Source organism: Vibrio sp. YT-17 (assembly GCF_033337375.1).
In the GTDB taxonomy this organism is placed as follows: domain Bacteria; phylum Pseudomonadota; class Gammaproteobacteria; order Enterobacterales; family Vibrionaceae; genus Vibrio; species Vibrio alginolyticus.
The window spans coordinates 230,687-346,029 of the sequence record NZ_JAWOQP010000002.1 but is presented as its reverse complement, the minus strand read 5'-3'; the positions used below and the strand labels follow the sequence as shown (position 1 = coordinate 346,029).

100 protein-coding genes, 1 pseudogene and 1 riboswitch (2 of these 102 running past the window's edge) are annotated in these 115,343 nt (G+C 44.8%); of the genes and pseudogenes, 54 read left to right on the top strand and 47 right to left on the bottom strand.

Translation table 11 applies throughout. From position 1 onward, the window contains the following. The 4 genes from flhB to lafA form a co-directional block, all read left to right on the top strand. Window positions 1-357, top strand: partial view of a flagellar biosynthesis protein FlhB gene (flhB, locus tag R7F67_RS03600; RefSeq protein WP_005375025.1) — the 3' end only. Its footprint begins 771 nt before the window's first position; the window shows 357 of its 1,128 coding nt (coding positions 772-1,128); its start codon lies off the left edge, out of view; it ends in the stop codon at window positions 355-357. Between the two features lie 31 nt (window positions 358-388). After that, entirely contained in the window at window positions 389-2,479 is a 2,091-nt protein-coding gene (flhA, locus tag R7F67_RS03595) for a flagellar biosynthesis protein FlhA (protein WP_005375024.1), read from the top strand. Window positions 2,480-2,498: 19 nt separating this feature from the next. Further along, window positions 2,499-3,269 carry an EAL domain-containing protein gene (locus tag R7F67_RS03590; RefSeq protein ID WP_005375023.1) on the top strand — a complete coding sequence of 257 codons (771 nt, stop codon included), beginning with the start codon at window positions 2,499-2,501 and terminating at the stop codon, window positions 3,267-3,269. A 301-nt stretch (window positions 3,270-3,570) separates the two neighbouring features. Next, window positions 3,571-4,422: a lateral flagellin LafA gene (gene lafA, locus R7F67_RS03585; protein ID WP_005375019.1), complete on the top strand. Its 852-nt coding sequence runs from the start codon at window positions 3,571-3,573 to the stop codon at window positions 4,420-4,422. A 70-nt stretch (window positions 4,423-4,492) separates the two neighbouring features. On the opposite strand, the gene R7F67_RS03580 is transcribed toward lafA, so the two are convergent. Next, window positions 4,493-4,780, bottom strand: a complete 288-nt coding sequence (locus R7F67_RS03580; protein WP_005375016.1) for a hypothetical protein — start codon at window positions 4,778-4,780, stop codon at window positions 4,493-4,495. A 416-nt stretch (window positions 4,781-5,196) separates the two neighbouring features. Between R7F67_RS03580 and fliD the strand changes: the two genes are divergently transcribed. The 9 genes from fliD to R7F67_RS03535 all read left to right on the top strand — a co-directional run bounded on the left by fliD (window position 5,197) and on the right by R7F67_RS03535 (window position 11,828). Then, on the top strand, window positions 5,197-6,543 hold the full coding sequence (gene fliD / locus R7F67_RS03575) for a flagellar filament capping protein FliD (RefSeq protein ID WP_318056960.1): 1,347 nt from the start codon (window positions 5,197-5,199) through the stop codon (window positions 6,541-6,543). A 32-nt stretch (window positions 6,544-6,575) separates the two neighbouring features. Then, window positions 6,576-6,962, top strand: a complete 387-nt coding sequence (gene fliS, locus R7F67_RS03570; protein WP_005375014.1) for a flagellar export chaperone FliS — start codon at window positions 6,576-6,578, stop codon at window positions 6,960-6,962. Next, the gene (locus R7F67_RS03565; protein WP_005375013.1) at window positions 6,946-7,266 is read left to right on the top strand and encodes a hypothetical protein; all 321 of its coding nucleotides are present in this window, start codon (window positions 6,946-6,948) and stop codon (window positions 7,264-7,266) included. Before fliS ends, R7F67_RS03565 begins: the two co-directional genes overlap by 17 nt. After that, a complete protein-coding gene (locus R7F67_RS03560) occupies window positions 7,263-8,336 on the top strand; it encodes a flagellar hook-length control protein FliK (RefSeq protein WP_258475376.1) in 1,074 nt (357 codons plus the stop codon). The genes R7F67_RS03565 and R7F67_RS03560 overlap by 4 nt, the downstream gene beginning before the upstream one ends. A gap of 22 nt (window positions 8,337-8,358) precedes the next feature. Next, window positions 8,359-8,859 (top strand): flagellar basal body-associated protein FliL, encoded by a 501-nt coding sequence (gene fliL, locus R7F67_RS03555; RefSeq protein ID WP_005375011.1) that lies wholly within the window; start codon window positions 8,359-8,361, stop codon window positions 8,857-8,859. A gap of 12 nt (window positions 8,860-8,871) precedes the next feature. Beyond that, a complete protein-coding gene (locus tag R7F67_RS03550) occupies window positions 8,872-9,600 on the top strand; it encodes a FliA/WhiG family RNA polymerase sigma factor (protein ID WP_005375008.1) in 729 nt (242 codons plus the stop codon). Window positions 9,601-9,610: 10 nt separating this feature from the next. Beyond that, window positions 9,611-10,468, top strand: a complete 858-nt coding sequence (motA, locus tag R7F67_RS03545) for a flagellar motor stator protein MotA (RefSeq protein ID WP_005375006.1) — start codon at window positions 9,611-9,613, stop codon at window positions 10,466-10,468. Next, entirely contained in the window at window positions 10,468-11,463 is a 996-nt protein-coding gene (locus R7F67_RS03540) for a flagellar motor protein MotB (RefSeq protein WP_005375003.1), read from the top strand. The genes motA and R7F67_RS03540 overlap by 1 nt, the downstream gene beginning before the upstream one ends. 77 nt (window positions 11,464-11,540) lie before the next feature. After that, on the top strand, window positions 11,541-11,828 hold the full coding sequence (locus R7F67_RS03535; RefSeq protein ID WP_005375002.1) for a hypothetical protein: 288 nt from the start codon (window positions 11,541-11,543) through the stop codon (window positions 11,826-11,828). On the opposite strand, the pseudogene R7F67_RS03530 reads toward R7F67_RS03535, so the two are convergent. The 4 genes and pseudogenes from R7F67_RS03530 to R7F67_RS03515 all read right to left on the bottom strand — a co-directional run bounded on the left by R7F67_RS03530 (window position 11,825) and on the right by R7F67_RS03515 (window position 13,370). Then, window positions 11,825-12,042, bottom strand: a pseudogene (locus R7F67_RS03530) (DUF6500 family protein). The gene R7F67_RS03535 and the pseudogene R7F67_RS03530 sit on opposite strands and share 4 nt — an antisense overlap. A 10-nt stretch (window positions 12,043-12,052) precedes the next feature. Then, the gene (locus R7F67_RS03525) at window positions 12,053-12,430 is read right to left on the bottom strand and encodes a PH domain-containing protein (protein ID WP_005386881.1); all 378 of its coding nucleotides are present in this window, start codon (window positions 12,428-12,430) and stop codon (window positions 12,053-12,055) included. A 112-nt stretch (window positions 12,431-12,542) separates the two neighbouring features. Further along, window positions 12,543-12,758, bottom strand: coding sequence for a TIGR02450 family Trp-rich protein (locus R7F67_RS03520; RefSeq protein ID WP_005374999.1), 216 nt, complete (start codon window positions 12,756-12,758; stop codon window positions 12,543-12,545). A 138-nt stretch (window positions 12,759-12,896) separates the two neighbouring features. After that, a complete protein-coding gene (locus R7F67_RS03515; protein WP_005374998.1) occupies window positions 12,897-13,370 on the bottom strand; it encodes an HPP family protein in 474 nt (157 codons plus the stop codon). Window positions 13,371-13,469: 99 nt separating this feature from the next. Here R7F67_RS03515 and R7F67_RS03510 point away from each other — a divergent pair, with 99 nt between their 5' ends. Beyond that, complete coding sequence (locus R7F67_RS03510; protein WP_054576598.1) at window positions 13,470-14,015, top strand: TetR/AcrR family transcriptional regulator; 546 nt, start codon at window positions 13,470-13,472, stop codon at window positions 14,013-14,015. A gap of 84 nt (window positions 14,016-14,099) precedes the next feature. On the opposite strand, the gene R7F67_RS03505 is transcribed toward R7F67_RS03510, so the two are convergent. Continuing rightward, complete coding sequence (locus tag R7F67_RS03505; protein ID WP_054576597.1) at window positions 14,100-16,538, bottom strand: formate C-acetyltransferase/glycerol dehydratase family glycyl radical enzyme; 2,439 nt, start codon at window positions 16,536-16,538, stop codon at window positions 14,100-14,102. Window positions 16,539-16,540: 2 nt separating this feature from the next. After that, on the bottom strand, window positions 16,541-17,482 hold the full coding sequence (locus tag R7F67_RS03500) for a glycyl-radical enzyme activating protein (protein WP_025768602.1): 942 nt from the start codon (window positions 17,480-17,482) through the stop codon (window positions 16,541-16,543). Window positions 17,483-17,740: 258 nt separating this feature from the next. Between R7F67_RS03500 and R7F67_RS03495 the strand changes: the two genes are divergently transcribed. Continuing rightward, window positions 17,741-18,415: a fructose-6-phosphate aldolase gene (locus tag R7F67_RS03495; protein ID WP_054576623.1), complete on the top strand. Its 675-nt coding sequence runs from the start codon at window positions 17,741-17,743 to the stop codon at window positions 18,413-18,415. 507 nt (window positions 18,416-18,922) lie between these two features. On the opposite strand, the gene R7F67_RS03490 is transcribed toward R7F67_RS03495, so the two are convergent. From R7F67_RS03490 to R7F67_RS03475, 4 genes are all read right to left on the bottom strand, one after another. Continuing rightward, on the bottom strand, window positions 18,923-19,351 hold the full coding sequence (locus tag R7F67_RS03490) for a DUF2809 domain-containing protein (protein ID WP_053303880.1): 429 nt from the start codon (window positions 19,349-19,351) through the stop codon (window positions 18,923-18,925). After that, window positions 19,338-20,678: a cell envelope integrity protein CreD gene (gene creD, locus R7F67_RS03485; RefSeq protein WP_258475377.1), complete on the bottom strand. Its 1,341-nt coding sequence runs from the start codon at window positions 20,676-20,678 to the stop codon at window positions 19,338-19,340. The genes R7F67_RS03490 and creD overlap by 14 nt, the downstream gene beginning before the upstream one ends. Window positions 20,679-20,753: 75 nt before the next feature. Beyond that, on the bottom strand, window positions 20,754-22,196 hold the full coding sequence (gene creC / locus R7F67_RS03480) for a two-component system sensor histidine kinase CreC (protein ID WP_318056966.1): 1,443 nt from the start codon (window positions 22,194-22,196) through the stop codon (window positions 20,754-20,756). Next, window positions 22,196-22,906 carry a response regulator gene (locus R7F67_RS03475; protein ID WP_238764912.1) on the bottom strand — a complete coding sequence of 237 codons (711 nt, stop codon included), beginning with the start codon at window positions 22,904-22,906 and terminating at the stop codon, window positions 22,196-22,198. The genes creC and R7F67_RS03475 overlap by 1 nt, the downstream gene beginning before the upstream one ends. Window positions 22,907-23,165: 259 nt before the next feature. Between R7F67_RS03475 and R7F67_RS03470 the strand changes: the two genes are divergently transcribed. Further along, on the top strand, window positions 23,166-23,678 hold the full coding sequence (locus R7F67_RS03470; protein WP_054730098.1) for a DUF2799 domain-containing protein: 513 nt from the start codon (window positions 23,166-23,168) through the stop codon (window positions 23,676-23,678). A 34-nt stretch (window positions 23,679-23,712) separates the two neighbouring features. On the opposite strand, the gene R7F67_RS03465 is transcribed toward R7F67_RS03470, so the two are convergent. The 3 genes from R7F67_RS03465 to R7F67_RS03455 all read right to left on the bottom strand — a co-directional run bounded on the left by R7F67_RS03465 (window position 23,713) and on the right by R7F67_RS03455 (window position 26,027). Next, window positions 23,713-24,171, bottom strand: a complete 459-nt coding sequence (locus tag R7F67_RS03465) for a GNAT family N-acetyltransferase (RefSeq protein WP_213906632.1) — start codon at window positions 24,169-24,171, stop codon at window positions 23,713-23,715. Between the two features lie 184 nt (window positions 24,172-24,355). Continuing rightward, complete coding sequence (locus tag R7F67_RS03460; protein ID WP_053303885.1) at window positions 24,356-25,438, bottom strand: type I restriction endonuclease; 1,083 nt, start codon at window positions 25,436-25,438, stop codon at window positions 24,356-24,358. 118 nt (window positions 25,439-25,556) lie between these two features. Further along, window positions 25,557-26,027, bottom strand: coding sequence for a GNAT family N-acetyltransferase (locus R7F67_RS03455; protein ID WP_005499894.1), 471 nt, complete (start codon window positions 26,025-26,027; stop codon window positions 25,557-25,559). 132 nt (window positions 26,028-26,159) lie between these two features. Between R7F67_RS03455 and R7F67_RS03450 the strand changes: the two genes are divergently transcribed. From R7F67_RS03450 to R7F67_RS03405, 10 genes are all read left to right on the top strand, one after another. Further along, complete coding sequence (locus tag R7F67_RS03450) at window positions 26,160-27,350, top strand: MFS transporter (protein ID WP_017820546.1); 1,191 nt, start codon at window positions 26,160-26,162, stop codon at window positions 27,348-27,350. After that, window positions 27,325-28,293 (top strand): HTH-type transcriptional regulator YidZ, encoded by a 969-nt coding sequence (gene yidZ / locus R7F67_RS03445; protein WP_054576592.1) that lies wholly within the window; start codon window positions 27,325-27,327, stop codon window positions 28,291-28,293. The genes R7F67_RS03450 and yidZ overlap by 26 nt, the downstream gene beginning before the upstream one ends. 141 nt (window positions 28,294-28,434) lie before the next feature. Further along, window positions 28,435-29,304 (top strand): DMT family transporter, encoded by an 870-nt coding sequence (locus R7F67_RS03440; RefSeq protein WP_054576591.1) that lies wholly within the window; start codon window positions 28,435-28,437, stop codon window positions 29,302-29,304. Between the two features lie 388 nt (window positions 29,305-29,692). Continuing rightward, window positions 29,693-31,870 (top strand): FUSC family protein, encoded by a 2,178-nt coding sequence (locus R7F67_RS03435; protein ID WP_005374950.1) that lies wholly within the window; start codon window positions 29,693-29,695, stop codon window positions 31,868-31,870. Between the two features lie 10 nt (window positions 31,871-31,880). Beyond that, the gene (locus R7F67_RS03430) at window positions 31,881-33,524 is read left to right on the top strand and encodes a TolC family protein (RefSeq protein WP_031778877.1); all 1,644 of its coding nucleotides are present in this window, start codon (window positions 31,881-31,883) and stop codon (window positions 33,522-33,524) included. Then, window positions 33,524-33,727 carry a DUF1656 domain-containing protein gene (locus R7F67_RS03425; RefSeq protein ID WP_005374946.1) on the top strand — a complete coding sequence of 68 codons (204 nt, stop codon included), beginning with the start codon at window positions 33,524-33,526 and terminating at the stop codon, window positions 33,725-33,727. Before R7F67_RS03430 ends, R7F67_RS03425 begins: the two co-directional genes overlap by 1 nt. Window positions 33,728-33,739: 12 nt before the next feature. Then, the gene (locus R7F67_RS03420; protein ID WP_318056959.1) at window positions 33,740-34,630 is read left to right on the top strand and encodes an HlyD family secretion protein; all 891 of its coding nucleotides are present in this window, start codon (window positions 33,740-33,742) and stop codon (window positions 34,628-34,630) included. 16 nt (window positions 34,631-34,646) lie between these two features. Continuing rightward, window positions 34,647-35,333: a potassium channel family protein gene (locus R7F67_RS03415; protein WP_005374942.1), complete on the top strand. Its 687-nt coding sequence runs from the start codon at window positions 34,647-34,649 to the stop codon at window positions 35,331-35,333. After that, complete coding sequence (locus tag R7F67_RS03410; protein WP_054576588.1) at window positions 35,326-36,474, top strand: AI-2E family transporter; 1,149 nt, start codon at window positions 35,326-35,328, stop codon at window positions 36,472-36,474. The genes R7F67_RS03415 and R7F67_RS03410 overlap by 8 nt, the downstream gene beginning before the upstream one ends. Before the next feature lie 216 nt (window positions 36,475-36,690). Next, window positions 36,691-37,362 carry a DUF2057 domain-containing protein gene (locus tag R7F67_RS03405; RefSeq protein ID WP_017634411.1) on the top strand — a complete coding sequence of 224 codons (672 nt, stop codon included), beginning with the start codon at window positions 36,691-36,693 and terminating at the stop codon, window positions 37,360-37,362. A 59-nt stretch (window positions 37,363-37,421) separates the two neighbouring features. On the opposite strand, the gene R7F67_RS03400 is transcribed toward R7F67_RS03405, so the two are convergent. Together R7F67_RS03400 and R7F67_RS03395 are read right to left on the bottom strand one after the other, a co-directional pair. Further along, window positions 37,422-37,868, bottom strand: coding sequence for an RDD family protein (locus tag R7F67_RS03400; RefSeq protein WP_005374936.1), 447 nt, complete (start codon window positions 37,866-37,868; stop codon window positions 37,422-37,424). A 180-nt stretch (window positions 37,869-38,048) separates the two neighbouring features. Beyond that, the gene (locus R7F67_RS03395) at window positions 38,049-38,813 is read right to left on the bottom strand and encodes a ferredoxin--NADP reductase (RefSeq protein ID WP_005374935.1); all 765 of its coding nucleotides are present in this window, start codon (window positions 38,811-38,813) and stop codon (window positions 38,049-38,051) included. Between the two features lie 210 nt (window positions 38,814-39,023). Between R7F67_RS03395 and R7F67_RS03390 the strand changes: the two genes are divergently transcribed. Then, window positions 39,024-39,476, top strand: a complete 453-nt coding sequence (locus R7F67_RS03390; protein WP_005374933.1) for an acyl-CoA thioesterase — start codon at window positions 39,024-39,026, stop codon at window positions 39,474-39,476. Between the two features lie 782 nt (window positions 39,477-40,258). Here the strand turns inward: R7F67_RS03390 and R7F67_RS03385 are convergent. Continuing rightward, window positions 40,259-40,477 carry a VF530 family DNA-binding protein gene (locus tag R7F67_RS03385; RefSeq protein ID WP_005374929.1) on the bottom strand — a complete coding sequence of 73 codons (219 nt, stop codon included), beginning with the start codon at window positions 40,475-40,477 and terminating at the stop codon, window positions 40,259-40,261. Between the two features lie 132 nt (window positions 40,478-40,609). Here R7F67_RS03385 and R7F67_RS03380 point away from each other — a divergent pair, with 132 nt between their 5' ends. Then, on the top strand, window positions 40,610-41,533 hold the full coding sequence (locus R7F67_RS03380; RefSeq protein ID WP_025768616.1) for a LysR family transcriptional regulator: 924 nt from the start codon (window positions 40,610-40,612) through the stop codon (window positions 41,531-41,533). Here R7F67_RS03380 and R7F67_RS03375 read toward each other — a convergent pair. Continuing rightward, window positions 41,530-41,820 (bottom strand): putative quinol monooxygenase, encoded by a 291-nt coding sequence (locus tag R7F67_RS03375; RefSeq protein WP_318056958.1) that lies wholly within the window; start codon window positions 41,818-41,820, stop codon window positions 41,530-41,532. The two genes, R7F67_RS03380 and R7F67_RS03375, sit on opposite strands and share 4 nt — an antisense overlap. Window positions 41,821-41,889: 69 nt before the next feature. Then, window positions 41,890-42,543, bottom strand: coding sequence for an oxygen-insensitive NAD(P)H-dependent nitroreductase NfsB (locus R7F67_RS03370; RefSeq protein WP_054576584.1), 654 nt, complete (start codon window positions 42,541-42,543; stop codon window positions 41,890-41,892). 167 nt (window positions 42,544-42,710) lie between these two features. Between R7F67_RS03370 and R7F67_RS03365 the strand changes: the two genes are divergently transcribed. After that, complete coding sequence (locus R7F67_RS03365; RefSeq protein WP_318056957.1) at window positions 42,711-44,174, top strand: helix-turn-helix transcriptional regulator; 1,464 nt, start codon at window positions 42,711-42,713, stop codon at window positions 44,172-44,174. A gap of 129 nt (window positions 44,175-44,303) precedes the next feature. Further along, window positions 44,304-46,961: an alpha-amylase family glycosyl hydrolase gene (locus tag R7F67_RS03360; RefSeq protein ID WP_318056956.1), complete on the top strand. Its 2,658-nt coding sequence runs from the start codon at window positions 44,304-44,306 to the stop codon at window positions 46,959-46,961. A gap of 85 nt (window positions 46,962-47,046) precedes the next feature. Here R7F67_RS03360 and R7F67_RS03355 read toward each other — a convergent pair whose 3' ends face one another. Beyond that, the gene (locus tag R7F67_RS03355; RefSeq protein WP_024701007.1) at window positions 47,047-48,204 is read right to left on the bottom strand and encodes a D-alanyl-D-alanine carboxypeptidase family protein; all 1,158 of its coding nucleotides are present in this window, start codon (window positions 48,202-48,204) and stop codon (window positions 47,047-47,049) included. A gap of 210 nt (window positions 48,205-48,414) precedes the next feature. Here R7F67_RS03355 and R7F67_RS03350 point away from each other — a divergent pair, with 210 nt between their 5' ends. Both R7F67_RS03350 and R7F67_RS03345 read left to right on the top strand, forming a co-directional pair. After that, on the top strand, window positions 48,415-49,710 hold the full coding sequence (locus R7F67_RS03350) for an alpha/beta fold hydrolase (protein WP_033906678.1): 1,296 nt from the start codon (window positions 48,415-48,417) through the stop codon (window positions 49,708-49,710). Between the two features lie 464 nt (window positions 49,711-50,174). After that, entirely contained in the window at window positions 50,175-51,155 is a 981-nt protein-coding gene (locus R7F67_RS03345) for a rhodanese-related sulfurtransferase (protein ID WP_017634441.1), read from the top strand. Window positions 51,156-51,223: 68 nt separating this feature from the next. Here R7F67_RS03345 and R7F67_RS03340 read toward each other — a convergent pair whose 3' ends face one another. Then, entirely contained in the window at window positions 51,224-51,529 is a 306-nt protein-coding gene (locus R7F67_RS03340) for a DUF6482 family protein (protein ID WP_033906677.1), read from the bottom strand. 108 nt (window positions 51,530-51,637) lie between these two features. Here R7F67_RS03340 and R7F67_RS03335 point away from each other — a divergent pair, with 108 nt between their 5' ends. From R7F67_RS03335 to gbpA, 3 genes are all read left to right on the top strand, one after another. After that, window positions 51,638-53,119, top strand: a complete 1,482-nt coding sequence (locus R7F67_RS03335) for a deoxyribodipyrimidine photo-lyase (protein WP_318056955.1) — start codon at window positions 51,638-51,640, stop codon at window positions 53,117-53,119. 80 nt (window positions 53,120-53,199) lie between these two features. Continuing rightward, complete coding sequence (locus R7F67_RS03330; protein WP_054728820.1) at window positions 53,200-53,700, top strand: fasciclin domain-containing protein; 501 nt, start codon at window positions 53,200-53,202, stop codon at window positions 53,698-53,700. A 272-nt stretch (window positions 53,701-53,972) separates the two neighbouring features. Further along, window positions 53,973-54,073, top strand: a riboswitch (cyclic di-GMP riboswitch). A 98-nt stretch (window positions 54,074-54,171) separates the two neighbouring features. Continuing rightward, a complete protein-coding gene (gene gbpA / locus R7F67_RS03325; RefSeq protein WP_086047224.1) occupies window positions 54,172-55,635 on the top strand; it encodes an N-acetylglucosamine-binding protein GbpA in 1,464 nt (487 codons plus the stop codon). A gap of 52 nt (window positions 55,636-55,687) precedes the next feature. On the opposite strand, the gene R7F67_RS03320 is transcribed toward gbpA, so the two are convergent. Further along, a complete protein-coding gene (locus R7F67_RS03320) occupies window positions 55,688-56,560 on the bottom strand; it encodes a patatin family protein (RefSeq protein WP_017634445.1) in 873 nt (290 codons plus the stop codon). A 190-nt stretch (window positions 56,561-56,750) separates the two neighbouring features. Then, window positions 56,751-57,392: a MarC family protein gene (locus R7F67_RS03315; RefSeq protein WP_005374889.1), complete on the bottom strand. Its 642-nt coding sequence runs from the start codon at window positions 57,390-57,392 to the stop codon at window positions 56,751-56,753. 194 nt (window positions 57,393-57,586) lie between these two features. On the opposite strand from R7F67_RS03315, the gene nfsA reads away from it, so the two are divergent. The 4 genes from nfsA to R7F67_RS03295 all read left to right on the top strand — a co-directional run bounded on the left by nfsA (window position 57,587) and on the right by R7F67_RS03295 (window position 62,544). Continuing rightward, window positions 57,587-58,309, top strand: a complete 723-nt coding sequence (gene nfsA, locus R7F67_RS03310; protein WP_033906672.1) for an oxygen-insensitive NADPH nitroreductase — start codon at window positions 57,587-57,589, stop codon at window positions 58,307-58,309. Between the two features lie 414 nt (window positions 58,310-58,723). Then, window positions 58,724-59,845 (top strand): polysaccharide export protein, encoded by a 1,122-nt coding sequence (locus tag R7F67_RS03305; protein ID WP_033906671.1) that lies wholly within the window; start codon window positions 58,724-58,726, stop codon window positions 59,843-59,845. A 69-nt stretch (window positions 59,846-59,914) separates the two neighbouring features. Continuing rightward, window positions 59,915-60,355: a low molecular weight protein-tyrosine-phosphatase gene (locus R7F67_RS03300; RefSeq protein ID WP_064376871.1), complete on the top strand. Its 441-nt coding sequence runs from the start codon at window positions 59,915-59,917 to the stop codon at window positions 60,353-60,355. A 29-nt stretch (window positions 60,356-60,384) separates the two neighbouring features. Further along, window positions 60,385-62,544 (top strand): polysaccharide biosynthesis tyrosine autokinase, encoded by a 2,160-nt coding sequence (locus R7F67_RS03295; RefSeq protein ID WP_151515281.1) that lies wholly within the window; start codon window positions 60,385-60,387, stop codon window positions 62,542-62,544. Between the two features lie 65 nt (window positions 62,545-62,609). Here R7F67_RS03295 and R7F67_RS03290 read toward each other — a convergent pair whose 3' ends face one another. Both R7F67_RS03290 and R7F67_RS03285 read right to left on the bottom strand, forming a co-directional pair. Further along, a complete protein-coding gene (locus R7F67_RS03290) occupies window positions 62,610-62,981 on the bottom strand; it encodes a hypothetical protein (RefSeq protein ID WP_258474593.1) in 372 nt (123 codons plus the stop codon). 7 nt (window positions 62,982-62,988) lie between these two features. Beyond that, complete coding sequence (locus R7F67_RS03285; RefSeq protein WP_005374871.1) at window positions 62,989-63,297, bottom strand: monooxygenase; 309 nt, start codon at window positions 63,295-63,297, stop codon at window positions 62,989-62,991. A 109-nt stretch (window positions 63,298-63,406) separates the two neighbouring features. On the opposite strand from R7F67_RS03285, the gene R7F67_RS03280 reads away from it, so the two are divergent. From R7F67_RS03280 to R7F67_RS03265, 4 genes are all read left to right on the top strand, one after another. Next, window positions 63,407-64,297 (top strand): LysR family transcriptional regulator, encoded by an 891-nt coding sequence (locus R7F67_RS03280; protein WP_258474586.1) that lies wholly within the window; start codon window positions 63,407-63,409, stop codon window positions 64,295-64,297. 280 nt (window positions 64,298-64,577) lie between these two features. After that, window positions 64,578-65,843 carry a DUF1835 domain-containing protein gene (locus tag R7F67_RS03275; RefSeq protein WP_047102405.1) on the top strand — a complete coding sequence of 422 codons (1,266 nt, stop codon included), beginning with the start codon at window positions 64,578-64,580 and terminating at the stop codon, window positions 65,841-65,843. A gap of 389 nt (window positions 65,844-66,232) precedes the next feature. Next, window positions 66,233-67,537, top strand: a complete 1,305-nt coding sequence (locus R7F67_RS03270; RefSeq protein ID WP_054576578.1) for a dicarboxylate/amino acid:cation symporter — start codon at window positions 66,233-66,235, stop codon at window positions 67,535-67,537. A 403-nt stretch (window positions 67,538-67,940) separates the two neighbouring features. After that, window positions 67,941-68,405 carry a DUF6795 domain-containing protein gene (locus R7F67_RS03265; RefSeq protein WP_225491615.1) on the top strand — a complete coding sequence of 155 codons (465 nt, stop codon included), beginning with the start codon at window positions 67,941-67,943 and terminating at the stop codon, window positions 68,403-68,405. Between the two features lie 133 nt (window positions 68,406-68,538). On the opposite strand, the gene R7F67_RS03260 is transcribed toward R7F67_RS03265, so the two are convergent. From R7F67_RS03260 to R7F67_RS03240, 5 genes are all read right to left on the bottom strand, one after another. Beyond that, entirely contained in the window at window positions 68,539-68,982 is a 444-nt protein-coding gene (locus tag R7F67_RS03260) for a DUF6795 domain-containing protein (protein WP_104980194.1), read from the bottom strand. Window positions 68,983-69,152: 170 nt separating this feature from the next. Further along, entirely contained in the window at window positions 69,153-69,527 is a 375-nt protein-coding gene (locus R7F67_RS03255; protein ID WP_104976403.1) for a YkvA family protein, read from the bottom strand. A 170-nt stretch (window positions 69,528-69,697) separates the two neighbouring features. Next, the gene (locus tag R7F67_RS03250) at window positions 69,698-70,822 is read right to left on the bottom strand and encodes a M20 family metallopeptidase (RefSeq protein ID WP_229627079.1); all 1,125 of its coding nucleotides are present in this window, start codon (window positions 70,820-70,822) and stop codon (window positions 69,698-69,700) included. 9 nt (window positions 70,823-70,831) lie between these two features. Then, window positions 70,832-71,299 carry a YjiG family protein gene (locus tag R7F67_RS03245; RefSeq protein WP_005374849.1) on the bottom strand — a complete coding sequence of 156 codons (468 nt, stop codon included), beginning with the start codon at window positions 71,297-71,299 and terminating at the stop codon, window positions 70,832-70,834. Beyond that, window positions 71,299-72,039, bottom strand: a complete 741-nt coding sequence (locus tag R7F67_RS03240) for a nucleoside recognition domain-containing protein (RefSeq protein WP_258474583.1) — start codon at window positions 72,037-72,039, stop codon at window positions 71,299-71,301. The genes R7F67_RS03245 and R7F67_RS03240 overlap by 1 nt, the downstream gene beginning before the upstream one ends. A 448-nt stretch (window positions 72,040-72,487) precedes the next feature. Here R7F67_RS03240 and R7F67_RS03235 point away from each other — a divergent pair, with 448 nt between their 5' ends. After that, window positions 72,488-72,775: a hypothetical protein gene (locus tag R7F67_RS03235; protein WP_049872671.1), complete on the top strand. Its 288-nt coding sequence runs from the start codon at window positions 72,488-72,490 to the stop codon at window positions 72,773-72,775. Between the two features lie 96 nt (window positions 72,776-72,871). Further along, window positions 72,872-73,588, top strand: coding sequence for a DsbA family protein (locus R7F67_RS03230; protein WP_213965835.1), 717 nt, complete (start codon window positions 72,872-72,874; stop codon window positions 73,586-73,588). A 69-nt stretch (window positions 73,589-73,657) separates the two neighbouring features. Here the strand turns inward: R7F67_RS03230 and R7F67_RS03225 are convergent, their stop codons facing one another. The 5 genes from R7F67_RS03225 to R7F67_RS03205 all read right to left on the bottom strand — a co-directional run bounded on the left by R7F67_RS03225 (window position 73,658) and on the right by R7F67_RS03205 (window position 83,937). Beyond that, on the bottom strand, window positions 73,658-75,718 hold the full coding sequence (locus tag R7F67_RS03225; protein ID WP_258474582.1) for an alpha-amylase: 2,061 nt from the start codon (window positions 75,716-75,718) through the stop codon (window positions 73,658-73,660). 180 nt (window positions 75,719-75,898) lie between these two features. After that, window positions 75,899-76,573: a monofunctional biosynthetic peptidoglycan transglycosylase gene (mtgA, locus tag R7F67_RS03220; RefSeq protein ID WP_054865800.1), complete on the bottom strand. Its 675-nt coding sequence runs from the start codon at window positions 76,571-76,573 to the stop codon at window positions 75,899-75,901. A gap of 136 nt (window positions 76,574-76,709) precedes the next feature. Continuing rightward, window positions 76,710-78,902, bottom strand: a complete 2,193-nt coding sequence (glgB, locus tag R7F67_RS03215) for a 1,4-alpha-glucan branching protein GlgB (RefSeq protein ID WP_373921116.1) — start codon at window positions 78,900-78,902, stop codon at window positions 76,710-76,712. 283 nt (window positions 78,903-79,185) lie between these two features. Further along, window positions 79,186-81,366: a 4-alpha-glucanotransferase gene (malQ, locus tag R7F67_RS03210; protein ID WP_005374838.1), complete on the bottom strand. Its 2,181-nt coding sequence runs from the start codon at window positions 81,364-81,366 to the stop codon at window positions 79,186-79,188. A 117-nt stretch (window positions 81,367-81,483) separates the two neighbouring features. Then, on the bottom strand, window positions 81,484-83,937 hold the full coding sequence (locus tag R7F67_RS03205; protein WP_005374836.1) for a glycogen/starch/alpha-glucan phosphorylase: 2,454 nt from the start codon (window positions 83,935-83,937) through the stop codon (window positions 81,484-81,486). Window positions 83,938-84,671: 734 nt separating this feature from the next. Here R7F67_RS03205 and malT point away from each other — a divergent pair. The 7 genes from malT to sstT all read left to right on the top strand — a co-directional run bounded on the left by malT (window position 84,672) and on the right by sstT (window position 93,394). Further along, window positions 84,672-87,380 carry an HTH-type transcriptional regulator MalT gene (gene malT / locus R7F67_RS03200; protein ID WP_005374834.1) on the top strand — a complete coding sequence of 903 codons (2,709 nt, stop codon included), beginning with the start codon at window positions 84,672-84,674 and terminating at the stop codon, window positions 87,378-87,380. Between the two features lie 578 nt (window positions 87,381-87,958). Continuing rightward, the gene (locus tag R7F67_RS03195; protein WP_318056954.1) at window positions 87,959-88,876 is read left to right on the top strand and encodes a DUF368 domain-containing protein; all 918 of its coding nucleotides are present in this window, start codon (window positions 87,959-87,961) and stop codon (window positions 88,874-88,876) included. Window positions 88,877-89,120: 244 nt separating this feature from the next. After that, window positions 89,121-89,546 carry a hypothetical protein gene (locus R7F67_RS03190; RefSeq protein ID WP_213968232.1) on the top strand — a complete coding sequence of 142 codons (426 nt, stop codon included), beginning with the start codon at window positions 89,121-89,123 and terminating at the stop codon, window positions 89,544-89,546. Window positions 89,547-89,555: 9 nt separating this feature from the next. Next, window positions 89,556-90,170 (top strand): SCO family protein, encoded by a 615-nt coding sequence (locus R7F67_RS03185; protein ID WP_042522188.1) that lies wholly within the window; start codon window positions 89,556-89,558, stop codon window positions 90,168-90,170. Then, a complete protein-coding gene (locus R7F67_RS03180) occupies window positions 90,160-90,468 on the top strand; it encodes a PTS transporter subunit EIIB (protein ID WP_258474579.1) in 309 nt (102 codons plus the stop codon). Before R7F67_RS03185 ends, R7F67_RS03180 begins: the two co-directional genes overlap by 11 nt. Window positions 90,469-90,743: 275 nt before the next feature. Beyond that, window positions 90,744-91,820, top strand: a complete 1,077-nt coding sequence (rsgA, locus tag R7F67_RS03175) for a ribosome small subunit-dependent GTPase A (protein ID WP_258474578.1) — start codon at window positions 90,744-90,746, stop codon at window positions 91,818-91,820. 356 nt (window positions 91,821-92,176) lie between these two features. Beyond that, the gene (sstT, locus tag R7F67_RS03170; protein WP_005374821.1) at window positions 92,177-93,394 is read left to right on the top strand and encodes a serine/threonine transporter SstT; all 1,218 of its coding nucleotides are present in this window, start codon (window positions 92,177-92,179) and stop codon (window positions 93,392-93,394) included. A gap of 65 nt (window positions 93,395-93,459) precedes the next feature. On the opposite strand, the gene pdxY is transcribed toward sstT, so the two are convergent. The 6 genes from pdxY to R7F67_RS03140 all read right to left on the bottom strand — a co-directional run bounded on the left by pdxY (window position 93,460) and on the right by R7F67_RS03140 (window position 100,910). Continuing rightward, on the bottom strand, window positions 93,460-94,329 hold the full coding sequence (gene pdxY / locus R7F67_RS03165) for a pyridoxal kinase PdxY (RefSeq protein WP_213886428.1): 870 nt from the start codon (window positions 94,327-94,329) through the stop codon (window positions 93,460-93,462). A gap of 101 nt (window positions 94,330-94,430) precedes the next feature. Next, window positions 94,431-94,619 carry an AbrB/MazE/SpoVT family DNA-binding domain-containing protein gene (locus tag R7F67_RS03160; protein WP_017634469.1) on the bottom strand — a complete coding sequence of 63 codons (189 nt, stop codon included), beginning with the start codon at window positions 94,617-94,619 and terminating at the stop codon, window positions 94,431-94,433. 147 nt (window positions 94,620-94,766) lie between these two features. Continuing rightward, window positions 94,767-96,077 carry a putrescine-ornithine antiporter gene (potE, locus tag R7F67_RS03155; RefSeq protein ID WP_005374814.1) on the bottom strand — a complete coding sequence of 437 codons (1,311 nt, stop codon included), beginning with the start codon at window positions 96,075-96,077 and terminating at the stop codon, window positions 94,767-94,769. A gap of 61 nt (window positions 96,078-96,138) precedes the next feature. Next, the gene (gene speF, locus R7F67_RS03150; RefSeq protein ID WP_167415835.1) at window positions 96,139-98,319 is read right to left on the bottom strand and encodes an ornithine decarboxylase SpeF; all 2,181 of its coding nucleotides are present in this window, start codon (window positions 98,317-98,319) and stop codon (window positions 96,139-96,141) included. A 410-nt stretch (window positions 98,320-98,729) separates the two neighbouring features. After that, entirely contained in the window at window positions 98,730-99,176 is a 447-nt protein-coding gene (locus R7F67_RS03145) for a helix-turn-helix transcriptional regulator (protein WP_025768646.1), read from the bottom strand. A gap of 537 nt (window positions 99,177-99,713) precedes the next feature. Next, window positions 99,714-100,910: a tetratricopeptide repeat protein gene (locus R7F67_RS03140; protein WP_132936243.1), complete on the bottom strand. Its 1,197-nt coding sequence runs from the start codon at window positions 100,908-100,910 to the stop codon at window positions 99,714-99,716. Window positions 100,911-101,456: 546 nt separating this feature from the next. On the opposite strand from R7F67_RS03140, the gene pulA reads away from it, so the two are divergent. Then, window positions 101,457-105,446: a pullulanase-type alpha-1,6-glucosidase gene (gene pulA, locus R7F67_RS03135; protein ID WP_318056887.1), complete on the top strand. Its 3,990-nt coding sequence runs from the start codon at window positions 101,457-101,459 to the stop codon at window positions 105,444-105,446. 99 nt (window positions 105,447-105,545) lie between these two features. Here the strand turns inward: pulA and R7F67_RS03130 are convergent, their stop codons facing one another. From R7F67_RS03130 to R7F67_RS03110, 5 genes are all read right to left on the bottom strand, one after another. Continuing rightward, window positions 105,546-107,162 (bottom strand): endonuclease, encoded by a 1,617-nt coding sequence (locus R7F67_RS03130; RefSeq protein ID WP_258479650.1) that lies wholly within the window; start codon window positions 107,160-107,162, stop codon window positions 105,546-105,548. 331 nt (window positions 107,163-107,493) lie between these two features. Then, window positions 107,494-109,107 carry an alpha-amylase family glycosyl hydrolase gene (locus R7F67_RS03125; RefSeq protein WP_318056886.1) on the bottom strand — a complete coding sequence of 538 codons (1,614 nt, stop codon included), beginning with the start codon at window positions 109,105-109,107 and terminating at the stop codon, window positions 107,494-107,496. Between the two features lie 120 nt (window positions 109,108-109,227). Then, window positions 109,228-109,734 carry a hypothetical protein gene (locus tag R7F67_RS03120; protein WP_005374788.1) on the bottom strand — a complete coding sequence of 169 codons (507 nt, stop codon included), beginning with the start codon at window positions 109,732-109,734 and terminating at the stop codon, window positions 109,228-109,230. A 316-nt stretch (window positions 109,735-110,050) separates the two neighbouring features. Continuing rightward, a complete protein-coding gene (locus tag R7F67_RS03115; RefSeq protein ID WP_005374786.1) occupies window positions 110,051-110,860 on the bottom strand; it encodes a MalM family protein in 810 nt (269 codons plus the stop codon). 100 nt (window positions 110,861-110,960) lie between these two features. After that, entirely contained in the window at window positions 110,961-112,232 is a 1,272-nt protein-coding gene (locus tag R7F67_RS03110; RefSeq protein ID WP_005374784.1) for a maltoporin, read from the bottom strand. Between the two features lie 446 nt (window positions 112,233-112,678). On the opposite strand from R7F67_RS03110, the gene glgX reads away from it, so the two are divergent. Then, window positions 112,679-114,670, top strand: a complete 1,992-nt coding sequence (gene glgX / locus R7F67_RS03105) for a glycogen debranching protein GlgX (protein WP_248486109.1) — start codon at window positions 112,679-112,681, stop codon at window positions 114,668-114,670. A 78-nt stretch (window positions 114,671-114,748) separates the two neighbouring features. On the opposite strand, the gene R7F67_RS03100 is transcribed toward glgX, so the two are convergent. Beyond that, window positions 114,749-115,343, bottom strand: the 3' portion of a protein-coding gene (locus R7F67_RS03100; protein ID WP_017634477.1) for an L-serine ammonia-lyase. Its footprint extends 776 nt past the window's final position; the window shows 595 of its 1,371 coding nt (coding positions 777-1,371); its start codon lies off the right edge, out of view; its stop codon occupies window positions 114,749-114,751.

Genomic DNA, 115,343 nt, shown 5'->3' with positions numbered 1-115,343 from the left:
AAAATGGTGCCGACGGCTGACGTGATCATCACTAACCCAACGCACTATGCAGTCGCACTGAAATACGAGCCTTCACTTTCTGACGCGCCCTTTGTCGTCGCAAAAGGTGTAGACGAAACCGCTATGCACATTCAACGTATCGCCCGAGAAAACAAAGTGGAAATCATTAACTCCCCGCCACTTACCCGTTCGATTTATCACACGACGGCGATTGAACAAGCAATCCCAAGCCAACTGTACATCGCAGTGGCACATATTCTTACTTACGTTTTGCAATTGAAAGCCTTTCGTAAAGGTGAGGGAAAAGAGCCAATTCCTTTACCTCATTTTTCGATTCCAAAACATTTGCAGCACTGATTAACCCGCGTTTATCCAAGGACACGAAAGTATGCTTAACCGGTTAAAACAACTTCAAACATCAACCAAAGGCTACGTTGGCATTCCAATCGTCTTGCTAATGATATTAGCAATGGTGATTCTTCCTTTGCCTCCTCTGCTACTGGATGCGCTGTTTACCTTTAATATCGTCTTAGCAATCCTAGTATTGCTGGTCAGCACAACCGCAAAGCGACCATTAGATTTCTCTGTTTTTCCAACTATTTTGCTGGTCGCAACATTATTACGTCTCACATTGAACGTGGCTTCTACGCGAATTGTACTCCTAGAAGGACATAATGGTGGTGACGCAGCGGGTAAGGTCATTCAAGCATTCGGTGAAGTCGTCATTGGCGGTAACTATGTCGTTGGTATGGTGGTGTTCGTCATCTTGATGATCATCAACTTCGTCGTAATCACCAAAGGTGGTGAACGTATTTCTGAGGTTTCAGCCCGCTTTACGTTGGATGCTTTACCAGGCAAACAAATGGCAATTGATGCCGACTTAAACGCTGGCCTTATCGATCAGGAAACGGCTCGCTTACGCCGTAAAGAAGTCGCCAACGAAGCCGATTTTCATGGTTCGATGGATGGTGCATCAAAGTTTGTGCGTGGCGATGCCATCGCAGGTTTGTTGATTCTGTTTATCAATATCATTGGTGGTATTAGTATTGGTGTCTTCGAGCATGGACTCGCTGCGTCTGACGCCTTTAAAACTTATGCCCTACTCACAATCGGTGATGGTCTAGTTGCTCAAATTCCTTCACTACTATTGGCAACGGCTGCCGCGATTATCGTTACGCGAATTAATGATAGCGATAATGGCATGTCGGAAACCATGCAAAAGCAATTACTGGCAACTCCTGCAACGCTATTTACTGTCGCAGGTATTATGGCGGTAATCGGTATGGTACCGGGTATGCCACACCTAGCCTTTTTTGCGTTTGCTGGCGCATTAGCGTTCGCAGGGTGGCGTCAAACCAAGAAGCCAGTGCAAGACTCCCAGATTGAAGAGGTCGAAGCACTTTCACAAGCAATGCAAGACGATGATACACCGCTGACATGGGATGATATTCCTCACGTCCAAACATTATCACTTGCGCTTGGTTACCGACTCGTCCATCTAGTCAACAAAGAACAAGGGGCTCCTTTATCACAACGTATCCGCGGTGTGCGTCGAAACCTTTCTGAACAAGTTGGCTTTTTATTACCTGAAGTTCGTATTCGTGACAACCTGAGCCTCAAGCCAAACCAATACACAATTTCTCTAAATGGCGAAGTCATTGAGCAAGGTTTTATTGAACCAGAGCGTTTAATGGCGATAGCGGTTGGCGAAACTTACGGTGAGGTAGATGGCATTTTGGGTAGCGATCCTGCTTATCAGTTGCCAGCTGTGTGGATTGAGCATCAAGATAAAGCAAAAGCACTTAATATGGGTTACCAAGTTGTCGACGATGGCACTGTTATAGCCACTCATATTAGTAAAATCATGAAGACAAACCTTGCAGAATTGTTTACGCACGACGATGTGGAAGCAATAACCCAGCGTTTGACACAACAAGCCCCGAAACTAGCAGAAGCATTAGCAGCAGCACTTAATCCAGCACAGCAGCTGAAAGTATATCGTCAGCTTTTATTGGACCAAGTGCCACTAAAAGATATTCGCACGATTGCCAACACAATGTTGGAATCCGCGGAAAATACAAAGGACCCGATCCTACTTGCATCTGATGTGCGCTGTGCACTAAAGCGTACGCTTGTTAACTTAATTGCAGGACAAAAGAACGAGTTAAATGTCTACGCACTGTCTGATGAGCTAGAACAAATGCTACTAACTTCACTGCAACAAGCACAATCTTCTGGTACGGTAACACTAGATAGCTTCCCAATTGAGCCAAACATTCTTGGTCAGTTCCAACAAAACTTGCCATTGATCAGACAACAGCTTAAGCAACAGGGGCTACCTCCGATCCTTCTCGTTATGCCACAGCTGCGCCCTCTTCTAGCGCGTTACGCTCGTACATTTACACAAGGGCTGGCAGTATTGTCTTACAACGAAATCCCAGAAAACAAACAAATCAATGTGGTAGGAAACCTTGGTTAATCTTATTTCAACACATGCGATGTACGAACATTTGGTTGGCCTCGCAGTACAACATATCGTCACGGATGACGATCAATTAGTCTTTGATGCTTTAAAACACAATGATGTCCAACACGCATGCCAAGCAATTAGGGAAGCTCAATCAGGGGAAGTAGAATTCCAACACCTGACGTTGAGATTTGGTATGCGTGGAGAACAAAGTGTCTATCAATTCAAACTCTCTGAACAAATGCAGTACTGCCTGGATTTGTTCAGTCTTTACCTTGCACTAAGACAAACACAATTTCAGTTAGAAGCCTTTCACCACGACTTGATTAGTAATGTTGTCGTGCCGATTCGCGTGGATGCATTACTGTGGGAGCCTGGGGTTTATTTTCTCGAACAGACGATTCAATTCCACTCTTCTGCTTTTCAACATGTGATTCCTTCTCTTCAAGCTGATGAAACGTTATGTGATCGTGATAAAGTCGCCACACTCACCAAAAAGTTAAAAGAGAATGCATATTCACTTTGGTTTGAAGTCGCGACATCGCAAGTGAACTTCGAGCGCGTCGCAGACTTTAGTCCCGATATGATCAAATTGTCAGTCACACTAGAGGATAAAGAAGAAAGACACGCTTTCCTACCTATTGCTAAGTTCTTAAGAAAGCATAAATATACTTGGGTTGCCGGACGTGTAGCGAGTCAAACGGAACTTAACCGCTATCGTTTATTGGGTGCCAGTTATTATTTTGGTTATTTCAGCGATATCCCAACCTCTCTCTCCTTTCAGTCTTTTGATGAGGAATAGTTGAAACTCAACCATTTATATTTAAAACAGCACGATTTATTCGTGCTGTTTTTTTATTTATAACGGATAACCACAAGATCATTGGGCAATAGTTTCTTTAACTTAACTAAAAAATTTAGGCTTATATGATGATTTTCCCGGTTTTCATGGAATACAAATCACTAAAAATCATCAATTTTTATCTTTTTTAGAAATTTTTTAATTTTCAAATTAATCATTAAAGCCGACCGACCGCCTCTAGTTAGTGACAAGGGAATATCCCGAGGCCTGAAAGATATAGTGACTAACTAAGGAGACTAAGATGGCTTTATCAATGCACACTAACTACGCTTCGCTTGTAACTCAAAACACAATGAACACAACAAGCGGACTTCTAAACACAGCAATGGAACGTCTAAGCACAGGCTACCGTGTGAACTCAGCTGCTGATGACGCTGCTGGTCTTCAAATTGCTAACCGTCTAGAAGCGCAAACACGCGGCATGTCAGTAGCAATGCGTAACGCACAAGACGGCATCTCTATGATGCAAACTGCTGAAGGTGCGATGGATGAAATGACAAACATCGTTTACCGTATGAACGACCTTGCTACACAATCGTTGAACGGTTCAAACAGTGCAACAGACCGTGCGTCTCTTAACAAAGAGTTCACACAGCTTACTGCAGAACTAAACAACATCGTAGACAACACTAAGTTCGGTGGTCAAAACCTTCTTAAAGGCGGCGGCTTCGGTGCAGGTGACGTAACATTCCAAATCGGTGCATCTTCTGCTGAAACATTGACTGTAAGCGCAAGCGCAGGTATCGGTGAAATCACTACTATCCTTGCTGATGCAGCAATTACAGATGGTATCGATGACGCGACTAAAGCAAAAGCAGCACTAGACAAAATCAGCGGCGCTGACGGTCTAGTAGAAAAAATTGGTAGCTCTCGTGCAGACTTCGGTGCGAACATCAACCGTCTTGAGCACACAATGGCTAACCTTGGTAACATGGTAGAAAACGTTACAGCATCTAAAGGTCGTATCATGGATACAGACTTTGCAGTAGAGTCTTCAAACATGACGAAGAACCAAATGTTGATGCAAGCAGGTACAACTGTTCTGTCTCAAACTAACCAGCTTCCAAGCATGGCAATGTCACTACTACGCTAATTACTTAGTTAATAGTGCGCTTAATTTAAATCGTCTTAATTATAAAGCCTTCCTATGGAAGGCTTTATTTTTATCTACGAATATAAATAGAGCTCGTATTATCTTTGTGAGATTCAGGCACTCTGAATCCGAATTTCAACATAATATTAAATAAAACCTTATTAAACAGTTCTAATTCTATCGTCTCTAATTTGCTTCCTATTTTACTATCTCTAAGTTCAGGAAAATTGAACTTAGCTTCCTTTAAGATACTAGCTATCTCATCAGAATTGATGCTCTGTTTACTTAATAGTTTTTTGTTAATGAACTCTTCATATGCACGAGCACATTTCATCAATCGCAACGCAAATTCATTCATAACTGACATTCTTTGAAACGTAAAAAATTTAATTTTTAGTGAGAACACTTGCACATCGCACTATCAAAAATAATATCAGAACGCAATTAATACACTCTGTAAGAATTATCTGAATCAAGCTGAAGTAAAGGCTGAATATAACGTCTAATTAAAACATCTCTCCTAATTAGAACCGTCAATACAATTAAATATTTTCTTTGTTTAGGTCGCCTTTTCTTATAAGGAAATTACTTTTTCCATGGAGGAAGGCGGAACAAACAAGGTGGAAACACCACTTCCTCCCAAGAAAACAAAATAGATTTAAACCTTTGTTTTAATTGAATTTAATATACGGCACGCATCTTGCCACTGATAATTAAACTAAGGCGTAGCATTCAAAGTATTCAAGCCAATAAGAGATGAGAGGAGCACACCTCATGAGTTCTTTAGACCCAGTAAAAATGGCAACCCAATTCGCACAATTGGACACAAACCCATTCAAAAACCGTTACCAAGCGCAAGCTAATGTGTACCAGTCACAACTGTCAGCTTTTAATAAAGTTGAAAGCGCACTACGTGATTTTCGTACTGCAATGAAAGAGATGAATAACAGCACAAACAGCATCATCAAAAACAGTGCGACACTCTCTCAAGAAGGTAACTTTACTGCAAACGCGGATGCTAAAGCGCTAACGGGTAACTATCAGATTTTTGTAGAAAAAGTGGCAACGGCGCATCAAGTATCTACAGGTATGCCTGCAGACCTTGAGGCAACGACAGAAGTACCAACAACTGGATCTTTAGAATTCACCATCAACGGTGAAACAATGACTCTAGACTTGTCCTCCGTTGATATTAATGGTGACGGCACAGCAACGATCAGCGATTTAGCCAGTGCGATTAACAATCACACGGATAACCCTGGCGTTAACGCCACTCTAGTTCGCTCGAATGGTCAAACACACTTTATGCTATCGAGCACTGAGACTGGTGTCGAAAATAAGATCAACGTATCTGCAACGGGTACTGGCCAAGCTTGGTTTGAAGACGCCTTCACCAACCTCAAGCAAATTAACGCTCCACAAGATGCGGTTATGTGGCTAGGTGCAAAAGACTCAGGCCTGAAACTAACCAACGCAAGTAATACTTTTGAAGGTGTCATCGACGGTGTTGACATTACCGTATCTAAACCGCAAGCCGCGGGAGATTCGCCAATCGGTTTAAAAATTGGAGCTGATAGCAAAGGCACTAAAGAACAACTAGATAAGTTTGTGGAAACCTACAATGCCCTTGTTTCGACTATCGATCAGTACACCCAAATTGGCGGTGAAGATCAGAAACGCGGCGTGCTCGCTAGCGACTCGACATTGCGTTCTATTGAGAGTCAGTTAACGGGGTTAATCCGAGGTGAACACAATGGTATGCGCCTAAGCGAAATCGGCGTGAGCCTAGACCGCAACGGTAAAATGAAAGTTGATCAAGAAAAGTTCAAAGAAGCTCAACAAACAAACAGCGCAGGCTTAGAGGCGTTGTTTAATGGGGATGACGCTTTGCTAGATTCTCTTGACGCGATGGTAGAGCCTTTCTTGAAATTCTCATCAGGTACCTTCAGCACGCGTAAAGACGCAATACAGTCAAGCTTAGACCGAATCAAAGATAAACAAACCAATTTAGAGCGTAAGTACGAAATGTCGTACAACCGCTATCTCAAACAATTCACTCAAATGAATTCAATTATGACCCAAATGAACCAAACCATGTCCATGTTTAATGCTCAAAAATAAGACATTTGGTTCCAAATTTAGGAGAAATATTCATGCTTATGGATTCTGGTTACGATTCGTACCAACAAGTCGATCTCGACGCTCAAGCGGCAGCAGCAAATCCACACCAATTGGTCATCATGTTAATCGATGGCCTACTCGATGAAGTTGAACGTATTCGCGGCCACCTAGCCGCAAATCGTTTGGCCGAGAAAGGGAATGGAATCAACAAATGCATGAACATCTTGATTGGACTAACAAGTGCTTTAGATGATGAAAACGGCGGTGAAATTGCGGAAAACCTACGCCAGCTGTATGACTTCTGCCAAGTCGAACTTTATTACGCTAGCGTGCAAAACGATGCAAATCGCTTGGTTAACGTTGAGCGTGTAATGGGTAACATTCGTGAAGGTTGGATGAATTTTGGACAACAAGCATAAAGTATCGCCAGAGCGATTCCGTCATTTATCTCAGCTCATCCAGTTCGCCGCAAAAACGGCCGATTGGCATGCGCTCAAGCGGTACGACTTGCAGTTGCGAGAGCTTTTGATCAGTCACAAGCCTTTTTTGAAAGATCCTAAGCTTGCACCTGAAATCCAGCGAGCGAAAACAGTGCACGCTAATGCCTTCGCAGTATTAGAGAAGTCGACCAACGAGTTGAAAAAAGAGATGAACATGGTCAATGACCATCAAGAACGCGCTATGGCCTATCAATTAGCAATGACCATGGAGCTAACTCAATGATCATACCTTCTTCAACTCAGCACTCGGGTAATTCGCCAGCTAACAATGAGGGTCACATCAAGCAAGCGAACTCGGTACACGGCTTTTCTCATGGTTTTAAATCAGGGAACAAGCAGAATGGTGAGCAAGACTTTAACTCTGCGTCAGCGGTACCGAGTTTTCACCTTACGGCCTCTACTTTGAACAGCGCAAACAAAGTACAAAGTCATGGTTTTGATACTGATGACCGCTCAGCTTCAGATCCGGATGCCAACTTGACCAGTACACCAGGGTTAACAGAATCGACTGATCTTGCAGCGCAAGCTCAAGCTTTAACCCAGGGTATGATTACCATGGCAGAGAAGCAGGCTGAGAAACTAGGAAAAGCGTCATCTTTAATGGCTGCGAGCGAAGTTAAGTCTGTTACTCAAGATTCGTCTAACGCCATGCTAAACACATCATCAAAACAAGATGTGAAGCAAAGTCTGCCGACTTCATCGAGTTCGCGTTTGCCTATCTCCGGTGCTGAGTTTCAAACTCTTTTGAATCAACCTGTTCAAGGGCAACCAACCGCCTCTCTACTTCAAGCACAAGCTCCTACAACACAACCTGCACATTCACCGGTTGCGACGAGTCATGTTCAAGCTCAAGGCTCTGAGTGGGCAGCAGTGCGTGTTGATACCACTGCCGGAAAGTGGGGAGAGCAAATGATGCAAGTATTACATGATCGCGTGACGCTCCAAGCTCAACAAAATGTACAAGAAGCAAAAATCCGCCTAGACCCACCAGACTTGGGGAAACTGGATTTACTTGTACGTGTTGAAGGTGACCGATTAAGTGTCCACATCAACGCCAATGCCGCAGCAACACGAGAAGCTTTAATGCAAGTTTCGGAACGATTGCGTACTGAGTTACAAGAGCAAAACTTCGTTCATGTCGATGTCAATGTTGGCTCTGATCAAAACCAAGGTCGAAATGACCCACATGCAAACGAAGAAGACACCAATATTTTCGCCGCACGAGAATCTAGTGCATTCCAAACCACGACAACAACTAACTATTCAGAACACTGGCTAAGCACTCAAGCTTAGTGAATCTTCGAGGAAAAAGGTTATGACCAAACAACAAATGATCGCCCTGTTTATCGCCATGATCATCACCAGTGCCCTCGTTTCGGCCGTCACAATTATGGGCGGAATCTGGTACTTAAACAAACACGCTCAAGAGTCACCTGACTCTGGTTCACTGATCGAAGACTCTCCACTGTCTTTTTTGGTCACAGAACAACCGACAAGTAAAGGTCCTAGCTTCCATCCTTTGGACAAAGTCGTTTTGACCGTTAAAGGCAAGAAACAGACTCACTTTGTGATGCTAGAACTGGCAATTGAGACACGCCGTCCAGAGCGTATCAAAGAGATCGATGAATACATGCCTATGGTACAAAACTCTCTATTAAAACTGTTTAGCGACAAAACGTTTGATCAGTTACAGCAAGCGGGTGCCATCGATATTCTGCAAGACGAAGTGAAGCAAACGCTTCTACTCGCTTTTGCTAAAACAGACATCGTCCGAGAAATCGACGATGTTTTGTTGACTAAATATGTTGTGCAATAACGGAGCACAACCATGTTAGACATGAATGTACAAGACACTTACACCACAGAAGAGGAAGTGACAACACCGTCACGACCAATTGATGAAAACGCATTGCTACAACGTCATCAGGTCATGGTAAAACGCGTAGTTAACCAGCTGCGCGTTCATGCCACTTCTCACTGTAGTATTGAAGATATGCAGCAGATAGGCCTTATCGCTCTAGTCGAGGCTGGACGCCGATATGGCGATGTTGACGATCCTCACTTTCCTGCTTTCGCCGTTTGTCGAGTTCGGGGAGCTATTTTAGACGAATTACGCCGACTAGATTGGCGTTCACGTAAAACTCGTCAACAAGCCCACGAGCTCAACGACGTGACTCGAGATCTCACTCGAACGTTAGGTCGAATGCCAACGGATGCCGAAATCATCCAGGCTTTAGGGACGAATGAGCAAGATTATTACAACCGCCAAAATGCCGCTCTCGCAGGCGAGATGCAAAGCCTTGACCAACTGATGGAGAGCAGCGGTGATAGCTACATTGGCGGGCAATACGATGGCATGGAACATGAACATATTCGTCGTAGTTTAGACAGTGCTTTGGGTAAATTACCTAAGCGCGATCAACTGCTCCTGACTCTGTTCTATCAACATGAACTCAACTTACACGAAATAGCTCTGGTATTGGATCTGACACCACCTCGTATATGTCAGCTTCACAAACAAGCGCTGAAACAACTCAACCAATTAATGTCCTCTTAGGAGTCACAAGATGCAAAAGTTTTTTGGAGTGCTCACTATCCTGGTGTGCGTCTTCGGTGGATATATGTGGGCCGGTGGTAGCTTAGGTGCTATCTGGCAGCCAGCCGAATTCCTTATCATTATTGGCGCCGCTGCTGGTTCTCTGATCATCGGTAATCCGCCTCATGTACTGAAAGAAATGCGTCGCCAAGTGCCAGCGACCATTAAAGGTCCAACAGAAGAGCATGAGTACTACATGGAATTAATGGCACTACTCAACAACTTGCTAGAGACAGCGAGAAACCGCGGATACAAGTTTCTGGATTCTCATATTGAGGCTCCGGAGCAAAGCTCTATGTTCCTCGCTTACCCGACGATCGCAGAAGATCATCGCCTAATTTCTTTCATTACTGACAATTTACGTTTAATGGCAATGGGACAGATGTCGCCTCATGAATTAGAGGGACTGCTAGAGCAAGAAATCGAAGCAATACAGAACGAAATGCTTTTACCTTCACGCTCACTACAGCGTACAGCTGAAGCACTACCTGGCTTCGGTATTCTTGCAGCAGTTGGTGGCATCATTATCACCATGCAAGCTATTGATGGCTCAATCGCTATGATTGGTTATCACGTTGCGGCAGCTCTCGTTGGTACATTCATTGGTATTTTCGGTTGTTACTGTGGCTTAGATCCACTAAGTAACGCCATGGCTCAGCGAGTAAAACGTAATATGACTGCTTTTGAGTGCGTTCGTGCAACCTTGGTTGCCTACGTAGCGAAAAAGCCGACATTGCTCGCCATTGACGCTGGTCGTAAACATATTCAGCTAGACATCAAACCAACATTCAACCAAATGGAGAAGTGGTTAGCTGAACAGGAGGGATAATGCAAAAACAAGAGCATGTAGTGTTCAAACGTGCCAAAGTATACAGCCATGATGAGTCGTCTCATGGCGGCGCGTGGAAAGTCGCGTTTGCTGACTTCATGATCGCCCTAATGGCGCTGTTTCTTGTACTTTGGGTTATGCAGGTGGTAGACAAAGAAGAGCGTAAAGCGATTGTTGCCCACTTGCATAGTTCAAGCGTATTCGACAAGAGTTACGGCAACCCATTTGATACGTCACAAAGTATTTCTCCTATCGACTTGGCACAGGACTCTTCTGTGCCAAGTAAACACAACTCCAACCATGTGGTAAGCTCTTACTTCAAAGGTGATGGGGATGGACCAGAAATTGATTCTTTGATTCCTGGTAACTTCGATACTCAAGAGCAACTTGCCGCACTAGCGAAAGTAATTGAGCAAATGACTGCCCAAATTAATGCGCAGGGAAATGTAAACGTCACGGTGACACCACAAGGTTTGCGTATTGTCCTTCAAGATGATTACAAACAGCATATGTTCAGCCGTGGTGGTGCAGAACTTACTCCTTTTTTTGAAGATTTACTGCTCGCACTAGCACCTGTATTTCATCGTGTTAACAACCCTCTGATCATCAGCGGACACACAGATGCAATTCCATTTAAAAAGCGTTTTGGTCGTCAATCTAACTGGGCGTTATCAGCCTCTCGAGCAGACGTAGCAAGAAATACGTTAGTTGAAGGCGGTATGCCGGATGATAGAGTAATGCAGGTAACGGGTATGTCAGATAGAGCGCTGCTTAATCCTGATGAGCCAGATTCTAGCGAAAACCGTCGTATTGAGCTGTTTGTTTTAACGACTCCTGCCGCTAAAGTGCTTGAGACCCTTTTTGGCAACCACCAAGAAAGCGAACTGCAAAAAGCGAAAGATAAGGCTGAATTCAACCAACCAGTCATTCGTCAAGAAGTCATCAATTACTCCGGCGATACCGCCACCAGCGAAGTAAAAATTCAAGAATTATAATCTTAAAAGGTCACCACTCTGATGGTGACCTCTCTAACCAAAGCCTCTGTTACTGTGACTTTTTAGTTGAGTTCTATATGCACATAACATCATCCGAAAAAAGAAAAAGCGACTTACTGAAGAAAGCCTTTTTATGGCTCATTGTCTTCGATTACCTTTTATTGGCGTTTTTCTTAACTCAGCTATCAAGTATGACATTAAACAGCGGAACCATGATCAGCTTGTTACTTGTAGTTTATAACGTCTTACTTGTTTCGCTATGTTTTCAACGAACCAACAAGCAGGACTCTTACATTATCTACCCTGTTTTGTCCGCAACGTTATTAGCATTTGTCTGCTTTCTTTACTTCTTTTTTTTAATTTAGCTCCCCGACTCGACCATTGATTTTACTTTTACTGCTTTTCGAAGTGGTCGAGCTGATGAGTCTGAATCCACCACGTAGCCGCTTCCATCAACAGCTCTGGGTCGTCATTTTTATTAGCGAAAAACGCATAAAATGAGAGACCAACCAATTCACCTTTACTCGCGATCTTTTTGTCACAGACCTCTATAATTTTGTCTCTCAGCGAAGCTCTCATTTCTAATCCCTTAACCTAGTACATACTCACTAACCATACGGTTGAAAGAAATCAAATCAAACGAGCCTTTAATTTCAAAACGCACTCTTCCCACCTCACTCATGAAGAACTCGATTTCACAATCCAAATCAAAAGTACCAGAGGTCTCGATAGAAAATGCATTGATCTTACTGTAAGGCAAAGAAGTGTAATCCACTTTTGAGCCGGTAATCCCTTGCACATTTGCCGCTATCACTCGCTTGTTCGTAAACACCACTTGGTCACGAACTGTTTTAAAAGCAGCGAAAATAGTCTCACCATCAATCAAGAACTTAAGGAAGTCTTCTCTGGCATTAGAAACGTCAATCGGCTTAAGCTTAAATACAGAGGAATTGTCGAAATCAATCATAATTAATCCTTTGAGTGGGCGTTAGAACGAATTATCAACGTATCAGATAGCACCACTTTTGCCTACTCGCAACGCACGTTTCTGCTTGATTCGCCCAACAACGAAGCGTCACTCACTTCCACCCTTGCATCCATTGCTCAGAGTCTTTTAGGTCTTGCCAGTTCATCTCTCGGTCGCGTTTACTCATGACTGCCTCGATGACACATCTCACAACGTTACCATCTTCATCTAGTTCCATTTCCGTCACGACAAAATGCTTCTCTTTGTTTTTAGGTGAAATTGCCGTCCATTTACTGTGCAATAGTTTCTTAGGGTGGATTCTGTTCATCGCATTGTACCAATTTAACTACCATGTTGATGTATACGACTGAATACCAAGAGAGAATCAGATTTTGTTTTTGCAAACCGACAAAAGATAAAACCGCAAAAGAGATCACTCCCTTTCGCGGCTCTAACTACAATCCGACTAGGTCTTCTGACCATTCAGTCGAGGGTTTAAGTACTGACTTTGTAGCAACTGTAACCCTTTACCGACCAGAACAATCACTACCGCGCCAATCAGGACAGGCGTGAAGAGAAAACTCCATCCCTGCCCAGACGCCATGATCAAAATTGGATTTGCCCCCGCAGGTGGATGAGTGGTCTTCGTAATCAGCATCGCAGACACACCTAGCCCCGTCGCAATCGCGAGCGTGACCGGCGTGACGTCAACATACTGGCTAAACGCAATACCGATAGATGCCGTAATGAAGTGACCAATGATCACGTTTTTTGGTTGAGCGAGAGGGCTGCTAGGCACCCCAAACACCAACACCGCCGTAGCACCAAATGGCGCCATGAGAAGTACTACCTCAGTAAGAGATACCTCGGCGTAAGACAACACACCAATAGCCAACGTAGCGCCAAGCCCCGCGACCAAAGATAAAATTAAATTATTCATAAACACCTCAAAAGTAGACCGAATTGTCTACAAAATAAAATAGACAAATCTGTCTACCCTTGTCAATATGTGTTTATGGAACTTTTTGAGGACGTAGTTATGAACAAAAAGAAACAGTTATTGATCGACACAGCTTTGTCACTGTTTTACAAACAAGGCATCAACTCTATTGGCATCAATGAAGTCCTCAATGTTTCCGGCGTGGCTAAACGCACGCTATATAACCATTTTGAGAGCAAAGAAGCGCTTATCATCGCCGCATTAGAACAACGCCACCAAATATTTATGGAATGGTTGGAGGAAAAGCTTTCTTCAGCACAAACGTGCGCGGAGGTGATCGATCAGTTATTTACTGCACTCAACGGCTGGTTTCATGGCTCTGAAGAAAAGTTGGGCGAGTTTCGCGGTTGCTTTTTCATCAATACGTCCGCGGAGTTCAGTGACGACAGTGGCGAGATCGCAACGTATTGCCGCTACCATAAGCAGCAAGTCAGAGAGCTAATTCAACGCTATCTCAAATCAGACAACGCTGCATTACTTGATGCCATTTGCATCATGAAAGAGGGCGCGATCACTACCGCTTACATGACGAAAGAGTACGACAACGTCACGAAGAAATGCGTGACCATTTTGCACACGCTTTAATGCGTTCAGGTATAGTCATTTGCGAATTAAGTATTCAAACCAAAGGCACCAATCGGTGCCTTTCGTTTTAGTTAGTGAGTGTACTTACAGTTCGTGCTCAGTACGTGCGATGATGTCGTCTTGCGCATCTGGTGATAGCGCGGTGAAGAAGGCTGAGTAGCCTGCAACTCGTACAACAAGATCACGATATTGCTCCGGGTTCTTCTTCGCAGCCAGCAAGGTCTCACGAGAAACGATGTTGTACTGCACGTGCCAACCTTTGTGGTGGTTGAAGAAGGTGCGAATCAACATAGAAAGCTTTAGTTTATCCCCTTCAGACTCAACCGCTGCCGGGCTTAACTTCTGGTTAAGCAGCACGCCACCAAGGATTTTGTTCGCTTGGATCTTACCGACCGAGTTGTACACTGCCGTTGGACCTAAACGGTCTGAGCCAGACGACGGGCTCGCACCTTCTGCCAATGGCGTTTTCGCTTTACGACCATCTGGCGTTGCCATGGTTGAAGCACCGAATGGGACGTTTGCCGAGATACTTGATGTACCTGCGTAGTAACCGCCGCCAATTGGACCACGCCCATGACGCGTATTAACGAACTGCTCTAGCTCATCAATGTACACTTGGTACGCGTCTGCCAGTAGTTGATCTACCGCGTCATCATCGTTACCGTATTTTGGTGCAAAGTTGATAAGACGTTGGCGAAGCTGCTCGTTCTCCATGCCGTCGAAATCTTCAGCCAATGCTTTTGCTAGCTGTTGTTGTGAGATAAGGGGCTGGGTGATTTGCGCATCATCGAAAACAAGGTGCTTGATGGCTGCTAGGCTATTACCTAAGTTTGCGATACCGACTTGTAAGCCAGATACCCAATCGTATTTCGCACCACCCTCTTTCACGGTTTTACCGCGAGCCAAACAGTCATCCACCAGCGTTGAACAGAAGATGTCTTGTGCCTGCTGTTCAAGCACACTGTCGACTACCGTATCAATCTCAATCGATTTACGGGTGTAGTAGCGGATTTGCTCTGCCCAAGAAGCCGTCACTTGCTCAAAGTTCTCAAAGTTACCTTTTGCTAATGACTTATCGTGCGGCAAGAAGGCTTTACCCGTTGTTGCATCCACACCTTCGTTCAATGAAGCGAGCAGGATACGAGCGAAGTTAATGAAGCTCATGCCCGTACAACGGTAACCCCATTTGCCGGGAACCGCCGTCTCGATACAGCCGATAGATGCGTAGTTGTAAGCGTCTTCTTTCTCTACACCAAGCTTGATGAATTCAGGAATAACAATCTCATCGTTGTTGAACGCTGGCATACCGAAGCCGCATTTAATCACTTCAATACAGCCCATTAAGAACTCTTGGTTTAAACCTTCATGGTAACGCACACTCAAGTTAGGTTGCGTCGAACGTAACTGACCACAAGATTCCAGAATCGCCCAAGAAAGTGGATTCACTGCATCTTCAGGCTCACCCTTTTCATTCAACTTCTGACCGCCGATACACACGTTTTGATACAGCGGAGAACCTGCCGATGCTTTTGAGTGTGCACCAGAGCGAATCTTGTTTACTTCAAGCAACTTCAACCAGCAGCTTTGTAAAAGCTCTAGTGCAAAGTCTTTTTCAATCGCGCCGTTTTCGATATCGCGAACATAAAATTCGTTTAGGAATTGGTCCATACGACCGAAAGAAACCGAGTGACCATTCGATTCGATTTGTAGCATCAACTGAACAAAGTAGCTCAATTGCAGTGCTTGCCAGAAGTTTTCTGGTGCGTGGCTTGCTACATGACGACAGTTTGCAGCAATGCTTTCTAATTCAGCTTTGCGTAGGGGGCGCGTCTCTTCTAGCGCCATTTTTGCCGCCAATTCAGCATAGCTCAGCATGTGATCTTGAATCGCAAGCAGCACGATTTCGACTGATTTGTAGAACTGCTCTTTCTTCAAGCCTTCAAAGGTCGAAACATCATTGTTAGCACGGTGCTGACGAACATCATCTAGCAAACCGTTCATGCCTAGCTTCAAGATTTTCTCGTTATCCACCGCAAGGTGCGCGTCACCCGAAGTCATGTTGCCTTCGGCTTTAATGATGGTGCTGGCTAAGATTTCTTGCTGCTCATCAGTAAACAAACCATAACAACGGTCTTGAACAGTTTTACCGCGCCAATACGGTGTGATGCTGTGGATGCTTTGCTTATCTTCTTCAGTAACAGCAAAGCCTGCACCAGGACGGTCGGCTAGCTCATCAATTTCCGCTTCAATCCAACGCACTGTGTATTCTGGGAAAATAGGCGCAGCGCGTACTTTGCTCGCTTGGTTACCGACGATCAACTCATCGTGTTTAATCCAAATCGTACGAGTGCGTAAGTGCTCTTGCAGTGCTAGCGCACGTTGGACAATCACAGGTTTGTCTTCGTTTGCTTGATAAGCACGAGTGTATGCCTCTGCACGCTCGGTACAGACAGGTGGCGTTACGATATTTACCAGTGCCGATTTGTGCGCTTTGATACGCTCAGGAAGGTAATTCAGGTCCATAGTTAACCTCTTACAATCACGTTAAGTTGGGTGTTTTCGCTTGCGTATTGCATGGCGCTTTCTAGCAGTTCTGGTTTGTTTAATGGCTTGTCAGAACACTCGTAAGGCATATCGAGCAAACGGTATTTATTGATGCCGAGCGTGTGGTACGGCAGCAAGTGAAGTTCTTGGCAGCTTTCTAGTGAAGCCGCAAAATCGATGATGTCTTTCAACTCTTCGATGGTGTCATTGAACCCCGGCACAACGGGAACGCGAATCACAATGCGTTTCGCGATAGGTGCCAGTTTTCGGAAATTGTCTTTGATGCGTTTTAGTGAACCTTTCGCCCAGCTAAGAAACTTTTCTTCATCAGTGTGTTTTAAATCCGCCAACCAGCAATCAATATGCGGCGCGGCTTTTTCGACGTTCTTCCACGGCACATGCATGCACGATTCAATAGCGGTAGAGACTTGGTTGTCATGCAGACGCTGTGCGAGCTCTGCTACCAAATCGGCTTGCATGAGTGGCTCACCACCGGAGAAGGTCACACCACCTTGGCTTTGGTCGTAGAAAGGTTTGTCTTTCATCAAGGTGTCGAACAACATGTCTGATTTCGCCTCTTCACCGCAGACAGTCAGTGCTTGCGTAGGACAGACGTCTCGCAGCGCGATCAGTTGGTCTTCTTTGATGGCTTTGCGATTGATGATGATCTGGTTGTCGATGCGTTGAATACCATCGCTCACCGTTTCACTATCCGCTCTGGATTGAGTTGTGGCTTGATAAGCAGAAACGCATAGCTGGCAACCTTCCATACAGCTTCGCTGATCAAACAGCAGTGAATGCTTTTCGCTGCGGCTTTCTGGGTTTTGACACCAAGGGCAAGACAAGCTGCATCCTTTAAGAAAAAGAATGGAACGAATGCCATCGCCATCATGGGTAGAGAATCGTTGAATATTGAAATACATCTCTGCTTGCCTCTTGGTCTGTGCTACCGCTTTTACTTAATTCGTTTCTTTTTGTGCTGGTTAAGTCTTATGAACGGCTTTTCTTTGTTCGAACTGAAAGCTTCATTTGAGCATTTACAAGTTTCACTTAACTTTCATTTAATGAAATTATTATAGTTTCAAATGAAATTTCAATTGATCAAAATCAAGATCTCGTTCGATTGTCAGATCTATAGTGATCCCATCATCAAAACGAAGATTTTGTTTAAGGTAGAAACCATGATCGAACTTTATTTAGATACTGCTGATGTGGCAGAAGTAAAACGCTTTAACCAATGCCTACCGCTAAAAGGCGTGACGACAAACCCAAGCATTTTGGCGAAGTCAAAACAGGGACTGAATAAAACCCTAGCAGGCATGCAAGAAGCACTTGGCGGTACACCTCGCTTTCACGCTCAAGTCGTGAGTTCAACCGTCGAAGGCATGGTGGCAGAAGCGCGCCAACTGAATGAATTGCCTTACGATATGGTGGTAAAAGTGCCAGCCACAGAAACCGGATTAGCGGCAATTAAGCTAATGAAAAAAGAGGGAATTCAGGTTCTTGCTACCGCTATCTATTCAGCTCAACAAGGTTTCCTAGCGGCACTGTGCGGTGCTGACTACCTAGCACCTTACGTAAACCGCATTGATGCGATGAACGGCAACGGTGTTGAAGTGGTCGCGGATCTTCAATTGTTGCTCGATCAAAACCAACTACCAGCGAAGATTTTGGCAGCCAGCTTCAAGAACACTCAACAAGCGATGGAGGTGATGAAACTTGGTATCGAAGCCATTACATTACCAACCGATGTGGCGGCACAAATGTTCGCTCACCCAGCAGTAAAACCTGCGGTTGAACAGTTCGATAAAGACTGGAAAGAGACGTTCGGCGATAAACTTTCATTTGAAAGCTAATTAAAAGTAGCAGCTAGATGTCTTAGTTAGGGTCTATTGAACTTTCATGGTTAAATTTTGTTCGAGATAAAAGCGTTTTAATCGCGGCGAGAGGTTTGCCGCCTAGTCATTCTAAGCAATTACCTCTCAACAAAGAGTAAAACGCTTTTAGCCGAACCCTTCGGGCAGCGTTTGTGGTTCATTTCTACTTCATTACCGGCTTATCAGTTACACCAACTACATTTCAAATGTCTCTGCCTCATATAAATTACCCACAAACAGCTGCAAAAATCAGCTTGAAAGCTCAATAGACCCTATTAATAAAGGGAATCTTAACTCACCCTGTGCGCCGGTGAGTTTGAGATTCCCTTTTGTATTTCATATAAAGAGGTGATGTTTACAGCAGTTCTCTGTTGGTCAGTGACCAAAGGTACACGCGCTTTAGTAAACTGATTTTGATCCTTTTACGAATACCTCGTTTGGAATGGCGGAGTCGGTTTGGTAGCGCAATGGCTTTCATCTCGGTTTTCATTTCTTTTCCATCCACCAACACAGTAGACCCCCGATGCAGTAAGCCAGCAGATCTTTCCAATCAAATGTGGCGCCCAAAATCACAGCCAGAGGCGATGAAGATTCGATACCAAGCCAAACCGCGACCTGTAACAATTGCCCTAACTCAACAGCAAACGCAATCAACACCACCAGTGAAACCAGCCAGTTAACGGGCATGGAGAACAAGCTTGCAAGAAAGTAGTAGAGCCAAACCACAACGAGAACATCACCAACTGTCGGACGAATAAAGCTGTCTCGAACATAGAGCGCGATAACGACCAATGCGATAAAACACACCAAGCTTTTGAGTCCATTTTTTGCAGAAAATTGCAGGCGGATAGCAGACGTTTCTTCCACCATATTGCTTGGCTGCCCAGTGAGAATTGCTCGTTTAAACATCTTCATGATTCGCCTTTGCGCTTTCTTCCGCTTTCTTATTTCGTGCGTACCAGTCGATGTTGCGTGTAATAACCATAGTGAAGCTCAAAATCGCGAAACACAGCAATGTCCCCATCACCAATGCGTAGCTTTCTGCTTGTAGCAAGCCAAACAGTAATCCGTAGAGAGTAAGTAAACACGCTCCGAATATCGCGCCGTGTTTGGTGTTGCTCAACATACCGCTCACGTACACACTTAAAAGCCCCGTCGATGCGACTGCTGACACCACATACGCCCAGTTAAAGCCGAGGTGTTCACTCATCGAAATCAGCAATAGATAAAAAAGCGCTAAAGCCAGACCAATAAAGCCGTATTGCACTGGGTGAACCGGACGCGCTTGGAACAGCTCCAGTAAGAAGAAACTCGCAAATACTAATGTGATAACCAACAGTGAATAGTTCACAGCTCGGTGAGATTTCAAATAGTGGTCCACGGGATCAATCAAATCTACGCCCATTTGTCGCTGTTCAAGCTCGTGACAAGCGTGATTCGATGACAAACAGCTTTGGAACAACTGCGCGATATTGGTAGAGAAGTTGTTGCTCGCCCATTGTGCGTTAAATCCATCTTCAGAGACTTCTGATGACACCGGTAAGTAATCACCAATAAAGCTTGGATGTGCCCAAGTTGAAGAGAGTTCAACCGTTGTTTGACTGCCGATTGGTGTGACTTGAAGCTGACCCATCCCTTGCAGCAAGAAGTTAAGATCGAAAGCCAAAGATTGTGCCGGGTTTAGGTCTGCAAGTGTCAGATCACTGTGGAAGCCTTGTGGTAACTGATTTAACCCCGTTCCCGGTGCGACTTCGATGTCAGCACTCGCCATGGTCATGTCATCCAAACGAATTAATCCGCGGCTGTCTTCAATGCCAACCACTAGGCTCATGTTGTCAATATCAAGCCCCTGCAACGCCGCGAGATCGTCTGCATCGAAAGTGCCTTTCAGTGCCACTTGTGCTTTGTATAAACGCGCACGGTAAATGCCTCGGTACTTTTCAAAACTGTCCAGATTCGCGCTCATATCAAAAGTGCTAGGTAAAAGAAATTTACGACGCTCTTTAATCTGTACTTTGTCATCTCGGTAACTGGTTTCGGTGTAGTTAACCATGATGAATGGACCAATGATGCGCTGTTCGCCGCTGCTGCTGCGTGCGATGTCGTTTCTGACTTCATCTTGGCTATATGAGCGTTCTGAGATCAGCCCTGTGACCATTGAAAGCGGGATTTGCAGTAAGACAAACAAAAACAGCACGAAGGCGAACTTCATGCCGAGTTGGTTAGTGAGGATCTTTTTCATGTTTCATTCTCCATTTGCTGATTGGAGTAATCTAAATCAGCAATTTGGAGAACAAATGGAGCTAATGTGGAGTTTCTATGGAGTTGGTAAAATCAGGGTCACTTTCACGCCAGAATCGACGTTTTCTACTTGCAACTTACCCTTGTGCAGCTTGATCACTTGCTCAACAAAATTCAGCCCGAGCCCAGTGCTTTTAACACCATTTTCCCGAGCGAGGGAGTAGAAGCGCTCGGTCAAACGAGGCATCGCGTAGTCGGGAATGTGAGGACCTGAATTGAAAATCGATAGGCACAGCTTCTCTTTCGTGACCTCAGCCTTCCATTCAATACGTCCCTCTGAATGAACGAAATCCAGCGCATTATCCATCAAGTTAAAAACGGCTTGTTTCAGTAAGAAGGCATCACCAAGCACGGCGAGATGGTCATCAATTTGGATGTTGGCAATCACCGACTTAGCACTCAAACGCGCATCCGCCGATTCAACCACTTCATTGACCATTTGTTTTAGCGAGATAGCTTCGACTTGCTCTAGCTCGGGGCGCTTTTCAAGACGAGCCAGTTCTAGCAACTTATCAATCAATGACTGCATGCGGTCGCTTTCTCGCTCAATGTTGCCAGCAAAGCGCGTGACCTTTTCTTCAGGCAACGGCATTTGCAATATTTCACTCGCGCCTTTAATCACTGATAACGGGCTTTTCAGCTCATGAGTCAGCGTCTGTACGTACTCTTCCACATATTGTTTACCATCGAGCTGATTGCGCATTTTCTCTAATGCGTCGCTTAGCGTGCCGTACTCATAAAAGATACGAAATGTCGGCTTAGAGACCTTTTCACCCTCACCCATTTTGGTCGCGTAGTCTTCTAGCTTGTTCAGTGCCGAGTGAATTCGCCAAGCAAACAATGCCCCTGCCAATAGCACTAAACCACTCATCCATACCATCCAAAACAGCACATTGCGTTTAGAAAGATCGATGAAGGGCTGTACGGAGCGATTGGATTTTGCCACCGTCACGCTGCCAATGATTTCGCCTTTGTGGTAAATGGGCGCAGCAACATGCATAACGGTTGAGAGCGGATCTTTCGGGTCTTCGATGGTACTGCGCGCGCCGTATTGACCACGCAACGTGAGATACACATCGTTCCATTGCGAGTAGTCTTTGCCTACGTCTTGCTGCCAAGAATCCGCAATCACAATGCCTTGTTTATCGGTGATGTAAATTCGATGGTTAATCGCTTTTTTGCCAATTTCCCAAATGCGCGCTTGGGGTTCTCGCTGCCCATAAGCCGCTAGTAGTTTGGAGAAGCGACTCTCAGACAACTTTCCGTTCGCAACATCTTCTTCTGCCAATACCGCGAGCAAGTTCGCCATATCCACCAGCGTCTCTTCAGTGGTTTGACGCACGGTTGGCTTGAGTTCTAGGACGACCGTTTTGCTCACCATGTAAGCCGTCATTCCGACTAAGATGAAGTAGAGAAAAAACAGTCTGAGTCCAAGCGGGATCTTCGGCCAGCGATTCATCATTCACCTTTAATGCAGTAAAAGTAACCAAAGCCACGCTTGGTACAGATGCGTTCAGACATCTCAAACGGCTTCAACTTATGGCGAATGGCTTTGATGTGGGTATCAATATTGCGCTCGTACGCAGCTTCCGGCGCCATGTCAGCAGCGACCATAAGTTGCTCTCGGCTCAATACATTGGAAGAGACAGAAATCAGTTTATCGAGAATCTTAAATTCGACCGCAGTTAACCCAAGCATTTGCCCGCCAACACCGTAGTCGAAGTTCTGCGCAACTAAATCATGGTTCAAATGAGGTTGTTCTGGAACAGCTACAGGCTCTGGTTTGTGCTCTATCATTGGCGCTTTAGCTTTGATTCGAAGTTTAATGCGCGCCAGCATTTCGCGCGGGCTAAATGGCTTAGTCACGTAATCATCCGCGCCAATCTCCAAGCCCACGACGCGGTCAATTTCATCGCTTCTTGCTGTGAGAAAGATAATGGGGATATCAGAAAACTCACGGATGGTTTTGCACAATTCAAAACCATTGCCATCCGGTAAGCCTACGTCTAAGACAAGTAACGCTGCGGAGTTGTGCTGTAAAAAAGCTAAGCCCTCTCCTGCTGTTGCAAACCACTCTGCGTGGTAGCCATCCATCTCTAATACATGAATCAGGTTCTCTGCGATAGCAGATTCATCCTCGATAATAAGGACGGTGGGTTGTTCGCTCAATGTCTTAGCCTCATTGACGGTGTTTATCTTTATGTTGGTATTATCACTTAATTTGGGGCCAAGGCTAGTGGATTGATGCAGCAAAGGCGCAGTTCGTGGATAATACTAATCAAACACACTTCTATTCAGCATAATAAATTTATCACTTAGATTAATGAGTCACCACAATTGTGAATACAATGATTTCAACCATTGATATGAACAGTGTTCATTTTAAACTCAAGTTATCAATTCGATTTTATTTAAAGGACAGTCACTGATGAAAAGAGCGCTAATCCCCCTGGCTTTACTGACTTTGCTCTCAGGTTGCGCCAGCATGTCTCCGGATGAGTGCAAAACGGCAAACTGGTACAACGTAGGTTATCAAGATGGCCGAGATGGCAACGATCCAAACATTATCAATAGCTATACCGAAGACTGTGGTGAAGCGGGTGTGACACCCGACCGAGCGAAATGGAAAGAAGGCTTTGATAAAGGCACTATCCAATATTGCTCACCAGACAATGGGTACACTGTCGGTATCGAAGGCAAAGAATACTACGGTGTGTGCAGCAGCAAAGAGTTCATTGAGAACTACCAGTTAGGTCATCAAGAATATCAACGCCAGCAACGCATCCAACAAATCGATACTGAAATCTCGGTCATCGATAATCAGCTTGATGGCAATCCAGACAAAGATAATGCCAAGAGACTGAAAGAGAAGAGAAAGCGATTGGCTGACGAGCGTTCAAGCCTCTTGTCGCCAGCCATCAACTTGAATCTGAATTTCTAAATCGATTGGATTTAGCTTCTAAAAATTCATGGCCCTAGCTCAGTTCTAGGGTCATGAATTGACTGTTCGGATCGAGTTCGTAATCCCCGAACGGCTCGCAGTACACAAAGCCATGCTTTTCATACAACAGGCGCGCTGGTTTAAAAAACTCCATCGAGCCCGTTTCTAAACTCAAGCGCTGCAAACCTTTTTGCTTCGTTTGCTCAATCACATGAATCAATAATTGAGATGCCACACCTTGGTTTCTTGCCGTAGGCGTGGTGCGCATGGATTTCAGCTCCGCGTGTTGGTCATCCAACTCTTTAATCGCCGCACACCCAAGCAGTTGCTCACCTTTCCATCCGGTCCAAAATGTCACTTCTGGCGCTTTGAGCTTATCTAAATCTAACGCATGCACGCTTTCTGGTGGTGACGTGGCGTACATGTCCTGTAAATGTCCTTCCAACAGCGCTATCACTTGCGACCGTTCTAAATTGTCGATTTCAATCCTCATCTTTCCATCCTTGGCTTTTAACTATCTAAGTCACCTTAAGTATATGTTTTAAAATTAAATGTCCATCCCAAAACTCAAAGATACCTAGGTTTGTACAAAACTAAGGCGATTGAATAATAGAAAAGCCCCAGCACAGATATCAAAACATCATGTGTTGGAGCTTCATTTGCATTTCTATGTAAGCCTATTCGTAAAGTTCTGGCGTACTTTGTAACTGTTCACTAAATTTGAAAATATCGTCAATCGAGTCGATTGGATGGCGGGTTTCTGTTTTAGCTTCATCAAAGAGGCCAATGTACTTTTGTTTGGTATTGAACCAAAGGCGACATAATGGCTTCCGATTGTTGTCATCAAGCAGGATACCAAAATAACTTTGCGTGTCACGGGCGCACACTCGCTGTACATCAACTTGTTGTCGCAATATCGCCTTAACTACATTAAAACCCTCGATCTCTTCATCTGTCGTTTGAACTTTGGGCTTATCTTGAGCAGGTTCGACGGATTCTTCAAAGGTGTTAACGCTATCGTCTACCTTGATCGGTGCTTTATCATCTCCACCAATTGCAGATTTCAATCGAGCATTAATGCTGTCGTTCAAGAATTGTTTTAGAGCCTTCGTTGTAATATCCATGAACTGTGCTTTGACTTTTGCGGTTTGGACGCCATCGTACACTTTTGAAGTAAAGAATTTTACAAACTCCTCTTCAGGGTTCTGAAACTGTTCATGAAGTGCTTTTTTAATTTGATTGAGGTACTTGAGCTCACCGGCAGCATCAACTACAGACTCAACATCAAAAGAAGACTTGGTAAGCTTTTTCACTTCGGGAATTACGTGCTCATCAAGATTGGCAAGATCCAAAGTCAAAAACGGCTTTTCATCCATTTTATTTGGAGCGTCTAAGTCCGTAAAAAACTGATATTCAGATCCATTAGTTAAAATCGCAATACGAGCATTGGTTACTGAAAAATACCGAAACAATTGATTAGCATGTTTAGTGGCCAATGGCTCACCAAATTTTTTACACTCGATAAGAATTTGTACAACCCCATCTTTAATGAGTGCGTAATCTACTTTTTCTCCCTTCTTCGTAGCAATGTCAGCAGTAAACTCAGGGATAACCTCATTTGGATTAAAGACATCATAACCTAATACAGAGTGCAAAAATGGCATTACTAATGCGTTTTTTGTTGCTTCTTCTGTAGCTAAACTCGCTGATACTTGGGGAATTTTTTTGGAAAGAGCTTGAACTCGTTCTATAAAATCCATAAGACACTCCATCATATTGTTCATTTAAACACTTAAAGTATATATGACACTGGTATCTTAAAATGTTGTGTAGTTAAAAGTTTGAATGCCATATGCAAACACTCACCCAACAGCGAACTTAAAGCGGCTGTCTCATAATGTGCTGCGGTCCAACGGGGCCGCCGTGGTAAAGCTCATTGGTATCTTCAAACCCTGATTTTAAATAGCACTGATAAGCGGGTATGTTGCGGCAATTCACAGTGAGATAAAGCGCATCAAACTCGGGATAATGGCGTTTGGCGAAATCGGCAAACTGTTGAATGGCTTGCTTGGCGATGCCTTTGCCTTGATGACGGTGATCCACCAGCAAAGCACGTACGCCTAAACTGTTTTTCGGGCAAAAATCGTATTTCTCGCTGTAAGCAGCATCAAATAGAAAAAAGCCAACCACGTCATCGTCTGCCAAAATCAGATGCGGAAGCTCTGTGGGTTCAAGACGTGTAAGCATTTCACCCACATCCGCGACCGTAAACTGCGATTGCTCTTCTAGAACGCTAAGTTCGCAAGTTTGTTCATGTCGCTCAGGCGAATACTTTTCAATAGTAATCATAATCTTCCTTGTTGTTTTTATGCTCAATTCATACAGGGTATGTCGTAAATAGAAATACCTAGTGTCGTATTTCCCACTCGCAGGCAAACGTTTAGCACTCTATTATCCTCGCCATTCGATAGAGAGGTTTCCATGTCCCGTTTTTTACTTTGTAGTTTTGCACTCGTTTTACTCTACCCTACTGCCATTGATTTGTATCTTGTTGGTTTGCCTCAAATTGCGTCAGATCTCAACGCCAGTGAATCTCAGTTGCATATTGCGTTTTCGATCTATTTAGCTGGCATGGCTACCACCATGTTATTCGCGGGGAAAATTGCAGACTCTGTGGGACGAAAGCCTGTTGCCGTCGTCGGCGCGATGATCTTCGTGCTCGCGTCTTTTCTCGGCGGGATGGCTGAGCAACCAAACACTTTCTTGATTGCTCGCTTTTGCCAAGGCATCGGGGCTGGATCTTGCTATGTCGTCGCATTCGCGATTTTACGCGACACGTTAAACGATGAACGCCGCGCGAAAGTATTGTCGATGCTCAATGGCATCACCTGTATCATTCCAGTGATCGCACCCGTGATTGGTCACTTGATTATGCTGAAATTTCCTTGGCCGAGTTTGTTTACCACGATGGCAGGAATGGGCATTCTCGTCAGTGTATTGGCCATTTTTGTTCTCAAGGAATCACTACCCAGCCAACAAGGTGAAGAACAGACAACGCCAGAGAGCCATCAAGAGACTTTCTTCGAGCGATTTTTTATCAGTAGGCTGATCATTACTGCACTGGGAGTGACCACCATCCTGACCTTTGTTAACGCTTCACCAATTGTTGTGATGAGTATGCTTGGTTTTGATCGCGGTGGCTATTCTTCCATCATGGCGGGGACTGCGACGATCAGTATGTTGATTTCGTTCTCGGCGCCATTGGCATTGGGGATTTTCAAGCAGCGAACCTTAATGATGAGCTCTCAAGTATTGCTCGTTTGTTCAGCCATCGTGCTCAGTGCAGCCCATTTCCATGATGGACAACCTTTTTACTATGTGTTCGGACTTGGGCTGATTTGCGCAGGCTTCGCTTGTGGCTTTGGCGTGGCCATGAGCCAAGCGCTCAGCCCATTCTCTCAACAAGCTGGCGTGGCGAGCTCGTTACTGGGCATTGCTCAAGTTTGTAGTTCCGCGTTCTATATTTGGTTTATGGGTTTCATCGGCGTTACTGCACTGAATATGTTGGTGTTTATCTTAGTGCTAGGTAGCGTAATCAGCCTTGCTCTAATACTATTGATTCCAAAGCCTGTTCACGATACCCATTATGAAGAAATCCCTAGCGCGACTTGATTTAAACTTACTGTTCACTCTGCAATTATTGTTGCAAGAGCAAAGCGTCTCGAAAGCCTCGAAAAAGCTGAACGTTACGCCCTCTACCGTAAGTAAGTCGCTCAACAAACTTCGTCATTGGTTCGATGATCCTTTGTTTGTCAAAACACCTAAAGGTCTTGCGCCAACGCCTTTGGCACAAAGCATGGAGCAAGATCTTGCAGAATGGCTGCAAATTGGCAGCCAGATTGCAGAAAAACGCAACGATATTACGCCTAAAGGAGTGCGTTTTGATATCACGATTGAGTCGCCATTAGTGCTCACAGTGCTGGACAGACTCATCGTCGCTATCCACCAGCGATACCCTGAAGCGAAAGTAAAAACCAGTAACTGGGATTACGATTCACTCGACGCCATCATTCGAGGCGAGGCGGATATCGGTTTTACCGGCCGAGAAAGTCACCCGAGATCGAAAGAGTCGTTGGATCTTCTGCCGTATTTCTTGGATTTTGAGATTCTATTTTTTGACCTGCCGATGGTGTATTTACATAAAGATCATCCGGCATTACAGCAAGAGTGGAATCTCGAGACCTTTCTGAGCTACCAACACATCAATATTGTTTGGGAAAAAAGTGAAACTTGGGCGTTGGATGAAGTATTAGCGGAACTAGGGCTACAGCGCTCTATCGGGCTGACGATGTCCAACTTTGAGCAATCCCTTTTTATGGCAGCGCAGCCGACGCATGACATGATCACCACCGCGCCGCACTATTGCAAAAGTTACACAGAAAAGCTGCATCTCGATTTAGTGTGCTTGCCAATTCCATTAGACCAAGCTCAACAAGACAAGTTACTGATTCCATTTACCATGATTTGGCATAAACGCAATGCGTACAATCCCAAATTGCTATGGTTGAAAAACACCATTAAGTCATTGTACAAACAACCTTCCCAACCACAGTAAGACTCAGGCTAAGGTCAGGTTTTCTCTGGTTATTTTTAATGACTTTCTTGCTCTGATAGCTATAACTAATCACTTTATCAACTAATAAAAATGTTCTTTTGGATCTACACTAGCTGTTCATTTACACGCTAAGGATCAAGGATGTCGACCTTTTTACTCACTGCCATTGCAATGCTGGCGTTCGCTGCCAATTCATTATTGTGTCGAATTGCCTTGGCAGAAGGGTTAATTGATGCAGGAAGCTTCACGCTCGTTCGATTGATATCTGGCGCGATTACCTTAATCGCAATGCTTGTCGTGAGAGGCCAGTGGAAAACCGATCGGCCAACTTCTCGCTTTCGCTTTTTTGCTGGCGTGGCGTTATTTGGTTACGCTGCCCTTTTCTCTTTCGCGTACTTACAACTGGCGACAGGAACCGGTGCTTTGCTTTTGTTTGGTGCCGTGCAACTGACGTTACTGGCAATCTATTGGTGGCAAGGTGAGCGCTTTCAGTTTCTCGAAATCATCGGTATCGGCCTTTCGATTGTTGGCTTTGTTTGGTTGATGTTGCCATCTGCCACTCGCCCCGATATTAGCTCTGCACTTCTTATGTTGATTTCTGGCGTTTGTTGGGCTGCGTTTACTGCGCTCGGTAAACAAGCGCCTTCTCCAAGTAGTGGCATCACGTGGGGATTCATCGCTGCATCAATAATTGGCGTGCTCCTTTCGCCATTAATCTTGTCCTCAATCCACCTTTCTTGGAGCGGAGTGTTGCTCGCTATCGCATCTGGTGCCATTGCCTCTGGCCTTGGTTATACACTTTGGTACCAAGTCGTACGTAAGCTCTCTTTACTTCAAGCCGCCGTCAGCCAACTTTCCGTGCCAGCCATTGCTTTACTACTCGGCAGCATCGTACTCCACGAGCCTCTTTCACTGCATACTCTTTTAACCAGCGGCATCATTCTTGGTGGGATCGCTTTGGTTTTTTTATCTCGATCCAAAAAAACAAACGAACAATCGGCAAGCCGATAAAAAGTAATAACTTTCCCTCTCAAGTACCCATTCATCATCTATGCTTTTTAAAGCAGCAAAGCTCATTGCAGATCGTACAAGTGGTCTGCTTTGGTACCAGGCGAAGAATATAAGGTGAGAATTGGCTCACACAATGCAGCGATTTTGTTTCAAAAGTGAGAATCATCACAGATCGCGAATTTGCTCGTTTTAGGCGTTTCACCAATAACGCCAAGGGCTAGCACGAGATCAAGCCAAATACGCACTTTTTGTTTTGACAAAGGGTTTACAAAGCACACTTTTTCACCCGCTATATTCCGCCCCCCGAATTTATTCAGAACAAGATTCTGATTATTCATATAAGAAATTCATCAACTTATAACGATAAGCCTGAGCAAACTTTGACACTATGAACGACAAAATAAAATTCGCTATTAAAGTATCGCTTAGCCTGACTCTGGCTTATCTGATCCCGTTTGCCATGGGTTGGCCGCAAGCATCGACGGCCGCAACCACAGTGATGCTGATTGCATCCACAGGCAGTCGTCGTGAATCCCTCGCCAAAGGTACCTTACGCGTGTTCGGTACGTTGGTTGGCGCCGTCGTTGGCTTGTTACTGGTGGGATTATTTGCTCAAGACCGCTTGCTGTACATGTTGAGCGTGTCGGTTGTGGTCTCATTCATTTTTTACTTCCGTAATGCCTATCAAAAAGATCCAACGCTACTCATGCTGACCGGCGTGATGACGTTGATGATGTCCAATGGCGGTGACGCAGAAGGTGCGTTTCTTTATGGCGTTGACCGCGCCTATATGACGGTGTTTGGGGTGGTGGTTTACACACTCGTGGGGACTTTCTTATTCCCGACCAAAACAGAACAAAACCTAAGACAGCTCATCGAACAACTCAACCAAGCACAACGCGCGTTGTTCACCGCTATCTTGCAAAATTTCGAGCAAAAATCGGCAGGGCAAATCTCTCCTCAAGAAGGTGGAGAAGAAAATCCAGAAGCGGAAGAGCCACAACCTCCTAGCGTGGACACTCTCATCGAACAGATGTTTGCCGCTCAAAATGCGCTCGAACAGCGTTTTGCCACGGTCAGTGTGGAATGCAGTGACGTGTCGGCCTACATGAAAGAGTGGCGCTTGGCGGTTCATTTGAACAAGCAAGTAACGCAACAATTGACCGTCGCGGCGCACAGCCACTTTAGCCACCAGCAAGACCGTGAAAGCATCAGCAACTTTGATCAAGCCGTGGCGGAAATTGACGCGCTATTTGATACCTGCCAACAAGTCTGGGACGAAAAAGAGCCCGCTTATCGTGCTCAGGAGTTCAAAGTCGAATACAACCAAGCGTTGCTTGAAGATGCAGCTCACCTAGAGAAAGGCTCTGCGCTTACGCTTGGTCACCTATTGGAACTGATGCATCAAAACTTGTCGCGTTTAGCGGAGAGCATTAGCTGCATTGACTCTGTGACGAACAATGTCTCCTTTGACGTGCCACTGCCGAAACCGAAAGGCAAGTTTCTATGGTGGGACGCAGAAAACTTTAAAACTGCGGTCAAAACCTTTGTTACCTATTGGGTTGCAGGACTGATTTGGATTTATTTCAATCCACCAGGCGGCTACTCGTTCGTGGTCTTCTCGACCATGTTTATGTCTTTGCTGTCGTTCGTGCCTGTGCACCCAATTTTGTTGCTTGTGCTGTTCACTTTCGGCTTCTTGTTCGCGGTACCTTCTTACGTCTTCATCCTTCCGCAATTGGATCTCGGATTAGAACTTGGCCTGTTTATCTTTATCTACACCTTTATCGGTTTTTATCTGTTTAACGGGCCAGTGACGATTTTCTATATGATTGGCTTGTTTGTTCTCGGTTTAGACAACAACATGTTTTATCACTTCGGGATCCTCATGACGATCATGCTGTTGTTCTACATGGTGGTGTTCATGATTATTTTCGCGCACTACTTCCCGTTTAGCTCACGACCAGAACACCTCTTTTTGACCATAAAAGAACGCTACTTCCGACATACCCGAGAGCTGTTCACTACCTATCAACAGCAGTCTAGCTCGGTTATTACGCCGCTCAAACGGGCCTTACACTTGGTGACGCTCAATGTCTCATCGAAAAAGCTCAAAGTCTGGGGTTCGAAAATCAACCACAAACACTTTGATAAAACCACGCCAGAAGCGATTGGCGCGTTTAGCAAAGCGTGTGATGTACTCAGTAATCACATCAACATCTTAATGGCCGCCGAGAAAAAGTTGATGACCAATCCACTAATTACTCAGCTTCGCCAACAGCACCGCGATTCCATCATTCCTTTGATGGCGGGCGCTTTAGCCAGCCATCAAGCAACACAAGAACTCGACTCCGTATTCGACCAATACAGTCAAGATTACCAAACATTCGAAGATAAACTGGAAGATTTTTTTAGTGAGTTGGATTTATCTGACTACGCTTATTCAGAGATAGCCGGTTTTTATATCTTGCTGAATTTAAAACGGAACGTGTTCGAAGCAATCAAGCATTGCAAGCAAACCTACGAGGATATCGATTGGGTGAACTTACAACAGAAGCGTTTTTAAAGGTGGGGATATGATGCTTCCAAAACTAACCAAACCAAGCCTCGCCATACTTTCTTTGCTCGGACTCAGTGCGTGTACCACGGTAGGACCAGATTATGTTCATCCAAAGCAGGCGCCACTGCCAAGTGACTGGTCGGTGCAAAAAGCAGCCAAAGATACGCAGCAATCAGAGCAACAGCTACAACAATGGTGGCAGCAATTTAATGACTCGACTCTTAATCAGCTGGTTGAGTTGGCGAGCAAACAAAACCTCGATTTAGAAGCCGCAGGGCTACGAATTGTCCAAGCACGTTCATTGCTTGGTATTTCGACTGGCTTGCAATACCCACAAGTTCAAACCGTGTCAGGAAACCTAGCGCGTGCCTACGTAAATGATCAGGGCGTGAATAACGCCACTTTGTCGTTTGATGCTGCTTGGGAAATGGATGTTTGGGGCAAGTATGCTCGCGGTATTGAGTCGGCAGAAGCGGGTTACTACGCATCCATCGCATCGTATCACGACATCATGGTCACCATAACCGCCGAAGTGGCACGCAATTACATCAACTATCGCACATTCCAAGAACGTATTTTGCTGTCTCGCCGCAATATCGAGATTCAAGAGCGTGTCGTCCGCATTACACAGGTGCAGTTCGACTCTGGCAACGTTACAGAATTGGACGTTCAACAAGCTAAAAACCAACTCTACACCACCAAAGCAGCGCTACCGAGCCTCGAAGTGGCAATGAAGCAATCACGTACTGTGTTGGCTTTGCTACTGGGTCTGTTACCAGAAGAAGTAGATGGACTGCTACAGTCGGATGGGATGCACAAGCAAATCGCTGAGTACGAAGCCCAGTTCAAATCAACGGGCAGAAAATCGGCGCTATCGGGCACCGACGAGCGCTCCATTGTGCCACGTCCACCGCTTTTGGATACGCAAGTGGATGCTAACTTAGTGATGCGACGTCCGGATTTGCAAGTCTCTGAGATGCAAGCTCGCGCGCAAAGTGCGCAGATTGGCGTGGCAGAAACCGCTCTGTACCCAAGCTTTTCGTTGTTCGGTTCCATCGGTATCGACAGTACGGTTCCCGATGGCAGCAGTTTCAGTTTTAGCGATTCGCTCACCATGGTGGTTGGCCCAACGTTCAGTTGGAACATTTTCCAATACGGACGCGTGAAAAATAACATTCGTTTCGAAGATGCTCGCTTCCAAGAAACGCTGACGAACTACAACAAAAAGGTACTGCAAGCCGTTAATGAAGTCACCAATGCAATCGAAGCATATGACCTGTATTTGCAGCAAAAAGATTTACGCTTGCAATCGGTCAACTCTTCCATTCGTGCGTTCAACATATCCATGACACAGTACGAAAACGGACAAATTTCATTCGAACGTCTGCTTAACTCGGTAGAAAAAATGACCCGCGCAGAAGACAGCTACGCAACGATCAAAGGTAATGTTGCGAACCAAGTTGTCGCGCTCTACAAAGCCCTCGGTGGAGGCTGGCAAACCCAAACAGGCAAGCCTTTCATCAGTGAATCTATTGCCAAGCAAATGACAGAACGAACTGACTGGGATGGTTATTTAAATGAAGAAAACCGCGTATTGCCGCCTTTGCGACTCGAAACTCCGGCTGAGACCAGTGATGAAAACAAAACGGAGGATCGGTAATGCCTCATGAACTCTCTTGGGGAGACGTTTACTTTTCTCCTACGCTACTCGTGCTCTTTCTCGCCGTCACGGCCACGTGGATAACGGTGATGATATTGAACAAGACACGTTTGTCTCGCTTCATCGCTTTTCCGTCTCTGACGTTTATTGCCATCATGGTCGGTTATGTGGTGGCCATCGACAGCTTTTATATTCAATTTTAGGTGCCAAACAAGATGAAAAAACTATTAGTAATCGCACTCAATCTTGTCATTCTTGGTGGCGCAGCTTGGCTCGGCTATCAAAAGTTTGAGGAATACTTTAATAACCCATGGACACGAGATGGGCAAGTGCGTGCTAACGTCATCAAAGTGGCTCCTCGCGTATCAGGCCCAATTGTAAATGTCGCGGTGCAAGACAACCAAGAAGTAAAAACGGGGGATTTACTGTTTGAAATCGACCCTGCGACTTACCAGGTTGCGTTATCTCAAGCCGAAGTAGCACTGGAGCGCTCCATTGTTAGCTCTCGCGGTAAAAAAATCGAATATGACCGCTTAAAAGACATTCGTGCCAAAGACCGTGGCGCGGTTTCTCACAAGGATCTGATTCGTCGTGAAATCGCTTACGAAGAGTCGCTACTGCAAATCAAATCTGCAGAAGAGCAACTAAAATCAGCACGCCTTAATCTCAGCTTTACCAAAGTTTATGCGACCGTCGATGGTTTTGTATCTAACCTCGATATTAGAAACGGTACGCAAGCGGTCGCAAACCAACCACTGCTCGCACTGATCGACAAAAACAGCTTTTGGGTATTTGGTTTCTTCCGTGAAAACCAACTTGCGCAAATCAAACCTGGCAGCAAAGCGCGTGTCACTTTGATGTCTCACCCAGACACGCCAATTGACGCGACGGTTGACTCGATTGGTTGGGGTATTGCGCCCAAAGACGGCACGGTCGGCTACAACCTTCTTCCAAACGTAAACCCTGTTTTTCAGTGGATTCGCTTAGCACAACGTATTCCGGTGCGAATCTCCCTACAAGAACTTCCTGAAGATGTTGATCTTCGATTCGGGCTTTCTGCGTCCATCATGGTGATGAAAGAGTCATCCGCAGAAAGTGAACAATAACTAAGTGAGAAGAGCCATGGTCATTGGTAAAAACCTCAAAAATATTAATGAAGAAAACAACTTCTTCTATCTAACCTTAGCACTAGTGATTTTGTTGCTAGGGAGTGCGATGGCACAAGTCGTAGGTGAAGGGACGATTGAACACATACTTCAGGCTTTCACGGTTCTGACGTTTATCGTCTGTTTTGCGAGCCTTCGCTTTGACAAAACCTGGTCTCGTTTCCTCTACAGCCTGTTTGGTATTTGGGTTCTTGTGATTGTGATCAAGACCGTTTTCGACATCAGAGAGATGAATGTGGTGATGCTTGCCCTCACCTTTGCGTTCTTTTTCGGCACTTTTAAATCCATCGCAAGACAGATTCTTTTCACCGGCCATGTCAACAGCAACAAAGTCATTGGCTCGGTCGCGCTTTTCTTGCTGCTTGGTCTGATGTGGGCGATTGCCTACCTCATTCTGCTTGAGTTTTCGCCTGAAGCCTTTACCGGTATGGAAGCGATTTCTTGGGGGCAGAACTTCTCCAATGCAGCGTATTTCAGTTTCGTTACCTTAACCACGCTCGGTTATGGCGACATTAGTCCTCTAACACCACTGGCTCAAGTCGTGGTGTATTTAGAGGCCATCACAGGTGTTTTTTATATGGCGATTGTTGTTTCAAGTCTCGTCAGTTCTAACATTGATCATCAGGTAAACAAAAATGGATAAACAATCGGTAAAAATCGACAGTAAGATTTTCATCAGTAATATGGTGGAATCGGCAATACGCATTGGCTTGATCTTTGTCTTGCTGATGTTTACGTACGACATCATCAAACCCTTCATCCTTCCGGTTATTTGGGGCGCTATTATAGCCGTCGCTTTAATGCCGCTTACCCAAAAATTGCAGCGTGTATATGGTGGTCGTAGAGGCTTGGCAGCCACAACCATTGCTTTACTTGGTATTGCCCTCCTTGTCACGCCACTTGTTATGGTATCAGGCTCCATTGTGGATGGTGCAACGCACGCGCTTGAAGTACTACAAAATGGACAAGTGAAAATACCAGGGCCAAAACCTTCCGTAGCGGATTGGCCTATCGTGGGTGATAAGCTCTACGAAGTGTGGACCCTATTCGCTACTAATCTTGAACAAGCTATTCAAACCTTTATGCCACAAATAAAGGCAGGACTCACATCTTTACTGGGTACACTGGGGGGCGTATTGGGAAGTTTACTGCTTTCAATCTTGTCACTTGCGATTGCAGCAGGTTTCATGACGTACTCTGAATCTGCAGCATCAGGCTTAAGAACCATCGCGATTCGAACCGCTGGTGAAAACGCAAAAAGCTGGACCACGCTTATCGCTGCGACAATTAAAAGCGTACTGCTTGGCGTAGTCGGTGTAGCGGCGATTCAAGCACTGTTGATCGGTGCTGGTTTCTTCGTATTTGGCGTTCCGGCAGCAGGTTTACTCACACTGCTTCTAATGATTTTATGTATCGCTCAGCTCCCGGCGTTGCTCGCAGTGCTACCTGTGATTGGCTTCATGTACATGACCCAAGACACCTCAACAGCAACCATGTTTACTGTTTGGGTCGTAGTTGCGGCTCTTTCTGAAAACCTGTTCAAACCAATGTTAATGGGACGTGGCGTCGACGTGCCAATGCCTGTGATTCTGCTCGGTGCCATCGGTGGTATGCTTTTCTACGGCATCGTTGGTCTGTTCTTAGGTGCCGTTATCCTAGCAATTTGGTATGAGTTATTTGTTTGGTGGTTGAGCATTGAGAAAGCACAACAGCAAGAAGAAATGGCAGAACAACAAGACGCTTCTGATGACCAATCAGAACCTGGACACGGTGCTGGTATTTAATAAATCAATAAGTTAGAAAGAAATTTAATCTATAACTTATGATATCAAACCGCTGCATTTCAGCGGTTTGATTCTATTTGGATCACAGTTTCGTCGTAATAAATGCGATAAAAATGACGTTCTTGTTAAATTTTCATACTTATTACACTTGGGAGTTGCAATCGGGCAATGAACGATGCACTCTCGATGACCACTAATTTGCTTAGGATAAAAACAATGAAATTGATCAAGCCTTTAACTTGTGCGCTTGCTCTCGCAATGAGTGGCATGGCATTCGCAGATGTAACCGTGAGTGTTCCTGACAACGTTTCAGTATTAGCGGCTAACGGTGAAAAAGCAGATCTTTCGGGTGGTTTTTTCGCCTCTGAAAGAACACTGACGTTACCTGATGGCCTTAACCAAGTCGTATTTCGTTTCGCCCCTTACTTCAACCAAGGTAATGACCGTTTAAGTGTTGAAAGCGATGTTATCGTTACACGATTTGACGCGACCAATGCCGAACTCACTCTACAAATGCCAGAATACCGCAACCTACGTGATGCGGAAGAGAAGATCAAAGACTTAGATTGGAAACTGGTTGATGATTCTGGCAACGCAATCGCGGTTGACCAGGACAAGTTGCTCAAACCGGGTATGCAAATCGGTCGTGATTACGTGCGTGAAATCGAAGATTATAACCAAGCTGGCGGTGCAGCAGCCGTGGCTTTTGCTGGCGCAGCAACCATGCAGCCAGTCACGCTTCCTGCAAAGGTTCCTGCGGATATGAAGCAAGTGAGAGCAACTGCGGTTAAAGCGGATTCGACAGCTGAAGAGATGCTGCACTTCTGGTACCAAAAAGCAGACGCAGAAACCAAAGCTCGCTTTAAGAAATATGTTAATCAACAGTAAATCTGGTTAACTTTATCGATATTAAAAAAGCCACTTCACGTGGCTTTTTTGATCAAAAATTAGGAAGCTTGGACAACTTTAGTATTGGCGATCAAGTCATGCAACAATCGTCGCTCCGGATGAAAGAACAACAATGCCAAATTTACCAACGGGATCCCCGGAATGAGCATCTCCAGCAAGTAGCTAATAACAAGCCTTAACCCTGCTGTAACTTTCGTTGCCTTACTATCATTTTTCATTACAACTTTAATACCAATCATGCGCATACCAATGGTTTGCCCATGACTCAATGCATTCCAGTTGATCATTAAAACCGTTGGTAAAGAAAGCAAGTAAAACGCCTGAGTTTCACGAACAAGCGTGAGGTTATCTGCTAAAGAGAGCTGAAAGTCGTTAAGAAAAGAGTTAATACTCAATGCGATGATTAACACGACCACCATCGCAAAGAGCAGGTCGATAAAACCAGCAATGATTCTCTGTTGCTTGCTCGCGATAAAAGCATACATGGACTTCAGTCACCTCAATGTAATTGGTTAAGCGAGAATGACTGAGTGTACAGACGCGCAATGGTGAGCGCAGTTTAGGTATTGCCAACATAATATTCAACTAAGAACATACTAAATCGCGGTCGTATCTCAAAAGTAATCATTACATCTTGAGCATAACCGTATCAATTTAACAAAACGCTACCAGTAACGTTCGTAAATGATATTTCCCCCGGTTTGATGGCGATACTTTTCCAAGCCTAGCTCTTGTAAGACGGGCACGGTATCTTTGATCATTTGTGGATTCCCACACATCATGACAAAGCTACGCTGAGCTGAGAATGGCGCATCAGCGGCGTTGGACAGTAAACCCGATTCGATGAGTTCAGGAATTCGGCCTTGTAATTTACCATCAACCACTTCCCTGCTGACTATCGGTATATACTTTAATCTGCCTTCATATCGTTGCTGAAGCTGTTCAATTAGGTATTTATAAACCAGATCTTTTTCGAAACGAACGGCATGAACCAGCACAATGCGCTCATTGTGAGGCGGTAAGTTTATATCATCCAGCAGCGATAAAAACGGTCCAATCCCCGTACCTGTAGATAGCAGCCACAGGTCATGAGCCTGTTTAGGAATAGAATCATGGATTAAATCGCCATGTGCGGTGGCACCGACATAAATGCTATCACCAGATTTAAGCTTTTGGAGCCGTGGAGAAAGTTGTCCTTGAGGGTCGGCTACTATTAGAAATTCCAACCAATCGAATTGCTCGCTTGGCGCATTAACCACAGAGTAAGCACGGCTGATCGGCTTACCTTCATCATCAAGCAAAGCAAGCTTGGTGAATTGGCCAGCTTTAAATGAAAGAGGCGCGCCAGATATTCTCAAACTGAACAGCTCACCTGTCCAATCAATGCGTTTCTCAACTCTTGCGAGGTTGAAACCTTTGAGTTCAATCATGAGACACCTCCTATCTGGTTACTCTTAGTTAAACTTACGCCTTCAACTCGATTATGTAAAGTTTCTAGTTTACATAATCAAACCACTATTTCATTTCACATTTTAAAAACAATTTTATTACATATTAAATGATTACATCTAGAATAAATGCTCAAAGTGATAAGTCGCGTCGCAATTTGTGGCAAAGCAGATGAAAAAGGAGCAATAAAAATGGACACACTGTTAAAGGACTTTCCCGTTATCACAGAGATAAAAGTCGCATGGGGTGAAATGGATGCTCTGCAACACGTTAATAACGTGGTCTATTTTCGCTACTTCGAGACCGCACGTTTAGATTACTTCAACAAAATTAACCTGCTGGTCGACCTGCAGACCTCGCAAATTGGACCAGTACTGAGCGAGACTCAATGCCGCTACAAATTGCCTGTTACTTACCCAGACACGCTATTAGTCGGTTCTCGCGTAATCGACATGCAAGAAGATCGCATCACGATGGAGTACCAAGTGCTGAGTAAGAAGTGGGGTAAAATTGCGACCATCGCGACCGCCACTGGTGTGATGTTTGATTTTAAGAACAACGTTAAAGCTGCGATTCCAGATCACGTTCGCCAGTCGATTTTAGACTTGGAAGGAACCGTGGGTAGTACGCATCATTTGGAGTAGCAATAAACGAGAGATTAAAGGCGAGGTTCCCGACAGCGCTTCTTCATCGCTATCGGGAATGATGCTGAGGTACCATTCCAACTTACGCAATAAGAAAACTAGCGTCATTCTAATGAGCCTAAGTGAATCATTCGAAACCTCGCTAAACGTAACAGCAGCGCGACTCTTCCAGCCTACGCGATAAGAAAAGCTGCGTCATTCTAGCGAGCCATAGCGAGACTAAAAATCTACTTACCGCTTGCTGCAGACCATAGTGCCATGAATAAACTCAATACAATCTGAGGGTAGATTCTGAATCACGCTCGTTCCTCGCTGTTCAGAATGACGGTTCGAGATTGGCTCTAACCCCTACAAAACCATCTAAAAAAGCGATTCCAGATAAACCTATGTGACCATCCGGAATCTCGCTTTAGACGCATCAGCAGAGCGATTCTTCCAGCCTACGCGATAAGAAAAGCTGCGTCATTCTAGCGAGACTAAGAATCTACTTGCCGCTTGCTGCAGACCATAGAACCATGAATAAACTCAATACAATCTGAAGGTAGATTCTGATTCACGCTCGTTCCTCGCAGTTCAGAATGACGGTTCGAGTTTGGCTCTGACCTCTACAAAACCATCTAAAAAAGCGATTCCAGATAAGCCTAAGTGACCATCCGGAAAATCGCTTTAGGCGTATCAGTGGAGCGACTCTTCCAGCCTACGCGACAAGAAAAGCTACGTCATTCTAGCGAGCCAAAGCGAGACTAAGAATCTACTTACCGCTGCTGCAGACCATAGAGCGGTTAGCAGAATGTCTCGATGTACAGCGCTTCCACCTTATCTCTGGCCCATTGCGTTTTACGCAGGAACTTCAGCGACGATTTGATTGAAGGATCTTTCTTGAAACAGTTCACACGAACGCGCTCATACATGCCATTCCAACCAAAGTGTTCAACTAGTCGGGTGACGATTTTCTCTAAACTCAACCCGTGAAGTGGGTTATTCGGCTGCTGTTGGCTCATGCTATTGATCCGGTAAAGTGAAGTTTCGCGCTAATCTAACTCAAACTCGCCGTGCAACCTAATGTTTTAACCTTGAATTGGCCTACGACTCTCCCCTATAGTAGCCCAAACTTCTTAAAAGCCCTTTTCATTATGAAAGCCCTCAACGACCTCAATATTTTTGTCGAAACCGCGCGCCAAGGCAGCTTTTCAAAAGCCGCTAACAGCATGGACATGACACCTGCCGCCATTAGCGCATCGATTAAGCGTCTTGAAGGGCAAATCGGTTTCCCACTGTTTGTGCGTTCCACCCGAAGCCTGCGTTTAACCTCAGAGGGCGAACTGTTTTTAGACAAAACCACGCAAGCGTTGGCAACATTGCAAGAGGGGTTGGATCAGATCTCAAGTGCGCGCGGGGAGTTGTCTGGTCAGCTGCACATTACTGCACCCTCCGATTTTGGTCGCAATATGTTGCTCGATTGGGTGGATGAGTTCATCGATCTCTACCCAAATGTTTCCATTAAACTAGAGCTGTCCGATAGCTTGACGGATATGTATACCAAGCCTGTCGATATTGCGATTCGCTACGGCGAACCGGCCGACTCCAATCTGGTCGTATTGGCATTGTGTGGGTCAAACGAACGGATATTATGTGCATCGCCAGAGTACGTAGCTACACATCCAGAACTCACCTCTCCTGCCGATTTAACGCAACACAACTGCTTGTGCTACATGGTCGCGGATTCGGTCTACAACAAATGGACGCTCACTCGTGGCAGCGAGAAAGAACAAATCGTGGTCAGCGGTAACTTGTTGAGCAACGATAGTGACTTGCCACACCGGTTAGCGATCAAAGGCAAAGGCATTGCGAATAAATCATTGATGGACATTAGCCGAGACTTAATCGAGGGAAGATTGGTACGAGTGTTACCAGAGTGGGATTGCGGCCCAGTGCCGCTCTACATGGTATGTGCCGATCGTCGATTATTGACGCCAACGATTCGGACTTTCCGCGACTTTATCCAACAAAAATGCTGCCAGCAACGCGCCAACGTGCTGGCAACCTTCTGTCATTAGGCGATAAATCGAAGAGGACGAATCTGGGTATATTCAACCCAATCATTCTCTTCCAATGTTTCAAGAAACGTCGCCATATGCGGGCTTTGCAAATGCTTATCCAAGGCCTCTTGCGATGCCCAGATTTCTTGGAACATAAATAGGCCATCAACTTTTTCGTCGAGATACAACTCGTATTGGCAACAGCCTTCTTCTTTGCGAGTTGGCTCTAGTAAACCAGCAAGCAAATTCGCCACCTGATCCTTACGGTCTGGATAGGCTTTCACTTCTGCGACTAAGTGGATCATCGTTTTATCACTCTTTTGCGATTTATATATTGATTACGGGGTTCTACGTCACCTGTAAGTAAGCTCGAATTAGATCTCGGTGAATACGGTTTCTGCGTCCCAGCGAGACTTTGGCGTTTTCGCGTTGAAGTCATCTTCCGCGTGGTAGCCAAGCGGCACGATCACAACGCTAGTGTAACCTTTTTCACGCAAGCCAAATTCTTCATCCAGCACTTTTGGCTCAAACCCTTCAATTGGCACTGCATCAATTTCTAACGTCGAAGCCCCCAACAGCAACGTACCCACGTTGAGGTAAACTTGTTTCTCCATCCAATGGTTCGCATCTTTCAGATCAAAACGGTGCATGTTCACAAAGTAGCTACGACCACCGCGTACAGCCGCTTTCGCTTCTTCAGTTGGGAATCGGCCATCTTTTTCTTCTTGCACCATTAGCGCTTCAATGTAGTCGTTATCAATGCCTGTTTTCGCACAAAACACCAATACGTGAGAAGCGTTGAGAATCTTCGCCGCGTTAAATGCGTAGTTCTCTTGCGCCGCTTTAGCGATGCGCTGTTTGCCTTCTTCTGTGCTTGCCAGAATGAAATGCCAAGGTTGAGAGTTCACACTCGATGGACTAAAACGAATCAGCTCTTTAACTGCATCGATTTTTTCTTGAGATAGCTTGCGCGTTGGGTCAAACACTTTCGTTGAGTAACGAGATTTTGCAGCTTGTACGATATCCATGAGGCTCTCCAATTAATGAGTTTAAGCTGAGTAACAGCATAACCTCATGAGATAAAGGGAAAAACCGATTTCGATTAAAAACATTTTCAAAATAAATTTGAAAATAAAACGATAAGAAAGGCTTTGAGCGTTCTCACTGAACTTCTTCATCTTTTCGGCAATAATGCATGTTTGCTCGCAACCAAACTCAACTCATGCTGCCTCAAGATAACGTTATTACATCCTTTCTGTGCAAAAAGCTCGGTCACAATCACCTTCGAATTGCCGGCGAATATTGGCACATTGAGAAGTTGGTGGCCTTGCAATGCATGATGTTGAAAGAAGCGCCTAACCTCCAAGAAGGGCTGCTTTGGTGGAGTAAAAGTGTCTCATTATTCGACCGCCGTTTGTACGTCACATTGCAACATGGTGATGCCCAAATCCATCTGCAAGTAGAATGCAGAACAGCCGATATGCCAAATTGGGCGGAGTCGGTGTTTGGCTTGCTCAAAATGCAGTTGGAGACGCTTGAGCTAAGCGAATCAATACAAGTACAAGTTCAAGCCAGCAATCCACTCGCGGCCGATATTTTTCTAGGGGAAACGCGAGATTCTAAAACGAGTTCAAGCGTGTTTGAACTGGTGAAACATGTTTATTTGCTGCTTTCTCACCAACCAATTGAACAGCCAGAATTGCTGAGTGTTTTGAACGCCTTGTTCATCAAAAACAGTAATTACGCGCTCAAGTTAGAGCAAGCGGCAAGGCAACTGGGCGTCTCCAAACGCACCTTGCAACGTCGACTGCAAGAAAAGCAAATGAGCTACTCTCAATGCGTTGATTTCGCTAAAAGAAAGCAAGCACTCACTTTGCTTGCCGACACCCAACTCACAACGCAGCAAATCGCCTATCAACTCGGTTATGAAGAACCTTCGAACTTTCACCGCACTTTTCGTCGTTGGTATCCGTTTTCACCCATGCAATATCGCCAGCAGTGCTTAGATAACCGCACTCATCTCAACAACCAACCCATCCGCTTGTACTACGCCAAAGCGAATACTTTAGCCGATAACGACATTGACCAACCCGTCGGTAAAATCTGGATGGAAGTGGATAATATTGCGTTTGAAAAAGTGGTCTCCGTTGAATGTCGAGACCGTGATGGCACGTGGCGTCGCTACCCAGCCTTCTTCGAGCGTTTTTTGAATAATGGCACCGAACTATGGGCGACAACAGAGCTTCCTGTCGCACATCCACTGACCTTTAGACTGTGTTATGAAGTCGATGGTGAGCGCTACATTGATAACAACCACCAGCGTGATTACGTGGTCTCCAAGGGGCTTTTAATTGGCGCAACGGAATACATTGTCCCGACAAAACAACTTATCCAACTCGGTACACAGTACACCTTGTTTGTGGAACTCGCATGTAGATTAAAAGACGTGGCGAAGATCGATTGCTACGTGGGTGATGCGCCAGCTCCGCACACAATGAGCCAAACTCAGAATGCAGAAGATTACACATGCTGGGCGCTACAACTTCCCCTCACCCAAACGGCTAAACAGTGTCGATTTCGACTCTATGATCATTCTGGTAATGAGTTAGCCAAAGACCATTACCCGATTCAATACCCAATTATGCAACCACTCAGTTAAATATGTAGCACAGTTCAAATTCAGCACTTCGTGACATCATTCCACGTCTTTTTTGGCGTGAGATGACACTCTCAATTTCAAACCTTTGCTTTATCGTTTCTGCATTGCTGCATAACGGAGGCAAAAACTGTGTTTGAAACTCTACCTAACCCAATGAATAAAATAAAAATACTTCCTTTAGCGATCGCTCTTGCTCTTTCTGGCTGTGGAAGCGACGAAACCACACCAGTCGATACGGGCAGCCACGTGGCATCTCCTGATTGGCAAGATCAAATCATTTACTTCCTGATGATCGACCGTTTTAACGACGGCGACAGCGCTCTTAATGATCAAGGGCAAAACGAATTCGATCCGACTTCGGATAAAAAATTTAGCGGCGGCGACCTCGTTGGTGTGAGTGATAAGTTAAGCTACATCGAAGATCTCGGTGCCACATCGATCTGGATTACTCCGCCAGTGGCAAACCAATGGTGGGATGCAGAACAAAACTACGGCGGCTACCACGGGTACTGGGCGCGCGATTTCCAAAAAGTGGATGAGCACTTTGGTGACATGGAAAGCTACCAAGCGTTAGCGCGAGAAGTGCACGCTCGTAATATGTTCTTGATTCAAGACATCGTGACCAACCACGTAGGTAACTTCTTCACTTACGATGACCCATACTATTACGACCCTAGCCTACCTTGCCAAGGTTTCCGTTTGATTGAAAATGCGCTGCCAGCAGGGCAAGAACTGCCTTATCCGCTCAACATGAATGAGTGTAAAGAAGACGGTACTGGCATTTACCACTGGACGCCAAGCATCACCGACCACAACGATCCCGTCCAAGAAAAAACCTGGCAACTGTCGGATCTGGATGATCTAAATACGTCCGATCCTGAAGTACGCGCTTATCTAAAAGAGAGCTACCGAAAATGGATTCGCGAAGTCGGCGTCGACGGATTCCGTATCGATACGGTGAAGTTTGTTGAACACGATTTCTGGAACGATTTCCTACACGCCGACGATGGTGTGATGACGCAAGCGGTTGATACTGGTCGTGACAACTTCCTCACTTTTGGTGAAGTATTCGAAACATCTACGCCCTACCACACCGAAGGCGAAGAGAAGATGCTGACTTACATCGGTGAAAGTGGCTCGCCGAAACAGCTAACCTCGGTACTGAACTTCCCATTGCAAGCGACCATGACGCGCGTATTTGCATCAGGGCAACCGACCGACTATTTACGTTTCCGTCTTGAGAAAATGATGGACATGTTCCCGAATCCATACATCATGCCGAACTTCATTGATAACCACGATATGCCACGTTTTCTATCGCAAGGCAGTGTCAACGATATGAAGCAAGCTCTGATCACAATGATGGCAGTGCCGGGCATCCCTGTGATTTACCAAGGTACAGAGCAAGCGATGTCAGCGGCGCGTGATGCGATGTTCGCCGGAGGGTATCGTGAAGATGGCAACTACGTAGACTCATTCGACCAAAACAGTGAGATGTACTTGTTTATTCAAGAACTTGCCAAGCTACGCACTGAAAACAAAGTCATGACACGCGGCGAAATGAAAGTGATTGGCAGCGATAAAGCGGGCGCGGGCGTGTTCGCCTTTACTCGAACGTTGGATAACGACGAAGTCTTGGTTGTGATGAATACATCCAACTCGCCGATGTTGATGAACCAACTCGATGTAGAACAAGTTGGTGGCACCGTCTTCAAACAACAAATCATGTCGAACTGGGTAGACGCTCCAGAGCAGTTAATCGCAGATGAAAACGGTCACGTAACCCTTGAGCTACCAGCCAAATCTGCCGTGATTTACTCAAAAACTAACGATACCCAATCGGTAGATACCCCAGACCTCAACATCCAACTGGCGCAGGGTTGGGAAGGAAAAACCATCACTGGTGATATTGTTATCGCGGGTAGTGCGAACGCCAACGAGAAGTTGAACCTTGTCGTCGATGGTAACTTAGAAACAGCGCAAGCCATTACTGCAGGCGCTGATGGTCAGTTTAGTGTCACGCTGTCGACTCGTCACTTTGCAATTGGCGAACAACAACACCGCTTCGCGATTTATTCTACTGAGAAAAAAGCTGGCATTGAAGATGTTAACTTTGTGTCGGACTTAAGCTGGTCAAACACGCCAGACGACACTATTGATGACGCGGGTGATGCGCAAGATGGCATGGGCGGTCCTAACGGTAACTATTCGCTACCAACGGATCCAACATTCGATAAAAACAATAGCCAACTCGCAATCAACAAAGCTGAGGTATTTACCGTTGGCAGTAACGTACGTTTGACCTTCACTATGGACAAAATCACCGACACTTGGTTACCACCAAACGGCTTCGACCACGTGGGTTTCACCATCTTTATGGATTTACCGGAAGAAACGGCAACCAACTTGTCTGAGCTACCGAAGATCAACGCTTCTATGCCAAGCGGAACCTGGAGTCGCAATGCGGTTGTTTTTGGCTGGCAAAGCTCGATTTACAACACCAAAGGAGCAAATGCGACGACATGGGGAGAAGCCGTAACGCCAGCACCAACAGTGACAGTAGACAAAGCCAACAACACCATTTCAATGGACTTTGCTAGCGATGCACTAGGCCGCCCAGATTCGCTCGATGGTATCCGCTTCTATGTCACGACTTGGGACTTAGACGGCCTTTCGGCAACTTACCGTCCGCTAGAGCAAGACAAAGGCCCTTGGAACTTCTCCGGTGGCGCATCGGATGAAAGTAAGATTTGGGACGATTTACCAATCATCACCTTGTCGGAATAAACCGTTAAATAAGACACCGCCCAGCGTTATAGCAGGGCGGCCATCAACAAAAAAATGCAGAAAGACACTTCTGCTCGTTTTTATTCTAGTTAAAGAACGATTTCACCCACAGCACCAGACTGTCCCAAAGCTGAGCGAACCACGAGCCCTCTTCTACCGCTTGGCTGCTGACCAAGGGATAACTCGCCACGGTACTGTCATCACTTTTCCAAACGACCTTACCAATCTCATCTCCTTGCGCGATCGGCGCAATCAACGGTTCATTTAACACCACACTCTTATCAAGCCCAGCCGTCATTGAACGAGGCAGAGTGAGATAGGCATCTTTAGCAAAGATCGCCTCAACTTGATTGGTATTTCCCTTCCAAACGCGAACTTTAGACTCAACTTGGCCTTGCTTAGCAACTTGCTTGGTGTCATAAAAACGAAAACCATAGCTGAGTAGATTCTTCGATTGGCTGATCCGAGCCTGTTTACTTGGCGTGCCCATCACCACCGAGATAAGGCGCATTCTTCCTTCTTTGGCCGAACTCACCAAGCTGTATCCCGCATTGCTGGTGTAGCCGGTTTTGCCCCCGTCGACATCAATGGAATTGTCCCACAGCAATTTATTGCGGTTGTACTGTGTAATGTCGTTCCACTTGAAGACTTTCTCACTGTATAGCGCATACACATCAGGAACATCGCTGATGATCGACTGCATGAGTTTTGCCATATCGGTTGGTGAGGTTTGGATGCCATCACTATCAAGACCATGGGAGTTCACAAAATAGGTGTCTTGCAGTCCTAATTTCTCCGCCCAACCATTCATCAAGGCGACAAAGCCGCGTTCACTGCCTGCAACATGCTCAGCCAGTGCAACACACGCATCATTTCCTGATTGGATGATCACGCCGCGCATTAAGTTCGCAACACTAATTTCATCTTTCGGTTTGATGAACATTTTAGAAGAACCGGGAAACTTGGCCGACCACGCGTTTTCGCTCACGGTGACAACATCATCCCATTTCAAACGCCCCGCTTTGATTTCTTGTCCAACTACATAAGCGGTCATCAACTTGGTTAAACTCGCCGGAGCAAGGCCTGCTCGCCCGTTATGCTCGGCAATAATGGCACCGGATTGAAAGTCCATTAATACGTAACCTTTTGCCTGTAACTGAGGTGGGTTGGGCGTAACAACGGCAAAAGTAGGTACGCTTATTAAACAAGTCACAATTGTCCATCGAGCCAGTGACACTTTCATCCGACTTCCTCCATGCTCTTACTTTGTCGCAACTCTATTGAGCATAGCTCACTCAACCAGTTGCACCAGTCGCTAATCGTTTCATTTTCTTGAACTTACATTGATTTGACCAAGGTATAGAACTGAAGAGGCGATTGGGAAATAGCATTGGTTCTTCATGCCATTCGCAGTAAAGTAGCGCTACCCCTCAATAAGGAAATAAAGATAACAATGAACGCTCAATCATTTATCGACGCAGGATTGCATTACACTCCCCACAGTTTTACCGTTCCTCTGGATTACCAAGACGCGAGCAAAGGCACCATTGAAGTCTTCGCCCGTGCGGTTTGCCTAGTTGGCGATGAAGAATCGACCAAACCTTGGTTGGTTTACTTTCAGGGCGGACCTGGCTTTCCCTCTCCGCGTCAAAACGGCAATAACGGCTGGGTAAAACGCGCGCTGCAAGAGTACCGAGTTTTGCTCCTCGACCAGCGCGGTACGGGCAATAGTTCGGTGATTAATCATCAGACTCTGGCTCATTTCACACCGCAGCAACAAGCAGACTACTTAAGCCACTTCCGCGCAGACAACATTGTTCGTGATGCGGAATACATTCGTGAGCAATTTGGCGTCGAAAAATGGGCGATCTTAGGTCAAAGCTTTGGTGGTTTTTGCTCCCTCACCTATTTGTCTTTGTTCCCAGACAGCTTGCTACAAAGCTACATCACAGGTGGCGTGCCATCAGTCTCGCGTCATGCCGACGATGTGTATGAAGCCACTTTCAAACGCACCATGGAGAAAAACCAAGCGTTCTTCCAACAATTTCCCAATGCACAGCAACTTTGCCAAAACATTGCGAATCACTTGCTAGAAAATGAAGAGTACCTACCAAATGGTCAACGCTTCACGGTGGAACAATTTCAACAAATCGGCATCAACTTTGGTGTGAGTGATACTTTCTTACCAACTTACTATTGGCTAGAAAGCGCGTTGATTGAAGTGAACGGCAAACCACAACTTCGTTATGAGTTCTTAAACGATATGTTGGCGCAGCAAAACTTCCAAACCAACCCGATCTACGCCATTTTGCATGAATCGATTTACTGTCAAAGCTTCGCGTCGAATTGGAGTGCGCACCGCGTTCGCCAAACCCGATCAGAGTTTAATTATGAATCTGGCAAGCCATTTTACTTTACGGGGGAAATGGTCTTCCCATGGATGTTCGACCAATACGTTAACCTCAAGCCACTAAAAGACGCCGCAGAAATATTAGCCGCGAAAGAAGATTGGGCTGCGCTGTACGATCAAACACAACTGGCTCAAAACAAAGTGCCTGTCAGTTGCGCCGTTTACGCCGATGATATGTTTGTTGAAATGGATATCAGTCGAGAGACGCTCGCGTTAATACCAAATTCAAAAGCGTGGATCACCAATGAGTACGAGCACAACGGTTTACGTGCCGACGGTGAACGTATTCTCGATAGGCTCATAGCCATGGGTAAACAGACCGCAGCTACGTTGAAATAAGCACGGCAGACGTTAGAAAAACGCCTTTTCAGTATGTGGTGAAAAGGCGTTTTATAGCGGTTTATGAACAATGGCGATCAGTCATTCACTCTTTGTCCCTAAACCTTTATCCCTCACCACCTCATGTATAAAACTGCGACATGTCCTTTCCTTGTCAATGACTCCGGTGATTATTTGGTGCTTCTTGCGCCTAACTTTTTTGAAGGGCCTAAAACAGAATAACAGCATAAATCTAAACCAAAAGTATCGGCTCCAACCTACCTAACCCACTATAATTAATGCTTATAATTTGAACACATAGCGGCTTCACCTGCGGACATGCTCCTCCTATCAAAGACCGCCAGGCCCCGCCTACTCATAATATCCGTATAATTTGTCCGTATTTCCGACTAGTTTAGTCAGGTATACTTCGTGCCGCTAAAATTTTAAGGTCGTTGACCACCTGTATTTTTAAAGGAAACCTCATGAGTCAGTATGTAGTTTGTGCGCTGTACAAGTTTGTTGAGCTGAATAACTATCAAGAGCTACGCGAGCCATTACTTGCGTTGATGGAAAAACACCATATTCGCGGAACATTACTACTGGCAAGTGAAGGTATCAACGGTACTGTTGCATCTGATCGTGCAGGTATTGATACGCTACTGGAGTGGCTAAACAACGAACCTCGTTTGACTGGCACCGTATACAAAGAGTCGTATTCTGAGACCCAGCCATTCAATCGCACCAAAGTGAAATTGAAAAAAGAGATCGTAACATTAGGTGTTGAAGGTATAGACCCTCGCCACGTAGTGGGTACTTACGTGAAACCTCAAGAGTGGAACGATCTTATTGCTGATCCTGAAGTGTTTGTTGTCGATACACGTAATGATTACGAAATCGAGATCGGGACATTCAAAGGCGCTGTAAACCCAAATACTGAAACCTTTCGTGAATTCCCAGACTATGTAAAAGAAAACATGGACCCGGCAAAACACAAGAAAGTTGCGATGTTCTGTACCGGTGGTATCCGCTGCGAAAAATCAACGGCTTACATGAAAGAACAGGGCTTTGATGAGGTCTACCACTTAGAAGGCGGCATTCTTAAATATCTTGAAGAAGTTCCTCAAGAAGAGAGCATGTGGGAAGGCGATTGTTACGTATTTGACGGGCGTGTTGCAGTGAACCACCAGCTAGAAAAAGCAGATTACGATTTATGTAACGCTTGTCGTCTACCGATCACTGAAGAAGACAAACAGTCAGAATTGTTCGAGCAAGGCGTGAGCTGTCCAAAATGTCACGGCACACACTCAGAAGAACAAATTGCTCGATTCCGCGAGCGTGAAAAACAAATTGTTCTTGCAGAGCAGCGAGGCGAGCAGCATGTTGGTGGTGAAAGTGCCAAGCAAAGAGAAGCCCGACGTGCCGCTAAGTACGCGCAAAAAGAAGCGCAGCGTAAACAAGACTAAGCCCAACTCTCCTTATATTTAGCGAGCTGCCGTAAGGTGGCTCGCTTTTACTACGCACCAATACTCTTTCAATACAATTTTGTATCCCTCACCAATACCTCTAGTTTATTGTCTCTTTTGCCTTCGGGTAGCCCCACCATTTCATCATAAGCACTTTGATGCACTAAAACCTGCTTATTTGCCTTGATATTCCTGCACTTCTTTTGCATCTCGATCAGGGAATGAGCCCTCAAAAAGATACCGTTGTCATCAGTGATAAATTGCGCTTCTCCATCAATCACGACAGATGCCTGGTACAATGCGAGATCAAGCGAATGAATGACCAATTTGTCTACATAGAAGTATTTTTGTAACTTACTCAATGGTATTGCCATGTGTCACCTCCCTAAAAGTTACCTCTACGTTTTGTGGAATAAAACCGATCATTGGATGAGATTTCTTCGGTTTACTTGCGTACAACATCGGAAACAAAGAGGATTCCGATGCAAACAATCAATGTCGTGTGGTTAAAACGAGATTTAAGGCTGACTGACCATCAACCACTAACTCAAGCATTATCAACAAAGCACCCAACTGTGCTTTTGTATATTGTTGAACCATTGCTATTGAACAACCCACACTATTCTGAGCGCCACTGGCGATTTGTTTGGCAATCACTGCAAGACATGGATGAGACGCTCAAAGCGTATGGGCATCGAATCACGGTGCTGTATGACGATGCCTTAGCATGTTTCCAATCAATTCAAGCGCAATATCAAATCAACGCTGTTTTTTCTCACCAAGAAATAGGACTCAACTGCACCTTTGAGCGCGACAAACAAGTTGCCGCTTGGCTGTATGAGCAGAACATCGACTGGTTTGAGTTCGAACACGGTGCTGTTATCAGAGGTGCAAAAAACCGGCAAGGTTGGGACAAACATTGGGACTCTGTCATGAGAGCCTCAATAAGCCCTATTGAGCTCCAAACCGACTTATTGCATTCATTGGATGCAGAAACTCTCGGCTGTTCGTTTTCGCCACCATCATCCTGGCTATCAAAATGCAAAGGAATGCAAACGGGAGGAAGCCGGCTCGCTTGGAAAACACTAGAGGACTTTTTTCATCGTCGAGGTCGTGATTACTATCGAAGCATTTCTAGTCCCACTGCCTCACGTACAGCCTGTACTCGCCTTTCTCCATACCTCGCTTGGGGTAACATATCCTTGCGTGAAGTTTATCAATACCTTTTGAAACACTGGCAAGTGGCTGGGTTTCGTCGCAGCTTAATTGCATTGTCTTCACGGCTTCATTGGCACTGTCACTTCATCCAAAAATTCGAATCGGAATACGACATGGAGTTTTACTGCGTTAATCGGGCTTACGAACCATTGATTAGACAAAGTAGTACTTTCGATGAAGAAAAGTTAGCAGCATGGAAATCCGGGCATACTGGCGTACCTTTGATTGATGCCTGCATGCGCTGTTTGCACCACACTGGTTACATTAACTTTCGCATGCGTGCCATGCTGGTTAGCTTTCTTACTCACCACATGAACATGGATTGGCGAGTAGGTGTAACGCATTTAGCGCAACTGTTTCTCGACTTTGAGCCTGGAATTCATTACCCACAATTCCAAATGCAAGCAGGAGTAACCGGGACTAACACAATCCGTATTTATAATCCGATCAAGCAAGCCCAAGAACATGATCCTAACGGTACGTTCATCTACAAGTGGATACCTGAGTTACAAATGGTTCCTCCCCCTCTTTTATTCGAGCCTTGGACAATGACCCAGATGGAAGCTGTCATGTATCAGTTGCAGCCAGATAGCCGTTACCTTGCACCTATTATCACACCAGACAAAGCAGCTAAGGCAGCAAGAGAGCGCTTATGGGCGTGGCGGAAACGAGCCGATGTGAAACAAGAAGGCAGACGAATTCTTGCGCGACATGTTAGGCCCTCAAAAGAAAGTAGGACGCGATGATCATCTTTCAATCACGATGCGTACAAATGCAAACACACTCAAGGGAACCCGCTGTACCCTCAACTAGTAAGGAACACACTATGTTCAAACGTATCTTAGTTATCGCGGCTACACTGATGGCGACATTATCTTTTATGCTTCCCGTCAAGGCTCATGAGCATGGCATGATGAAAGCCGATATTGTCGACGTTGCCGCTGACAACGGCTCTTTCAATACGCTTGTTGCTGCGGTGAAAGCAGCGGGCTTGGTTGACACTCTCAAAGGGGAAGGCCCATTTACTGTTTTTGCACCAACGGATGACGCTTTTGCAAAACTGCCAGACGGCACAGTCGACATGCTCTTAATGCCGGAAAACAAAGACAAGTTAGTATCTGTTTTGACTTATCACGTCGTCCCAGGGAAAGTGATGGCTGCCGATGTTGTTAAGCTAGACAAAGCGACTACGGTTCAGGGGCAAGATGTGATGATTAAAACCATGGGTGATAAAGTCATGGTTAACGATGCAAATGTCATTGCAACCGATGTGAAAGCTAAAAACGGTGTCATTCACGTGATTGATACTGTCATCATGCCGAAATAACACCATTCAGAGGGCGGTACAATCCGCCCTTTAGACAGAACTTCTTCCACCCTTAGCACGATTCCTCTCCATTTATCCCCAACAAACCTCCACTCATTCTCCATGATTATTAATAAGATAAAAACAAAATTAAAATCAATATCTTGCAATACGATACTGCATAATATTGACGAGGTTAAGATATCGTTATCTTTCAATTTGAGAACAGGATTCCATGTCAGTGACGTTTACTTTTCCACATGTAAATTCTTAAGCTAAATTTTGGCTGCTCAATCACATTTCGGCAAACCATTCGAAAGGGTGGGACGCAAAGCTTCCGGTCTGTCAGCATTTAAAAATCTAAAAGAATGCTCATGATAGAGGGGTTACCATGACTCAGTGTTACAGAAGTCCAATTTCTGTAGCGTTGCTTTATGCTCAGCATGCGCCGGGGTGTGACATTAGTTTGTCAGCCATAACAGAGGACATGTGATGAAATCATTTCCAACCAAATCCGTACTCGCGTTAGCACTTGCAAGCATTAGCTCAGGTGCTGCGGCTCACGGTTATGTATCAGAAACCAATGGTGGTGTCGCAGCAAGTCGCTCGGCACTATGTAAGTATCCAACGCCAGATACTAACGAAAAAAATAATAACTGCGGTGCGATTCAATATGAACCGCAAAGCGTTGAAGGCCCTGATGGCTTTCCCGAAACAGGGCCTCGCGATGGTAAAATAGCGAGTGCCGAAACCGCTTTAGCAGCTGCCCTTGATGAGCAAACTGCCGACCGTTGGGTAAAACGTCCTATTCAAGCAGGCACACAAACTTTTGAATGGACATTTACCGCTAACCACGTGACGCGCGACTGGAAATATTACATCACCAAGCCTGATTGGAACCCAAACGCTTCACTATCACGAGACTCTTTTGATCTAACTCCTTTCTGTGTCGTCGACGGCAATATGGTTCAACCCCCGAAACAGGTAAGCCATCAATGTAATGTGCCTACTCGCGAGGGATACCATGTCATCCTGGCAGTATGGGATGTTGGCGACACTGCAGCCTCATTTTATAACGTGATCGATGTGAAATTTGATGGTGACAGTCCCGTTATTCCAGATTGGAAGCAAGGCGGTCAAATTATTCCTACAATGGATTTAAATATTGGGGATTCGGTTTATACGCGCGTATTTGATCAAGCAGGTGAAAACATAGCGTATAGAACTGAACTAGAAATTACCGATGCAGCAATGGGCCAAGCGAAAAACTGGTCTTACGCACTCGCGACTAAGCTAAACCAAGAACAAGCAAAACTGCAAGCCGGGCAGTATGCAGAGGATAAATTCACTCCTGTTTATGGTACTAATCCGGTGTATCTGCAAGCAAATAGCGGCCTTAAGCGAGTAGAGATCGGCTATAACATTGAAACTCCTGTTCCAGAATACTCACTCACAGTAGATGGCTTAGCAGACGAATATATCATTGAGTCAACACCGACAACGTTGGATCTGACACTAACTGCTGAAGGCGATTTAAATGCAGAACTCACCGTTTACAATCACCATCGCGAACCACTTGCAAGTTGGGCAAACGAAATGAAAGACGGCTCGGTAGAGGCGATATCGCTCGCTTTAAGTAAATCGGAGCCGGGTCACCATATGCTCGTAACACGTATTAAGGATAAAGATGGCAACTTGGTGGATCAGCAAACACTCGACTTTCACTTAAAAGAAGAGTCAGTTACTCCACCACCATCTGGTGAGTACGATTTTGTCTTCCCTGAAGGACTATCTAGCTACACTGCGGGCACAAAAGTGCTTGCCAGCGACGGGGGCATTTATCAATGTAAACCTTTCCCATACTCTGGTTACTGTATGCAGTGGAAAGAAAGCGCAAACCATTACGAGCCTGGAATAGGTTCACACTGGGAGATGGCTTGGGATAAAGTCAACTAAATCACCCTTTGAACGTTATGCAAAAGAGTCTCACTATGAGGCTCTTTTATAATCAAACGCAAAAATGACAATTTTCCCGGTCTAAACCATGAACACCAGATAAACTAGTGAGATGCGCTCGCCCCTCAATCAGTCCCATTTCATACCCTTCTAGTAAAACGGATTGTCGCATTGATAAGCGCTGAACATGAAAATTATCTGGTGGGGCAATTACCCTAACATGTGTTCCTGGTGGAGGGTTACGAATAAACTCTAATGATTGATTATAGTTATCTGCACGTCTTAACATCGCATCCGCCATTTTGGGGTGCTCCGCAAACAGTTTCTTCATCAGCCATGTGGTCTTAACTGGCTTTTTGGCATAATTCAGCGGGTGAGAGAGTACTACGGTTATGTCGCGAGCCCCTCGACGATAAGCTTCACGCACTGGGATAGAATCAGCGACCCCACCATCGGTATAACAACCACCAGAAAAACAAGGGGTATGCTTGTAGGCAATCGGTAATGCTGTTGTCGCTTCAATCGCATGGTGAAAATTATCACGTGTCACGCGATAGTAATCTGCCTGCCCTGTATCTACATTTGTTGTCGCTGCGAGAAAAGGAACGCCATTAAACAGTTTATTTTCATCGACGGGATACAAGCGATTAGATTCTTCAAACAACCACTTCACATCGATGAGGTCCCCACCTTTAACGAAGCGAGTCGGGTCAAAAAAGCGTTTGCTTGTGGCCAGCTTAGTAATGACGTTAATACTGCGATGCGGGTAGTCGGTCAAATACCCAATCAAATTTGATGCACCAGCAGATACACCGATTGCAAAATCAAACGGTTTATAACTCTGCTCTAAAAACGCATCTAACACTCCGCTTGCGAAGACGCCTCGCATCGCGCCACCTTCTACTACAATTGCTTTTGTTGCCATATTTCCCCCATTCTCCTTGCCAAAAGAGTAATGAAATTCGTGCAATCACAACAATTGAATATTCTTATTATTGAAATAGGTGAAGTCTATTTATTTCTCTCTTAGAAAATGAAAACTAAAGTTCAAAAAATCCGTACCCGTTAGAAATGTAATTGCGGGCTTAACCAAGGTGGCAAGGTCTAAGAGAAATCTAGGAGAAAACCGTTTTATAGGCTTCGCCCGCGCCATCAATAAACATTTGAGTACCAATAACCGCTAGAATTAAGCCCATCATTTTAGTCACAACATTTAGAGCACTTGGTCCAACCGCTTTGACCAATTTGTCTCCAAACAAAAACAGTACATAGGTGATCACACAAAGGACAGCGAAAGAAACGATAGTAATAATGGTTTGATCGAAACCACCCGCTGTCGCAAAGTTCATCGCGGTAGCAATCGTTCCGGGCCCAGCTAATATTGGCATCGCCAGTGGAGACACTGCAATACTCAATGCCGCCCGTTGCTGAGCTGGTGAATACGCCTTCTCTTTGGTTTTTTGATGCGTCGAATCACCTTGAAGCATGTTAAAACCTATCAAAAACACCAAAATACCGCCTGTTATTCGCAATGCATAAAGCGTGATACCAAACAAATCAAAAATTAACTTACCGGCAATAGAAAATATCGCGATGATAATAAATGCAATAAAAACCGAGCGGAGCGCAATGGAACGGATGGTTTCTTTATCTTCATCAGCAGTTAAACTCAAAAAGATGGGAATATTGGCGATAGGGTTCATGATGGCAAAGAAGCCCATAAACACCGTAACTGTATGAACAATGAGTTCTTTCATATTTTCCACTGCATTTAAATTATTGATTCTAAAAACAGTATATACGCTCTCAAACAGAACGAGTGGTGTATTCTCGATTCGTCTTCACACTTATGCACCAAGCATTGTTTTTCTTTTGAGATAGTTTACCGACTCATCAAATGTCGCTAAGGTGAGTCTTCAGCCTTTAACGTAACAGGGGATGTTAAGTCACCATGAACAGCACGATTCAAACAATTCTCAATCACCGCTCAATTCGAAAATTCACCTCACAACCGATTGAGAGTGAACAATTAGATGCCATTCTTCAAGCCGGCCTTGCGGCATCCTCATCAAGCATGTTGCAAGTCGTTTCAATTATCCGCGTGACCGACAAAGAAAAACGCACGCTATTAGCTCAATATGCCGGAAATCAAGGGTACGTTGAAAGCGCGGCTGAGTTTTTGGTGTTTTGTATTGATTACCAGCGCCACGCCAGTATCAACCCAGATGTTCAAGCTGACTTTACCGAGTTAACGCTAATAGGCGCTGTAGACTCGGGCATCATGGCACAAAATTGCTTGCTTGCGGCGGAGTCGATGGGACTAGGAGGTGTGTATATTGGTGGTTTACGAAACAATGCCCAAAAAGTAGACGAATTATTAGGTTTACCTAAAAATACCGCCATTTTATTTGGTATGTGTCTTGGTCATCCAGATCAAGCCCCTGAAGTAAAACCTCGCCTACCTAAGCATGTCGTGGTGCATGAAAATCAGTATCAAGACCTAAACTTGGATGACATTCAGACGTATGACCAAACTATGCAAAACTACTATGCAAACCGTTCGAGCAATCAAAAACAGAGTACTTGGTCACAAGAAGTCACCAGTAAACTGGCTGGCGAATCACGTCCGCACATCCTGCCGTATTTGAATGGGAAGGGGCTAGCGAAAAAGTGACCATGTCGAAAGACAACAAAAAAAAAGACCCGAGTCACACTTTTGATAATCCTATTTAATACAACGAGATAATTAGTCGGTAGATTTTCTTGGTTGTATTTTAGAAAGAAAACACTACATATAGAGCTAATAAACAAAATTTGAGCTAATTGAACAAGTTTTTTATCCGAAATATGAAATCTTGTAAGTGAAAACATAAAAATACGATATTTATCTGGACACTTGCTGCATTATTGTCTATTGCTCTAATCATTGAAATTCATTAGAGTTCATGCCTCCAGATGCAATCAATCCCTTATTGAGCACTTTATAAATAGAAGAAGGTGGTGCTTATAAGGTTATGTTGTGAAGTCTTTTCTGGAAAAGAATGTTGCTACCAGCAACTCGCTCTTTACGTCAGATGAATGAAAAAACATGAATTTCAAACATAAAAAGCTAGCTAGTTTAGTGCTCTCCTCAGTACTTCTTTCTGGATGTACTGTACCCGGTAGTCACCTTTCCACAGATGGAAAAAACTTCGTCGAAGACAGCAATGTTAGTCGCACTTCTGATTTCAATGTTTTTCCACTTACACTTGATAAAGTATCTCAACTTAAAAGTTTGGGGATAGAAGCCAAATCCAACCCTGAACTAGATCGCCAACTTAGCGCTTATGAGTATGAGGTTGGCCCTGGAGATATACTAAACATTACTATTTGGGATCACCCAGAACTAACTATTCCTGCTGGTTCTTATCGCAGCTCTGCTGAAGCGGGGAATTGGGTACATGCTGATGGTACTATCTTCTATCCATATATAGGTATTGTTGAAGTTGCGGGTAAAAACGTTCGTCAAATTCGTGCTGATATTTCTCGCCGATTAGCAAAGTACATAGAAAGTCCTCAAGTGGATGTCAGCGTAGCAGCTTTTCGTTCGAAAAAATCCTACATTACTGGTGAAGTAAGTAATCCTGGACAACAACCAATCACCAACATCCCACTCACCTTGTTAGATGCAATTAACCGTGCAGGTGGATTAGCCGAAAACGCCGACTGGAAAAATGTAACACTGACAAGAAACGGCATAGTTGAAAACATATCTCTTTATGCGCTGATGCAAGAAGGCGACCTCACTGAAAATAGGCTACTTCAACCAGGTGATATCATCCATGTGCCAAGAAATGATTCACAAAAGGTTTTCGTTATGGGTGAAGTTAACGATCCTAAACTACTGAAAATAGATCGCGCTGGCATGAGCCTTACGGAAGCTCTGAGCAACGTTGGCGGTATTAATCAGATATCAGCGGATGCGACAGGTGTATTCGTAATTAGGAGGTCACAAGACGCAGGTTCACTGGGCGACATATATCAACTTGATGTCTCCGATGCGGCAGCGCTCGTTATTGGTACTGAATTTGCTCTGAAACCGTATGACATCGTTTATGTCACTGCGGCGCCTATCAGTCGTTGGAATCGCGTTATTGCACAACTAGTACCTACCATCTCAGGCTTCAATGAACTTACAGAAGGCGTCCTTCGAGTCAGGACTTGGCCATAGAAAAAGCATTCTGAAGGGCTTGTTTGAACATAAACAAGTCATTCAAACGTTGTCTATAAGGAGCAAAACATGTTTTCGAACATTCTTGTCGTGTGTGTAGGTAATATTTGTCGCTCTCCCACAGGAGAGCGGTTACTACAGCAACTACTCCCAGATAAACAGATTTCTTCGGCGGGTATTGCCGTAGAAAAAAGTCGCCTAACCGGAAAGCCAGCAGATGAAACCGCCAGACTTGTCGCGTCAGAACGTGGTATCTACCTGCTAGACCACAAAGCGCAGCAGCTAACCGCTAAGTTGTGCGCAAAACAAGACCTAATATTGGTGATGGAACAAGGTCATATCGATGCTTTGACGGAGCTGGTACCAGAGGCTAGAGGTAAAGCAATGTTATTTGGTCACTGGATAGGTTCCGTGGATATTCCAGATCCATACAGACAGAGTAGAGAAGCCTTTGAGCATGCATTATCTCTGATTGAAAATGCTGCTCATGCATGGGCAAAAAAAATATAAATTCAGATCACTTGGCGAAATAAAAAATAATGGCTAACCAAACAATACAACCATCTGCTCTTGCTGATGATGAGATCGACCTAGGCAAGCTCTTTGGCATATTGATAGACGCGAAATGGTTTATCATCAGTATTACACTCTTTTTTGCAACATTAGGTATCGCGGTCGCGTTGCTATCAACTCCGATTTACAAAGCCGACTCGTTAATACAAATCGAAAAGAAAAGTTCAGGTGGTATTTCGGCGATGGTCGGTGACATGGGAGAACTCTTTTCTGCCGAATCATCTGCAACTACAGAAATTGAAATAATTAAATCGAGAATGATTCTTGGCGATACCGTTGATAAGTTTAACTTAACAACCATTGCCACTCCTGATTACTTACCTTTTGTTGGTAAAGGTCTAGCACGAATCAACGGTACTCAAAACTACATTTCTTTGACCACGTTTGAAGTACCTCGAACGGCTAAAGGATTATCTCATCAACTGATTGCTACAGACATCGAGAAAGGTCAATTCAGCTTGATGCTTGAAGACCAAATGGTACTTTCTGGTTCAGTTGGTCAACTAATTGAGATGAATGGCTATCGTGTAAAAGTGAACCAGCTCAATGCTCAAAATGAAGATACTTTTACAATAAGTAAAATAAGCAAGTTAGATGCTATCAACAAGTTAGCCTCACAACTTTCTATTTCAGAGAGAGGTAGCCAAACAGGTATTGTATCTCTAAGTATTGAAGGTGAATACCCAGACCACAATCAGCTTGTTTTAAATGACGTTGTTCAAAACTATTTTTTGCAGAATGTTAGAAGAAACTCAGCTGAAGCTGAGCAGAGCCTCAACTTCCTTAAAGGTCATTTACCCGAGATTAAGGACAAGCTAACTATTTCAGAAGATACATTGAACAGTTTTAGACAAGAAAACGAATCTATCGATTTAAATCTCGAAGCACAATCGACTCTAAAAGTGATGGTGGCACTTGAAGCCCAACTTAATGAGCTAACATTTAAAGAAAGTGAAATCAGTCAAAAATTCACCCAAGACCACCCAGCTTATAAATCGCTGTTAGACAAACGTCAGACATTACTGCAAGAGAAAGAGCGTCTTAACAAACAAGTTCAAAAACTGCCAAAAACACAGCGCGAAGTCTTGCGTATGACTCGTGATGTCGAAGTAAACCAGCAAATCTACATCCAACTTTTGAATAAAGTTCAAGAGCTAAATATCATAAAAGCTGGCACCGTGGGTAATGTGCGTATTATTGACAATGCACAATCTTACGCCGTTCCTATTAAACCGAAAAAACCTTTGATTGTGGTTTTGGCTACTCTTCTAGGAGGCATGGTAGCTGTCGCATTTGTTCTGGTAAAAACCGCGTTTCATCGTGGAGTGACTTCTCCTGATGAAATTGAGCAAACTGGAATATCTGTATATGCAAGTGTTCCAAAATCAGCACAACAATTGGAAGTTGCGAACAAGCTAAAACGTAAAAACAACAAAGACTTACTTCTTTTAGCAAATGCCAATCCAGCAGATCTATCAATTGAAGCACTACGTGGACTTCGAACCAGCTTACACTTCGCAATGTTGGAAGCCAAAAACAATGTCTTAATGATTTCAGGCCCAGCGCCTTCCATAGGTAAGACGTTTGTATCAACTAACTTTGCTGCAGTTGCGGCTAAAACGGGTCAAAAAGTCCTTTTGGTGGATGCTGACATGCGAAAAGGTTATTTACAGCAATGTTTTGGCCTCACAGCAGAGCAAGGGTTATCTGACTTACTAAGTGGAAAAATTGATCGAGCAACCGCAATCAAGCCAAGTCAAGTTGAAAACTTGGATGTGGTTACTCGTGGTCAAGTACCACCAAATCCATCAGAGCTTTTGATGCATCCACGATTTGTTGAATTTGTAGAACAAGTATCAAAAGAATACGATCTAATCATCATCGATACACCGCCTGTACTTGCAGTAACGGATCCAAGCATCGTTGGTGCACTTGCTGGCACCACATTGATGGTAGCTCGCTTCGACCAAACGACATTGAAAGAAATTGAGGTAGCACGTGGTCGCTTCGAGCAATCAGGCGTTGAAGTTAAAGGTGTGATTCTCAATGCAGTTGAGAAAAAGGCATCTAACTCATACGGCTATGGATACGGCTACTATAACTACGCGTACAAAAGCGAATCATAAATTGAATTTAGATCGCTAATTAAACCAAATATGACAAAGCCCTGCTAGAAACAGCAGGGCTTTTTCTATTGCACTCTTAATTGCTTGTACGTAATCAAACTAAGCAAGACAAAGAATATTGGGTCACTCCAACCAAAACCGACAAATACTCCGATAATGCCGGCATAGGTAGTAATCACTGCCCCTAAGCCATTAGTAATCAATAATGCTTTAAACAGCTGTTTCGCAGTATGCCCTGATTCCACATTACGTAACATCAAACTCACCGCAGCGATTCCACCTAAAAAGATCGAAGTATGCTGCGATAAAAACATCGCGTACTGGTCGTTAATTTGTACTCCATACATCGGCCACATTATGGTTGGTACAAAAAACAACGCAAAAGCGAATACCGTATATACGACACCATGAACGGTTAGAAAAGTGCGGTTGGTCATCATCTCCTTATCCTCTAATAGGCCCTTGATTGAGCGTCGTTAACGGCACATTGATATCGAAAATTTGACCTCGTACTTCGACTACGCCCATTTTTCGTAAGCGTGCGGCATGCATTTCGAGATAAGCTTGCGCCGTGGCTTCATCTTCAAAAAGATAGATACCACCACCGAGTTTGTCTTTTTCGCTTTCCGTCCAGATTTTCCAAATCATGCCCGGCTCTTGGTTAATCGACTTAGCTAAGTCGACCAGAGCATTCGACATCTCGTCACCAAACGGACCATGAAATTCAAAATCAACTTGCAATAATTTCGCCATCTTGAGTCTCCTCTTCTTATTGACTCGTTTTCGATGACAAGATTATTACCTTTATAAAACTGACAGAAAAGTTCATAATTTCGCCATTAACTGTCTAAAAAATTGACTCATGAGACTAAAAACGACCTTAGAACAATGGCAAACGCTACAAGCGATTAATCAAGAAGGCAGCATTCAATCCGCAGCTTTACTGCTCAACAAGAGTCATACCACATTGATCTACTCGGTGAGGAAGTTAGAAGACCAACTTGGTATTCAACTTATCGAAGTACGAGGGCGCAAAGCGGGTTTGACAGAGCACGGCAAAACCATACTGCGTCGTGCACAATCCATGCTTGAACAAGCGCGGGAACTAGAAGTCATCAGCGAGCAGTTAAAAAGTGGGGTGGAATCTCAAATCACGGTCGCAATAGATCATCTTTGTGCCCCTTGTTGGCTTTATGCACCACTCAGTCAATTTTTGGAGGACAACAACACGACCTCCGTTCAAGTGGTTGAAACGTCACTGAGCAAAACAACCGAAATGGTCGTAAATGAGCTCGCTGACATCGCAATCATCAACTTACCGATAACCAACTACCCTGCCGAAGCATTTGGCGTAACAACCATGCTGCCTGTAATCGCAGCACACCATCCACTCGCTAAAAAGCCGCATGTTTCCATCGACGATTTTGCAACCACCAGCCAAATTGTCATCCGTGACTTAGGTGATTCAGACAAAACGAAAAGAGATGTGGGTTGGTTACGCGCACGTCAGCGTATTACCGTCGATAACTTCGACCACGCTTTTCACTCCGTAGAGCAAGGCGCTGGATTTTGTCGGCTACCAGCGCACTTAGTCGCAGCCCGCAAGAGCGATAAAATTAAAGTATTGGAGATCGAACACTCCCATCAATATCAAGTTGCGCTGCACCTCACTTTGCCCAAAGGAGCCAAAAGTGGTCCTGCGACTCAAGCGCTTTATCGTACTTTACTCAAAAGTGTAGAAACTCGAGTCTAGCAACAGTGGTATTGAGTTGAATCGCTAGTGTTATCGGCTATTGATTCTCCCTAAATATAGAGAAACGGCCATTTTGTGACGCTACACTCTCACAAAAGGTTGCACGAAGGATAGCGACCACCTACTATCACTCTGCTCATGCCTAAAGCACCCAACACTCGCGGAAAGAACTCGGTTCACAGCAATATCCTCACCTGCTTGGTTTAGCAGGCACAATCTGTTTTTACCTTCTTTTTAGCTTCTATATAGGCGAGTGTGGAAGAAATAAGAAAGGTGAAATATGAACTCTACAAATAGCTTCTCGATCAATATCAATCAGCAAAAATCCATTGCTAAAAAAAGGCTCAAAGCTATCCGCCTATACGATGACGCCATGTTGGAGTTAGTTAAGCGATTTCACTCCAAACCAGAATCTTTGGCTCCCAATACAATTCAATTGGCTGACGTTCAACATGCACTCGCAAGAGAACTTGGCTTATCCAGTTGGAGTAAACTAAAAGCTCATGTCGAAGAGCTAGAAGCGCACAAACTAGCCATCAAACAACAAAAACCGCCCCTAGATGCGAAAGTAAAAACGCTACACGTTCGTTGCGGTCACGATATACAACAACAGCTTAAAACCAGTGGATTTGAAGGGACATTTTTAGCCCTGATCGACCCGCTTTGTATTGGCCCCATACCAGCAACACCGCAGAACTTCCTTGCCATTCGTGCCCAATATGTCGTAGAGACTCTGCTGCCTGTGATGAAGCGTGAAGACTCGGTTCAAGATATAGTCACATTGGAACAATCAAACCTCGACCTGTTGCAAAGTGATGTATTTGAACGAATCGTCTTTTGGGTCGAACATGACAGTTATGATCAATTGATGCTAATTCGTGCTCTAACGCAGTTAGAGAATGTAGAGAATAAAGTGATAGAGATCATTGAGTTGAACCAGTTCCCGGGCACTGAACGATTCATCGGCTTTGGGCAGTTGCCTGAAGAAGCTATTCGTTCTTGTTGGCGATACCGTAAACCTGTGACAGCAAAATTATTCAGTCAGGCTAAACGGTGTTGGCACGCTATTACATCACCGACACCTATTTCCATAGTTAATTTGATTCAGCAGCATAACCTGGATTGCTTGCCCAATATACTCAACGTGCTTAAACGCCATTTGCAAGAGTTACCTAATTCACAAACTGGATTGAGCTTGACACAACACCTCGCACTAAAGGTCTTGAGCTCGCAAAATCGTTCAATTCCCATCAAAGATTGGTTTGAGCAATATCAACAACTAGAACCTCTTCCTTACCTAGGAGACGTGATGTTTTACGCGTTACTCCTCCCTCTAGCACAGTGTCAAACACCTTTGATCACGATTGAGTCACGTGAAAGGCACTGGTGGGAACAAAGCGTCCGTATCACTGAGGCTGGCAAGCAGTGTTTGGAAGGCTTAATACGAGCGAAACAATGCTATTGGGTTGGAGGGATTAAAAATACCAGTCAAAGTTATTGGAGCTGGGATCACCTCCAACTAACTACACTTGCCAACCATCATTGAGTTGACAAATATGAAAGCATAAAGGGTTCGTTGGCTCTGATGAACACTCAATACTAAAGTATCGCTAAAGAAGCGACCGCTAGCCTGAATATAACTTAAATAGTTATGCAGAAATGCATCCACTCAAAGAGAGTATGCACTCTATCTCTTATTAAAATTTATTGTAAATCCTCTTTGTTATCGGTTGTATATTCGATAAAAGTGTTAAAATACAAACTTTTCATCCGGCCAATTCGTTAATATTTGGTTAAAATCCCATTTTTATTAGTGATAAAGTTCACATCTATTAACCATTTAGAGGATTATTCTTTCGTATTTTCTCACTCCGCTGCTAATCTGCTCGCCGCTTTGAAGTGAACTCAAGGTGCATAACTATAAGGAGTGTTCTCATGAATACCAAGAAACCGATGTCGCTTACTAGCCGCGTAATTTTAGGTATGGTTGCGGGTATCTTGACAGGATTTGCAATTCGCACACTTTTTGCCGACAACGGATTTGTCGACGCATACATTGTTAATGGATTATTCGAAGTTGGTGGACAGATCTTCGTTGCCAGCTTAAAAATGCTTGTTGTACCGCTAGTATTTGTTTCGTTAGTTTGTGGTACTAGCTCTCTCAAAGACCTCTCTACACTGGGTCGCATGGGCGGTAAAACCCTCGCTTTCTACGTTACGACAACGGCTATCGCGATTACGCTTGCTCTAACTATGGGTACTCTATTCCAGCCAGGGGCAGGGGCAGATCTAACGGCAGCAAGTTCATTCAAATCAGCCGAAGCGCCATCTTTAGGTCAGGTGATCATCGATATGTTCCCGACCAACCCAATCAGCGCAATGGCAGAAGGTAAAACTCTGCAAGTTATCGTGTTCGCCGTGCTATTCGGTATCGCGATCAGTGCAGCGGGTAAACCAGGCGAACGCATCGCAGCATTCTTCTCTGATCTGAATGAAGTGATCATGAAACTGGTCGCGATTTTGATGAACTTGGCGCCTTATGGGGTGTTCTTCTTAATGGCGAAGCTATTTACTGGTCTTGGTCTGGGCGCGATCGTCAATCTGGCAGAGTACTTCTTAGTACTGGCTGGTACGCTTGTCCTACACGGTCTAGTTACTTACAGCTTAATGTTAAAAGGTTTCACAGGTCTAAACCCAATTACGTTCCTACGTAAGATGGAAGACGCGATCATGTTTGCTTTTTCTACAGCATCATCGAACGCGACGATTCCAGTGACAATGGAAACAGCAAAGCACCGCATGGGTGTTGAGAACCGTGTATCATCGTTCACAGTACCACTTGGTGCAACCGTGAACATGGACGGTACGGCGATCATGCAAGGCGTAGCAACTGCGTTTATTGCTCAAGCTTTCAATATTGATTTAACTATGGGCGATTACCTAATGGTTATCATGACGGCAACTCTGGCGTCTATCGGTACCGCAGGTGTCCCTGGTGTGGGTCTAGTAATGTTGGCAATGGTATTGAACCAAGTAGGTCTGCCTCTAGAGGGCATTGCACTTATAATGGGTGTTGACCGTCTTCTTGATATGATTCGTACCGCGGTAAACATCACTGGAGACAGTGCAGTAACCGTCATCGTTGCGAAATCAGAAGGTGCATTGGATGAAGCTCGCTTCAACGACCCAATGGCAGGCGTAGCCGAAGAAGAAGTGCACCTGAAACGCGCGGAAGCTTAAACCCTTCCAAGTTAAATTATCCTGTCTAAGCAAAAACCACCTTACTCTAAGGTGGTTTTTTATTTCCAATTAACCCGAAGTCAAAAAGGTTTAGATAAAATTCTCGTCCCCCGAGGTTGTTTCAATTACTAATCGGTAAGTAGTTAGATTCTATATTAGTTCATCTAGAGGGTTAAGATAACTCGCCTATGTTTATCACTTTGAAAATGACATAAGGAACATTTTCATCATATAGAGATACAAATTCCATTATCAAACTAAAGTTCAAAACCAAATCGCGATAGATAGTAGTCTGATAATTAAGTTGGTACTAAGATACATACATCATAATTTCATGTTTAAAAATAGTCTTTTTTTATTCATTTTCTCATTTCCAATACTTGCATTAGGTTTCAACGAAAGTATGTTCGATTTTTTTAAGAAATTTAAATATACATTAAGCCCAGAGGTAAAAGGTACTTTAGTTCTTGATCAAAGACCTCTAGAAAATGTAACGGTTTACTTAGAAGCTAATTTTTTAAAAAATAATTACAAAAGGAGTTCAAGTACTAATGAGTTAGGTGAATTTCACTTTAAACCAGTCATACATGCTCAAAGGTTCAAAGAATCAGCTTTGAATCAAACATATTCATATATCGGAATATATACCTATATAAATGAAGAAAAGAAATATATTTGGGAGTCTCAGTTAAACTACGTTTCACCACCTATATTTATAGAGGACAACTTAAGTAATCTTTACTGTGAGCTTGAAGATACCGAGTTTCGATACTTTTTCAAGAATATCAATCTAGAAAATGCTGGAGATCTAATGGTTATTAGCAACTGCAATTTAAATGGATTTTTATATAAAAGACATTTTTCATAGAGTTTATGATTGTGATGATTATTAAACTCAAAGTTCTTTAAAAGAAAAAGCTATACCTGCACGCCTCAATCAAGTTTAAACATATCAATCAAAGTGCTAATTCGCAGAATATTTCTCTAAAGTAATTCACTACTTAACTTTCGTATACTCCTGATTCTACATAACCAGTTAGTTTGCACTGACTGTACACATAAGTATCATCTTCACCATTTCCAAAATAAGAAAAAGCGAAGTAGTAAACTTCATTGGTTACTTCACAATTCAAATTTCCCATATTTTCTCTAGCAAACTCATAAGTCTCATAACCATCAATTGAAGACTCCCATATCGTCACCTCTTCTCCATTTGCTAGATGAGTCTTCAGGAAAACGAGCACGTATTTCTGATCTAAGTTCAATAAGTCTTGAGACTCATGCTCTTCAAATACAGGGAAGGCAAACGATCCGTTAGCATCAGTAATAGTTTGAAACTCATGAATGGTTCCACGCACACCGACTCGGAGGACCACTAATTGAGATGACAACGGTTTTCCGTTCAAAGTTAGCATACCAATAATATCTGGCGTATACCTGTACATGAAAGGTTTCTCTTAGATAAAAACTTGAATCTGAAAGTACCCTTTCAAATCGAGCAAATCTACTACGGAAAAACGTATTGTGACGAGCTCGTGTGCTTTGAGTAAATGTTAAAAATAACAATTTCTTGTTTGCGCTAAACCAAACATAGAACATGTTTGATGGGCCATACCTACTCCACCATCGAATTCAGTTTTTCTCTAGCTTGTGCTTCGTGTTCTTTAGTGATGGCATTGCCGACAGAGTTAGCGGCTAACGTAAGTGCTGCCATGTCATCGGTAAAGCCGACGCCTGCTAGTACGTCAGGCACCATATCAGTTGGTAATACGAAGTAAGCCAACGCGCCACCTAAAATCGCCTTATGCCGAATGGCGGTGTTGGAATCTGTCATCGCGAGCCATGATTTGATGCCCATAACGGCAATTTCTTCACCCGCTTTCTTAACCGACCCTTTCATTTTGCGCCAGAATGTTTTCTCATCTGGCGCTTGCATCGTTTGATCTTTAGCGTCTTTCGGCGCCGATTTTACAGACATTGTTGTGGTCATCGTTGCCTCCGAAATTTATTACTGTGGCCAAGCCAACATATTAATAAATCGAACCTGAACGCAAGATTAATAACAAGAAATGATAGTAAAGTGAAACAAAAACACAGATAGAAAAATCCCCAAACCGAAGTCTGGGGATCGTGATGTTGGGAACTAAGTTGTCGAGTGCGCTACTGAGCTATCTTCTCCAGTACACGCATCAGCATTTTGATACGTGGTTCGATAGACTCAAGCAACAAATACTCTTGATCGCTATGGAAACCTGTACCGATAGGTCCTAGACCATCCAAAGTTGGAACGCCAAGAATTGCCGTATTGTTTGCATCAGAGCCGCCACCCACTTCTTTCCAGTTGATGTCGATAGACAGTTCACTTGCTGCTTCTTCAACTAATGCCATCAAGCTTTCAGTTTGCGCGCTTGGCACCATAGAAGGTTTGTAAGCTTCACGAACCAACTCGATGCTAACGCCATCAACGAATGGTGTTTCCAGCATGCCGTTTAGCTTGCTATCGACATCATCGTATTCTTCATTACTCCAGAAACGCACATCCACGATCGCTTCAGCGTGCTCAGGGACGATGTTTGCGCCGTTACCGCCAGACACAATACCCACGTTTAATGTGGTGCCAGATTCGAAGTTCGTCATAGCATTGATTGCGAGAATCCAGTTCGCCATCTCGGTAATTGCACTGCGGCCATTTTCTGGCTCGTTGCCAGCGTGGGCTGCAATGCCATTAAACGTGATTTTGTAACGCGCCATGCCTTTGCGCGCTTTGACTAAACCTCCGTCTGCGCGTGCTGCTTCTGCCACCAATACGTTTTTCGCGTTTTTTGCAACAGATTGAATCCAGTCGACCGAATCTAACGATCCAGTTTCTTCGTCTGGGTTCATGCAGATACAAATCGACAGTTTATCCAACACCGCTTGGTCGAGGTTACGCATCGCGTACACAATATTCAGCAAGCCAGATTTCATGTCCGAGACACCCGGACCGTACGCTTTTTCAGAGTCTTGAGACATAGGACGTAATCCAGCGGTACCGACAGGGAACACGGTATCCATGTGACCAATCAGCATCACGTCGATTTGCTCAGCTTCCGGCTTGTTTCGAACTTCAAGACCGATGCCCGCTTTGCCACAGTCGATGCGTTTTACGCTCCAACCTGACATCGCTTGGTACTTCTCTTCAAATTGAGAAGCGATAAACTCGATACCATCAGTCGTGTAAGTGCCACAATCCACATTAATCAGCGGACGTAGCTCTTCTAGATATTCATTTAGAGAGAATTGCATGACTCACTCCTAGACAAACAGATTCATCACCAGCATTGCGCCAAATGCGTTCAATACTGAGATTGCAATCATAACTGGGATGTAACGACCTTCAGTACCGATTGGCCCCATGATACGACCCATGTACTGAACTTGAGAGCCCATTAGGTAGATAGCAGGTGCAAGAATCGCAATGTGCGTGCCGTTAAGGATACCTTGGTCAAACAGCGTGATAACCACACCCACTGCGCCACCCATCGACATCCAAGCACCGATCAATACCGCTGCAGCTTCACCCGGAAGACCAAACACCGCCATGATTGGAGAGAACACCGTGCCCATCAGATCCAGCGCGCCAGTGATTTGTAGCGCCTTGATGATAACAAATGCCATCAATACGTTAGGCACCGTAGAGGTAGTCGCAATCACCCAACCTTTCTTAGCACCTTCGACGAAGATATCCGTCACCATTGGTTTTTTCGCTTTAACGTCACCCATTATGCCGTCTCCTCTTTTAAGTTCTCTGATTTGTTTTGGTCTTGCTTATCTTCTTTACCTTCCGTCATGTTCAGGTAGATACGGAACAGGTTCGCGCCGATGATCTTAAATGCGAACATCACCACAACTGCTAAACCAATAGAAGACGTTACTGCTAGAGAGCCGTCAGCCATCGTCAGTGTGAACAGCACAGCACCCGATGAGAAGAAGTTCACGATGGTTGCACCTGCAGTGAACTGGAACATGGTAAATACGTCCGTTTCACGCTTAGTTAGGTGACCTTCATCTTTTAGCTGACGCGTCATTGCCGCACCTGCATCGGTACTTTGTAGAGAAGCAATTAAAGCCAGACCAGAGTTACCAGGGATGCCCATTAGAGGACGTAGAAGAGGAGTAAGAAGCTTACGAGCTGCTTCAAGTGCACCGTAGTGCTCAAGTACGTTGATCATACCTAATGCGAACATAACGGTTGGAATCAAAGTAAGTGCGAAAATGAAACCGTCACGAGCACCGCTACCGCCATTACCACGGAAAGATGTGGTCGCAGCTTGTACCTCGCCATCCGCACCTTCCGTTACGCCGTAAGCCACTTTACCGAAAGAGCCATTAAGCGTTGTAAAGTCGAATACACCGTACCATTCGTTGGATTGCATCAGACCAGAAAAGAACACAACCGCAAACGCCAGAGCAACGTAGCACCCCAGTGTAACTTTACGCTCAGTTTGAACCGGAATTTTCATAACATTACCTACACATGTGGAACTTAACACATATGTTCACCTGAATAATGTGCTAGAGAGATGATCAAAATCAATCCGTCTGCCGAACATTATCGCGACTCAGTTATGAAGTTTTATTTTATGATTCCAATCACAATTGAAAGATAATAAAAATTTGTGCTAACAATTAGGTATATTAATCTATGTTGATAGCTCACGACTTCTTCATCAACTCAACAAATGATTCTGACGAATATTGCTTTCTACAACATTCATGACGTACTTCATACTTTGGCATTGAGGCAATATCGATTAACTCGAAAGTAACATTCAGCCACGAAATTTAGGTTAGGATGGCCCGGTCATATGTAAACGGCATAAACCAGAATTAACAGGACTATACGACCCATTGTTACGCTCACAATATAAAATAGCCAAATGGACACTCGCCCTCGTGCTTTGGGTGGTGATGATATGCTTAAGCCAAAATTCTGGTTTCTCGAAAAGCTGCCCGAAGGCTCACCAAATACAGAGTCAGCAAGATGAGAGTGTGAATTTATCACCATCTTGCGACCTTTCAGAAAAGCTGGTTCAAGCGTACCAACATCAGTTTGATCATATTCTTATTCCATTTTTTCTGTTTGCTTTGATTGTGGCGCTGCCGATGACAACCACAGCAATTCGTTATCTGGAATACACAGAACCGATACCGGAAAAGTATCGGGTTCACCTAAAACTTTGCGTGTTTAGAGAATAAAGCCAGCAAGGCGAGAGACCTTTCCGCCTGACTTTTGTACATATTTTATTCACTTCACATAACAAACAACGAAATTTAAAAGTTTTAGGAAATATTATGACATTCACTCGTACACTTTTGGCGTTAACGATGGCTATCGTATCTGCCGTATCTTTCGCATCAGAAAAGACCGCAGAACAAAAGCTAGAGGAAGTTAATCAGATACTAAAAGATAACCCTCAAATTCTTGATTCATTGCACCAAAACCTTCAAGAATACATTGCTTATCAACAGTCATTTGGAGACACCTTAAAGGAGGTTCGTCAATATCTAAGTGATGGCAAACATTCCTCTTTTGGTGCTGAAACCCCTGAGTTAACCATTATTAACGTAACGGACTACAGTTGCCCTTTTTGTAAACGTTTAGAAGGAGAGCTGGTCAAAGTTGGTAAGGAATATCCGCAGGTAAAAGTGCTTAACCTCAATGTCTCTTTTAAAGAACAATACGAGAAAAACGGCTACAACTCGGCAAGTTACGCATTAAACGTTTGGCAAAACCAGCGAGATAAGTACGAACAAGTGCATGAGTTGTTGGTGAAAAAACCGGGCGCACATGACGCACGTTCGTTAAATCAAATCGCGAAGAAAACGAGGACAGAAGCACAGCTTGTCGACGACAAAGAGACCAAAGCGTTGCTTGATAAAAACTATCAGTATTTCACGCAACTTGGTTTACGCGGCACGCCTGCGTTGATCATTAATGATCAAGTCATTCCTGGCTATGTGCCGTTTGACGAGCTAGAAAAAGTCATCGACCAAGAACTGGCGAACTAAAACAACAAAGCCCTTCCCTGATAACTCAAGGAAGGGCTTTTTCTATCTAGGCTTAAAACGAAGTTCTAACTACTTTTCGCGACCCACAAACGCCACAACGACTTTGTCATTGCCAAGCGAGCGAGAGAACACATACGCACCTTCTTGTTCAATTACTTGATGCTGACCCGCACCAATCGCTGGGTGCGCTTTACGGAACTGACCAAGAGTTTGCCAGTGTTTGAGCAGCGCTTGCTTCTCATCAGATAGCTTCCATACCATGTCAGAACGAGTGCCTTGGTGGAAATCGTCCGCATAAGGACCAATGTTACGACCCACTTCGTCACCGTAGTAAACCTGCACAGCACCAGGGCTCAGAAGCAGTGCATTCGCGGCGTTACGCTGCATGCCGTAATCTTTGAAGCGAGAGAAGAACAGCTCGGTATCGTGAGAAGACATGTAGCTCACTGGGTTGAAGTCTTTCTCATTGGCGATAGTATCTGCGTAACTTTGGTAGGTGTCTGCCATTTGGCTGAAACACGCCGCGCCTTTGTCTAACTTCTTCTGCATGTCGAAGTTAATCAACGCATCAAAGCCATCGTCAAAGTAAGGGCTGCGATATGCAGTATGTCCCCATACTTCACCCATCATCCAGAATGGCTGACCTGACTTACCGTTCTCTTTACGCCACTGCTCAAGACTGCTTGAAGCCTCTTCTTTCAAGCGTTTCCACACATCGCCTTCAACGTGCTTCACCGTATCGACACGGTAGCCATCAATGCCAAAGCGTTTCACCCAATCAGTTTGCCACTCAAGTAGGTAGTCCGAGACGGTGTAATTGTCACGCGCCTCTACGCGAGTACCAGGGTTATCCAATAGCCACTGCGCAGGCTTCACAGCTTTGTCTGATTCAGTGATAAAATCAGGCAAACCCGCCAATGACATAGTGATATCACTGCTGCCCGGAGCTTGGTATCCCGGTAGACCTGTTCTTACCCAGTCACCGCCCCACCATTTCGCCCAGTTTGGACTCTGGTAATCAATATTCTGGTGGTAGCTATGCCAGTTTTCGCCCGCTTTTGGCTGCCAATCCCCCCACTTCTTAGGTAGTTCAGCGTTTGGTTTTAACACCTCAATACCATCAAATTGCAAATCGGCTAACGTTGAGTAACCGGTGTGGTTGATTACTGCGTCCATCAATACTTTAAGGCCACGTTTGTGTGCCTCTTCCACCAGCTTTTTCAGATCATCTTCGTTACCGAAGTTCTCATCAATCTTGGTGAAATCACGCGTCCAGTAACCGTGGTAAGCGTAAAATGGGAATGAGCCGCTATCGCCGCCGCCCACAAAACCGTGTACTTGCTCAACGATTGGCGACAACCAAATTGCATCTGTACCTAGGCTCTTTATGTAATCTAGCTTTTCGATCACGCCTTTTAGATCACCGCCGTGGAAGGTGCCGATCTCTTCTTTGCCGTCTTTCTTGCGACCATAGCTGTTGTCATTGCTGGTATCGGCGTTGTTAAAACGGTCAACCATCACGAAGTAAATGTTGGCATTACGGTAATCAAACGGCACTGCTTCTTTGGTTTTCTTCACTGGCTCTAACAGCACTAAACCGCCGGAATCTTTGCTTGGTGTCAGCGATACTTGCTGATCTTTTACTTCGACCATTTGACCAGAATAGGCATCACGCAACTTGGTGCCATCGGGGAAACTGTCACCCAGCGCAATGGTGACCTCGCCGCCTTGGTAAACCTCACATTGCACTTGTGGGATTGGGCGTTTGAATTCAGTCTTGGCGGCTTTCTTAGGCTCTCGCTTGAAGCGCAGTGTTTTCGCTTCCGCATCAAAAGCAAAAGAGTAATCGCCAGTAAAGCGGATTTTTAACGGCAGTTCTGTTGGCTTTCCACAGTTCAGCGCGATAGGTTTGTTGAATTTGACCTTCTGGCTATCAGGCGCGACACAGTCGCCTTCAACGCCCGTGATTTTGAGCGTGTATCCGTCTTTGGTTAAGGGCACAACCAAAGGCTGCTCTGCACTTAAAGGAAAGTCACGGCTGTTGGTCGTGGTAGAGATGGTGATGTTTGGCTCGGCGATGGCACTTGCCGATGCAAGCAATAAGGTAGTCGTAATCAGATTCAGTTTCATCGTTCAGTCCATTGGTTGCGCATAGGCGCAGTATTCGTGTTGTAGTTTTATTCACACTAATAGTAAATGGATGAAAAACTGAGCACATCATTCTGAAAGGCTACGCCCTAAAGCTTGTGACGCTTCACATTTTGCTTTTATTGGGGCGTAGTTCTATTTATGAGCAGGGTAAAAGAGAGTTTAAAGCTGCACGCTACCAAGGTTACGCATTTGTCTCATCGCCCAATTGACGCGGCTGATGGTGTAAGAAGTCTGAGGGTAGACTTTGATGCGATACGGATTTGGCAGCACCACCGCAAGCCTTGCTGCTTGGCGTGTTGAAAGTTGTTTAGCAGGAATACCAAAGTAGTTTTGCGCAGCGGCTTCCGCGCCATAAATACCTGGACCAAACTCCACCACATTCAAATACACTTCAAGAATGCGTTTTTTACTCCACATTGCTTCCATCAGCAGAGCAAAATAAAGCTCATACGCTTTGCGCACATAAGAGTGTGAAGGAAACAGAAACACGTTCTTTGCAGTTTGCTGAGTAATCGTGCTCGCACCGCGAGAGGGACCGTTCTCGCCAGACTCTGAGATCACTTTAAACAAGGAATCAAAATCCACTCCGTAATGGGTCGGGAACTTTTGATCTTCTGTCGCAATCACGGCCAGTTGAATGTGTTTAGAAATATCACTCAAAGGCACCCATTCATTTTGACTCTCTTCAGGAAATCCTTCAGGAGGAGAAATCATGCGGCTGATCTTCCATCCCCAAATTGGTGGATCGATGTATTTCACTATGCCAACGAGCATCACTGGTAAAAGCAAAAGCACCAATAAGATATTGAACAGAAGGGATTTAATCTTTCTCAAAGTCCGACCTAGCCTGATTTAACAAAACAATATGATGCAAGTATAGAGTATGCAGTCTGTTTATCGTTAGTGAAAACTTGGTCAAAAAAAGCCCGATTTACAATGTAAAACGGGCTTAGAATTTGATTAGACTAAATTATTTGTGCAGCTTGTAGAACACGGTTGAAAGTGGAGGCAAACGAAGCTCAAGTGATTGAGGCAGTGATTCACTTTCAACTTTTTCCGTTTTCACACTGGTCAGCACTTTAAAATCGCTGCCGCCGTATTTGCTGTCGTCTGTATTCAGTAGCAGTTCGTATTGACCTGCATTTGGAACGCCTAAACGAAAGCGCTCGTGTGGTACGGGCGTAAAGTTGGTGATGATCAGAATACGCTCACCTTCTTTACTAATACGCTCGTGCGCTAGGATGCTCGCATCCGCTTCGTCTTGTAGACGCCACTCAAAACCAGCAGGAACACAATCTTGATCGTGCATCGCCGCTTCATTTCGGTACAAGTGGTTCAAATCTCGCATCAGCTTTTGAACGCCTTGATGACGCTCGTATTCTAGCAAGAACCATTGCAACTGATCATCGTGGTTCCACTCCGCCGTTTGACCGATTTCCGCGCCCATGAAGTTCAGCTTTTTGCCCGGTTGACCATACATATAACCGTAGTATGCTCTTAGGTTTGCGGTTTGCTGCCATTCATCGCCCGGCATCTTGTTGTGAATAGAGCCTTTGCCGTACACCACCTCGTCGTGAGAGAGAGACAAGACGTAGTTTTCGCTGTGCGCATAAACCAGCGGGAAGGTGATGGTATTGTGGTGGTATTTGCGGTGAACAGGATCTTCTTTGATGTATGAAAGACTGTCGTGCATCCACCCCATATTCCACTTGAAGCCAAAACCTAAACCACCCATAAAGGTTGGCGCAGACACCCCCGGAAACGCCGTTGACTCTTCCGCAATCGTCATCGCATTCGGGAAGTGCTTGTACACTTCTTCGTTCATCCATTTTAAGGTTGCGATTGCGTCGTAGTTTTCGTTGCCACCATCGACGTTTGGAACCCACTGGTCGTGGCTACGTGAGTAGTCGAGGTAAAGCATCGATGCGACTGCGTCCACGCGAATACCATCAATATGGAATTGTTCAAACCAGTACAGCGCATTCGAGACAAGGAAGCGGCGCACATGTTCACGGCCTAAATCGTAAATGTAGGAGTTCCAATCTTGGTGCCAACCGCGACGAGGATCTGGATCATGGAACAGAGGCGTACCATCAAAGTTAGCTAAACCATGATCATCCGATGGGAAATGCGCAGGAACCCAATCCAGCACTACACCGATACCAGCTTGGTGACACGCATCCACGAAGAATTTGAAATCATCAGGTGAGCCAAAACGGCTAGTTGGTGCAAACAAGCCAACAGGTTGATAGCCCCATGAACCATAGAATGGATGCTCAGACACAGGCATCAGCTCAACGTGGGTGTAGCCCATATCCACAAGGTATGGCACCAACTGCTCCGCGAGTTCGCGGTAGTTCAGGAAATCACCGTTCTCGTCGCGCTTCCATGATCCAGCATGTAGCTCGTAAAACGATAACGCTTCATCACGCTTTTGTGTCACTGCACGGTTTTGCCATTTCGCATCTTGCCATTGGTAACGCTTGTGATCGTAGGTAATGGATGCGAACGATGGGTATTGCTCAGAGTAGAAACCCCAAGGGTCTTGTTTGTGTGGCAACCCTTCCCCATTTGGCCCTTTGAGCTCAAATTTGTATTGTACCCCCTCTTCCAAACCAGGAATGAATAGGCCCCAGATACCGTAGTCTAAGCGTTGCATTGGATGACGACGGCCATCCCATTGGTTGAAGCAACCCACAAGGCTAACAGCAGATGCATGTGGTGCATAAACAAGGAAACGCACACCAGAGATGTTTTCACCGCCACGTTCTAGCGTGACAAAGTGTGCGCCCATGTAGTGATACATGTCTTTTGGCGTATGCAGATGCTCGTACTCTTGGTAGATATTGTGGTACTGGTACGGGTCATCAATAATTTGTTCAACACCATTCCAATCGACCGCTAAACGGTAGTGGGTCAGGTGTAAATCGCGTTGCTCTTTTAAGATGAAACCGCTGTCGCCATCACGCTCAAGCGCCACGCGAGGTTCACCATTAACAAGCAGTTCAACCTTGTTTGCGCCCGGCATCCAAACTCTCAGCGAAGCTTCGTCGTCAATGAATGGACCCAGCGCCGCAAATGGATCTGAGTAAGCCGCCTCAGCAAGCAGTTCGTATGCGCGTTCGTGTTGTTTCTTTATTTTCTTGGTTTTGGTGGTTTTCAAATCTTTCTCCCTAGAGCCAACATCCTTTTCAAGACCAGAGATCTGAATCAAACATCGGTTTCTCCACAGCCAACGTTGTGAACTCACAAAAAGACTCCGCTTCTCACGTTCGTTGCGTAAACGGCGTCAAAATACAAAAATGCCCGCTATTGTCGCGGGCATAATAACGGTACTTCATCCTAACGGATTGTGTTTTAGGAATGAGTGACCTAGACGGAACTTTCGTACCTCTGAGCTAACAAAATTGGTAATCAGCTCGTCCATCTACGCCACTCTAGGCATCTTACTTACTCGCCTGTGCACGAACTTCAGTAAGGCGTTTAGAAATACGATTCACATCTTCACGGCTGAAGATTTCATCTAGGTTCATCGACAATTTACGACGCCAGTTTGGATACTCATCCACCGTACCAGGAATATTGACCGGTTGATCCATTTCTAGCCAGTCTTCAAGCTGAACACTAAGCAGTGCAGAGTCACCCGCGGCTACGTGCAGTTGCAGCGCTTCGCTTAGGTATGAATCCATTGGCACATACTGAGCATCATGACCAATGCCTTCTGGCAAATAGCCATGCCAGCGAACGCTGTCTAGAATGCCTTGTTTGCACTTCAAGCGATCAGCGAATAGGCCTTCCAACTGCTGCTCATCAGGGTACAGACCAATCTCACGCCCCATCTTCAAGTCATCACAGTGCCAGAAACCGCGTAGTGTTGGCATATCGTGCGTACACAGCGCAGCCATAGATTGCTCAGCGTAGTGCTTCGGAGAAATAAAGCCACCGTCGTCTTTTGATGTTTCGAAGAAGAAGACTTTGTACGAATGCACACCCGCATCACGAAGGATATCAACGATTTCATCAGGTACAGTACCCAAGTCTTCACCGATTACAGAACACTGATGACGGTGAGATTCCAACGCTAGGATTGCTAGCATGTCTTCCACTGGGTAGTACAGGTATGCGCCTTCTGTCGCTTTCTCGCCTTTTGGAATCCACCAAAGGCGAAGCAGGCCAAGTACGTGGTCGATACGCAATGCACCACAATGCTTCATGTTAGCACGTAGCAATTTGATGTAAGCGTCGTAGCCAGTCGCTTCTAGAACCTGAGGGTTAAGCGGAGGCAGACCCCAGTTTTGGCCTAGTGGACCAAGTACATCTGGTGGCGCACCGATGCTTGCATCCAATACTAGCGCGCCTTCATCAGCCCATGTTTCGCTACCTGAATCTGCAACACCAACCGCAAGGTCGCGGTACAAACCCACAGCCATGCCTTTTTCTTCGGCTAGCGCTTGCGCTTCTTTGATTTGATCGTCTGCGATCCATTGCAGGTACATGTACAAGTGAACACGATCTTGGTTATCCTTGATGTACTTCTGAGTACCAGCTGCGTCGAATGTGCGGTATTTCTCAGGGAATACTGGCCAGCCCCACATGTTTGCATCTTCTGCATGTAAATCAGCATGAAGTGCATCGAATGCAGCTTGGTGTAGCAAGCTGTCGCCGCCTTTTTCAACAAAGTCCAAGAAGGCACGAGCGCGATCGGTGTTCTTGTCTAAATGGCGAGCTTTAAACTCACTGAATAGCAGCGGAAGAACGCTCATTTTTAGTTGCGAAACTTCGGTGTAATTCACCCAATGAGAGTCTCGCGCTTTTTGTAAACGTTGTTGGAACTCTGCGCTACCAACACGCTGTTGTGCTTCTGCACTTAGCGCGAATTCAGGTACAGAGCTTACGTCGATGTACATGATGTTCAACCAACGACGAGAAGACGGGCTGTATGGGCTTGCCCCTTCTGGATTCGCAGGGAACAGCGAGTGAATAGGGTTCAAGCCAATGAAGTCACCGCCACGAGAGGCAATATCACTCACCAGTTGTTTTAGGTCGCCAAAATCACCGATGCCCCAGTTATGCTGAGTACGCAGTGTGTAAAGCTGGATACTAGGACCCCATAGCTTTTTGTGTTGGTTTAGATCGTCTTGTTTGAAACACGCTTTCGGCGTAATGATCAATGACATCTCGTAAGGTGTTTTACGACGCTTACGACTGATGATCAGTTTGTGATAACCCCAAGCCAAGTTCTTTGGCAATGCAAACACTAGAGGGCCACCCTCAGCACGCTCATCACGAACAATTTGGGACTGAAGATAGCCTTCAAGTACCTCTCCTTGTTCTGTTTCTAAACGCCAGCTGAATTCACTCTCACGAGCACTCGTACCTAGGTTTAGTTCCACTTCGACTGGTTCGCCGTCGCGTAAAACAAGAACAGGGGCTAGTACGTCTTTTTTATGTTTCTTTTCAGCAGAAGCCAGTAGTTTTTCATCACTGCTAGTATCGTAGCCAAGCGAAGCGAGCAAGCGGCGTAGCGTCTCCTCAGACACTTTAGCCTCATCTCCCCAAGCACTGACATAGCTATCAGCCAATCTCGCCATTTCCGCGACTTTCTTTAATGCTGTTTGTTCTTTCATCGCTTTCTCCGAAGGTAATACCAACACCTTCCATGTAGGGTTTTATTGTTATCAATAACTTCTTTTGGAAAATGACCAAAGGTAGCGCTTGGCTACCTTGGTCTTAACTAGGTTCTATTAGCGTTTCACCGCTTCAAGTTTCCAGATATTGTTCACGTAGTCTCGGATTGAGCGGTCTGACGTGAACTTGCCAACAAGGGCGGTATTAAGAATGGCCTTCTTCGCCCAGCCAGCTTGATCTTTATATTGTTCGCTCATGTCTTCGTGCGCTTTCACATACGATGCGAAGTCCGCAAGACATAGGTATGGGTCACCGCCATCCAGCAGGCTATCGTACGTTGCACGTAGTAGGCCCGGTTGACCTGGAGTGAATTCTTCACCCAGTAGTAGGTCCATGGACGCTTTGAGTAAGTGATCCGCATTGTAGTAATCAAATGGGTTATAACCTTGAGCTTTCAGCGCTTTCACACCTTCAACATCTAGACCGAAGATATAGATGTTCTCATCGCCTACTTCCTCACGAATCTCAACGTTTGCACCATCCATTGTACCGATAGTTAGCGCACCGTTTAGCGCCATCTTCATGTTACCTGTACCTGATGCTTCTTTACCCGCTAGCGAGATTTGTTGAGAAACGTCAGCCGCAGGGATAATGATTTCAGCCATGCTCACGCGGTAGTCAGGGATGAATACCACTTTCAGCTTGTTACCGATGCGAGGATCGTTGTTCACCTTGTCTGCAATCTTATTGATTGCGAAGATGATTTCTTTCGCTAGGTGGTAACCCGGTGCTGCTTTTGCTGCGAAGAACACAACGCGTGGCGTACACTCAAAACCTGGTTCATTAAGAATACGGTGGTACAGAGACAGTACGTGTAGCAAGTCTAGATGCTGACGTTTGTACTCGTGCAGACGCTTGATTTGAACATCGAAGATTGCATTAGTATCGAGCTCGATACCCATGTTCTCTTTCACCCAAGTTGCTAGGCGTTCTTTGTTCTCTTTCTTCACTGCCATGAATTCTTTTTGGAATGTCGCGTCAGTAGCGTACTTCGCAATACCTTCAAGTTGCTCTAGTTTCGCTGGCCATTCTGGGCCGACTTTCTCAGTGATAAGCTGAGACAGACCTGGGTTACAGAACTTCAACCAGCGACGTGGCGTAATACCGTTCGTTACGTTGTGTAGACGTGTCGGGTACATTTCGTGGAACTCTGGGAATAGGTCTTTCTTAACCAATTCAGAGTGAAGTGCTGCTACACCGTTTACTGCGTAAGAGCCGATTACACATAGGTTTGCCATACGAACCATGCGGTGGAAACCTTCTTCGATGATAGAAAGCTTCTGTTGCTTCGCGACATCACCCGGCCACATTGCACGTACGTCTTGTAGGAAGCGGTGGTTAATCTCGTAAATGATCTCCATGTGACGTGGTAGCAGGTGCTGGATTAGCGACTCTGGCCATGTCTCTAGTGCTTCTGGAAGTAGCGTGTGGTTGGTGTACGCAAATGTCTTAGAGCTGATTTCCCAAGCCGCTTCCCAAGCTAAACCTTTTTCATCCATCAGGATGCGCATTAGTTCAGGAATCGCAATCGTTGGGTGTGTATCGTTAAGCTGGATAGTCTCTTGCTTAGGTAGATCCGCTAGCGAGTAGCCCGCAGCTTCGTGGCGACGTAGGATGTCACGTACAGACGCTGCTGAGTGGAAGTACTGCTGCATTAGACGCAGTGTTTTACCTTTCTCGTGGTTGTCGTTCGGGTAAAGCACTTTAGTGATGTTACCTGCGTCGATCAGTGCGTGCTGAGCTTCGAAGTAATCACCATTGTTAAAGCTTGCTAGTGAGAATGGTGCAATCGCCTGACATTCCCAAAGACGTAGCGGGTAAACCGTGTCTGATTCGTAACCCACAATTGGAAGATCCCAAGGCATTGCTCTTACTGTCATGCCTGGTACCCATTTGCGAACTTCTTTACCGTTCTCGTTAATCACTTCAACGTGACCGTAAAAACCGATCTCTTGCGCAAGTTCTGGACGCGCAATTTCCCAAGGGTAGCCTTCTACACCGCGCCATGCGTCAGGTGCTTCTTGCTGGCGACCATCTTTGAATGACTGTTTAAATAGACCGTATTCGTAATGTAAACCATAGCCGACAGTTGGGAACTCTTGTGCCGCACATGAATCCATGAAACACGCAGCCAGACGACCAAGGCCACCGTTACCCAATGATGGGTCGCGCTCTTCTTCTAGCAGATCAGTTAGGTTGTAACCTAGTTCAGCCATTGCTTCTGTTACTTGTTCGTACAGACCCATGCTGATTAGGTTGTTACCAGTCAAACGACCGATAAGGAATTCTAGCGAAAGGTAGTTAACGCTCTTCGCACTTTTAATGCGTGGATCTTCTTCTGTCGCAAGCAAATCTAGAGTAGTAAATTCAGCCAGAGCATGCCCCATTGCTAGGTACCATGCGCGGCTGTCTGCGTTTTCAATCGTATGAGCGTAAGTTACAGATAGGTGTTTCTTTACGCTTTCTTGGAACGACTTCTTGTCAAATTGTTTTTGTTGAGTAGGTTTCATTACGAAATTCTCACGTCTTTTGGTAATTCATCTGCCATACATCGTGCATTTACCTCTGTGAATAAACATCCTCCTAATTCTCATCCTTTGAAGGAGGAGGGCTGAGGGCGTAGAGGGGGTACCATTGCTAGGTTAGTGATCCAAATCTCAACAAAGTGAACTTTGCACCAGTTCTTAGTGATTTTGATCACAATGGAATGTGAGAAAGGTTAAAACCCGTTCATGACGCTTTTTATAGTCCACTCATCTGATGATGTGAAAATTGTAATATCGGTCACATTAACTCGGTCAGCGTAGAAGAACTTTTCGTAATCTATGTGCAACGCGATCTTAACGCTAACGAAACAAACGATATTTAAGTGACGAAAATCACAAATAAAGGGCGTAGTTGATGGTAAATCCATCAACCCTTGAGAATTAGGAAGTGGATCAAAGTAACGAACATTTCTGATGTCGTAACATCCCTCTCAGCTCACAGGATTGTACGCTTTTTATACAAACTAGAATTAGGCGATGTGAGTTATTTCTAGTTTTCGCTAGCTTTTATATTTAAGTGACCGTATGGAATGGTTTTTCAGACGGACGCAAGCCCCAATAGCAGCGACATTATCCGGTATTCAAACAGTGTTTTTGATGCTGATGGCCTCATTCAGTAAGACGGCTTTCAAGGGGGCTTTACTAGAATGATCACGTTGCTGTCATTTGGGTATACATAAATAAGGACATAACTACTAATGTGGATTCCATCTAAGCTTACTCGACCAGGACGCCTACACAATGCCATCGTGCGCCCACGAGTGTTGGACTTACTACAGCAAGCGCCTTACTACAAATTGGTTTTATTCCGATCCCCAGCAGGTTACGGAAAAACAACAATGGCAGCGCAGTGGCTATCCGATAAGCCAAACGTCGGTTGGTACAGCATTGATGACAGCGATAACGACGGCTTTCGCTTTGTAAACTATCTGCTTCAAGCATTAAACAAAGCCACCAACTTCAGTTGCGCTAACGCACAAAAACTGGCGGAAAAACGTCAGATCTCGTCTTTACGCTCCCTATTTAGCGAAGTATTCGCAGAAATGGCTGACTTTCATCAAGAGTGCTACGTGGTGCTTGATGACTACCATTTAATCACGAATGATGAAATCCATGAATCCATGCGTTTCTTTTTAAAGCACATGCCAGACAACCTCACCGTTGTGGTAACCAGTCGTGCAGCGCCGCCTCTAGGCACTGCAAACTTACGTGTTCGTGATTTAATGATCGAAATTGGCAACGAGATGTTGGCGTTTGATACCGAAGAAACCACTCGCTTCTTTAACCAGCGTATCGCCGATGGTATTGATGAAGACATGGCGAACAGCCTAAGAACCTATGTTGAAGGTTGGCCATCGGCGATGCAGTTGATCGCATTACAAGCCCAACATCAAAACCGCACATTGGCGCAAACTGTAGAGTCGGTATCGCAGTTCAATCACGCGCACTTGTGGGATTACTTGGTCGAAGAAGTGTTTGACTTACTCGATCACGAAACTCGTCACTTTTTAATGCAAGTATCCGTGCTTGACCACTTCAATGATGAGCTAGTGTTTGCCCTTACCCAACGCGAAGACGCACTGGGAATGATTGAATCGCTTAACCGTTACGGCTTATTCATTTACCCGCTCGAAGGGGAACAGAACTGGTTCCGGTTCCATAACTTATTTGGCGAGTTTTTATCTCATGAGCGCCAAGCTCGTATTCCTCAGCAAGAAAAAGATCTCCACCGCAATGCTGCTATCGCTTGGTTACAACAAAAAGCACCACACCAAGCGATTCATCATGCACAAAAATCGAATGATAAGGACTTAGTGGTAGAGATCCTAAACGAATTCGGCTGGAAGATGTTTAACCAAGGCGAACTCAGCACACTGGAAAGCTCAATTAACAAGTTGGACGATGATCTGTTGTTCAGCCACCCAAAACTTACGATGCTCCGAGCATGGTTGGCTCAAAGTCAGCATCGTTATAACCAAGTGGGCCACCTGCTTGAAGAAGCGGAAGAGGAACACAAAAAGCGTAACATTGCGTTAGATATTCATTATCAAGGTCAAGCAAACGCGTTGCTTGCTCAAGTGGCTATCAACAGTAACCAGCCAGAAAAAGCTCTCGAATTAGCGGAGTTAGCGCTTAGCCAACTTGATAACACAATTTACCGTAGCCGAATTGTGGCGACTTCGGTTGTTGGTGAAGTTAACCACGTGCTAGGTAAACTAGACCGTGCTTTGCCAATGATGCAACAAACTGAAAAGCTAGCTCGTCAGTACCAGGTATATCACCAAGCGTTATGGGCAATATTGCAGCAAAGCGAGATTTTAATTGCACAAGGTTACGTGCAAGCTGCCTTTGAACTACAAGATTCCGCATTCCGTCTGATTGAAGATCAGCAGCTTCAGCATGTTCCTCTTCATGAATTTTTGCTGCGTATTCGCGCGCAAGTACTTTGGTGCTGGAACCGACTTGATGAAGCGGAAGAATGCGCGTACAAAGGTCTGCAAATTCTCGAAAACCATTCACCAAGCAAGCACTTACATAGTTATTCGATGTTGGCGCGTATTGCGATTGGACGCGGTGAATTAGACAAAGCCGGTAAATTCATTGAGCACATCCAACACTTGATGAAACAGTCGACTTACCACGTAGATTGGACTGCAAACGCTTCACTATCGTTGATTCTATTTTGGCAAGCGCGTGGGAATACCGATGCAATGCAAGAATGGCTCAACACTGCGGTTCGTCCTGAATCGGCATGCAACCACTTTTCTCAATTGCAATGGCGTAACATTGCTCGCGCCCACATTAACTTAGGCCAATATACCGACGCTCGTGCTGCGTTAGATTTTCTCCAAGGTGAAGCTCGTCGCACTAACCTAATCACAGATACTAATCGCAACTTAGTGGTTGAAGCAGTCCTTTCTGCTCGCCAAAAAGATGAGGAGCAAGCCAAGGCTCTGTTAAAAGAAGCATTAGTAATGACGAACCAAACTGGCATGGTCGGAAACTTCCTGATTGATGGTGCAACCATTGGCGGTCTGCTGGAGAAGTTGAGCCTCCGCCATGAACTGGGCGATCTTGAGCGTCACCGTGCTCAACAGTTAATGAAGGACATTTCATCGAATCAACGTAGCCGGTCGATTCACTTTGATGAAGACTTTATTGAAAAGTTGGTGAATCACCCTAATGTGCCAGAGCTAGTACGTACCAGCCCATTAACACAACGCGAATGGCAGGTTCTGGGGCTGATTTATTCAGGCTTTAGTAACGAGCAAATCGCACAAGAGCTGGATGTGGCAGGTACGACAATTAAAACCCACATTCGCAACCTGTACCAAAAGCTTAATATTGCTAATCGTAAAGAAGCCATTGTGACAGCTGAAAATTTGCTACAGTTAATGGGATACTGAACTGCTAGATAAACGGGTTAAAACGTAAAGTAAAACACAAGGGTTGACGTAACACGTCAGCCCTTTTTTATGACTGACAGAAAGAGAAGTGCAATTTGCAAAGCACGTAAGTAACGTTGTTCATATAAAAAAATAGCCAACCGCAATAATCGCGATTGGCTTATATTTAGTGTGAACAAATTGTATTCACTAACAACGTCAGTTGGCTAGGTGACCCTCGGCTTAAGAAGGGTCGAGCAGTATTATGCATTAATCATGCCAAAATGCAAAGGCTTATTTTTGGGCACAAGATCTCATATAAGCTGGATTTATTCACGCGCAAATTATCAAAATGCAATTTTATAATGCAAATTGCAATTGCATAATGCAACCAAGATTGATAATTGATAGTAGAGTTAATCATCTCAAAAATGTAAACCAAGCATTAAAAGCTCGTTACGGCGGCATTGTCTTTTGGCGGATAATAAAGATAGGCAATAGATTGGATATAAAACCAAGTAGTTACAGCACTATTTCATACTTTTTTCATCGCAATGTTTGTATACTCTCTGCCATCGAAACGACTTAGCATTAGAGCAATGAACTACTTAATTACTTTCTTCAAGGGAATCGCCATGGGTGCAGCAGATGTTGTACCTGGTGTATCTGGCGGCACCATCGCGTTTATCACTGGTATTTACGATACGCTGCTTGAAAGCATTCGACGCATTAACCCCTCACTTTTCTCTATCTGGCGAAAAGAAGGGTTTAAAGCCGCGTTTAATCACATCAACGGATTCTTCCTAATCGCTCTGTTTGCCGGCATTTTCACCAGTATTGCAACGCTAGCAAAGTTGATTACTTGGCTTCTTGACACACACCCGATCCCACTTTGGTCATTTTTCTTTGGTCTAATTTTGGTCTCTGTGTATCACATTATTCGTCAGGTTGAGCAACGCGATCTTGTCCGCTTTGTCATTCTGCTCGTTGGTGTCGGGTTTGCTTATAGTATTACTGTGCTCAAATCTTTACACATGGAACCAACGGCCATTAACACCTTATTCGCTGGAGCTATCGCGATTTGTGCGATGATCTTGCCGGGTATCTCTGGCAGTTTTATTTTGCTGCTGATTGGCATGTATGCTCCTGTATTAGCCGCAGTGAAAGGTTTTCAAGTCGATACATTAGCGCTATTTTTGTCTGGCTGCGTGATCGGTTTACTGTCCTTCTCTCACTTATTGTCGTGGTTACTACGCAAGTTCCGTGATTTCACCCTGATGTTTTTGACTGGATTAATGATTGGTACGTTGCCAAAGATTTGGCCATGGAAAGAAACCATCACTTGGCGCACCAATTCGAAGGGCGAACAAGTGCCATTGCTACAGCACAACCTATCACCATTTGAATTTGAACACGTGACATCACAACCTTCTCAGTTAGTACTTGCTGTCGTAATGATGCTTGCAGCCATTGCTCTGGTTTTGGGTCTAGAGAAATTCGCAGATTCAGATAAATAACTTTGGTATCAAACACATACTGAACCAAATAAAAACGGAGCCAATTGGCTCCGTTTTTATCTATTGGCTAAGGGCAAAAACATCTCAATTGAAAACTCTGCTGTATTTGATGCAATAAAGTCCATCGCATTACTAAGAAGCTGGTCACCGAGGTATAACGCACAATTTACCGAGGTCACGAGTTGGCGAGCGGCGCATCTGTGCTACGATGCTCGTAATGTTAAGTGATAAATGCTGAACCTTAATGAAACTGTTACAAATCGCCGCTGTTTCAGCCGCATTAGTTGCGGGATTTTATGCCCCGACTCTAATAAAAAGCTTTTCTTCTTCCACTCAAAGCAAGTCAATAGATGAATACTGCTTTCTCTCTACATCCTCTTGCGTCCAAGAAAATGTTACGATGACGCTAAACTCAGAAACTGCTCAACCCTTGGTTCCTACCACTCTAAATGTTGAGTGGCATACAAGCGATGCTAAGCAACTCATCCTAAGTCTTTCAGGAAGAGAAATGGAGATGGGTGAGCCTAAGTTTTTGCTGAAGCAAATCGCTCCTGGCCAATATCAAGGTGACATCATTCTCCCGGTTTGCACGGAGGATGCAATGACTTGGGTTGGTGAACTCAGTGATGGAGAGAATACCGTTTACCCTGCTATAAAAATGCAAAGATAAGGAATCGTTATGAGCCGCAATTGGTCCCTATTTCTCGTAGCTGCTTTCGCACTCGGGTTTGGCGTAAAGAGCTATTTAGATAACCAGAAAACGAAGCCAGAGCAAGTGGACAGTTCCACCTCTCAACAAACGGTATTGTTTGGGGAAAATAACCAAGCCGTCAATATCTTCGATGTGAATGACCCTCGCATCCGAGTCGTCTATTTTGGCTTTACTCGCTGCCCAGACGTTTGCCCAACTTCTCTTGCAATGCTGGCAGGAGCACTGAATCAAATTGACGACGCGCAAAAAGCACAACTACGCCCGATGTTCATTTCTTTAGACCCAGAGCGTGATGAGGCCGATGCATCAGCAAAATATGCCCATTACTTCCATCCAATGATTGAAGGCCTATCGGCACCACTTGATGTAACGACACCTTTGGCACACAACTATGGTGTCATTTTCCGTAAGACAGAATTGGAAGGCTCGGAACTAAAGTACACGCTGGATCATAGCTCTTACTTTTACTTCTTGAAGCCGGATGGCACGTTAATCACTAAAGTACCGCATACGCTCTCGCCGGCACCGATTGTTGAAGCCATTTCAAAACTAACGACCGAAGGCTCTTCAAATGACGGTTAAGTCAGTGCTGAAGCAATTTTTCAATTTCCTAACTCATACCAACCCCAATGTCGAACAAGACGTCGATACGATCATTGACGCCATTGGAGGCATAGAGAACCTGATAGAAACTGGTGCATGTGCGACTCGGCTGCGTCTTACCCTCAGAGCGACGTCCGTCATCGATAAGAACGCACTCAAAAATCATGGCGCGCATGGCGTCGTGATATTGGATGATCGTCATATCCAAATCATATACGGCTTAAAAGCCAACACGTATTCGCAGATTATGGAAGAGCGCATCACAAAACAAAGTTAATATTTTTGCAGTATAGCTACCCTCTTTAAAAAAGGGCAGCTATACTCTTTTGGCTTAATTAACTCACTTATTTATTAACCAAAGAAGAGGACACAAGATGATTGTATTGAATAACACTAACTGGGCATCGCAAGGGTAACCCTAACAGCACCAACTCTGTGGCATAACCACAACTCCCCTTCTCTGCCCGGTCTTCACCGGGGTCAACTCTATCCGAATTAGACCCTAATGCGATTTGTATTAAGGCGCTTTGTTGCGTCTGGGATAATTCAATAATGAATCAAACACATACTTTTTGTGACACATTAGTTTCAACTTCAAACCCTCTAAAACAATTGGGTTGGAAACCATTTTTTCAGCAACAACTGACATTAGACGATTACGACAACACTATTTTTGCTCGTGTAATTGCGCATCACCGAAGTGGTTATTTATTGGCAACAGAAACTGGGCAAGTTCATCTTAATGCCCACCATTCTTTACCCAATATGACCGTCGGAGACTGGGTAATCTTAAATGAAGATCAGCAATTTGTTCGCTTACTGGATCGCTTGAGCCTCTTTAGCCGCAAAGCCGCTGGCAGCAAAGTGGCAGAGCAACTCATCGCAGCCAATGTGGATACAGTGTTTATCGTCTGTTCCCTTAACGACGACTTCAATTTAAGTCGTATTGAACGTTATCTTGCCTTGGCTCATGAAGCCGAAGTCGAACCCGTCATCGTGCTTTCCAAGGCCGATTTGTGTGACAATACTGATGAACTAAAAAGCCAAGTACAGAAGCTCGACCCTCTATTAGCTATAGAGACAGTCAACGGCTTAGAAATAGAGAGTGCTTCTAAACTCATGACCTGGTGCAAAGAAGGACAAACCCTCGCTTTTATCGGTTCTTCAGGCGTTGGCAAATCAACTCTTGTTAATGCATTACTCGGGCAACAAGAACAGGCAACTGGGTATATTCGTGAAGACGATAGCAAAGGGCGACATACAACTACATCGCGCTCTATCCATATATTACCTGATGGCGGCATCTTGATTGATACTCCGGGAATGCGCGAGCTTCAACTAGCAGATTGTGAATCGGGGGTCAGTGAGGCATTTTCTGACATTGAGGCTCTCGCTCAGCGTTGTCGCTTTGGTGATTGCCAGCATCAAACTGAGCCGGGTTGCGCAATTCAAACTGCGATTGAAAATGGCAAACTGGAAGTTCGTCGTTTCAATAACTATCAAAAACTATTGCGAGAACAAGCCTTTAACGGTGCGACTTTGGCAGAGCAACGAGCTCAAAGTCGACAGTTCGGGAAACTCACTCGAAATGCCATGAGTGATAAGCGCAGGCGCCAACAAAGTTATTAATTTGTTGCGTTTGAGTTGTCAATAAAATCAAAGGAGACGAAAGTCTCCTTTTTAACAACTTTATTAAAAACCATTACTCATAACTAATGATAATTTTCAACATAAAAATCTTATTTAAATAACATTGAGCAAACATTTAATCCAAAAACAAACTAAAACTAGACACAAAATATTACCAAGCTAAGATATGTGATATTCAGCAAGAAAATGGCTGAATTTATAAAAACAGGATAATTGATAATCATGTGTCTTAGTGACCAGAAGCAATGCTCACCCCTTGCAATATAAGGGCATTATCGCCGTGTAATGATGGACTATTGCCCTGCCACTCTGGCATAAAATTGCAGGAATGATGTATGCAACACAACAGCCTCGTTGCCCGATATGCTCGTGGTAACCTCGTCGTCCAGATCCTTGTCGGTATCGTCTTTGGTATTTTGCTCGCGACAATTTCTCCAAGCCATGCCGAAAGCGCGGGATTAATTGGTAGCCTTTTTGTCGGTGCGCTTAAAGCGATCGCGCCAATTCTTGTGTTTATTTTGGTTGCCGCTTCAATTGCAAACCAAAAGAAAAACCAACACACTTACATGCGCCCAATCGTTGTACTGTACCTGATGGGTACATTCTTCGCGGCGCTATCAGCAGTGGTTCTAAGCTTCCTTTTCCCGACCAATTTAACGCTTGTCACCGGCGCTGAAGGTGCAACGCCTCCTCAAGGTATTGCTGAAATTCTACGCACATTGTTGTTTAAACTGGTCGACAACCCAGTAAATGCACTAGTAGAAGCAAACTACATCGGCATTCTTGCTTGGGGTGTGGGTCTGGGTCTTGCACTACACCACGCATCGGCAACAACGAAGGCCGTATTTGAAGATCTAAGCCACAGCGTGTCTCACATTGTGCGCTTTATCATTCGTCTTGCACCATTTGGTATCTTTGGCTTGGTTGCTTCAACGTTTGCGACAACAGGCTTTAGCGCGCTAGCAAGCTACGCACACCTTCTGGCGGTTCTTCTTGGCGCAATGATGATCATCGCACTCGTTGTAAACCCGGCGATCGTGTTCGTTAAAACCAAACAAAACCCTTACCCACTTGTATTCCGTTGTCTACGTGAAAGTGGTGTAACAGCGTTCTTCACTCGTTCAAGTGCAGCGAATATTCCAGTAAACATGGCACTATGTGAGAAGCTAAAACTGGACGAGGATACATACTCAGTATCTATTCCTCTAGGTGCGACCATCAACATGGCTGGTGCTGCAATCACTATCACAACACTAACGCTTGCAGCTGTGCACACTATGGGTATCGAAGTTGATCTACTGACTGCGCTACTGCTCAGTATTGTGGCTGCGGTTTCTGCATGCGGCGCATCAGGTGTTGCAGGTGGCTCTCTACTACTTATCCCACTTGCGTGTGGCCTGTTTGGTATCTCAAACGACGTAGCAATGCAGGTTGTAGCGGTTGGCTTCATTATCGGTGTGATTCAAGACTCTGCAGAAACTGCGCTAAACAGCTCAACAGACGTTGTCTTTACGGCAGCAGTTTGTAAATCAGAGCAGCAAAAAGCTCAGTAAGACTGACAGAACAAAGAGAAAGGGGAGCCGATGATGGCTCCCCTTTTTTGTTTAATTGCGCTCAATTACGCGGTGACCAAAGCCACCTCTTCAATTGAGAAATGCTTACTTGGCTCAACAAACTCTTGCTGCGCAGCAATAGTTTGCAGCTCCCATTCGCCTGCATGGTACGTTGCACTTAACACCCCGTAGCATGCGTCATGACAATGTTGGAAAGCTTGCTTGGGAGACCAGCCTTTTAAGAGTCCCGCGGTAAAGATAGCTGAAATAAGATCGCCCACGCCAACAGGTTGTTTAGCAAACTCAAATTGAGGACGCTTCGCAAGGTAAATGCCTTCTTGCGTAGCCAATAGCATGTTGAAGCTGCCATTTTCTAGGCAGTAAAGGTGCTTAACTAGCACCACTTTTGGACCTTTCTCTAGCGCACGTTGGCATGCGGTGATCGCATCGTCTAATGAGTGGATTTCCATCTCAGCAAATTGACTTAGCTCGAATTGGTTCGGAACGATCACGTCCGCCATTGGCATCAAACGCGTTAGAAGATTTTCAGCAATGCCCGGAGCCACAATGCAGCCTTTGTCTGGCGCGCCCATCACAGGGTCGCAAACATAAAGTGCGTTCGGGTTCGCTTGCTTCACTTTCGTCACGGTATCTTCAACAGCAAGGCACTGCTCTGCGCTACCTTGGTAGCCCGTCAATACCGCTTGGCACTTTTCCAGCGCGCCGATGTTACCAAGTCCACGAACTAACTCGCTGATGTCTTCAGCCGCAAACGCTCGCCCAGTCCAGCCTTCTTGATACTGCGTGTGGTTAGAAAATTGAACGGTATGAATCGGCCATACTTCAAAACCCATGCGTTGCATTGGGAAAACGGCACTGCTGTTACCAGCATGACCAAAAGAAACATGAGATTGTATAGAGAGGATACCTTGCATAGTACCTTACCTCTTATTGTAGTTATCGATAGTTCAAAGACAGCGGCAAGCGCCAGTTTTGCGAAACCAGTAGTGTATCCGACAAACCAAGATTCTCTAACTCAATTCTCCTCAATATCTTCAGAGTAAGTTGGCGCGCTGGTTTTCAACACCATCTTCTTAATTTCCATTTTGTCTTTATTCAGTGCGATTTCTAGGGTATCTCCTTCCCTTATCCCGAGCTGAGCTAGGATTACGCTTGGAATGACTACGGCGGTGTCGTCACCGATTTTAACAGGTTGACTTATCATCTTTCGTCCTCCAAATGTCGAAAATGAGTTTTCACGTCATTGGATGTCTAGCCTCAAATACTTTGAGCTGACTTGGATTTGGCGTAAATGCCTAAAAACAAAGAGCCTTCCACACCGCGTTTGGGAAGGCTCTTTCAGTATTATTTTTTAATTTGCTAAAGGCTCATGCTTCGCAGCAATCAGACCGTAAGCACTCCAGCCAAGGAAGGTTACGATAGAGCCCCACATCATCGCTTCGTAGCCGGAGCCGTAAAGCGCGTAGAAACTGTACAGAGAGCCAATCAGAGCGATAACGTTGGTGGTTTTCATCTCGCGCTCCGGCACGTGCGCCACTTGCTGCATGATGAAGATTGCGCCCATACATAGAATGTAAGGAATAACGTTTGTTACTACCGCTAGGTTAACCAGCGCTTCGAACTGCTCGTTCAGCGTTGGAGAAATCGTCATTAGAGACAATACAGATTGGATAATAGTAATCGCGATCATACCTTTGATTGGCGTACCACGTTTGTCCACTTGAGAGAACAATTTAGGGAAGAAGCCCGCATCAGAAGACGATTTGAACACTGACGCGATAGTGAATTGCCAACCCAATAGAGAGCCCGCACAAGCCAATACCGCCATACCCGCAACCACTTTACCAGCGGCAGAACCTAGCATCACTGTCCATACGGTTGAGAATGGCGCTGTAGAAGCGGCAAGCTCAGAGTTTGCAACGATACCAGAACAGATGTTTGTCGATACAATGTAAACCACAGCCGCGATTAGCGTACCACCTAGCACTGCGATTGGTACGTTCTTCTCTGGGTTTTCTACCGCTTCAGAGTTCGCACAAGCTGATTCAAGACCAAGGAATGCCCATAATGTCATCGCAATAGAAGCACTCACTGCCTCACCAAATGGCAAGCTGTGTGGGTTCCAAGCTTCAATGTACATGGTTGGGTTAAACCAGAACCAACCAACAATACCCAATGAACACACTGGTAGGATTACGCCCCACACGGTGAATGTACCAATTTGACCTGTGATTTTCGCACCACCGAAGTTAGCGAAAGTACAAATCCAAAGAATGGCGATGGTGTACAAACAGGTTTCGACCGGAGATAGGGTCACTTCAAAGAATGCGGAGCCGTAACCCACACAGGTAATCGCGATCGCAATATTCGCAATAAGGAGCGACAAACCGTAAGTCCAGCCCGCCATAAACGCACCCGATTTACCGAATGCGTAAGACGCGTAACCGTTCATACCGCCGTCTCGTTTACTAAAGCGACCACATTTTGCAAACACATAAGCCAACGCCAAAGAGCCCGCCGCCGTGATCAGCCAAGACAACACTGAAATGGTACCCACTTGCGCCAGTTTACTTGGCAGCATGATAATACCGGAGCCAGCCATATTGATGAACGTCAGAATGGTTAACTGCACCACCGACATTTTTTTAGTTTCAGTACTCATAAATTATTCTCCACGAATAAGCGGTTCGCACCGACGCCGGAGCGTGGTGCGAACGGGTAGATTAATCTTTTAGGACATAACAATGTGCGGTAGTGCGACCGTTAACATCTTCAAGGTACACACCTTGAATTTCTGGCGCGAAGCCTGGGAAGCGGTTAATGCCTTCTTCTAGAGATAGGAAGTAATCCACCACCTGTTGAGTCCAGACTTCACCAGTGATCACACAGATAATGCCTGGAGGGTAAGGAAGTGCGCCTTCAGCGGCTACGCGGCCCACGGCCTCTTTAAGTGGTAGGTAATTGCATTCACCACGGAAGTATTTGCGTGTTGCTACGTCAGGTTTGTGAACCATTTGTGGGAAGTACTCGCTGCGGAACATCGCTTTTTGTAACTGTTTCACGTTCAGCTCTTTGTACATGTCATGCATTTCCTGACATAGCTGACGGATGGTGTAGCCACGGTAGCGTTCTTTATTCGCTTCGTAGACGCTTGGAAGTACGATACTTAAAGGGGCATCATCACGGATGAATTTTTCGAATCGGTTAATTTGAGCCACAAGGTGACGGATCTTACCCATATCTTCCGCAGGAGTGAGTAGGAACAAGATAGAGTTCAAGTCGCACTTTTCAGGGATGATGCCATTTTCACGAAGGAAATTCGCTAAAAGCGTTGCAGGAATACCAAAGTCTGCGTAGCTGCCATCTTCAGCAATACCTGCTGTGGTTAGTAGCAATTTACATGGGTCAACGAAGTATTGACCTTCACCGTACCCCTCGAATTTGTGCCAGCTTGCGTTTGGCTCAAACATGAAGAATTTCTTGTTCGTTGCTATCACGTCAGTGTCGTAGCTGCCCCAAGGTTGGCCTTCGACTTCATCTGGAATGAACGGACGAATCAATTCACAACTCTTAAGGATTTCTTTACGCGCTTCGATACCTGTCTTAACCGCATCGCGCCATAAACGCAGACCTGCTTCGCCGTCGTGGATCTTCGCGTTCACATCAAGCGCAGAGAACAGTGCGTAGAATGGTGAAGTCGATGCGTGCATCATAAACGCGTTGTTAAAGCGTTTGTGGTTACAGTAACGAGCTTGACCTTTGATATGGCGGTCTTTTTTGTGGATTTGCGATGTTTGAGAGAAGCCAGCTTGTTGTTTGTGAACAGACTGAGTCACGATCACACCTGCGTCTTCTGGTTTCAAATCCAGCAGCAGTGGTGAACAGTCTTTCATCATAGGGATGAACTGCTCGTAACCAACCCACGCAGAGTCAAACAGGATGTAGTCACAAAGATGACCGATCTTATCCATCACGTAACGAGCGTTGTAGATAGTACCGTCGTAAGTACCAAGCTGGATAATAGCAAGACGGAAAGGACGTTCATCGCGTGCACGTTCTGGGTCCACTTTCGCGATTTGAGCACGAATGTATTCTTCATCGAAACAGTGTTCATCCATACCACCGATAAAGCCCCAAGGGTTACGCGCCGTTTCTAAGTAAACTGGCATACCACCCGCTTGGATTAACGCACCGTGGTGGTTCGATTTGTGGTTGTTACGGTCGAACAGTACCAAATCACCTTCAGTTACCAGCGCGTTACACACTACTTTGTTTGAAGCAGAAGTGCCGTTAAGTACGAAGTAAGTTTTGTCCGCGTTAAATACTTTTGCAGCGTGCGCTTGCGCTTGGTGTGCAGAACCTTCGTGGATCAGCAAGTCACCTAAATCCACGTCCGCGTTACACAAGTCACTACGGAACAGGTTTTCGCCAAAGAAATCGTAGAACTGTTTACCAGCTGGGTGTTTTTTGAAGAACTGACCACCTTGGTGTCCCGGACAGTCAAACGCTGAGTTACCCATCTCAACATAGTGCGTTAATTGCTTGAAGAAAGGAGGAAGAAGACGACATTCGTACTTGGTTACTGCCTCATTGATTTGACGACAGTAGTACTCAATAGATTGTCTTTCTAAATCGATAACGCCAGTTAGCCAAACGTAATCTTCTGCCGAAACTGGGTTTTCATCCGTTACTAAGAAAACTGGAATACCGTAACCCGTTTCAGAAATCATTTTATGCAGACCTGCTTTAATGTCTGCTGAAGTAATAATAGCCGCACCAACGTCGGTTAATTCAACTTGCTTTAAAGGTTGTAAATGACGATTAAATTGTTCATCTAAAGATTCAGCTAATAAACTGAAGTCTTCTGGCATGTAATTACTAACACCTATAATTAAACGTTTCATTTGGAATATCTCTTTTTTGTTCTTTAAAATTGACAGGTACAGATATTACAAACGAAAAAGATATTTAAAATTCAAAAAACAAATTTCGTGATTAAATTTTCATATTTAAAAGTCTTATTTTCTCGAATTAAAATTTCGCGATCTTCATCACTTTCCAATTGATAGCCCAATGATATTGAAACCAGGCTTAAAAGGAAAAATAATTAAAAATTGTGTGACCACAGCCATTGTTGTTAGAAATAAAATATCAAGAAAATAATTTTTTGAGATTTCCATCACTATATAATTATTAGGACTATATTATTAGGAATGATAAATATTTTAATTTTAACTAAATTTAAACACATAATAAAAAAGCCATCAACACATGTATTGATGGCTTTTTACTTTAGGTGCAAAGGAAACACAATTCAATTAAATAAATGACTATCTAGTTTGACTCCATCATTCGACCATTGCTGATAACGTTTTACAGACATGCCTGACGAGTACATAGTGTGTTTACAATCCATGCACTCGACAAAATACAAGCCACTCATGCCAGCCATAACGTGCAGTCTACGGCTATCGCAACGCTTACAGGACAAGCGTTTTACTTTGGTATTGACGTCAATACGACGAGCAAAGTTTAACGTTTCGTGAGAACATAAAGCCTCAACAGCACTATCTTTAAATGGATGTTCACTCAACAAGTAATTAATGGCGTAATCATACACCGGGGGGATTGAAGATTTTCCACTTTCAATATTACTTATTTTAGCGACGGAAACACCTAATAAAGAAGCGAACTCAGCCTTACTGTACTCTAAGATAAACCTTGAAGAGATAAATTTATCTGCACTAATGATTCTCAACATACACAAATCTCTAATATAAATAAAAACAGAGATAAAAAATTATCTCTATTTATTATGAAACATGTAATGAAAAAGTTACTTCCTAGTGTAATTCTGCATATTAACTATGCTATTTTATTTTTACGTTATCTTGCGCCTAATTAATCATAAAATCAATAATCGACACCTAAATATAAAAGAACAATTTAAGATTTATAATACATTTTTTAATTTACATTATTAGATAAAGTAATGAGTACTATTCACCTATAAATCGGGGCATCAAGTATTGCTCTTCAATCATTATTACTATCAATTGAAAAGGCTTGATCTAAGCCCAATAGCGGAAGTAAATAAAGAGGGAAAAACCTCTTTTTTAAGGTAAACAGATCCCATCTTAGTTAAGTACTAAAAATATGTTGAAAAATCGCATAAATAGTATGCACATCAGTAAAATGACTGCTTAAGTAAGTTTACATTCTGTTGTCGTGACTGATAGAGATACTGGCAAAAGAGCAAAAGAAAAGCCTCACTCTTGAGGCTTCTGGATAAGATAGGTTATGGTTGAAGGAAGTTTTGAGTGAAATCGAGCGCCTCTTTAGAGAGCTTTTTTTCGTTGGGCGATGTGCTTGCCTGGTCTTCTGCTGTTACCGTTGTCATGTTAGGCTGAAAATCTAGTGTTGATGCCTCCTCCCAAGCTTCGGAGGCGTCTTTATTCTCATCATTCAACACCGCATTGAGCTCCTCTTCCGCAGGAAAATACGCTTCGCGTTTGTACACTTTGTTAAGGGCTCGAATAATAGAGTGCTTTCTCACCATTCCTGAGGCCAGTTTTCTTTGCAACGGCTTCGCTATGGACTGCAATCCAACGACAACATCAACACCAATATTGGTTGCCACTTCATCACGTAACGTACGCGCAGGTTGGTAGCCCATATTGGCAGCAAGAAACAGCCAAACGTAAGCAATTGCATTACCCGTTTTACCTTTATCCTTCCACGCTTCGCCAGCATGATACATCGCTTTAGCACTGCCACCTTCCGCGGCCCGTTCTAGCCAGTAGCAACCTTTAACCATGCTTTTTTCTGTACCAATGCCATTTAGGTAACATAAGCCGACTTGGATCTTGCCATCCGCACTGTCTTTTTCCGCCGCTTTCATAAACCAGTAAAGCGCATCTGCACTGCGTCCTGCACTATTGTCTGGTGAAAGCTGCCATTCCCCCATATAAATCATGGCATCAATGCAGCCTTCTTCGGCGGCAGTTTCAATCAGTTGGTTACCTTTTGGGATATTTTTTTCAGTTCCTCGACCAAAGACCAAGGCCTTGCCCGTCGAAAATTTCGCTTCGGTATCCCCTTCCATTCCCGCAATTGCGGTACGCCAGAAGTTTGCCTGCTCTTTTAAAATCACATCTTCGCGCATGCGTTCACTTAAGCGAACAATGCCATACATCCCCGTCACATTGTCCAGTTTAGCGGCTTTATCATACCAATACAGCGCTTGACGAATGTTGTCCTTTTCGGCTTCTTTCGCTAGAAATAAAATGGTGGGGATATGCCCGGTTTCTGCTTTGAACTCTCGCTCTTTACGCTCTTGCTCTCGCGCTTTATGCATCGCCTTTCGATAAGCGGCTTCGCGAGCTTTCCTCTCTGCCTCGAGTCTCTGTTTCCGCATCGACAACGAGATCATCCACACAAATATCAGGACGAGTGAAAGGCCAGTTGCCGCAATGGCAATGCCCATACTACTCATAAATAGCCTCTTTTGGTTTCAGGGCCCAATTCAACTCCCTTTCAGGGAAATCTTATGATTACGCGCCGACGTAATGCCGACTACCTTCATTATATAACGACCACTTAGCGAAAATCTGAAGCTTGCGAATACTTAATGGCGGTATTTTACTCAACATCACTGTAACTTATTTTTAAAAGAAAAATATGGCCCTCATTTTTATAGAACTTAATCACGGTTTTGGGGCTGAGATATTCTCATCCCCTATCATCCCCCCTTACTCCTCCCATAAAAATTCACATTTTAATGATGTGCAGAATCTCTCACTATGCGCCTGTTTTATTATTTAATTTGTGAACAAAATCGACTGTGACAGAAAATTTGCACCTGTAAAAAACTTAACAGCCTGCTCTCACATTTTGCTGATGATTCAGTGTATTAGCATCTAATTGAACATTTCCTTTTTTGGCATCTGCCTTTCTAGCGTGTGCAAAACCTTCTTGATGATTGAGTCAGCGAAGGCAGCGCGCAGCTCAATATCAATTCAATAACAATGGATTTGTAAACGTGGACAATAAGACATTTAAATTATCAACAATTGCCAAAACCGTACTGCCTTTGATTTCCGTCGCGGTAATCAGCGGTTGTGGTAGTGATAGCACGAACGAAGATACGACGAACCCTGGCTCAGGCTTGTACCCTGCGGGAGAGAACGAAGTCGTCATTTATTACAAACGTGACGTAGCATCAGCTTCAACAGCAAGCGACTACGAAGGTTGGGGCTTGCACCTATGGAACGGTGAGGGCTGTACCAGCACAGATTTAGACGCAATGGGCATTCCGGGAACAGGAACGGATTGGTCTGCGCCACACCCATTCGATGGCATCAACGACACCTACGGTGCTTACTACGTACTGAAAATAAACCCTGACGCCTCTGACCCACACGAATGCATGAACTTCATTCTGCACAAAGGTGATGAGAAAGCGTTCGGCAGCGCAAACTCAAAAGTAGAGTTGACGAAAATCGGCGAATCGAAAGGTTTGTTTGGCTTCCACGGCAGCAGTGAACTTTACTACGAGCCAATAGAAGAGCGCCCTGTTGATATTGATGGTCAAAAAGCCCATTGGTTAGACGCCAACACCATTGCATGGGAAGCGGCGACCAGTGCGGATTCCATGAAGCTGTTCTACAGCCTTAGCAATGACATCAAAATGGATGAAGATAAGCAAATCTCTGGCGGTACAGCGGTTGAGCTGACAAAAGCTGGTGAGTTGTCTGATGGTCTGAAATCACGCTTCCGTCACCTTGCTAGCCTTCAAGCTGCGGGTATCGATGTCGATGACGCGACCTTGCGTACGATCCTGAAGTCACAAATCGTTATGGTGGCTTACAACGCAAATGGTGACGTCATTTCTGCAACTGAAGTGCAAAAACCGGGTGTTTTGGATGCGGTGTTTGCCGATTCCAAGGCAGGTAACGCGATCGGTCAAGAACTCGGTGCGATTGTGGAAGGCGGTGCCGCAACCTTCAAACTATGGGCACCAACTGCCCAAGATGTTGATCTGATAATCTACGATGAAAACTTAGCAGAAGAAGCGACCGTTGCCATGACGGAAGACCCAGCAACAGGTATCTGGGTTTCTGAGGCACAAAGCAACGTTGTCAACAAATACTATCGCTACCAAGTTAAGGTGTACCACCCTACAACAGGGGTCGTTGAAACGCGTTTGGTAACAGACCCATATTCAATGAGCTTGTCTAAAAACTCGCGATACTCGCAAGTGGTTGATTTAGATGATCCAAGCTTAATGCCTCAAGATTGGAAAAACTACGCACGCCCAACGGTTAAAAAAGACGAAGACCACGTCCTTTACGAGTCACACATTCGTGATTTCAGTTTTAACGACAGTAAAGGCACACCAAGTCTTGATGGCAAATATCTGGCGCTTACAGAACCTGAGCGTGAGTCTGTTTCTCACTTAAAAGCCCTGAAAGATGCTGGCCTAACAACGCTACATATCCTGCCAGCATTTGATATTGCAACCGTGGATGAAGACGCTGACAAGCGAGTCGATATCACCGACACCGTGGGTAAACTTTGTGGCATCAAGCCAGAAGCCTCCATTTGTGAGACCGAAGATGACGGCAAAGTGATTGAAGAGGTATTAAATAGCTACGACCCAACAACGGGCAAAGCACAAGCGTTGATGAACGATCTTCGCATGCTAGACAGCTTCAACTGGGGTTATGACCCTTACCACTACACCGTGCCAGAAGGCAGTTATGCGACCGATCCTAACGGATCTAAGCGTATTCTTGAGTTCCGCGAAATGGTTCAAGCGACGCATAAAATGGATCTGAAACTGGTCATGGACGTCGTGTACAACCACACAAATGCATCTGGTGTGAACGAAAAATCAGTACTGGATAAGATTGTCCCTGGGTACTACCACCGCCTAAACGTCAACACTGGCGGCGTCGAAAACTCAACCTGTTGTGATAACACCGCAACCGAGAACTTGATGATGGGTAAACTAATGGTTGACTCATTGATGGTATGGGCGGATGACTATAAAGTCGATGGTTTCCGTTTTGACCTTATGGGCCACCAGCCGAAAGATGTGATGGTTTACGCACTTGAAAAAGTCCGTGAAATTGACCCGAATACCTTGTTCTACGGCGAAGGTTGGGACTTTGGTGAAGTCGCGCAAAACGCTCGCTTCGATCAGGCGACACAAGTCAACATGGCGGGGACAGAAATCGGTACTTTCTCTGATCGTCTGCGTGACGCAGTTCGTGGCGGAAGCCCGTTTGATGGCGGTGTAGATTCTGAAGGTAAGCACCCACTTCGCTTTAACCAAGGCTTTGGTAACGCCGCTTACCCTAACGAAGAAACCAAAACTGACGCAGAGTCGGTGAATGGTCGTTTACACAACCAAGATCTGGTTCGTCTAGGTATGGCTGGTAACTTGGCTGACTACATCCTTCTTGATTACAAAGGCGAAACCAAGCTGGGTAAGAACGTTGATTACAATGGTGCGCCTGCAGGCTACACAAAAGTGCCATCAGAGAACATCTCTTACGTGTCTAAGCACGACAACCAAACATTGTGGGATAACAACGCCTACAAGATTGCGACAGGCACTTCATCTGCCGAGCGTGCACGTATGCAGTCTGTGTCCCTATCAACGGTGATGCTTGGTCAAGGCATTCCATTCATCCACATGGGTTCTGAGCTATTGCGCTCTAAATCTATGCAGCGCGACTCGTACGATTCTGGTGACTGGTTCAACCGTGTATTCTTCGACGGAAGCGACAATAACTGGAACGTTGGTCTACCACGTGAAGACAAAGACGGTGCAAACTGGGAGCTGATCAAAACCATCGTTGGTGACAGCACGGCGAAACCAGATTCAACCGACATCGAGCTGACTAAGCAACAATTCCTAGAGCTACTAAAAATCCGTAGCACAAGCGAACTATTCCGCCTAGATACCGCGCAAGAAGTGATGAACCGTGTTGACTTCCGCAACGTAGGGAAAGACCAAGTGGAAGGCTTGATTGTGATGTCTATCGACGATGGTACATCAGCGGGTGCCGATTTAGATTCGAACTACGATGCTGTCGTGGCCGTTGTGAACTCAACATCAACTGAGAAGTCTTTCAAAGTTGCTGGCGCAACTGGTTTCGAGTTACATGAAGTTCAACAAAACTCTGCGGATGACATCGTGAAAGGTGCAAGCTTCACCAATGAAACGTTCACAGTACCAGCACTGACAACAGCGGTATTCGTGCAGCCACAAGACGGCGCACAAGGTGCTGGCCTGCCAGTAAACACGGATAACAAAGACGTATCGAGCATTCCTCCTTACGGCGAAACCGTTGTTTACGTGAAAGGCACGATGAACGAGTGGTCTGATAGCAGTGATTGGGCGATGACCTTTATTGGCAACGGCATGTACTCTGTAACTGGCGTTCTTGAAGCAGGTGAGCACGAGTTCAAATTCGCGGACTCTGGTTGGGCAAATCCAAACATCGGTTGTGATGCTGCGAATATAGCTTCTGGTTCACTAGACTTAGGTTCAGAAGGTAACTGTAAGCTGTCTGTTGCTGAAACAGGTAAGTACAACTTCACTCTGAACGCGCTGCATGTTCAAGATGAAAGCGTAGAAAAACCGGTCGTGTCAGTGACCAAGTCAGCAGATGCACCAACATTCGGTGAAACAGCACTTTACTTACGTGGCACTATCACTACATGGGATGCTCCAGCACAAGACTCAACAGCGAAGTTCAGCTATGTTGCAAATGACGTTTATTCGCTAGACATTGACCTAGCGGCGGGCAACTACGAGATGAAAGTTGCGAGCGCAGACTGGGCAGCAGACACCAACTTCGGTGGCGAAGGCAGTGTTGAGCTTGGTAAAGCGCTAACGATGGAAGTCGGTGGCGGTAGTGCAAACCTGAAAATTGCGATTGCAGAAGCAGGAAATTACAACTTCCACTTCAACGCGGCTGACAAGTCGGCGCCAATCGTGACGGTAACGAAAAACTAGTTTCATTTAAAAACATCCGTAATGAAAAAGGGGAAGCATCACGCTTCCCCTTTGTTTTGTTGGCGTCACTAAATGGTGGATACCAAAATCAAAAAGGTGTTAGTTTCCCCAAATCTGTTCAACAAACTCAGGATGATCAATGAATGGATTACGATTGCCCTGAAAATCAAACACTTGTTGATTGCGGTTTCGTTCTTTTTCACTAACGGGATCATTTTTGTGCCAACGTTTCAGCATGTTTAACATCCAAGGTTCAAAAACCGTTGAACTTGAACCATCAAGGACAGCATCCGCATTGCTTGAATTGCCTTCCCAGTTACCTACAATATTTTCATAGCGGGTTGCCATGTAGAAATAGGCACGAGCAAAATCGCCTTTAAACTCATCAATCGGCTCAAACACCGTACCGGAGTAGCCCAGACTAGTGCTTGCTTGGCCAAGTTTAGAGCCATTACTAGACACGTAGGTCGCGGTGCCCACTTCACCAAATGGCCAATTACTGCGCTTCGCGTTTACATAACCATCAGTTGCAAACAAGTGATGACCGTCTGAGTTCATCGGCTCAACCTTACCGCCAAACCAGCTTTTCGGAAAAGAGTGCTCACGGTTGTAGCAATCCCCTTCCGTTTTGTATTGGCCACATTGGTCTGTGACTTTGGTAAAGCTTACCGTATCGCTAGCAGATGGCTTTTCAGAGTACATATCGAGAATAGAGCCATCATTTTCATAATAACGATCAATATCGGCATCTTTTACCAAGGTCCAGACCGCAGAATAGCCTCGGCTGGAGTGATTATTGATAATGTTAAACAACGCTGTTTTTAGAGCGTATCCCGTCTTACCAGATGCCGCTTGATAGTAACCATCAACCACTGGTGGGGTCGTCGTTGTGTCACCTAAGTTAAAATCGGTGGTTTCACTTTTCGAGAATTCAGCGCCAGAAGCAAGAGTCTTATCTCCCACCTTCAACGCGTAAGACCCCGAACCATTGCCACAGCAAATGCCGTCGCCATAGCTGTCTTGAATCGTAAATTGGTAGTTACCGTCAGCTAAGCACATGCTCTTTTCAATGGTGATTGCTGACTCATATCCCTGACCAGAAAACAGTACTTCAGCTTGGTTGTTTTTTAACGTCCAGCTAGTTTCTGAACCATAATTATCGGTTGTGAGAGTCAAGACCACTTGGTGATCACTACAACTTTCTACAGGAGGTTGTGTACTCGTCTCAGTCGGTTGAAAATTATCGACGTAGACAACTTCTGAGCCATCAAAACTGGCTTCATCGTAAAAACGCAAACCGACGTTGATGGTCTTGTTCGAGCTCGCTGTGTAGTTGTGCGCGAGCTCTTGCCACTGGTTTATCTGTTGTGGGTTCGAGTAATTGTGATAACCATCAACCACCAGACGTGCTTTTACATTTCCTTCGGTATGATAAACCGAGACAGAAAACGGATAGGTTTTCCCTTGCTCCACATTAATGGTTTGCAAAAAGTCGGTGTTGCTTTGGGTACCTGTATTCACGACGACCTGGGCAGCCAGGCCGCCCGATTTGATTTGTTCGCTGCTTGGCGACACTGTAATGCCCGCGTCAATCTCTGACCACTGCGTAGGTACATTGCCATTCCACTGTTCAAAGTCACCGTTGATAATTTGGCTATATGCAAACGGAGAGCTAACAGCAGCAAGGAGACAGAGGGAGTTCGTTATGGATTTCATTATACTTTTCCATTAGTTATATAAATCCCAAACACGATAAACATATTAGTGGGGCATAAGTAATCCTTCAGTCACATTTTTACGTTGCACAAGTGTTAATTTACTTTTTAATGTGCAGCTTATCTCACAAATATTCACCTGCTGAAAACAAACGCCAATACAAAAAGCGAAGCAACTTGTTGGCTACATCATCGTAAAACCATTAAGGGAAAAGTAAAACAGACAGAAAAAAGCCAAGTGTGCGCCTATGGGGGTCAGCAACAACACTTGGCTTGTTTATAAGAAAGCTTGTGGTCAGCTCAACTGGTGAGCATCAATTCTGGATAATTCCTTAAGGTTTTACCGCAAAGAATCGTCCTTGTAGTGGCGACATCAGAATCTGATATTGACCATTGCTCGGAGTAATTTTTTCATTCGTGAGCAAATCCACCAACTCACCAGTACCAACACTCTCCTGAGTAAGAGTGACGCTTCTAGCGCTCTCTAAGGTATTTAGCGCAAACAAGACTTTGTCCGAACCAGATTGTTTCAAGTCCACATAACTGCCGTTACTCGCAACTAAATTCGTGCGTGACCCTTGATAAAGTGCAGGATGCGCATCGCGCATTGTCATCAGCGATGTCACATAAGATTTGAGATCGGCTTGGTTTGCATCAAGCGTCGCCGTCACGCCTTCAATTTTCGCACTGCTGCGCGCAACGTGATCATCGCACAAACCTTGAATGGCACAGGTGCTGTTGTCTTCTTTTGCGGCAAAACCATCCACTTGATCCCCGATTTCATCACCGTAGTACAACGTGATTGGCCCGGTGTACGCCGCTTGGAAAGCAAACGCGGCTTTATGGCGTAACCAATATTCTGCATCATTCACATCCGCCAAGTTTCCGCGCTGTAACAAGTCACCAAAGCGCACTAAATCATGGTTGCCGATCATCAAATTCGGCTGCGCATGTGTTGGATATTGGTTGTGTGTGCTGTAGCCGTTGTCTAACCAATCCACACCGCGACCACCCACGCCGCTCTCATTCACGGCCAAAGTTTCAACGATGCGATATCGCATAGGGAAGTCAAACGCAGAGCACAATGCTGGATCGCTGTTCGATCCATACGCCTCATTCGCAATCTCAGACTCCCCTTTCCAAATCTCTGCCACCATGTAACCCAACGGATTCACTTGATCGCCTTTGCTATTGGTGTACGTCACACTTTGTGAGGCTTCATCGACGGCTTTACGAAGTTGTGTCCAAGCGTCTGTCGGAACTTGATAGGCTTGATCTAAACGCCAGCCGTCAATCTTCAGTTCTTTGATCCAATACGTTGCCACTTCTTTGTAGAAATCGAGACTGGCTGGGTAATCAACGGGGTTGCTCGATCCCGATGGCAACAAACCGGAGGGAGATGGTTTGATCAAACCATTCTTATGGTGGCCAAATACGCCATCAAAAAACACGTACAAACCGCGTTTGTGTGCTTCATCGACCAAGGTTCTCGCCGTTTCTAAATCACCAAAACGTGGATCAATGGTGAAGTAATCCGTAGCAAAGTAGCCCGTGGCATCCAGACGATCGGCCCAGTGTTCTTGGCCCGCTATCGCTTCCGATTCAAAAACTGGCGTCAACCAAATCGCGTTCATCCCTAAATCTTGGATGTAATCGAGTGAATCAATCACTCCTTGCAAATCGCCGTTATGATGGCTGGTGCCATAACCTGTACCGTGACCAATGCTCGCATCACCATCTACAAAACTCTCTACCATGATTTGATAAGTACGAAGTTGGTTACTTTGCGCCATGACATTGGCTTGGCAAGCATAACTGGTATCCGGTAGCGGAGTGCTACTATTAGTGTCGCCACCACCAGAAGAATTACACGCAGATAAAGCACCAATCACACTTAACGCAAGCAACGATCGAGACAGGCGATGGTTACGTAGGATATTAAGCATTTTATTCTCCCTAACTTACTCAAATAAACTACGGAAATTTGAGTAATAAAATTAACCCCGACATGTGTTTCATGCAGGGGTTAATAAATAAAAATAGATTTTAAATAATTGAATTGAATATTATTGGCACTTATTTACCATGACATGAACAGGTTTGCCTTTTCCTTCAAACTGAAGACTCCATACATATTTACCATCTTCTTTAATATCAACCGAAGTATCCGTACCGTAACCACCAAATGTTAATGGTGTTAATTCACCAACGTTCATTCTATTACCTTTTGCGGTAAATTGTGGGAACCACAACTCGGTCGCATACTGCATTTTGTAGGAGCCTACTTTTTCTTGAACCACGGCTTGGTAGAAATTATTCCCTTTGTAGGTGTATTGACGCTGAGGCACGTGTTTCCAATCGGAATCCGCAAAAGTACCCACCACAAATAGTGGTTTAGAAATAGGTCCTTTCGCTGTGCTATCTGGGTTGTCACACGCTTTCATGAAAGCAACCACTTCGTCTTGAGACATATTAACAACAGGCTCTGCGGCCGCTTCTGGTTCTGCAGTCGATTGACAACCCACTAAGGCAACAAGTAGAGCAGCAGCAAGAGAGGTCTTCATCATGTTCATTTCACGTAATTCCTTTTTAGTATATCCAAAGCAAAATAAACTCAACGGTTAAAAGAAATATTAATCGTTATTAAAATGGAAATATCAAACGCCAAATAAATATCGTCAGATTGTGAATTTAAATCACTTCGAGAAGTTTGTTTATTTCCTAAGTACACAAAATAAATTAGGAACTGCCATTAATTATTGATCCAACCTATATAAAAAACAAAGTAATAAAAATAATTATGTGAATAAGGTAACTCTATGTAGGGGTATTTTTATTGGTTTATTTTCTATGAAAAAGGTCAGCATTTCGCTGACCTTTTTTATCTGATTATTTTCTATTTACGGCTTTCACAAACACTTGTTGCGCACCTTCGATACCCAGTTCTTTTGCTTCATCAAGCAAAGTGAGCGCTTTCGGAATATCATTCGCTGCGACTGCTGCTTCAATTGAGCTGTAGTAGTAGCTAGTAAGGTCCGTACCTTGGGGAATGTTATCGTTTTTCGCAACAATCTTAGTATTCACAATATCATTCGCGGATACCGAAAAGCGGAACTGACCAAGTGGGCTATGTTTCGCTAGAGGGTCTGCAATATCTGGCGGCTGAGTGTGGCGCGCCATGGCGAAGGCTTTTGCAGGGTGTAAAACTTGTGTACTTCCTTTTAGATCGGCGGAAGTCGTGTAAACCAACACATGCAGATCGTTACCTGTCATGTCTGGAATCACATTGAGATCAAGTACGAATTTATCATTGTCCAACAGTTTTGCTGGTTCGTACTTAAACTTTGAAAAATCTGCTTGGTAAATGGTTTCTCCTGCCGAGTTCATCACTGCGACATTAGGAGCATAAAATTGAAGTTCTTTACTTACGAATGTCTCTAATTTGATATCGAGACTGCCACGGTTACCTGGAAGAGCAAACGCTGCAATAGCGCCAGCACTGTTACCATCCAACAACATTTGGCTTTTATCAGTCAAAGCGAATTCAGTAACCACAGGCACGTTAAGCGGTACCCATTGAATATCACCCGATTGCGTGATCACTTGTTGCTGACCTTTTGGACTCATCTCTACTTGTTCTACAGACGCACAACCAGTAGCCAACATGCCCAGCAGTACGGGAGCAAGCCATTTTTTCATTACTGTCTACCTCGACTCTTTATTGTTTTTTAAATAAATACAGCCAGATAAGTTCTGGCTGTATCATTCTAGGACAATTTAGGACTTAGTGGTTAGATGATTACCACCAAGCTTCAGCTTGTACACCGAACTGGAACGTATCGTCTGAACGACCGTTGTCAAATGTGTTTGAATTGTCTTCTTTGTCAGCCGTTAGGTAAGAAGCGTAAACACGGATTTCAGGACGAGCCCAGAAGCTAGAGCCAGCAGACCATGCTTGAGCAACAGTTAGCTTACCGTATTTGTTTTCTTCGCCGTCGTTATCGTCGATAGCGTAACCAGCTTCGAAGATAGTTTTGTGGTTGTCATCCCATTTGTACATTGGACGAACAACAACAGACATTGTTTCCCACTTGTCTTGGCCAGCCCACATGTCTTCACCAACACCGTACACTAGCTGGTGACCCATTTCCCAGCTGTCGCCCATGCCGATTACACCCCAGTTGATTAGGCGGTAACCAGATGCACCGTTATCAGCTTCTGCGCCGTACCAGCTACCGTCGCCGTAGAATGCCATTGTTTTTGAGTAACCTTCAGTACCGTACTGAAGCACTGTTTTGTTGAAACCAGCGTCTAGACCTTGAGTCAATTCTGCTGTGAACATTACGCCGTTTTTCGCATCTTTAGTGCCGTTTGGCGCAGCGTCAGTTTCGTTAAGAATTGCGTAGTTCAAGCCCATTTCTAGAGAGCCGTTGTCCCATAGAGGAAGACCTGCGTAACGTACGTCTAGAGTGTTTACGTTTGTTGCGCCACCATCGTTGCCTGGGTCAGCGATATCGCCGCGGTCGTTACGAACCCAAGCGAAAGAAACTTTACCAGGACCAGCTTCGATACCTTCAACACCAGCGCCCGCGCCAGAGATGTTCCAGTAGTAGAAGTCAGAGATATGAATGTCGTGACGTTGGTAGTAGCGTTTACCTGCCCAAAGCGTTGCTTCAGGAGCAAAGTTTAGTAGGCCTTTAGCTTGAACGTTGAACTGACGTAGTGCGAATTGTGCATCGTCTACACATTTCACTTCGCCGTTATCCAAACCACAGTTAGCAGAAGTGCTTTCCCAGTCGTTTGAACCGTTAGAAGTCATTGCAACCATAGAGTCTACGTAGAACGTTTTGCCGTTGTTGTTGTAAACTTCTTTACCTAGTTGAATCTCGCCGTAGATATCGCTTTCATTACCTAGACGACCGATCTTGTTCTTTTCGAATGTTAATTGTTGACCACCGTCAGCGTTCACGCCAACGCCAGCACGCATGTAACCGTGGAAATCCACTGCGAATGCAGAACCAGCAGCTAAAGTTGCAGCTACAGCAGCAGCAATTGCACTTACTTTTTTCATTCTTAACTCCATTAAGGGTATTTATAATTCTGTCTTCCCTGCTCACTCTTTTAGGTGAATATAGGCAGTAAAAACACACCTAAAGAAAGAGAGGTAAGATGGGAACGAATCCCCGTTTGTTTCAACAGTTGTGAGATTACCCGAGGCGTACAAGGATGACTTCCTCCGCCCTAAACTAATTTAAGGGGGATGAGAAGGGAGTAGAAAATTTACCGAATGGTGTTTTTTCGAGTCAGATCACCAATCTAGGGAGGAATTAGTAAGTTTGTTCGGTTTTGAGCCGCTACAAAGTGATAGCCATTTCATATTTTTGACTCTAAGCCGTCACATAAAGTAATTAAATTACACGAATATTTTTATATTTAGGGTGGTTGACCTTAGTAAGACAAAGTTTTTAACTTATAGTTTCCTAAAGGTAGCAATAAATATTAAATAAAGTATCTCCGATGACACGACTTCTCTCTCGCCCCTACCCCCTGGGCGCAACATTGAATAAAGAAGGCTGTAACTTCTCTATTCATGCTCCGGGCGTAAAAGACATTCAACTGGCATTGTTTGCAAACGATGGCAGCTACGAGCTTCACGGTTTACCGAATGAATACGCTGGCATACGTCATACTTTTATTCCAGATATTAAGCCGGGGCAAAAATACGGTTACCTTGTCTCCCACAAGGACGAGCCACTGTTAATTTCTGATCCGTACGCAAAATCAATAGATAAAGCCCTCCACTATCACCCTCCCTACTCTCCAGCCAAAAGTTTCGATATGCCGAAGTGCGTCGTTATCGAAGATGATTTTGACTGGCAAAACACGGATCACCCGCGTATACCCAGAGAAGAGATGGTATTGTTTGAGACGCACGTCAAAGGGCTTACCCAACGCCACCCAGAGGTTGAGGACAAGCTGAAGGGGCGCTATTTAGGTCTTGCATCACCTGAAATGCTGGCCTTTTACAAACAGCAAAACATCAACACGCTGCAATTGCTACCTGTCGCAGCATGCATGCATGAGCCTCATCTACTAGAGATGGAAAAGGTCAATTATTGGGGATACAACCCTTATCTCTTTATGGTGCCCGATCCGCGCTACGCAGAACAAGACGCCGTTACGGAATTAAAAACAACAATTCGCGAATTGCATAAAAACGGCATTGAGGTGATTCTCGACGTGGTTTACAACCACACTGCTGAAGGTGGTGAAGGGCCTACAATTTTCAACCTGAAAGCCCTCGACTCCTGTTTTTACATCAAACATGGCAACCACTTCGCCAATTACACTGGCTGCGGAAATACAGTGGATCTCACCTACCAACCAGCCTTAAACCTTGTGATGGATACATTGCGCTACTGGGTTAGCGAATTTAAAGTCGATGGCTTCCGTTTTGACTTGGCTGCAACGTTAGGTCGACAGGGCGATGATTACAACCCAGAAGCAGCTTTCTTTAAAGCCGTTGCGCAAGACCCAATTTTGCGTGAAACCAAATTGATTGCCGAACCTTGGGATATTGGTCCAAATGGCTACCAAGTGGGTAACTTTCCATTTGGTTGGAACGAATGTAATGACAAACTGCGTGATATTTCCCGCAGTTTTTGGCGCGGTGATCAAGGCTATTTAAAAGAGTTTGCCACTCGATTAATGGGCTCTCGTGACATTTATAGTGCAGCGAACTGGCCATACAAACTCACCGTAAATTACATCACGTATCACGATGGCTTCACACTGCAAGATTTAGTGTCTTACAAGCACAAACATAACGAAGCCAATGGCGAAGAAAATCGCGACGGTCACGGTGACAATCGTTCAGAAAACTACGGTGTTGAAGGCGAGACCGAAAATCTGATGATCATCGCCACGCGTGAGAAGCAAAAACGCAACCTTATTGCTAGCTTGCTGTTTGCCTTCGGTATCCCACACATTCTAACTGCTGATGTTCTGTCTCACACCCAAGGCGGTAACAATAATGCCTATTGCCAAGACAACGAAACCAGTTGGCTGAACTGGGAAGAGACAGAACGTAAGCAACATTTCAAAGCATGGATGTCACAAATGGTCGCCAACCGAAATCAATACATGGTGCCATTTATCCGAGCTTTCAGTGGCGAAAACCGCAATAACAACCGTATTTTCTGGCGCCGTACAGACGGTCGCTTAATGGAGCACGATGATTGGAACCGTTTAAGCTCTGTCGCACTTCACCTTGGTATCGGTAAAGAAGGGCAAGAGCTGGTCTACCTCATCAACCAAACTAACGCCACAGCGCGCTTTAAACTCCCCAATGAGCGAAAGCAAGAATGGGTGACGATCTGTGATACAAACGTACGTAATCTCAACCCAGGACATGCTGAAGGCGAAGTCTTGCTGTCACCCACCTCGATGGTGATTTTGCACTATCAACCAAACCAAAGCACACCAAAAGGTGAGCAAACGCATAGCTAAGTTATAAACGCTCCAAAAAAGGAAAGCCGATGCATCTCAGTGCTTCGGCTTTTTTGTTGGTTAGATGTGCCTAACTCATTATTCGCAAGGCGGCGCTAGGTGAATCAAAGCTAACCCACCCAGTGACGTCTCACGGTATTTCTTGTTCATGTCTTTGCCCGTTTGGTACATGGTTTCAATTACCTTATCCAACGAGATCAGACATTTACTATTACGCTTTAATGCCATGCGAGATGCATTGATCGCTTTCATTGCGCCCATTGCATTACGCTCAATACACGGTACTTGCACTAAGCCACCGATTGGGTCACAAGTCATGCCTAGTGAGTGCTCCATGGCAATCTCAGCCGCAATACAAATTTGCTCATTGCTGCCACCACGTAGCGCGGTCAAGCCAGCTGCCGCCATAGAAGAAGAAACACCGACTTCACCCTGACAACCTACTTCGGCACCCGAAATAGACGCATTGGTTTTGTACAAAATGCCAATCGCACCGGACACAGCAAGGAAGTCTTTAAGCTGTTTAGTATCAAGCTCTTTGATGAAGCGATGGTAGTACATCAATACCGCAGGAATCACACCCGCCGCACCATTAGTTGGCGACGTTACGACTTGTCCACCGGCAGCGTTTTCTTCACTCACAGCAAAAGCAAACAGGTTAATCCAATCCATG

Bases quoted from the DNA above. Each gene is read 5' to 3' on its own strand.
- flhA (WP_005375024.1), top strand. From the start codon at position 389: ATGCTTAACCGGTTAAAACAACTTCAAACATCAACCAAAGGCTACGTT.
- R7F67_RS03590 (WP_005375023.1), top strand. From the start codon at position 2,499: ATGTACGAACATTTGGTTGGCCTCGCAGTACAACATATCGTCACGGAT.
- lafA (WP_005375019.1), top strand. From the start codon at position 3,571: ATGGCTTTATCAATGCACACTAACTACGCTTCGCTTGTAACTCAAAAC.
- R7F67_RS03580 (WP_005375016.1), bottom strand. From the start codon at position 4,780: ATGAATGAATTTGCGTTGCGATTGATGAAATGTGCTCGTGCATATGAA.
- fliD (WP_318056960.1), top strand. From the start codon at position 5,197: ATGAGTTCTTTAGACCCAGTAAAAATGGCAACCCAATTCGCACAATTG.
- fliS (WP_005375014.1), top strand. From the start codon at position 6,576: ATGCTTATGGATTCTGGTTACGATTCGTACCAACAAGTCGATCTCGAC.
- R7F67_RS03560 (WP_258475376.1), top strand. From the start codon at position 7,263: ATGATCATACCTTCTTCAACTCAGCACTCGGGTAATTCGCCAGCTAAC.
- fliL (WP_005375011.1), top strand. From the start codon at position 8,359: ATGACCAAACAACAAATGATCGCCCTGTTTATCGCCATGATCATCACC.
- R7F67_RS03550 (WP_005375008.1), top strand. From the start codon at position 8,872: ATGTTAGACATGAATGTACAAGACACTTACACCACAGAAGAGGAAGTG.
- motA (WP_005375006.1), top strand. From the start codon at position 9,611: ATGCAAAAGTTTTTTGGAGTGCTCACTATCCTGGTGTGCGTCTTCGGT.
- R7F67_RS03540 (WP_005375003.1), top strand. From the start codon at position 10,468: ATGCAAAAACAAGAGCATGTAGTGTTCAAACGTGCCAAAGTATACAGC.
- R7F67_RS03535 (WP_005375002.1), top strand. From the start codon at position 11,541: ATGCACATAACATCATCCGAAAAAAGAAAAAGCGACTTACTGAAGAAA.
- R7F67_RS03525 (WP_005386881.1), bottom strand. From the start codon at position 12,430: ATGATTGATTTCGACAATTCCTCTGTATTTAAGCTTAAGCCGATTGAC.
- R7F67_RS03520 (WP_005374999.1), bottom strand. From the start codon at position 12,758: ATGAACAGAATCCACCCTAAGAAACTATTGCACAGTAAATGGACGGCA.
- R7F67_RS03515 (WP_005374998.1), bottom strand. From the start codon at position 13,370: ATGAATAATTTAATTTTATCTTTGGTCGCGGGGCTTGGCGCTACGTTG.
- R7F67_RS03510 (WP_054576598.1), top strand. From the start codon at position 13,470: ATGAACAAAAAGAAACAGTTATTGATCGACACAGCTTTGTCACTGTTT.
- R7F67_RS03505 (WP_054576597.1), bottom strand. From the start codon at position 16,538: ATGGACCTGAATTACCTTCCTGAGCGTATCAAAGCGCACAAATCGGCA.
- R7F67_RS03500 (WP_025768602.1), bottom strand. From the start codon at position 17,482: ATGTATTTCAATATTCAACGATTCTCTACCCATGATGGCGATGGCATT.
- R7F67_RS03495 (WP_054576623.1), top strand. From the start codon at position 17,741: ATGATCGAACTTTATTTAGATACTGCTGATGTGGCAGAAGTAAAACGC.
- R7F67_RS03490 (WP_053303880.1), bottom strand. From the start codon at position 19,351: ATGAAGATGTTTAAACGAGCAATTCTCACTGGGCAGCCAAGCAATATG.
- creD (WP_258475377.1), bottom strand. From the start codon at position 20,678: ATGAAAAAGATCCTCACTAACCAACTCGGCATGAAGTTCGCCTTCGTG.
- creC (WP_318056966.1), bottom strand. From the start codon at position 22,196: ATGAATCGCTGGCCGAAGATCCCGCTTGGACTCAGACTGTTTTTTCTC.
- R7F67_RS03470 (WP_054730098.1), top strand. From the start codon at position 23,166: ATGAAAAGAGCGCTAATCCCCCTGGCTTTACTGACTTTGCTCTCAGGT.
- R7F67_RS03465 (WP_213906632.1), bottom strand. From the start codon at position 24,171: ATGAGGATTGAAATCGACAATTTAGAACGGTCGCAAGTGATAGCGCTG.
- R7F67_RS03460 (WP_053303885.1), bottom strand. From the start codon at position 25,438: ATGGATTTTATAGAACGAGTTCAAGCTCTTTCCAAAAAAATTCCCCAA.
- R7F67_RS03455 (WP_005499894.1), bottom strand. From the start codon at position 26,027: ATGATTACTATTGAAAAGTATTCGCCTGAGCGACATGAACAAACTTGC.
- R7F67_RS03450 (WP_017820546.1), top strand. From the start codon at position 26,160: ATGTCCCGTTTTTTACTTTGTAGTTTTGCACTCGTTTTACTCTACCCT.
- yidZ (WP_054576592.1), top strand. From the start codon at position 27,325: ATGAAGAAATCCCTAGCGCGACTTGATTTAAACTTACTGTTCACTCTG.
- R7F67_RS03440 (WP_054576591.1), top strand. From the start codon at position 28,435: ATGTCGACCTTTTTACTCACTGCCATTGCAATGCTGGCGTTCGCTGCC.
- R7F67_RS03435 (WP_005374950.1), top strand. From the start codon at position 29,693: ATGAACGACAAAATAAAATTCGCTATTAAAGTATCGCTTAGCCTGACT.
- R7F67_RS03430 (WP_031778877.1), top strand. From the start codon at position 31,881: ATGATGCTTCCAAAACTAACCAAACCAAGCCTCGCCATACTTTCTTTG.
- R7F67_RS03425 (WP_005374946.1), top strand. From the start codon at position 33,524: ATGCCTCATGAACTCTCTTGGGGAGACGTTTACTTTTCTCCTACGCTA.
- R7F67_RS03420 (WP_318056959.1), top strand. From the start codon at position 33,740: ATGAAAAAACTATTAGTAATCGCACTCAATCTTGTCATTCTTGGTGGC.
- R7F67_RS03415 (WP_005374942.1), top strand. From the start codon at position 34,647: ATGGTCATTGGTAAAAACCTCAAAAATATTAATGAAGAAAACAACTTC.
- R7F67_RS03410 (WP_054576588.1), top strand. From the start codon at position 35,326: ATGGATAAACAATCGGTAAAAATCGACAGTAAGATTTTCATCAGTAAT.
- R7F67_RS03405 (WP_017634411.1), top strand. From the start codon at position 36,691: ATGAAATTGATCAAGCCTTTAACTTGTGCGCTTGCTCTCGCAATGAGT.
- R7F67_RS03400 (WP_005374936.1), bottom strand. From the start codon at position 37,868: ATGTATGCTTTTATCGCGAGCAAGCAACAGAGAATCATTGCTGGTTTT.
- R7F67_RS03395 (WP_005374935.1), bottom strand. From the start codon at position 38,813: ATGATTGAACTCAAAGGTTTCAACCTCGCAAGAGTTGAGAAACGCATT.
- R7F67_RS03390 (WP_005374933.1), top strand. From the start codon at position 39,024: ATGGACACACTGTTAAAGGACTTTCCCGTTATCACAGAGATAAAAGTC.
- R7F67_RS03385 (WP_005374929.1), bottom strand. From the start codon at position 40,477: ATGAGCCAACAGCAGCCGAATAACCCACTTCACGGGTTGAGTTTAGAG.
- R7F67_RS03380 (WP_025768616.1), top strand. From the start codon at position 40,610: ATGAAAGCCCTCAACGACCTCAATATTTTTGTCGAAACCGCGCGCCAA.
- R7F67_RS03375 (WP_318056958.1), bottom strand. From the start codon at position 41,820: ATGATCCACTTAGTCGCAGAAGTGAAAGCCTATCCAGACCGTAAGGAT.
- R7F67_RS03370 (WP_054576584.1), bottom strand. From the start codon at position 42,543: ATGGATATCGTACAAGCTGCAAAATCTCGTTACTCAACGAAAGTGTTT.
- R7F67_RS03365 (WP_318056957.1), top strand. From the start codon at position 42,711: ATGTTTGCTCGCAACCAAACTCAACTCATGCTGCCTCAAGATAACGTT.
- R7F67_RS03355 (WP_024701007.1), bottom strand. From the start codon at position 48,204: ATGAAAGTGTCACTGGCTCGATGGACAATTGTGACTTGTTTAATAAGC.
- R7F67_RS03350 (WP_033906678.1), top strand. From the start codon at position 48,415: ATGAACGCTCAATCATTTATCGACGCAGGATTGCATTACACTCCCCAC.
- R7F67_RS03345 (WP_017634441.1), top strand. From the start codon at position 50,175: ATGAGTCAGTATGTAGTTTGTGCGCTGTACAAGTTTGTTGAGCTGAAT.
- R7F67_RS03340 (WP_033906677.1), bottom strand. From the start codon at position 51,529: ATGGCAATACCATTGAGTAAGTTACAAAAATACTTCTATGTAGACAAA.
- R7F67_RS03335 (WP_318056955.1), top strand. From the start codon at position 51,638: ATGCAAACAATCAATGTCGTGTGGTTAAAACGAGATTTAAGGCTGACT.
- R7F67_RS03330 (WP_054728820.1), top strand. From the start codon at position 53,200: ATGTTCAAACGTATCTTAGTTATCGCGGCTACACTGATGGCGACATTA.
- gbpA (WP_086047224.1), top strand. From the start codon at position 54,172: ATGAAATCATTTCCAACCAAATCCGTACTCGCGTTAGCACTTGCAAGC.
- R7F67_RS03320 (WP_017634445.1), bottom strand. From the start codon at position 56,560: ATGGCAACAAAAGCAATTGTAGTAGAAGGTGGCGCGATGCGAGGCGTC.
- R7F67_RS03315 (WP_005374889.1), bottom strand. From the start codon at position 57,392: ATGAAAGAACTCATTGTTCATACAGTTACGGTGTTTATGGGCTTCTTT.
- nfsA (WP_033906672.1), top strand. From the start codon at position 57,587: ATGAACAGCACGATTCAAACAATTCTCAATCACCGCTCAATTCGAAAA.
- R7F67_RS03305 (WP_033906671.1), top strand. From the start codon at position 58,724: ATGAATTTCAAACATAAAAAGCTAGCTAGTTTAGTGCTCTCCTCAGTA.
- R7F67_RS03300 (WP_064376871.1), top strand. From the start codon at position 59,915: ATGTTTTCGAACATTCTTGTCGTGTGTGTAGGTAATATTTGTCGCTCT.
- R7F67_RS03295 (WP_151515281.1), top strand. From the start codon at position 60,385: ATGGCTAACCAAACAATACAACCATCTGCTCTTGCTGATGATGAGATC.
- R7F67_RS03290 (WP_258474593.1), bottom strand. From the start codon at position 62,981: ATGACCAACCGCACTTTTCTAACCGTTCATGGTGTCGTATATACGGTA.
- R7F67_RS03285 (WP_005374871.1), bottom strand. From the start codon at position 63,297: ATGGCGAAATTATTGCAAGTTGATTTTGAATTTCATGGTCCGTTTGGT.
- R7F67_RS03280 (WP_258474586.1), top strand. From the start codon at position 63,407: ATGAGACTAAAAACGACCTTAGAACAATGGCAAACGCTACAAGCGATT.
- R7F67_RS03275 (WP_047102405.1), top strand. From the start codon at position 64,578: ATGAACTCTACAAATAGCTTCTCGATCAATATCAATCAGCAAAAATCC.
- R7F67_RS03270 (WP_054576578.1), top strand. From the start codon at position 66,233: ATGAATACCAAGAAACCGATGTCGCTTACTAGCCGCGTAATTTTAGGT.
- R7F67_RS03265 (WP_225491615.1), top strand. From the start codon at position 67,941: ATGTTCGATTTTTTTAAGAAATTTAAATATACATTAAGCCCAGAGGTA.
- R7F67_RS03260 (WP_104980194.1), bottom strand. From the start codon at position 68,982: ATGTACAGGTATACGCCAGATATTATTGGTATGCTAACTTTGAACGGA.
- R7F67_RS03255 (WP_104976403.1), bottom strand. From the start codon at position 69,527: ATGACCACAACAATGTCTGTAAAATCGGCGCCGAAAGACGCTAAAGAT.
- R7F67_RS03250 (WP_229627079.1), bottom strand. From the start codon at position 70,822: ATGCAATTCTCTCTAAATGAATATCTAGAAGAGCTACGTCCGCTGATT.
- R7F67_RS03245 (WP_005374849.1), bottom strand. From the start codon at position 71,299: ATGGGTGACGTTAAAGCGAAAAAACCAATGGTGACGGATATCTTCGTC.
- R7F67_RS03240 (WP_258474583.1), bottom strand. From the start codon at position 72,039: ATGAAAATTCCGGTTCAAACTGAGCGTAAAGTTACACTGGGGTGCTAC.
- R7F67_RS03235 (WP_049872671.1), top strand. From the start codon at position 72,488: ATGATATGCTTAAGCCAAAATTCTGGTTTCTCGAAAAGCTGCCCGAAG.
- R7F67_RS03230 (WP_213965835.1), top strand. From the start codon at position 72,872: ATGACATTCACTCGTACACTTTTGGCGTTAACGATGGCTATCGTATCT.
- R7F67_RS03225 (WP_258474582.1), bottom strand. From the start codon at position 75,718: ATGAAACTGAATCTGATTACGACTACCTTATTGCTTGCATCGGCAAGT.
- malQ (WP_005374838.1), bottom strand. From the start codon at position 81,366: ATGAAAGAACAAACAGCATTAAAGAAAGTCGCGGAAATGGCGAGATTG.
- R7F67_RS03205 (WP_005374836.1), bottom strand. From the start codon at position 83,937: ATGAAACCTACTCAACAAAAACAATTTGACAAGAAGTCGTTCCAAGAA.
- malT (WP_005374834.1), top strand. From the start codon at position 84,672: ATGTGGATTCCATCTAAGCTTACTCGACCAGGACGCCTACACAATGCC.
- R7F67_RS03195 (WP_318056954.1), top strand. From the start codon at position 87,959: ATGAACTACTTAATTACTTTCTTCAAGGGAATCGCCATGGGTGCAGCA.
- R7F67_RS03190 (WP_213968232.1), top strand. From the start codon at position 89,121: ATGAAACTGTTACAAATCGCCGCTGTTTCAGCCGCATTAGTTGCGGGA.
- R7F67_RS03185 (WP_042522188.1), top strand. From the start codon at position 89,556: ATGAGCCGCAATTGGTCCCTATTTCTCGTAGCTGCTTTCGCACTCGGG.
- R7F67_RS03180 (WP_258474579.1), top strand. From the start codon at position 90,160: ATGACGGTTAAGTCAGTGCTGAAGCAATTTTTCAATTTCCTAACTCAT.
- rsgA (WP_258474578.1), top strand. From the start codon at position 90,744: ATGAATCAAACACATACTTTTTGTGACACATTAGTTTCAACTTCAAAC.
- sstT (WP_005374821.1), top strand. From the start codon at position 92,177: ATGCAACACAACAGCCTCGTTGCCCGATATGCTCGTGGTAACCTCGTC.
- pdxY (WP_213886428.1), bottom strand. From the start codon at position 94,329: ATGCAAGGTATCCTCTCTATACAATCTCATGTTTCTTTTGGTCATGCT.
- R7F67_RS03160 (WP_017634469.1), bottom strand. From the start codon at position 94,619: ATGATAAGTCAACCTGTTAAAATCGGTGACGACACCGCCGTAGTCATT.
- potE (WP_005374814.1), bottom strand. From the start codon at position 96,077: ATGAGTACTGAAACTAAAAAAATGTCGGTGGTGCAGTTAACCATTCTG.
- speF (WP_167415835.1), bottom strand. From the start codon at position 98,319: ATGAAACGTTTAATTATAGGTGTTAGTAATTACATGCCAGAAGACTTC.
- R7F67_RS03145 (WP_025768646.1), bottom strand. From the start codon at position 99,176: ATGTTGAGAATCATTAGTGCAGATAAATTTATCTCTTCAAGGTTTATC.
- R7F67_RS03140 (WP_132936243.1), bottom strand. From the start codon at position 100,910: ATGAGTAGTATGGGCATTGCCATTGCGGCAACTGGCCTTTCACTCGTC.
- R7F67_RS03130 (WP_258479650.1), bottom strand. From the start codon at position 107,162: ATGAAATCCATAACGAACTCCCTCTGTCTCCTTGCTGCTGTTAGCTCT.
- R7F67_RS03125 (WP_318056886.1), bottom strand. From the start codon at position 109,107: ATGCTTAATATCCTACGTAACCATCGCCTGTCTCGATCGTTGCTTGCG.
- R7F67_RS03120 (WP_005374788.1), bottom strand. From the start codon at position 109,734: ATGAACATGATGAAGACCTCTCTTGCTGCTGCTCTACTTGTTGCCTTA.
- R7F67_RS03115 (WP_005374786.1), bottom strand. From the start codon at position 110,860: ATGAAAAAATGGCTTGCTCCCGTACTGCTGGGCATGTTGGCTACTGGT.
- R7F67_RS03110 (WP_005374784.1), bottom strand. From the start codon at position 112,232: ATGAAAAAAGTAAGTGCAATTGCTGCTGCTGTAGCTGCAACTTTAGCT.
- glgX (WP_248486109.1), top strand. From the start codon at position 112,679: ATGACACGACTTCTCTCTCGCCCCTACCCCCTGGGCGCAACATTGAAT.